Origin of the sequence: Krasilnikovia cinnamomea (assembly GCF_004217545.1) — a bacterium.
In the GTDB taxonomy this organism is placed as follows: domain Bacteria; phylum Actinomycetota; class Actinomycetes; order Mycobacteriales; family Micromonosporaceae; genus Actinoplanes; species Actinoplanes cinnamomeus.
Genome location: NZ_SHKY01000001.1, coordinates 1,668,164 through 1,781,656, shown reverse-complemented (window position 1 = coordinate 1,781,656; position 113,493 = coordinate 1,668,164). Strand labels below are relative to the sequence as shown.

110 protein-coding genes, 2 tRNA genes and 1 pseudogene (2 of these 113 only partly in view) are annotated in these 113,493 nt (G+C 72.7%); 78 read left to right on the top strand and 35 right to left on the bottom strand.

The features are described 5' to 3' along the window. From ilvN to serA, 4 genes are all read left to right on the top strand, one after another. Window positions 1–380 carry the 3' portion of an acetolactate synthase small subunit gene (gene ilvN / locus EV385_RS07860; protein WP_130508855.1) on the top strand. 136 nt of this gene lie to the left of the window's left edge, so only the last 380 of its 516 coding nucleotides appear in the window; its start codon lies off the left edge, out of view; its stop codon occupies window positions 378–380. A 77-nt stretch (window positions 381–457) separates the two neighbouring features. After that, window positions 458–1,471 (top strand): ketol-acid reductoisomerase, encoded by a 1,014-nt coding sequence (ilvC, locus tag EV385_RS07855; RefSeq protein ID WP_130508854.1) that lies wholly within the window; start codon window positions 458–460, stop codon window positions 1,469–1,471. Window positions 1,472–1,641: 170 nt separating this feature from the next. Then, the gene (gene mpgS, locus EV385_RS07850; RefSeq protein WP_130508853.1) at window positions 1,642–2,904 is read left to right on the top strand and encodes a mannosyl-3-phosphoglycerate synthase; all 1,263 of its coding nucleotides are present in this window, start codon (window positions 1,642–1,644) and stop codon (window positions 2,902–2,904) included. Window positions 2,905–3,021: 117 nt separating this feature from the next. Next, a complete protein-coding gene (gene serA / locus EV385_RS07845; protein ID WP_130508852.1) occupies window positions 3,022–4,620 on the top strand; it encodes a phosphoglycerate dehydrogenase in 1,599 nt (532 codons plus the stop codon). A 15-nt stretch (window positions 4,621–4,635) separates the two neighbouring features. On the opposite strand, the gene EV385_RS07840 is transcribed toward serA, so the two are convergent. Continuing rightward, complete coding sequence (locus EV385_RS07840) at window positions 4,636–4,971, bottom strand: hypothetical protein (protein WP_423203106.1); 336 nt, start codon at window positions 4,969–4,971, stop codon at window positions 4,636–4,638. A 376-nt stretch (window positions 4,972–5,347) separates the two neighbouring features. Here EV385_RS07840 and EV385_RS07835 point away from each other — a divergent pair, with 376 nt between their 5' ends. Together EV385_RS07835 and EV385_RS07830 are read left to right on the top strand one after the other, a co-directional pair. Further along, a complete protein-coding gene (locus EV385_RS07835) occupies window positions 5,348–6,373 on the top strand; it encodes a 3-isopropylmalate dehydrogenase (RefSeq protein WP_207230073.1) in 1,026 nt (341 codons plus the stop codon). Window positions 6,374–6,537: 164 nt separating this feature from the next. Beyond that, entirely contained in the window at window positions 6,538–7,635 is a 1,098-nt protein-coding gene (locus EV385_RS07830) for a branched-chain amino acid aminotransferase (protein ID WP_130508849.1), read from the top strand. A gap of 37 nt (window positions 7,636–7,672) precedes the next feature. On the opposite strand, the gene EV385_RS07825 is transcribed toward EV385_RS07830, so the two are convergent. Further along, window positions 7,673–8,416 (bottom strand): tyrosine-protein phosphatase, encoded by a 744-nt coding sequence (locus EV385_RS07825; protein ID WP_130508848.1) that lies wholly within the window; start codon window positions 8,414–8,416, stop codon window positions 7,673–7,675. Window positions 8,417–8,661: 245 nt separating this feature from the next. Between EV385_RS07825 and cimA the strand changes: the two genes are divergently transcribed. After that, window positions 8,662–10,248 (top strand): citramalate synthase, encoded by a 1,587-nt coding sequence (cimA, locus tag EV385_RS07820; protein ID WP_130508847.1) that lies wholly within the window; start codon window positions 8,662–8,664, stop codon window positions 10,246–10,248. Between the two features lie 63 nt (window positions 10,249–10,311). Here cimA and EV385_RS07815 read toward each other — a convergent pair whose 3' ends face one another. Both EV385_RS07815 and EV385_RS07810 read right to left on the bottom strand, forming a co-directional pair. Continuing rightward, window positions 10,312–11,319, bottom strand: coding sequence for an endonuclease/exonuclease/phosphatase family protein (locus EV385_RS07815; protein WP_130508846.1), 1,008 nt, complete (start codon window positions 11,317–11,319; stop codon window positions 10,312–10,314). Window positions 11,320–11,552: 233 nt separating this feature from the next. Continuing rightward, window positions 11,553–13,037 carry a hypothetical protein gene (locus tag EV385_RS07810; protein ID WP_130508845.1) on the bottom strand — a complete coding sequence of 495 codons (1,485 nt, stop codon included), beginning with the start codon at window positions 13,035–13,037 and terminating at the stop codon, window positions 11,553–11,555. A gap of 211 nt (window positions 13,038–13,248) precedes the next feature. Between EV385_RS07810 and EV385_RS07805 the strand changes: the two genes are divergently transcribed. Continuing rightward, a complete protein-coding gene (locus EV385_RS07805) occupies window positions 13,249–14,226 on the top strand; it encodes a phosphotransferase family protein (protein ID WP_130508844.1) in 978 nt (325 codons plus the stop codon). 69 nt (window positions 14,227–14,295) lie between these two features. On the opposite strand, the gene EV385_RS07800 is transcribed toward EV385_RS07805, so the two are convergent. Further along, a complete protein-coding gene (locus EV385_RS07800; RefSeq protein ID WP_130508843.1) occupies window positions 14,296–15,642 on the bottom strand; it encodes a M16 family metallopeptidase in 1,347 nt (448 codons plus the stop codon). After that, the gene (locus EV385_RS07795) at window positions 15,639–16,952 is read right to left on the bottom strand and encodes a M16 family metallopeptidase (RefSeq protein ID WP_242624766.1); all 1,314 of its coding nucleotides are present in this window, start codon (window positions 16,950–16,952) and stop codon (window positions 15,639–15,641) included. The genes EV385_RS07800 and EV385_RS07795 overlap by 4 nt, the downstream gene beginning before the upstream one ends. A gap of 163 nt (window positions 16,953–17,115) precedes the next feature. Between EV385_RS07795 and arfB the strand changes: the two genes are divergently transcribed. Beyond that, window positions 17,116–17,541: an alternative ribosome rescue aminoacyl-tRNA hydrolase ArfB gene (arfB, locus tag EV385_RS07790; RefSeq protein ID WP_130508841.1), complete on the top strand. Its 426-nt coding sequence runs from the start codon at window positions 17,116–17,118 to the stop codon at window positions 17,539–17,541. Between the two features lie 188 nt (window positions 17,542–17,729). Then, window positions 17,730–18,323, top strand: coding sequence for a hypothetical protein (locus tag EV385_RS07785; protein ID WP_130508840.1), 594 nt, complete (start codon window positions 17,730–17,732; stop codon window positions 18,321–18,323). Between the two features lie 3 nt (window positions 18,324–18,326). On the opposite strand, the gene EV385_RS07780 is transcribed toward EV385_RS07785, so the two are convergent. Then, window positions 18,327–19,325, bottom strand: a complete 999-nt coding sequence (locus tag EV385_RS07780; protein WP_242624765.1) for a 3-methyladenine DNA glycosylase — start codon at window positions 19,323–19,325, stop codon at window positions 18,327–18,329. 121 nt (window positions 19,326–19,446) lie between these two features. Here EV385_RS07780 and EV385_RS07775 point away from each other — a divergent pair, with 121 nt between their 5' ends. From EV385_RS07775 to EV385_RS07765, 3 genes are all read left to right on the top strand, one after another. Continuing rightward, window positions 19,447–20,250: a fumarylacetoacetate hydrolase family protein gene (locus EV385_RS07775; protein WP_130508839.1), complete on the top strand. Its 804-nt coding sequence runs from the start codon at window positions 19,447–19,449 to the stop codon at window positions 20,248–20,250. A 99-nt stretch (window positions 20,251–20,349) separates the two neighbouring features. Then, a tRNA-Gln gene (locus tag EV385_RS07770) sits at window positions 20,350–20,421 on the top strand. 85 nt (window positions 20,422–20,506) lie between these two features. Continuing rightward, window positions 20,507–20,579: transfer RNA gene (locus EV385_RS07765), tRNA-Glu, on the top strand. Between the two features lie 215 nt (window positions 20,580–20,794). Here EV385_RS07765 and EV385_RS07760 read toward each other — a convergent pair. Beyond that, window positions 20,795–21,481 carry an IclR family transcriptional regulator gene (locus EV385_RS07760; RefSeq protein ID WP_130508838.1) on the bottom strand — a complete coding sequence of 229 codons (687 nt, stop codon included), beginning with the start codon at window positions 21,479–21,481 and terminating at the stop codon, window positions 20,795–20,797. Between the two features lie 49 nt (window positions 21,482–21,530). Here EV385_RS07760 and leuC point away from each other — a divergent pair, with 49 nt between their 5' ends. The 4 genes from leuC (at window position 21,531) to EV385_RS07740 (ending at window position 25,023) form a co-directional block, all read left to right on the top strand. After that, complete coding sequence (gene leuC / locus EV385_RS07755; RefSeq protein ID WP_130508837.1) at window positions 21,531–22,973, top strand: 3-isopropylmalate dehydratase large subunit; 1,443 nt, start codon at window positions 21,531–21,533, stop codon at window positions 22,971–22,973. Window positions 22,974–22,989: 16 nt separating this feature from the next. After that, window positions 22,990–23,577, top strand: coding sequence for a 3-isopropylmalate dehydratase small subunit (leuD, locus tag EV385_RS07750; RefSeq protein ID WP_130508836.1), 588 nt, complete (start codon window positions 22,990–22,992; stop codon window positions 23,575–23,577). A gap of 177 nt (window positions 23,578–23,754) precedes the next feature. Then, window positions 23,755–24,459, top strand: a complete 705-nt coding sequence (locus EV385_RS07745; protein WP_165449412.1) for an HU family DNA-binding protein — start codon at window positions 23,755–23,757, stop codon at window positions 24,457–24,459. Between the two features lie 105 nt (window positions 24,460–24,564). After that, complete coding sequence (locus EV385_RS07740; protein ID WP_242624764.1) at window positions 24,565–25,023, top strand: hypothetical protein; 459 nt, start codon at window positions 24,565–24,567, stop codon at window positions 25,021–25,023. Here EV385_RS07740 and EV385_RS07735 read toward each other — a convergent pair. Genes EV385_RS07735 through cofC form a run of 4 tightly spaced genes read right to left on the bottom strand, consistent with a single transcriptional unit; the run spans window position 24,980 to window position 29,183 of the window. Continuing rightward, on the bottom strand, window positions 24,980–25,861 hold the full coding sequence (locus EV385_RS07735) for an NUDIX hydrolase (RefSeq protein WP_130508834.1): 882 nt from the start codon (window positions 25,859–25,861) through the stop codon (window positions 24,980–24,982). The genes EV385_RS07740 and EV385_RS07735 overlap by 44 nt on opposite strands. After that, window positions 25,862–28,231 carry an RNA degradosome polyphosphate kinase gene (locus EV385_RS07730; protein WP_130508833.1) on the bottom strand — a complete coding sequence of 790 codons (2,370 nt, stop codon included), beginning with the start codon at window positions 28,229–28,231 and terminating at the stop codon, window positions 25,862–25,864. A 54-nt stretch (window positions 28,232–28,285) separates the two neighbouring features. Next, complete coding sequence (locus EV385_RS34915; protein ID WP_130508832.1) at window positions 28,286–28,483, bottom strand: cold-shock protein; 198 nt, start codon at window positions 28,481–28,483, stop codon at window positions 28,286–28,288. Between the two features lie 10 nt (window positions 28,484–28,493). After that, window positions 28,494–29,183 carry a 2-phospho-L-lactate guanylyltransferase gene (gene cofC, locus EV385_RS07720; protein WP_242624762.1) on the bottom strand — a complete coding sequence of 230 codons (690 nt, stop codon included), beginning with the start codon at window positions 29,181–29,183 and terminating at the stop codon, window positions 28,494–28,496. Between the two features lie 121 nt (window positions 29,184–29,304). Between cofC and EV385_RS07715 the strand changes: the two genes are divergently transcribed. The 5 genes from EV385_RS07715 (at window position 29,305) to EV385_RS07695 (ending at window position 33,828) form a co-directional block, all read left to right on the top strand. Continuing rightward, window positions 29,305–30,045 carry a lysophospholipid acyltransferase family protein gene (locus EV385_RS07715; protein WP_130508831.1) on the top strand — a complete coding sequence of 247 codons (741 nt, stop codon included), beginning with the start codon at window positions 29,305–29,307 and terminating at the stop codon, window positions 30,043–30,045. Continuing rightward, window positions 30,042–31,034 carry an NAD(P)H-dependent glycerol-3-phosphate dehydrogenase gene (locus EV385_RS07710; RefSeq protein WP_130508830.1) on the top strand — a complete coding sequence of 331 codons (993 nt, stop codon included), beginning with the start codon at window positions 30,042–30,044 and terminating at the stop codon, window positions 31,032–31,034. Before EV385_RS07715 ends, EV385_RS07710 begins: the two co-directional genes overlap by 4 nt. After that, the gene (locus EV385_RS07705; RefSeq protein ID WP_130508829.1) at window positions 31,031–32,131 is read left to right on the top strand and encodes a cystathionine gamma-lyase; all 1,101 of its coding nucleotides are present in this window, start codon (window positions 31,031–31,033) and stop codon (window positions 32,129–32,131) included. Before EV385_RS07710 ends, EV385_RS07705 begins: the two co-directional genes overlap by 4 nt. Before the next feature lie 24 nt (window positions 32,132–32,155). Beyond that, a complete protein-coding gene (locus tag EV385_RS07700; protein ID WP_130508828.1) occupies window positions 32,156–32,545 on the top strand; it encodes a hypothetical protein in 390 nt (129 codons plus the stop codon). Window positions 32,546–32,730: 185 nt separating this feature from the next. Then, on the top strand, window positions 32,731–33,828 hold the full coding sequence (locus EV385_RS07695; protein WP_130508827.1) for a D-alanine--D-alanine ligase family protein: 1,098 nt from the start codon (window positions 32,731–32,733) through the stop codon (window positions 33,826–33,828). Between the two features lie 43 nt (window positions 33,829–33,871). Here EV385_RS07695 and EV385_RS07690 read toward each other — a convergent pair whose 3' ends face one another. Together EV385_RS07690 and EV385_RS07685 are read right to left on the bottom strand one after the other, a co-directional pair. Beyond that, window positions 33,872–34,510, bottom strand: coding sequence for a DUF3515 family protein (locus EV385_RS07690; RefSeq protein WP_130508826.1), 639 nt, complete (start codon window positions 34,508–34,510; stop codon window positions 33,872–33,874). A gap of 2 nt (window positions 34,511–34,512) precedes the next feature. Then, window positions 34,513–34,746 carry an Lrp/AsnC ligand binding domain-containing protein gene (locus EV385_RS07685; protein ID WP_130508825.1) on the bottom strand — a complete coding sequence of 78 codons (234 nt, stop codon included), beginning with the start codon at window positions 34,744–34,746 and terminating at the stop codon, window positions 34,513–34,515. 97 nt (window positions 34,747–34,843) lie between these two features. Between EV385_RS07685 and EV385_RS07680 the strand changes: the two genes are divergently transcribed. Together EV385_RS07680 and EV385_RS07675 are read left to right on the top strand one after the other, a co-directional pair. Continuing rightward, window positions 34,844–35,782 (top strand): thiamine-phosphate kinase, encoded by a 939-nt coding sequence (locus EV385_RS07680; protein WP_242624761.1) that lies wholly within the window; start codon window positions 34,844–34,846, stop codon window positions 35,780–35,782. Window positions 35,783–35,800: 18 nt separating this feature from the next. Beyond that, window positions 35,801–36,259 carry a GNAT family N-acetyltransferase gene (locus EV385_RS07675; RefSeq protein WP_130508824.1) on the top strand — a complete coding sequence of 153 codons (459 nt, stop codon included), beginning with the start codon at window positions 35,801–35,803 and terminating at the stop codon, window positions 36,257–36,259. 91 nt (window positions 36,260–36,350) lie between these two features. Here the strand turns inward: EV385_RS07675 and rpmB are convergent, their stop codons facing one another. Continuing rightward, window positions 36,351–36,542: a 50S ribosomal protein L28 gene (gene rpmB, locus EV385_RS07670; protein ID WP_026207002.1), complete on the bottom strand. Its 192-nt coding sequence runs from the start codon at window positions 36,540–36,542 to the stop codon at window positions 36,351–36,353. Window positions 36,543–36,715: 173 nt separating this feature from the next. Here rpmB and EV385_RS07665 point away from each other — a divergent pair, with 173 nt between their 5' ends. Genes EV385_RS07665 through EV385_RS07655 form a run of 3 tightly spaced genes read left to right on the top strand, consistent with a single transcriptional unit; the run spans window position 36,716 to window position 40,907 of the window. Further along, a complete protein-coding gene (locus tag EV385_RS07665; protein ID WP_130508823.1) occupies window positions 36,716–38,359 on the top strand; it encodes a DAK2 domain-containing protein in 1,644 nt (547 codons plus the stop codon). Then, complete coding sequence (recG, locus tag EV385_RS07660; protein ID WP_130508822.1) at window positions 38,356–40,560, top strand: ATP-dependent DNA helicase RecG; 2,205 nt, start codon at window positions 38,356–38,358, stop codon at window positions 40,558–40,560. Before EV385_RS07665 ends, recG begins: the two co-directional genes overlap by 4 nt. Before the next feature lie 2 nt (window positions 40,561–40,562). After that, a complete protein-coding gene (locus tag EV385_RS07655) occupies window positions 40,563–40,907 on the top strand; it encodes a DUF952 domain-containing protein (RefSeq protein WP_130508821.1) in 345 nt (114 codons plus the stop codon). A 151-nt stretch (window positions 40,908–41,058) separates the two neighbouring features. Here EV385_RS07655 and EV385_RS07650 read toward each other — a convergent pair whose 3' ends face one another. Together EV385_RS07650 and EV385_RS07645 are read right to left on the bottom strand one after the other, a co-directional pair. Next, window positions 41,059–42,537 carry an LPXTG cell wall anchor domain-containing protein gene (locus EV385_RS07650; RefSeq protein ID WP_130508820.1) on the bottom strand — a complete coding sequence of 493 codons (1,479 nt, stop codon included), beginning with the start codon at window positions 42,535–42,537 and terminating at the stop codon, window positions 41,059–41,061. A 322-nt stretch (window positions 42,538–42,859) separates the two neighbouring features. After that, window positions 42,860–43,759, bottom strand: coding sequence for an LPXTG cell wall anchor domain-containing protein (locus EV385_RS07645; RefSeq protein WP_130508819.1), 900 nt, complete (start codon window positions 43,757–43,759; stop codon window positions 42,860–42,862). 524 nt (window positions 43,760–44,283) lie between these two features. Between EV385_RS07645 and rsmD the strand changes: the two genes are divergently transcribed. The 9 genes from rsmD to mutM all read left to right on the top strand — a co-directional run bounded on the left by rsmD (window position 44,284) and on the right by mutM (window position 50,942). Continuing rightward, window positions 44,284–44,859: a 16S rRNA (guanine(966)-N(2))-methyltransferase RsmD gene (gene rsmD, locus EV385_RS07640; protein WP_130508818.1), complete on the top strand. Its 576-nt coding sequence runs from the start codon at window positions 44,284–44,286 to the stop codon at window positions 44,857–44,859. After that, the gene (gene coaD / locus EV385_RS07635; protein ID WP_130508817.1) at window positions 44,856–45,335 is read left to right on the top strand and encodes a pantetheine-phosphate adenylyltransferase; all 480 of its coding nucleotides are present in this window, start codon (window positions 44,856–44,858) and stop codon (window positions 45,333–45,335) included. The genes rsmD and coaD overlap by 4 nt, the downstream gene beginning before the upstream one ends. Window positions 45,336–45,452: 117 nt before the next feature. Further along, window positions 45,453–45,950: an SPFH domain-containing protein gene (locus tag EV385_RS07630; protein WP_130513149.1), complete on the top strand. Its 498-nt coding sequence runs from the start codon at window positions 45,453–45,455 to the stop codon at window positions 45,948–45,950. A 127-nt stretch (window positions 45,951–46,077) separates the two neighbouring features. Continuing rightward, window positions 46,078–46,671 (top strand): YceD family protein, encoded by a 594-nt coding sequence (locus EV385_RS07625; protein WP_130508816.1) that lies wholly within the window; start codon window positions 46,078–46,080, stop codon window positions 46,669–46,671. Between the two features lie 5 nt (window positions 46,672–46,676). After that, window positions 46,677–46,850, top strand: coding sequence for a 50S ribosomal protein L32 (rpmF, locus tag EV385_RS07620; RefSeq protein WP_067685631.1), 174 nt, complete (start codon window positions 46,677–46,679; stop codon window positions 46,848–46,850). Between the two features lie 133 nt (window positions 46,851–46,983). Beyond that, the gene (locus EV385_RS07615; protein WP_242625253.1) at window positions 46,984–47,961 is read left to right on the top strand and encodes a phosphate acyltransferase PlsX; all 978 of its coding nucleotides are present in this window, start codon (window positions 46,984–46,986) and stop codon (window positions 47,959–47,961) included. Beyond that, window positions 47,951–48,862, top strand: coding sequence for a ribonuclease III (gene rnc / locus EV385_RS07610; RefSeq protein WP_242624760.1), 912 nt, complete (start codon window positions 47,951–47,953; stop codon window positions 48,860–48,862). The genes EV385_RS07615 and rnc overlap by 11 nt, the downstream gene beginning before the upstream one ends. A gap of 5 nt (window positions 48,863–48,867) precedes the next feature. Continuing rightward, a complete protein-coding gene (locus EV385_RS07605) occupies window positions 48,868–50,070 on the top strand; it encodes a mannosyltransferase family protein (RefSeq protein ID WP_130508814.1) in 1,203 nt (400 codons plus the stop codon). A gap of 17 nt (window positions 50,071–50,087) precedes the next feature. Beyond that, window positions 50,088–50,942: a bifunctional DNA-formamidopyrimidine glycosylase/DNA-(apurinic or apyrimidinic site) lyase gene (gene mutM, locus EV385_RS07600; protein ID WP_130508813.1), complete on the top strand. Its 855-nt coding sequence runs from the start codon at window positions 50,088–50,090 to the stop codon at window positions 50,940–50,942. Here mutM and EV385_RS07595 read toward each other — a convergent pair. Beyond that, window positions 50,878–51,465: a Spherulin-4 gene (locus EV385_RS07595; RefSeq protein WP_130508812.1), complete on the bottom strand. Its 588-nt coding sequence runs from the start codon at window positions 51,463–51,465 to the stop codon at window positions 50,878–50,880. The two genes, mutM and EV385_RS07595, sit on opposite strands and share 65 nt — an antisense overlap. 71 nt (window positions 51,466–51,536) lie before the next feature. Then, window positions 51,537–53,033, bottom strand: a complete 1,497-nt coding sequence (locus tag EV385_RS07590) for a DUF3492 domain-containing protein (RefSeq protein WP_130508811.1) — start codon at window positions 53,031–53,033, stop codon at window positions 51,537–51,539. 656 nt (window positions 53,034–53,689) lie between these two features. Between EV385_RS07590 and EV385_RS07585 the strand changes: the two genes are divergently transcribed. From EV385_RS07585 to EV385_RS07575, 3 genes are all read left to right on the top strand, one after another. After that, on the top strand, window positions 53,690–53,884 hold the full coding sequence (locus EV385_RS07585) for a hypothetical protein (protein WP_089291272.1): 195 nt from the start codon (window positions 53,690–53,692) through the stop codon (window positions 53,882–53,884). Between the two features lie 276 nt (window positions 53,885–54,160). Further along, window positions 54,161–57,742, top strand: a complete 3,582-nt coding sequence (smc, locus tag EV385_RS07580) for a chromosome segregation protein SMC (RefSeq protein ID WP_130508810.1) — start codon at window positions 54,161–54,163, stop codon at window positions 57,740–57,742. A gap of 57 nt (window positions 57,743–57,799) precedes the next feature. Continuing rightward, a complete protein-coding gene (locus EV385_RS07575; RefSeq protein WP_130508809.1) occupies window positions 57,800–58,414 on the top strand; it encodes an HAD family hydrolase in 615 nt (204 codons plus the stop codon). 13 nt (window positions 58,415–58,427) lie between these two features. Here EV385_RS07575 and EV385_RS07570 read toward each other — a convergent pair whose 3' ends face one another. After that, window positions 58,428–59,660 (bottom strand): RNA-guided endonuclease InsQ/TnpB family protein, encoded by a 1,233-nt coding sequence (locus tag EV385_RS07570; RefSeq protein WP_130508808.1) that lies wholly within the window; start codon window positions 59,658–59,660, stop codon window positions 58,428–58,430. A 27-nt stretch (window positions 59,661–59,687) separates the two neighbouring features. Between EV385_RS07570 and tnpA the strand changes: the two genes are divergently transcribed. The 5 genes from tnpA (at window position 59,688) to EV385_RS07545 (ending at window position 63,114) form a co-directional block, all read left to right on the top strand. Then, window positions 59,688–60,008: an IS200/IS605 family transposase gene (gene tnpA / locus EV385_RS07565; protein ID WP_423203025.1), complete on the top strand. Its 321-nt coding sequence runs from the start codon at window positions 59,688–59,690 to the stop codon at window positions 60,006–60,008. A gap of 280 nt (window positions 60,009–60,288) precedes the next feature. Continuing rightward, window positions 60,289–60,801, top strand: a complete 513-nt coding sequence (locus EV385_RS07560) for a sigma-70 family RNA polymerase sigma factor (RefSeq protein WP_130508807.1) — start codon at window positions 60,289–60,291, stop codon at window positions 60,799–60,801. Then, the gene (locus EV385_RS07555; RefSeq protein ID WP_130508806.1) at window positions 60,794–61,615 is read left to right on the top strand and encodes a hypothetical protein; all 822 of its coding nucleotides are present in this window, start codon (window positions 60,794–60,796) and stop codon (window positions 61,613–61,615) included. The genes EV385_RS07560 and EV385_RS07555 overlap by 8 nt, the downstream gene beginning before the upstream one ends. 48 nt (window positions 61,616–61,663) lie before the next feature. Beyond that, on the top strand, window positions 61,664–62,407 hold the full coding sequence (locus EV385_RS07550; protein ID WP_130508805.1) for an RICIN domain-containing protein: 744 nt from the start codon (window positions 61,664–61,666) through the stop codon (window positions 62,405–62,407). Between the two features lie 35 nt (window positions 62,408–62,442). Beyond that, entirely contained in the window at window positions 62,443–63,114 is a 672-nt protein-coding gene (locus tag EV385_RS07545) for an adenosylcobinamide amidohydrolase (protein WP_130508804.1), read from the top strand. A gap of 18 nt (window positions 63,115–63,132) precedes the next feature. On the opposite strand, the gene EV385_RS07540 is transcribed toward EV385_RS07545, so the two are convergent. From EV385_RS07540 to EV385_RS07525, 4 genes are all read right to left on the bottom strand, one after another. Beyond that, window positions 63,133–63,654 carry a DinB family protein gene (locus EV385_RS07540; RefSeq protein ID WP_130508803.1) on the bottom strand — a complete coding sequence of 174 codons (522 nt, stop codon included), beginning with the start codon at window positions 63,652–63,654 and terminating at the stop codon, window positions 63,133–63,135. A 40-nt stretch (window positions 63,655–63,694) separates the two neighbouring features. Further along, a complete protein-coding gene (locus EV385_RS07535) occupies window positions 63,695–64,126 on the bottom strand; it encodes a hypothetical protein (RefSeq protein WP_130508802.1) in 432 nt (143 codons plus the stop codon). Beyond that, window positions 64,123–64,398, bottom strand: a complete 276-nt coding sequence (locus EV385_RS07530; RefSeq protein ID WP_130508801.1) for a hypothetical protein — start codon at window positions 64,396–64,398, stop codon at window positions 64,123–64,125. The genes EV385_RS07535 and EV385_RS07530 overlap by 4 nt, the downstream gene beginning before the upstream one ends. Before the next feature lie 117 nt (window positions 64,399–64,515). Further along, entirely contained in the window at window positions 64,516–66,315 is a 1,800-nt protein-coding gene (locus EV385_RS07525) for an alkaline phosphatase D family protein (RefSeq protein ID WP_242624759.1), read from the bottom strand. A 160-nt stretch (window positions 66,316–66,475) separates the two neighbouring features. On the opposite strand from EV385_RS07525, the gene ftsY reads away from it, so the two are divergent. From ftsY to EV385_RS35625, 7 genes are all read left to right on the top strand, one after another. Continuing rightward, window positions 66,476–67,645, top strand: coding sequence for a signal recognition particle-docking protein FtsY (ftsY, locus tag EV385_RS07520; protein WP_130508799.1), 1,170 nt, complete (start codon window positions 66,476–66,478; stop codon window positions 67,643–67,645). 36 nt (window positions 67,646–67,681) lie between these two features. Beyond that, entirely contained in the window at window positions 67,682–68,479 is a 798-nt protein-coding gene (locus EV385_RS07515; RefSeq protein ID WP_130508798.1) for a phosphotransferase, read from the top strand. Between the two features lie 222 nt (window positions 68,480–68,701). Next, on the top strand, window positions 68,702–70,090 hold the full coding sequence (locus EV385_RS07510; protein WP_130508797.1) for an ammonium transporter: 1,389 nt from the start codon (window positions 68,702–68,704) through the stop codon (window positions 70,088–70,090). A 36-nt stretch (window positions 70,091–70,126) separates the two neighbouring features. Continuing rightward, a complete protein-coding gene (locus EV385_RS07505; RefSeq protein ID WP_165449693.1) occupies window positions 70,127–70,465 on the top strand; it encodes a P-II family nitrogen regulator in 339 nt (112 codons plus the stop codon). A gap of 10 nt (window positions 70,466–70,475) precedes the next feature. Beyond that, window positions 70,476–72,785 (top strand): [protein-PII] uridylyltransferase, encoded by a 2,310-nt coding sequence (locus EV385_RS07500; protein ID WP_130508796.1) that lies wholly within the window; start codon window positions 70,476–70,478, stop codon window positions 72,783–72,785. Window positions 72,786–72,875: 90 nt separating this feature from the next. After that, complete coding sequence (locus EV385_RS07495) at window positions 72,876–75,398, top strand: glycosyltransferase (RefSeq protein ID WP_130508795.1); 2,523 nt, start codon at window positions 72,876–72,878, stop codon at window positions 75,396–75,398. A gap of 74 nt (window positions 75,399–75,472) precedes the next feature. Continuing rightward, window positions 75,473–76,504, top strand: coding sequence for a class I SAM-dependent methyltransferase (locus tag EV385_RS35625; RefSeq protein WP_130508794.1), 1,032 nt, complete (start codon window positions 75,473–75,475; stop codon window positions 76,502–76,504). 4 nt (window positions 76,505–76,508) lie between these two features. Here the strand turns inward: EV385_RS35625 and wecB are convergent, their stop codons facing one another. After that, on the bottom strand, window positions 76,509–77,585 hold the full coding sequence (gene wecB, locus EV385_RS07485; protein ID WP_130508793.1) for a non-hydrolyzing UDP-N-acetylglucosamine 2-epimerase: 1,077 nt from the start codon (window positions 77,583–77,585) through the stop codon (window positions 76,509–76,511). A gap of 153 nt (window positions 77,586–77,738) precedes the next feature. Here wecB and EV385_RS07480 point away from each other — a divergent pair, with 153 nt between their 5' ends. The 4 genes from EV385_RS07480 to EV385_RS07465 are packed head-to-tail and all read left to right on the top strand — an operon-like array spanning window position 77,739 to window position 82,722. After that, window positions 77,739–79,616 (top strand): glycosyltransferase, encoded by a 1,878-nt coding sequence (locus tag EV385_RS07480; protein WP_130508792.1) that lies wholly within the window; start codon window positions 77,739–77,741, stop codon window positions 79,614–79,616. A 58-nt stretch (window positions 79,617–79,674) separates the two neighbouring features. Next, window positions 79,675–81,282 (top strand): hypothetical protein, encoded by a 1,608-nt coding sequence (locus EV385_RS07475; protein ID WP_130508791.1) that lies wholly within the window; start codon window positions 79,675–79,677, stop codon window positions 81,280–81,282. Further along, window positions 81,279–82,274, top strand: a complete 996-nt coding sequence (locus EV385_RS07470) for a glycosyltransferase family 2 protein (RefSeq protein WP_130508790.1) — start codon at window positions 81,279–81,281, stop codon at window positions 82,272–82,274. The genes EV385_RS07475 and EV385_RS07470 overlap by 4 nt, the downstream gene beginning before the upstream one ends. Beyond that, window positions 82,261–82,722 (top strand): GtrA family protein, encoded by a 462-nt coding sequence (locus tag EV385_RS07465; RefSeq protein ID WP_130508789.1) that lies wholly within the window; start codon window positions 82,261–82,263, stop codon window positions 82,720–82,722. The genes EV385_RS07470 and EV385_RS07465 overlap by 14 nt, the downstream gene beginning before the upstream one ends. Here the strand turns inward: EV385_RS07465 and EV385_RS07460 are convergent. Genes EV385_RS07460 through EV385_RS07450 form a run of 3 tightly spaced genes read right to left on the bottom strand, consistent with a single transcriptional unit; the run spans window position 82,674 to window position 87,978 of the window. Next, window positions 82,674–84,839 carry an acyltransferase family protein gene (locus tag EV385_RS07460; RefSeq protein WP_242624758.1) on the bottom strand — a complete coding sequence of 722 codons (2,166 nt, stop codon included), beginning with the start codon at window positions 84,837–84,839 and terminating at the stop codon, window positions 82,674–82,676. The two genes, EV385_RS07465 and EV385_RS07460, sit on opposite strands and share 49 nt — an antisense overlap. Next, window positions 84,836–86,098 carry a nucleotide sugar dehydrogenase gene (locus EV385_RS07455; protein WP_130508788.1) on the bottom strand — a complete coding sequence of 421 codons (1,263 nt, stop codon included), beginning with the start codon at window positions 86,096–86,098 and terminating at the stop codon, window positions 84,836–84,838. Before EV385_RS07455 ends, EV385_RS07460 begins: the two co-directional genes overlap by 4 nt. Before the next feature lie 35 nt (window positions 86,099–86,133). Further along, entirely contained in the window at window positions 86,134–87,978 is a 1,845-nt protein-coding gene (locus EV385_RS07450) for a stealth family protein (RefSeq protein ID WP_242624757.1), read from the bottom strand. A gap of 320 nt (window positions 87,979–88,298) precedes the next feature. Here EV385_RS07450 and EV385_RS07445 point away from each other — a divergent pair, with 320 nt between their 5' ends. The 17 genes and pseudogenes from EV385_RS07445 to EV385_RS07365 form a co-directional block, all read left to right on the top strand. Further along, window positions 88,299–88,538 carry a hypothetical protein gene (locus EV385_RS07445; RefSeq protein WP_130508786.1) on the top strand — a complete coding sequence of 80 codons (240 nt, stop codon included), beginning with the start codon at window positions 88,299–88,301 and terminating at the stop codon, window positions 88,536–88,538. 186 nt (window positions 88,539–88,724) lie between these two features. Continuing rightward, complete coding sequence (gene ffh / locus EV385_RS07440) at window positions 88,725–90,287, top strand: signal recognition particle protein (protein ID WP_130508785.1); 1,563 nt, start codon at window positions 88,725–88,727, stop codon at window positions 90,285–90,287. Window positions 90,288–90,467: 180 nt separating this feature from the next. Further along, window positions 90,468–91,055, top strand: a complete 588-nt coding sequence (locus tag EV385_RS07435; RefSeq protein WP_130508784.1) for a Uma2 family endonuclease — start codon at window positions 90,468–90,470, stop codon at window positions 91,053–91,055. Window positions 91,056–91,081: 26 nt separating this feature from the next. Then, window positions 91,082–92,158: an amidohydrolase family protein gene (locus tag EV385_RS07430; protein ID WP_130508783.1), complete on the top strand. Its 1,077-nt coding sequence runs from the start codon at window positions 91,082–91,084 to the stop codon at window positions 92,156–92,158. An 86-nt stretch (window positions 92,159–92,244) separates the two neighbouring features. Then, a complete protein-coding gene (gene proS / locus EV385_RS07425; RefSeq protein WP_130508782.1) occupies window positions 92,245–93,651 on the top strand; it encodes a proline--tRNA ligase in 1,407 nt (468 codons plus the stop codon). A 64-nt stretch (window positions 93,652–93,715) separates the two neighbouring features. Beyond that, a complete protein-coding gene (locus tag EV385_RS07420) occupies window positions 93,716–94,366 on the top strand; it encodes a ribonuclease FAU-1 family protein (protein WP_130508781.1) in 651 nt (216 codons plus the stop codon). Between the two features lie 209 nt (window positions 94,367–94,575). Further along, window positions 94,576–95,079, top strand: coding sequence for a 30S ribosomal protein S16 (gene rpsP, locus EV385_RS07415; RefSeq protein WP_130508780.1), 504 nt, complete (start codon window positions 94,576–94,578; stop codon window positions 95,077–95,079). Then, window positions 95,054–95,314: an RNA-binding protein gene (locus EV385_RS07410; RefSeq protein WP_130508779.1), complete on the top strand. Its 261-nt coding sequence runs from the start codon at window positions 95,054–95,056 to the stop codon at window positions 95,312–95,314. Before rpsP ends, EV385_RS07410 begins: the two co-directional genes overlap by 26 nt. A 14-nt stretch (window positions 95,315–95,328) precedes the next feature. After that, a complete protein-coding gene (gene rimM, locus EV385_RS07405; protein WP_207230070.1) occupies window positions 95,329–95,901 on the top strand; it encodes a ribosome maturation factor RimM in 573 nt (190 codons plus the stop codon). 54 nt (window positions 95,902–95,955) lie between these two features. Continuing rightward, window positions 95,956–96,720, top strand: a complete 765-nt coding sequence (trmD, locus tag EV385_RS07400) for a tRNA (guanosine(37)-N1)-methyltransferase TrmD (RefSeq protein ID WP_130508777.1) — start codon at window positions 95,956–95,958, stop codon at window positions 96,718–96,720. Window positions 96,721–96,850: 130 nt separating this feature from the next. Next, window positions 96,851–97,210 carry a 50S ribosomal protein L19 gene (rplS, locus tag EV385_RS07395; RefSeq protein WP_130508776.1) on the top strand — a complete coding sequence of 120 codons (360 nt, stop codon included), beginning with the start codon at window positions 96,851–96,853 and terminating at the stop codon, window positions 97,208–97,210. A gap of 228 nt (window positions 97,211–97,438) precedes the next feature. Further along, window positions 97,439–98,314 (top strand): signal peptidase I, encoded by an 876-nt coding sequence (lepB, locus tag EV385_RS07390; RefSeq protein ID WP_242624756.1) that lies wholly within the window; start codon window positions 97,439–97,441, stop codon window positions 98,312–98,314. After that, entirely contained in the window at window positions 98,314–98,967 is a 654-nt protein-coding gene (gene lepB / locus EV385_RS07385) for a signal peptidase I (RefSeq protein ID WP_423203105.1), read from the top strand. Before lepB (EV385_RS07390) ends, lepB (EV385_RS07385) begins: the two co-directional genes overlap by 1 nt. A gap of 45 nt (window positions 98,968–99,012) precedes the next feature. Then, window positions 99,013–99,480 (top strand): NUDIX hydrolase, encoded by a 468-nt coding sequence (locus EV385_RS07380; protein ID WP_130513146.1) that lies wholly within the window; start codon window positions 99,013–99,015, stop codon window positions 99,478–99,480. After that, window positions 99,480–100,310 carry a ribonuclease HII gene (locus EV385_RS07375; protein ID WP_130508773.1) on the top strand — a complete coding sequence of 277 codons (831 nt, stop codon included), beginning with the start codon at window positions 99,480–99,482 and terminating at the stop codon, window positions 100,308–100,310. Before EV385_RS07380 ends, EV385_RS07375 begins: the two co-directional genes overlap by 1 nt. After that, window positions 100,307–100,630 carry a DUF2469 domain-containing protein gene (locus tag EV385_RS07370; protein WP_130508772.1) on the top strand — a complete coding sequence of 108 codons (324 nt, stop codon included), beginning with the start codon at window positions 100,307–100,309 and terminating at the stop codon, window positions 100,628–100,630. The genes EV385_RS07375 and EV385_RS07370 overlap by 4 nt, the downstream gene beginning before the upstream one ends. Before the next feature lie 71 nt (window positions 100,631–100,701). Next, a pseudogene (locus EV385_RS07365) lies at window positions 100,702–101,175 on the top strand (peptidoglycan DD-metalloendopeptidase family protein); the annotation flags it as partial. A gap of 90 nt (window positions 101,176–101,265) precedes the next feature. Here the strand turns inward: EV385_RS07365 and EV385_RS07360 are convergent. From EV385_RS07360 to EV385_RS07345, 4 genes are all read right to left on the bottom strand, one after another. After that, window positions 101,266–102,453, bottom strand: coding sequence for an aminotransferase class V-fold PLP-dependent enzyme (locus EV385_RS07360; protein ID WP_130508771.1), 1,188 nt, complete (start codon window positions 102,451–102,453; stop codon window positions 101,266–101,268). Between the two features lie 52 nt (window positions 102,454–102,505). Then, entirely contained in the window at window positions 102,506–103,459 is a 954-nt protein-coding gene (locus EV385_RS07355) for a tyrosine-type recombinase/integrase (protein WP_130508770.1), read from the bottom strand. A 432-nt stretch (window positions 103,460–103,891) separates the two neighbouring features. After that, window positions 103,892–104,296 carry a GntR family transcriptional regulator gene (locus EV385_RS07350; protein WP_130508769.1) on the bottom strand — a complete coding sequence of 135 codons (405 nt, stop codon included), beginning with the start codon at window positions 104,294–104,296 and terminating at the stop codon, window positions 103,892–103,894. 301 nt (window positions 104,297–104,597) lie between these two features. Further along, window positions 104,598–105,002: a hypothetical protein gene (locus tag EV385_RS07345; RefSeq protein ID WP_242624755.1), complete on the bottom strand. Its 405-nt coding sequence runs from the start codon at window positions 105,000–105,002 to the stop codon at window positions 104,598–104,600. 595 nt (window positions 105,003–105,597) lie between these two features. Between EV385_RS07345 and EV385_RS07340 the strand changes: the two genes are divergently transcribed. After that, window positions 105,598–105,783, top strand: a complete 186-nt coding sequence (locus EV385_RS07340; protein ID WP_130513145.1) for a DNA-binding protein — start codon at window positions 105,598–105,600, stop codon at window positions 105,781–105,783. Window positions 105,784–105,803: 20 nt separating this feature from the next. Here EV385_RS07340 and dprA read toward each other — a convergent pair whose 3' ends face one another. The 3 genes from dprA to EV385_RS07325 are packed head-to-tail and all read right to left on the bottom strand — an operon-like array spanning window position 105,804 to window position 108,942. Further along, a complete protein-coding gene (gene dprA / locus EV385_RS07335) occupies window positions 105,804–107,027 on the bottom strand; it encodes a DNA-processing protein DprA (RefSeq protein WP_130508767.1) in 1,224 nt (407 codons plus the stop codon). Next, window positions 107,024–108,571, bottom strand: a complete 1,548-nt coding sequence (locus EV385_RS07330) for a YifB family Mg chelatase-like AAA ATPase (protein ID WP_130508766.1) — start codon at window positions 108,569–108,571, stop codon at window positions 107,024–107,026. Before EV385_RS07330 ends, dprA begins: the two co-directional genes overlap by 4 nt. 11 nt (window positions 108,572–108,582) lie before the next feature. Continuing rightward, the gene (locus tag EV385_RS07325) at window positions 108,583–108,942 is read right to left on the bottom strand and encodes a YraN family protein (RefSeq protein WP_130508765.1); all 360 of its coding nucleotides are present in this window, start codon (window positions 108,940–108,942) and stop codon (window positions 108,583–108,585) included. Between the two features lie 146 nt (window positions 108,943–109,088). Here EV385_RS07325 and EV385_RS07320 point away from each other — a divergent pair, with 146 nt between their 5' ends. The 5 genes from EV385_RS07320 to frr all read left to right on the top strand — a co-directional run. Next, complete coding sequence (locus EV385_RS07320) at window positions 109,089–110,024, top strand: hypothetical protein (protein ID WP_130508764.1); 936 nt, start codon at window positions 109,089–109,091, stop codon at window positions 110,022–110,024. 346 nt (window positions 110,025–110,370) lie between these two features. Then, window positions 110,371–111,222, top strand: coding sequence for a 30S ribosomal protein S2 (rpsB, locus tag EV385_RS07315; RefSeq protein WP_130508763.1), 852 nt, complete (start codon window positions 110,371–110,373; stop codon window positions 111,220–111,222). A gap of 66 nt (window positions 111,223–111,288) precedes the next feature. Continuing rightward, a complete protein-coding gene (gene tsf / locus EV385_RS07310) occupies window positions 111,289–112,119 on the top strand; it encodes a translation elongation factor Ts (RefSeq protein ID WP_130508762.1) in 831 nt (276 codons plus the stop codon). Between the two features lie 104 nt (window positions 112,120–112,223). Next, a complete protein-coding gene (pyrH, locus tag EV385_RS07305; protein ID WP_130508761.1) occupies window positions 112,224–112,988 on the top strand; it encodes a UMP kinase in 765 nt (254 codons plus the stop codon). A gap of 61 nt (window positions 112,989–113,049) precedes the next feature. Continuing rightward, window positions 113,050–113,493 carry the 5' portion of a ribosome recycling factor gene (gene frr, locus EV385_RS07300; protein ID WP_130508760.1) on the top strand. Its footprint extends 114 nt past the window's final position, so only the first 444 of its 558 coding nucleotides appear in the window; its start codon is at window positions 113,050–113,052; its stop codon lies off the right edge, out of view.

The window sequence follows — 113,493 nt, the reverse complement described above, 5'->3', positions numbered from 1 at the left end:
GGATCACCATCGTGGTCAACGCCGACTCCTCACCCCTGGAGCAGGTGACCAAGCAGCTCAACAAGCTGGTCAACGTACTGAAGATCGTGGAACTTGATCCGAACCAGTCGGTGCAGCGTGAGCTGCTGCTGGTCAAGGTGCGTGCGGACCGTGCCGTGCGCGGCCAGGTCATGGAGACCGTCGACCTGTTCCGGGCGCGCGTGATCGACGTCGCGCCGGACACCCTGACGATCGAGGCGACCGGTACGGCCGACAAGCTGGAGGCACTCCTGCGTGATCTGGAGCCGTTCGGCATCAAGGAGATGGTGCAGTCCGGCATGGTCGCCATCGGGCGCGGTTCCCGGTCCATCACCACCGGCCCGGCGCTGCGCGCCGCCTGAGAAGTCCGAGCGGCACCGGTGCCGCGGTTCCACCGTGCCGTTGCGGCACGTCGACACATGTCATTTGAGAGGAAGTCATGACCGCTGAGGTGTTCTACGACGGCGACGCCGACCTGTCCATCATCGCCGGACGCAAGGTCGCCGTCATCGGGTACGGCAGCCAGGGCCACGCGCACTCGCTGTCGCTGCGCGACTCGGGCGTCGACGTGGTGGTCGGCCTGCAGGAGGGCTCGAAGAGCCGGGCCAAGGCCGAGGAGCAGGGGCTGAAGGTGCTCACCCCGGCCGAGGCGTCCGCGTGGGCCGACGTGATCATGGTGCTGGCTCCCGACACCGCGCAGCGCAAGATCTACACCGAGTCGATCGCGCCGAACCTGACCGCCGGCAAGGCCCTGTTCTTCGGCCACGGCCTGAACATCCGGTTCGGTCTGATCCAGCCGCCGGCCGACGTGGACGTGGCGATGGTGGCCCCCAAGGGCCCGGGCCACCTGGTGCGCCGCCAGTACGTCGACGGCAAGGGCGTGCCCGCCCTGGTCGCGGTGGAGCAGGACGCCTCGGGCGGGGCGCTCGCGCTCGCGCTGTCGTACGCCAAGGCGATCGGCGGCACCCGGGCGGGGGTCATCAAGACCACGTTCAAGGAGGAGACCGAGACCGACCTGTTCGGCGAGCAGGCGGTGCTCTGCGGCGGCACGTCCGCGCTGGTGCAGACCGGCTTCGAGGTGCTCACCGAGGCGGGTTACGCCCCGGAGATCGCGTACTTCGAGTGCCTGCACGAGCTCAAGCTGATCGTCGATCTCATGTACGAGGGCGGCATCTCCCGGATGCGGTACAGCGTCTCGGACACCGCCGAGTTCGGCGACTACGTCTCCGGCCCGCGCGTGATCAACGCGGAGACCAAGCAGGAGATGAAGCGGATCCTGGCCGACATCCAGTCGGGCGAATTCACCCGCCGGCTCATCGCCGACGACGAGGCTGGTGCGCCGGAGCTCAAGAAGTACCGCGAGCAGGGCGCCGAGCACCCCATCGAGGTGACCGGCAGGAAGCTGCGCGGCATGATGAGCTGGGTGGACCGGCCGATCACCGAAACCGCCTGACCAGAATTGTTCCGCAAAACGCCCGGCCGACGCGTGCGGCCGGGCGTTTCGCGTGACGAACCGATTACCTGAAACCTCAGCGTTACCTGCGGCTCACGCGATCGGCGGCGTAACGGAATTGTCGAACGATCAAGCAGTTCCGGGTGGTGCCCGACGGGTAGCCTCGCCGCATGCGACTGGCTGATTCCTTCCGGAGTGAGCGCTTCGGCGCGGTCCGGATCCACGAGCTGCAGCGGGTTATCGAGCTGGACAGCGGCGCCCAGGCGGACGCCGGCCGCCCCGCGCTCGAGGCCGGCAGTCGTATCGTGCCACCGGACGCGTTGCGCGCGGTCGAAACGCAACTGGTCATCGTCGTGCCGTGCATGAATGAGTCACGAACGGTCGTCGAAGGAGTGCTCTCCGGAATTCCACACGACTGTCTACTCGTACTCGTCTCGAACAGCGACCGGCATCCCGTGGACCGTTATGAGATCGAGGCGCAGACGGTCGAACAATTCTGCCGCCTGGCCGGGCGCCCGGCCATCACTGTGCACCAGCGCGATCCGGGGCTGGCCGCCGCGTTCAAGGCCGCCGGCATGGAGGAGCTGATCGACGACGCCGGTCTGGTCCGCGCGGGCAAGGGCGAGGCGATGCTGATCGGCATGGCCCTTGCGGCGATGACCGGCCGCCGGTACGTGGGCTACGTGGACGCGGACAACTACGTCCCCGGCGCGGTGCACGAGTACTGCAAGGCGTACGCCGCGGGGCTGTTCCTGGCGGGCAGCCCGTACTCGATGGTCCGGATCTCGTGGCATTCCAAGCCCAAGCTGCGCGATGGGCGGCTGTTCTTCAGCCGCCGCGGGCGCAGCTCCGAGGTCACCAACGAGTGGCTCAACCGGTTCCTCGCGGAGTATTCCGGCTTCGGCACCGAGGTGATCGCCACCGGCAACGCGGGTGAGCACGCGATGAGCCTGGACCTGGGCCTGAAGCTGCGGCTGGCGGGCGGCTTCGCGGTCGAACCGTTCGAGTACGTGGACCTGTTCGAGCAGTTCGGCGGCGTGCTGGACAGCGCGCACCCGGACGTCATGAACAGTTCCGTGCCGGTGGTGCAGATCGAGACCCGCAACCCGCACTTCCACGACAACAAGGGCGAGGAGCATGTCCAGGGGATGCGGATGCAGGCCCTCAATGTCATCTACCACTCGCCGGTGACCCTGCCCGCGCTGCGAGCGGCGATCGCGGAGTTCCTGGTGGCGCAGGGCGCGCTGCTGCCGGGCCAGGAGCCGCCCCGGGAGCGGATCTATCCGCCGGTCGGCGAGCTCGACCTCGATCTGCTGTTCGACGGCCTGGACGCCGAGGCGCTGAGTTTCCGCCGGTTCGACGGCCGGGCCGCGGCGGGCCTGCCCCCGGCACCGCCGATCGACCGCGGCACCATCCCGCGCGCGGCCGCCTGAAGGTTACGAATATGTGACCGCGGTCACTTTGGGATGACACGGTGTCCACGCCGGACACCCGCATACGATCGCGCGAAAGGGCCGGTCGCCGACGGCCTGCGAGCCGGTTGGAGACGCATGACCCCCGTCGTACTGATCGCCGAGGAACTCGCCCCCGCCGCGCTCGACGTGCTGGCCACCGACTTCGAGGTACGCCACGTCGACGGCACCGACCGGGCCGCCCTGCTGGCCGGGCTGGCCGACGCGGACGCGGTGATCGTGCGCAGCGCCACCCGGATCGACGCCGAGGCGGTCGCCGCGGCGCCCCGGCTGACCGTGGTGGCCCGCGCGGGCGTCGGGCTGGACAACGTGGACGTGCACGCCGCCACGGCCAAGGGCGTGATGGTCGTGAACGCCCCCACCTCGAACATCGTCTCCGCCGCCGAGCAGGCCATCGCCCTGCTGCTGGCGGTCGCCCGGCACACCGCCAGCGCCAGCGCCGCACTGAAGCAGGGCGAGTGGAAGCGGGCCCGGTTCACCGGCGTCGAGGTCGCGGGCAAGACCGTCGGGGTGGTCGGGCTGGGCCGCATCGGGGTGCTGTTCGCGCAGCGGATGGCGGCGTTCGGCACCCGGCTCGTCGCGTACGACCCGTACGTGCAGCCCGCGCGGGCAGCGCAGCTCGGGGTGCGCCTGGTGGGGCTGGACGAGCTGCTGCGGGAGAGCGATTTCATCTCCATCCACCTGCCGCGTACCCCGGAAACGGTGGGCCTGATCGGAGAGAAGGAGCTGGCCACGGTCAAGCCCGGGGTGCGCATCGTCAACGCGGCGCGCGGCGGCCTGATCGACGAGCAGGCCCTGGCGGGCGCGCTGGCCGAGGGCCGGGTGGCGGGGGCGGGGCTGGACGTGTTCACGGCCGAGCCGATCACCGCCTCGCCGCTGTTCGCGTTCGAGAACGTGGTGGTCACCCCGCACCTGGGCGCGTCCACCCTGGAGGCGCAGGACAAGGCCGGGCTCGCCGTGGCCCGCAGCGTGAAGCTCGCCCTGCAGGGGGAGTTCGTGCCGGACGCGGTGAACGTGCAGGCGGGCGGCGTGGTCGACGAGGACGTCCGGCCGCTGCTGGCGCTGGCGGAGAAGCTGGGCAAGGTCTTCACGGCCGTGGCGGGTGGCGTGGCGGCGAGCGTGGCGGTCGAGGTGTGCGGCGAGATCGTGTCCCACGACGTCGCGGTGCTCAAGCTCGCGGCCACGAAAGGGCTGTTCTCCGCCGTCGTCGAGGAGCAGGTCACCTACGTCAACGCGCCCAAGCTGGCCGCCGACCGGGGGGTCGACGTCCAGCTGGTCACCAGCGACGAGGAGTGCGACCACCACAACCTGGTGACCGTACGCGGGGCCCTGCCGGACGGGCGCACCGTGAGCGTCGCGGGCACGGTGACGGTGACCGGCACCCGCGAGACCCGTCGCCTCACCGCGGTGGACGGCTTCGACCTGGAGCTGAGCCCCGAGGGCGTGCTGCTCTTCTTCCGGTACCCGGACCGGCCCGGCGTGGTCGGCGCGATCGGGTCGATCCTCGGCGACGCCGGGGTGAACATCGCGGCCATGCAGGTGGCCCGCCGGGAGGCGGGCGGCGAGGCCCTGATGGCGCTGACGGTCGACTCCTCGGTGGACGCCGAGCTGCTCTCCGCGGCGGAGGTCGCGATCGGGTCGTCCCGCGGCAGCATCGTCGACCTGCGCGAGGACTAGCTTCGCCCCGCCCCGCTAGTGCACCCGGGCGGGTGGCGGGTACACCGTGCCGTCCTGCAGGTCCAGCAGGTCGAGGTTCAGCTCCCCGGCCAGCCGTTCGATGGTCTCCAGGACGACGTCGGGACAGTTCTCGTCGAGCCGCATCTGGATGTGGTCGGCGGCGGCGTGCAGCGGGGCGGCGGCCCACGGGGAGCCGGGCGCCATGGCGCGGTGCCCCCGGTCGGGGTATTCGCGGGTCAGTGCGTCGTAGAAGGCGACGACGCGGGGGTCGGCGGGGCGCTGCGGGTGCTCGCCACGGGCGCACCGCGCGTTGGCCGCGCGCACCGCGTCCGGCATGTCCCTGTTGTCCATGGCCCACACCACGAGGTCGAAACTCACCGGCGGATGATGCCACCGCCGTCCGGCGTGATTGCGGATCCTTGCGGCGACACGCGGGGGATGCGTCTTGCGTGACATAAGTCCGCATCGCTAGCGTTAGTCCTGCCGCACGGCCGGGCCGGGCTCGTCTTCGGGTGACGTTGTCCGAGCGCTGTCCGCGCGGCGAACAACCCCGGCGGGTTCGCACTCGTCGTGACAGCCCCCGCGATCGTTGCCGTGATCCGCGGGGGCTGTTCGCGTCCGACCTCCGGAACGATTGCTCGGCCGTATGGTGGGACCGCTGTACCGGAGAACGGGACACGCCGTTACGCTCGACGAGTCGGACCAGACCGAGGGAGTGGACGTGACGGTGGCGCGGATCGCGGTGGTGGCCGGTGACGGCATCGGGACCGAGGTGACCGCCCAGGCCCGCAAGGTCCTCGACGCCGTACTGCCCGGCCTCGCGTACTCGGAGTACGACCTCGGCGCCCGGCTGTACAACCGCACCGGAGAGGTGCTCCCGGCCAGCGTCCAGCAGGAGCTGGCGGGCCACGACGCGATCCTGCTCGGCGCCATCGGCGACCCCAGCGTCCCGCCCGGCGTGCTGGAGCGCGGCCTGCTGCTCAAGCTCCGCTTCGACTTCGACCAGTACGTGAACCTGCGCCCGTCCCGGCTGTGGCCCGGCACCACCAGCCCGCTGGCCGGCCTCAAGCCCGGCGAGATCGACATGGTGGTGGTCCGCGAGGGCACCGAGGGCCTGTACGTCGGCGCCGGCGGCGTCCTGCACCGCGACACCCCGGCGGAGATCGCCACCGAGGAGAGCCTGAACACCCGGCACGGCGTCGAGCGGGTCATCCGCGACGCCTTCGGGCGGGCCGCGCGCCGTGAGCGGCGGCACCTGACCCTGGTGCACAAGACCAACGTGCTGACCCACGCGGGCGGCCTGTGGTCGCGCACCTTCGCCGCCGTCGCCGCGGAGTTCCCGCAGGTCACCACGGAATACCAGCACATCGACGCGGCCAGCATGTTCATGGTCAGCAACCCGCAGCGCTACGACGTCATCGTGACGGACAACCTGTTCGGGGACATCCTGACCGACATCGCCGCGGCCGTCACGGGCGGCATCGGCATGGCCGCCAGCGGCTCGGTCAACCCCGAGCGGCAGTACCCGTCGACGTTCGAGCCGGTGCACGGCTCCGCGCCGGACATCGCGGGCCAGGGCGTCGCCGACCCGGCGGCCGCCATCCTCTCCGCGGCCCTGCTGCTGGAACACCTCGGCCGCCCGGATGAGGCCCGCCGAGTATCCGAGGCGGTCGCGGCCGAGGTCGCGTCCCGTACCCCGGGCGCGCCGCTGCGTACCGCCGAGGTCGGGGACCGGGTCGCCGCCACCGCCTGACCGGTTCCACCCAGCCCAACTCTGCGCACTGCCGGCCGTTAACCGGGCCGGTAGTCGACGCATGCCCCGCCGTGGTCGGCATGAACGACCGTTCGGGGTAAGTTCATGGGCACCACGGGTGCCCCCCAGGCTCGCTCATTCATGAAGAAAGCAGGTCACGTGCCATGAGTGGTGGTGACAACCTCGATTTCGAGATCCGTCCGCACCCCGCGCCGGTAGCTCCCGCGCAGCGCACCGCGATGCTGGCCAACCCCGGCTTCGGGCAGATCTTCACGGACCACATGGTCACCATCCGCTACGCCGACGGCAAAGGGTGGTACGACCCCCGGGTCGAGGCGCGCGCCCCGATCCCGATGGACCCGGCCAGCGCGGTGCTGCACTACGCCCAGGAGATCTTCGAGGGGCTGAAGGCGTACACGACCCCGGACGGCGGGGTCGCCATGTTCCGGCCCGACGCCAACGCGGCCCGGTTCGCGGCCTCGGCGCAGCGGATGGCCATGCCGGCCGTGCCGACCGGCATGTTCCTGGAGTCGCTGCGCCAGATCATCCGCATCGACCGGCAGTGGCTGCCCCAGATCGAGGACGGCAGCCTCTACCTGCGCCCGTTCGCGTTCGCCTCCGAGGTGTTCCTCGGGGTGCGCCCCGCCCGCGAGTATCTCTACCTGGTCATCGCGTCGCCCGCGGGCGCGTACTTCAGCGGCGGGCTCAAGCCGGTCACTCTGTGGGTCTCCCCGGACTACACCCGCGCCGCGCCCGGGGGCACCGGCGCGGCCAAGTGCGGCGGCAACTACGCGGCCGGGCTGGCCGCCCAGGCGGAGGCCATCGAGCACGGCTGCGACCAGGTGGTCTACCTGGACGCGGTGGAGCGGACGTACATCGACGAGCTGGGCGGCATGAACGTCTTCTTCGTCCTGGACGACGGCACCCTGGTCACCCCGCCGCTGACCGGCACGATCCTGCCCGGCATCACCCGCGAGTCGGTGATCAAGCTGGCCGAGAAGGCCGGCCGGCGGGTCGAGGAACGCAAGGTGAGCTTCGAGGAGTGGCGTACCGGTGCGGCGTCCGGCCGGATCCGGGAGGCCTTCGCCTGTGGCACGGCCGCGGTCATCACGCCGATCGGCACGGTCCGCTTCCCGGACGGCGAGTTCACCGTCGCCGACGGCGACACCGGTCCGGTGACCGGCGCGCTGCGCCAGGAGCTGGTCGACATCCAGCGCGGCCGCGCGGCGGACCCGTTCGGCTGGGTGCACCGGGTGATCTGAGTGTTTCGCCGCGCGCCCGTCAGCGGGCGCGCGGCCCTCAGCCCTCCAGCAGGTGAGCGCGCAGCGTGGCGATCTCGGGGCCGGTGACGCCGATCTCGCGCGCGTACGCCTCGACCGAGCCGTGCCGTTCCCGCAGGTCCGCCAGGAACAGCAGCATGGCCGCCGCGGGCGAGTCGAACATGTGCTCGTTGCCCTGCACCACCTCGGGGTTGGTCCGCAACAGGTGGGCCGTCAGCGACGCCATCGCCGGCTCAGTCAGCGCGTAGTCGGCGGCGATGTCCGCGTCGGACACCCCGAGCAGCGCCAGCGCCAGCGCGCACACCGTGCCCGTACGGTCCTTGCCGGCCATGCAGTGCACCACCACCGGCGCCGCGTCCGGGTCGGCCAGGATCCGCAGCGACTCGGCGAGCGCCTTCTGGCCGTCCTCGATGAAGTTCAGGTACCGGTCGGCCAGCCAGCGCTCGTGCACCGTGCCCTCGGGGTACGCCACCTGTTCCCAGTCGACGTGCTCCAGCACGATGTTGCGGTAGTCCAGCCCGTCGCTGTGCGGCACCCGGCCGTGCCGCGCCACCTCGAACGGCCGCCGCAGGTCGATGACCGTGCGCACGCCGAGGGCGGTGAACGCCGCCGTGTCCGCCTCGCCCAGGCGGTGCAGTGAGTCCGCGCGGAACAGCCGCCGCCAGCGCACCGTGCGGCCGCCGAGACCGGCGTAACCGCCCACATCACGGAAGTTGTAGTTCGTCGAGAAGTCCAGATTCCGGGTGAAGGGTTCCGCTGTCACCCTGACAACCTAGCCGGGCGCCTGAACCGGCCGCTGCGAGCGCGGGCACACCGGGACAGTCCCGGATTCTGGACTTAGGCCCCATGTCGGCGCCGTTGGTGGCATGCTTCCTTGCGTGACCCACTCCGTGCTGATTATTGGCACCTAGCGCGCCGGCCGACCGTTTCGCCGACGCGCAGACCTCCCGCATCCGCGGGGGGTCTTTTTGTTGTGGGGGCCGCCCGCCTGCTGAAAGGACATCCGCCATGACCTACCAGGTGTTCGACACGACGCTGCGCGACGGCGGGCAGCGCGAGGGGATCAGCTACTCGGTCGCCGACAAGCTCGCGGTGGCCCGGCTGCTGGACGAGTTCGGGGTGGGCTTCATCGAGGGCGGATGGCCGGGCGCGATGCCCAAGGACACGGAGTTCTTCCGGCGGGCCCGTACCGAGCTGGCCCTCAAACACGCGGTGCTCGTGGCGTTCGGCGCGACCCGCAAGGCCGGTGTCGACGTCGCGGAGGATCCGCAGGTGCAGGCGCTGCTGGACGCCGAGACCCCGGTCGTGTGCGTGGTGGCCAAATCCGACATCCGGCACGTCGAACGGGCGCTGCGCACCACCGGCGAGGAGAACCTGGCCATGGTCCGCGACACCGTGGCGCACCTGGTGGCCAACGGCCGGCGCGCGTTCGTCGACTGCGAGCACTTCTTCGACGGCTTCCGCCACGACCCCGAATACACCACGTCGGTGGTGCGCGCCGCGTTCGACGCGGGCGCCGAGCGGGTGGTCATGTGCGACACCAACGGCGGCATGCTGCCCTCGCTGGTCACCGCCGCCATCAACGACGTCGTGCGGCGGGCCGGGGTGAGCCCGGACTCCCTCGGCATCCACTGCCAGAACGACACGTCGTGCGCGGTCGCGAACACCATCGCCGCGGTCGAGGCGGGCGTCAAACACTTCCAGTGCACCGCCAACGGGTACGGCGAACGCCCCGGCAACGCCGACCTGTTCGCGGTCGTCGCGAACCTGCAACTCAAGCTCGGGCTGAAGGTCCTACCGGACGGATGCCTGGAACAGGCGACGCGGGTCTCCAACGCGCTCGCCGAGATCGCCAACATCGCCCCCGACACCCACCAGGCCTACGTCGGGGCCGCCGCCTTCGCCCACAAGGCGGGGCTGCACGCGAGTGCGATCAAGGTGGATCCGCTGCTCTACAACCACGTCGACCCGGCGGTGGTGGGCAACGACATGCGGATCCTGGTGACGGAGATGGCCGGCCGGGCCAGCATCGAGCTCAAGAGCCGCGAGCTCGGGCTGGACCTGGCCGGCCACCCGGAAACCCTGACCACCGTCACGCAGAAGGTGAAGGACCTGGAGGCGGGCGGCTGGTCGTTCGAGGCGGCGGACGCCTCCTTCGAGCTGCTGGTGCGCGGCGAACTGCCCGGCGAGGCGCTGGTGCGGCCGTTCACCCTGGAGTCCTACCGGGTGCAGGTCGAGCACCGCGAGGACGGCGCGGTGGTCTCGGAGGCCACGGTCAAGGTCCGGGTACGCGGCGAGCGGGTCATCGCCACGGCCGAGGGCAACGGCCCGGTCAACGCGCTCGACGAGGCACTGCGGGTGGCGCTGTCCAAGCACTACCCGCAGCTGCGTAACTTCGAGCTGGCCGACTACAAGGTGCGCATCCTGGAGGGCTCGCACGGCACCGGGGCGATCACCCGGGTGCTGCTGGAGACGACCGACGGCCCCCGGGAGTGGACGACGGTCGGCGTACACGAGAACGTCGTCGAGGCGAGCTGGCACGCCCTCACCGACGCCCTCACGTACGGCCTGTCCCGCTCCACCACCCGCGCCTGACCCTGGCCCGTTCCGGCCGGCCGGGTCTGGGGAGCCCGGGCCGGGGCGGGGCCGGTCTCGGGGTTACCGGGTCGGGAGGCGCAGGTCGGCGAGGACCGCGCGGTGGTCGCTGCGGGGCAGGTCGTGGACCGAGACGTCGGCCACCCCGATCCGCTCGTCCACGAGGACGTGGTCGATCGTCACCGGTGGCAGCAGGTGGTCCGCGTACGGCCCCCACGTGCCGATCAGGCCCTTGCCGGTGGCGTCGGCCGCGTCCCGGTAGCCGTGCGCGATCACGGCCCGCAACGCCGCGTGATCGAGTGTCGCGTTGAAGTCGCCCATCAGGATCCGGATCGGGCCGCTCGCCTCGGCGTACGGCTGGGCCTCCAGGTCGGAACGCCACCGGTCGAGCACGTCGACGGCGTACGGCGCGAGCGGGTGCGCGGACTCCACCGCCACGGGGCGGGCGCCGGGCGGCTGGATCGTTCCGTACGCCTGCTGGAAGCCGCCCCGGTTGTGGCGCACGCCCGGCGCGGTGATCGGGTACCGGGAGTACAGCGCCGAGCCGGTGGTGTCGAACCGATCGGTGCCGACCGGCATGGCCAGCGACGTGTACGGCAGCAGCTGGTCCAGTCCCGCCGCGGTGAGCGCCGAGCGGGCCGCGCCCGTGTACTCCTGCAGCGCCAGCACCGCCACGTCGTTCTCGCGGACGAGCCGGACGATCGTCGCGGGGTCGGCCTTGCCCATGAGCATGTTGGCGGTCAGCACGTGCAGGGTGACGCCGGTCTGCGGGCCAGGGTCGTGATCGCCCATGGAGCGCGGCAGCACGCACGCGATCAGCAGGGCGGCGCTGACCGTGGCGACCGCGGCCGTCAGCCACCGGCGGGCGGCGAACGCCACCAGGGCGGGCACCACGGCCCACGCCGCCACGTACGGGGTGAACGCGAACAACTGCACCAGCGCCCCGCGCTCCCAGCCGCCGAACCGGACGACCGCCCATGCGGCGCCCGGAAGCAGCAGCACCCACAGCAGCGCGGTGCGCAGCACCCTGCGTGCCGGGCGGGTCGTGGGGGGTGAGCTGGTGAGGGTCATGGCGCGACGTTATCCGGTGTGCGCCACGTCGCCCGAATCGCAGGAGATCCGTCACACCCGAGCCCACGCCACCCGCCTCGCCGGAGCCCCGCGCCGGCTATTCGGGCCGCCCGGCACGGCGCCCGCCCCCGCCGAGGGCGGGCGCCGTGCGGGGGCGGGCGCGCCCGCTGGGGCAGCGGCACGACCCCCGTGAACCGTGCCGCTGCTCCCCGGCGGCCCGGACGGGCACACCGTCACCGGAACGGGTTGAAACCCTGCGCCGCCATCACGAACCATGACGTGGCGCCCACGTGCTGGCGCTGGAAGTACCCGAACAGGAACCCCGTGTCGAACGCGCTGCTGGCCGCGACGATGCCGGACTGCTCCGGCAGCGCGGTGCCGGTCCAGGTGCCGCCCTCGCCCGGGTTGGACAGCCGTCCGCTCTCGGGGTCGGCGGTGAGCCCGACGGTCTGCCCGCCGCCGAGCTGCTCCTGGGCGACGACGGTCTCGTGCAGCAGCCGCCGGGCCAGCACGGCGTCCCCGGGCCGGCCCCGCTTGAGCAGCGCCAGCGCGGCGTGCCCGTTGCCCTCCAGCCACACCGCGCGGGGGTTGTTGGGCAGGTCGCTGTTGGGCACCGTGCCGGTCGCCTTCTTGGCCTCGGTGCTGAAGGCCAACCCGGAGATCTTGACGCCCGGTGGCAGCTGGGAGCCGACGCCGCCGTCGGTGTTCCACAGGTGCTCGACCGCCCAGTCGACGGCCTCGTCGTGGCAGCGCTCGCCGAGTCCGAGCAGCGCCCAGGTCTGGGTGTCCTCGGCGATGTTGCCGGTGTTGATCTGGTTCGGGTCCTCGCCCGGGTTGCCGCCGAGGGTGCCGGTCCAGAAGTGCCCCTGCGCCGGGTTCCACATGGCCCGGACGAAGTCCGCCGCCACTGCCGCCCGCGCGCCCCACCGCCGGTCCCGGGTGAGCTTGGCGAGCAGCGCGAACAGGGCGTACGCGTCGATGTTGTGTTCCGTCGCGGTCCAGCGCTGGGCGGTGACGCCGTCGGACTGCAGGCCGCCGTGGTAGCCGCCGTACCGGTACGGCGAGCTCCGCTCGGCGATCCACCGGCCGAGCGCGACCGCGCCGTCGAGGTACTTGGTGATTCTGGTGTCGACGTACAGCTGGGCCAGGGCGAGCGCGGTCCACGCCTGGTCGCCGGTGGAGGAGCCGCCGAAGCCGAACGGGTACAGCACCGAGGCCTTGCCGTCCGCCCGCTTGAGGCCGGGGAAGTACGGGCCGCCGCCGTAGAAGAGCATCGGGCCCGCGGCGTACGCCTGGCGTACCCGGCCGTCGCTGAACGTCTCGTCGTTGGCCTGGACCCAGAGCAGCGCGTCGCCGACGAGCCGGGCCCGGCGCACGTTGGCGACCGTCGGGTTGGCCAGGTACGCGAGCACCGCCAGCGCGTTGTCGTACACGAAGGCGCTGGTCATCAGCCCGCTCTCGTTGTTGTACGACTGCAGCAGCCGCGGTTCGCCACCCTTGACGTAGGCGTCCTGCACGACGTCGAGGTACCGGTACGCCCGGGTGACCGGCCCGGCCAGCGAGCGGTCGACCAGGTTGCGGGAGGCGTACGTGCCGGCGACCGCGGCGTCGGGGGAGAACAGCGGCGCGGTCATCGTGGCGGCGGCCGCGGCGGCGGGCAGGGCCAGCAGGCGACGGCGGGAGAGGGGCGCGGCGGGGGTGGGCCGGACGGCGGGCATGGGCGCTCCTGACGTTGTGAGAGCGCTCTCACGAGCGCAGGACGTATTGAAACTCGCCTGTCACGTCCTGGCAACCTCCGACAACGTTGTCATGCCGCACCGAATCCCGAACCGCCCGGACCGGCCCGCCGCTGCCATCGCAGGAATTGGCTTGTGGGGCGTTTGTCTGGTTGGACAGCATGGCGGTTTCCCGGTGCGAGAGGGGTCATGGATGCGGGCGTTCCTACGACGCGACGATGTACGGTGCCTGGTGGCGGACGTGTACGGCACCGATCGGCACCCGGCCAGCCTCGAGCGGCTGACGGGCGGCACGAAGAAGGGCGTCTACCGGCTGGTCCTGGACGACGGGACCTCCGTGGTGCTGTACGTCTGGGCGCCCGGGGAGAACTACTGGCCGCCGTCCGAGACGGTGCCGGACGATCCGTTCACCGACGCCTCGGGCGCGGAACTGTTCGCCGTGAACCACGCGGCGCTCACGGCCGCCGGCGTGCGGGTTCCCCGGCTGCTGCTGCTCGACCGTGACGGCCGGCATCTCGACGCCGACATCGCGATCGTCGAGGACGCGGGCGGGCTGACGCTGGAGACGCTGATGGAACGCGATCCCGCGGCGGCGGTCGCGCCGCTGTCCGCGCTCGGTGACGCGCTGCGCCGGCTGCACACCACGCCGGGCGCCCGCCCCGGAAAGCTCTTCACCGGCACCCCGGACGAGACAGCACAGGCCCGTCGCCCGGAGGACATCGTCATCGACCGGGCACTCGCACACCTCGACGCCGTGGCAGCCCGCGACCCCCGGCTCGCCGCGGCGCACGAGCGGATCACCGCGCACCTGCGGCGGCTCCACGGTGCCGTCCCGCCCCGGACGGCATACGGCCTCGTGCACGGCGAACTCGGCCCGGACCATGTGCTGGTCACACCCGCCGGTGAGCCCGTCATGATCGACATCGAGGGCCTGACCTACTTCGACGTCGAGTGGGACCACGCCTTCCTGCGGCTACGCTTCGGCACGGCGTACCCGGCGCTGCGCCCGGTCGATCTCGACCCGCACCGGCTGGAGCTCTACCGGTACGCGCAGGTGCTCGCCCTGATCGAGGGGCCGCTGCGCATCGCGGACACCGACTTCCCGGACCGGCGATGGATGCTGGACCTGGCCGAGATGAACATCGGCAAGGCGCTCGCCGCAGCGAAGTAGCCGTTCGTCGCGGGCCCCGGGGCACCAACCCCGGGGCCCGCCGTCCACTCTGGTCCGCGTCCGTCCGCCTCAGACGTCGGCGTCGACGATGTCGCCGATCTGGGCCGCCGCCAGCTCGTCGCGGATCACCGCCGCGTCGCCCTCGACGACCAGGGTCATCCCCTCGGGATGCAGGTGCGCTAACGCCGCCGCCGACACCTGCTCGACCGTCGCCTCCAGCAACTGGCTGCGCAGCGTCGCGTGATAGTCGTCCGGCAGACCGTGGATCACGAGGGTGGCCAGCGCCGCCGCGATCGCGCCCGGCGTCTGCATCTCCACGGTGAGCTGCCCGGCCCGCCACGTTCGGGCCACCGCCAGCTCGTCCTCCGTCACGCCACCCTGGCGCATCAGGGAGATCTCGCCGACCGTGTCCGCCAGCGCCGGCACGGTCACCGCGGTCTGCACCGCCGCGCTCACCCCGAACCGGCCGAAGCGGCGGGTCAGCGCGAAATCGCCGCGGATCCCGTACGTGTAGCCCTTGACCTCGCGGATCAGGTGGTTGAGCCGGGAGGTGAACGCGCCGCCCAGCACGGTCGCCGCCAGCGTCATCGCGACGTAGTCGGGATGCGCGCGGTGCGGCGCGCGGTGCCCCAGCCGCAGCGTGGACTGCACGCTGCCGGGCCGGTCCACCAGCACCACCCGGCGGCTGGCGCGCACCGGAACCCCCAGCACGCCGCCCTCGTCGGCCGGGCCGCCCGTGGTGTCCGCGAAGGCCGCCGCGGCGAGCGCGTCCAGGTCGAGCACCTCCAGGTCACCGGCGACCAGCAGCACGCCGGGGCGGCGCAGCCACGTCGCGTGGAAGCCGGTCACGTCCTCGACCGTCACGGCCGCCACCGAGGCCGGATCGCCGTGCGGCGGGCGGCCGTAGCGCTCCCGCGCGCCGAACAGGTCGGCGCGCAGGGCGGCGTCCGCGCGCGGCCCCGGCTGAGCCCATTCCATCCGCAGGGCGCTGACCTCGTCGTCGCGCACCCGGGTCACATCGGCCGGGTCCAACCTAGGGGTACGGGTGGCCTCGGACAGCAACTCCACCGCCGGCAGCAGCACACCGGCCGGCACCGAGACGCTCACCTGGAAGGTGTCCCAGTCGACCGAAGTGGACAGCTCGGCGCCGAGTCCCTCCAACGCCAGCGCGTACGCCGCGGAGTCGCGGGCCGTGGTGCCCTCCTCCAGGCACTTGGCCAGCACCGTGGCCGTGCCCTCCCGCCCGGCGGCCTCCCGTGCCGCGCCCGCGTCGAGCAGCAGCGCCGCCGTGGCCAGCGACTGACCGGGCAGGTGCGCGGCGACGACCAGGCCGCCCCCGATCTCGCGGCGGGTGACCGCCGGGAAGGTGTAGGGCCGGGCACGCCCCGGCCCGGGCCGATCGGCGACGAGGGTCATGAGGACTCCTTCGGCAGGTAGGTCAGCGTGACGCGGGATTCGGGGCGCAGCACCTGCGCGGCCACATCGGCGACGTCCCCGGCGGTGACGGCCTGCCAGGCGGGCAGCCGGTACCCGGCCGCCGCCGGATCGCCGAACTGGGTGGCGTACCGGCCGAGGGTGTCGGCGCGGCCGCCCACCGTGGACACCTGGCGCCACCACGCGGTCGTCAGCAGCGCCTTCGCCCGGTCCAGCTCCGCCTCCGTGACCGGCTCGGTGGCCAGGCTGTCCACCACCTCCGCCAGTCCGTCCTCCAGGGTCTGCGGACTCACCCCGTCCTTGGCCGTGGCGGTGACGATCAGCGGGGCGGGTGCGTGCGCCAGATCCACCCCGTACGCGCCGACGTAGTCGGGCTGGGCGATCCGGGCGCCGTCCGCGAGGCGCTGGTACAGCCGGCTGCCGCGGCCGCTGCCCAGCACGGTCGCCAGTACGGTCACCGCGTCGTACCCGGCCGTACCGAAGGGGTGGGTCCGGTGGGCGAGATAGATCCGCGGGGCCGGAACCGCCGCGGAGACGGTGTCCCGCGCCGGTGCCGTGGCGGGTCCGCTCAGGTGCCCGCTCGGCGCCGGTGGGATGTCGGGCACCGGGGACAGCGACCCGAAGTACCGGTCCGCCAGCGTGAAGACCTCGTCCGGCGTGGTGTCGCCGACGACGGTGAGCACCGCGTTGTTCGGGGCGTAGTAGCGCTGGTGGAACGCCTGGAACACCTCCAGCGCGGCCGCGTTCAGGTCCTCCATCGACCCGATCGTCGCGTGGTGGTACGGGTGTCCCGGCGGGTACAGCAGCGGCAGCAGGCGCAGCCACGCGTCACCGTACGGGACGTTCTCGTAGCGCTGGCGCCGCTCGTTCTTGACCACCTCGCGCTGGTTGTCCAGTGTCTCCTGGGTCAGCGCGGGTACCAGGCCGCCCATGCGGTCGGCCTCCAGCCAGATGGCCAACTCCAGGTGCTCCGCCGGCAGGGTCTCGAAGTAGTTGGTGCGGTCCGGGTTCGTGGTGGCGTTCAGCGAACCGCCCGAGCCCTGTACCAGGCGCATGTGCTCGGTCTTCGCCACGTGCAGCGAACCCTCGAACATCAGGTGCTCGAAGAGGTGCGCGAAGCCGGTCTGTCCGGGTGGCTCGTGCCGGGAACCGACGTCGTACCAGAGGTTGACGCAGACCACCGGGGCGCTGCGGTCCTCGCTGACGACGACGCGTAGCCCGTTGGCCAGGCGCGTGGTTTCGATGGGCCACGGGTAGCCGGTCGCCGTGACCGGTGTGGGCTGTGCAGACACGCAACCTCCTTGTGCGCGGGGAACCCCGCCGGCGTCCAGTATCTCCATCGCCGGGCGTGTACGTCGCGCCTCGGCCGATTCGACCGCTTCACCTACCGGCGCGCCGCCACGATGATCCACAATCGCGTGGCATGCCGAGGCCCGCGGATGGAATGCTGATCGCGTGCCGGACGACGTACGGGTGAACGACCGACTGACGATCCCGGCCGCCGAGTTGTCCTGGCGTTTCTCGCGGTCCAGCGGCCCGGGCGGCCAGGGCGTGAACACGACGGACTCCCGGGTGGAGCTGTCGTGGGACCTGGCCGGTTCCGAGATGCTGCCGCCCGCCCTGCGCGAGCGCGCCGCCGGGCGGCTCGGCGGGCGGCTCGTCAACGGTGTGCTCACCGTCACCGCGTCGGAGCACCGTTCCCAGTTGCGTAACCGGGAGGCCGCCGCGGCCCGCCTCGCCGGGCTGGTGGCCGGGGCGATCGCGCCCCCGCCGCGGGTGCGGCGGGCCACCAGGCCGTCGCGGGGCGCGGTGGAGCGCCGGATCGCCGACAAGAAGCGCCGGAGCCAGGTCAAGCGGGGCAGGCGCGGCGACCTCGACTGACCGCGCCGCCCCGGGTCGCGGACGCTGCCGGATCTGGGCCACCGGGAGGGCTCGGACCTGCGGTTCTCCTGGCTTCGTGCCACCCGGTGCGGCCCGGTCACCGGCCGGGCCGGCGGGCCATCATCATGATGCTGTCGCACCGGGAGGCCGCACGCCGCCACGGGCAAGCCGCGACCATCCGAACAGTCATGGAGGCCACCGTGCTGCGGCGCATCGTTCTCATCCCCGTGTTGCTGGCGCCGCTGGCCGCGTGTGGACACACCGGCGGCGGCGCCGGGCCGACGGCCACAGCGCCGGTGGGTACGTCGGCCAGCGCCCCGGCCGCGACCGCCGCGACCGGCCCCGCCGCCACGTCGCAACCGGCCCCCACCAGCGGGTCCGCCGGCCCGTCGCGGTCGGCCGGTGCCACGGCGGCGCCGCTCACCGGCACCCAGCACGCCTTCATCAAGGCCGCCGATCCCGCGGAGCACACCATCACGTTCGACCTCGTCGACTGGTTCGAGGGCAAGAAGGCGGAGGCCGCCTGCAAGCAGGACGGCGTGACGGAGACGGCCAACGACTGGTGCACCGGCTACTACTACCGGAACAACAACACCAAGCTGCGTACGCTGCCGGTCGCGTCGGGCGCGAAGCTGCGCGTCGTGGACATGACGCCGGAGCTGCACCTCGTCGACGCCGACCTGGCCACGTTCCAGAAGGCCCTCGACGAGAGCCATCACCTGTTCGTCTTCGACGTGGCGGCTGGGCAGATCACGAAGGCCGACGAGGTCTACACGCCCTGACCGTCAGAGGTTGTGCGGGGCGACGGCCGCGCGGTTCTGGGCGGCGAGGCCGGGACCGAGCAGTTCCTCGCAGACCCGGATCAACCGCGCGCGCAGGGCGGCGGCCCGGCGGGCGAACTCGCGCTGGCGGGCCACGTACTCGGCCTTGCCCTCCGGAGTCTCGATCTTCACCGGTGGCTGGCCGTACGAGCTGAGGTCGTACGGTGAGGCCTGCATGTCGAGCAGGCGGATGTCGGCGGCCAGGGCGAAGCAGTCCAGCGCCAGCGCGCCGGGCACGGCCGCACCCAGCTTGCCGGCCCACTTGTGTACGTCCATCGCGGCGTGCAGGCAACCGGGCTGGTCTAGGTCCACCTGGGTGGCCCGGGTGGGCTGCAGCCGGTTGAGCCCCACCGCCTCGGGGGTGAAGAACCGGAACGCGTCGAAGTGGGTGCAGCGGATCGGGTGCTGCTCGACCACCGCGTCCGTGCCGGCCTGGCCCAGCCGCAGCGGCAGCGGGTGCCGGTGCTCCGGCTGGCGGTAGACCATGGCCCACTCGTGCAGCCCGAAGCAGCCGGAGAAGACCGGGCGGCTGGCCGTCGCGGTGAGCAGGCCGTGGATGTAGCGCACGCTCTCCGCGCGGGCGTGCAGGTACGCCGCCACGTCCAGGGTGACCACACCGTCGGGATAGGTCCGGTACCACTTCCAGGCGGCGTGCTCGGCGAGCCCGTCGGGTGCGGGCGACAGCCCCGCGCCGACGCCGGGATGCCAGCGGCGCAGGGTCGCGGGGCGGGTGCCGTAGTAGTCGTACAGGAAGTCCTCGATGGCGTGCTTCTCGCCGCGGGACTTGCGGGCGCGGTGGCCCGCCGTCATCGAGTCGGCCCGCTCGGCGTGGGCGCGGGCCAGCGGAATCCAGGTGACCGAGGGCAAGGTGGTGGTCAATGCGCGCTCCGTGGGCGCCGCGTCGCGCGGCGCGATGTCGTGCAGGGTCCCCTCGTGGAGGGTCCCGCCCTCCTGCGTCCCCATCGCACCAGCGTATCCAGCCTGTCGAGACCACACGATCACCGTCCGGTGCGACCCCGGACACGCAGCGGTCCCGGCGTAGATTCACTGCAGGCGTACCCGCTGATCAGATTGGGGTTCCTCCGTGCGCTTCGCTCGTTTTGTTCATGCCGGTGGGGTGTCGTTCGGCGTCGTGGAGGGTGAGGCGGGTGCCGGTCCCGCGGGTCTGACCGTCGCCGAGATCGACAGCCTGCCGTTCGAGGCGGTGCGTTTCACGGGCCAGCGGTGGGCGCTGTCGGACGTCCGGCTGCTGGCGCCGATCTTCTCCAGCAAGGTCATCGGGGTCGGCCGCAACTACGCCGAGCACGCCGCCGAACACGGGGTGGAGGTGCCCAAGGAACCGCTGATCTTCATCAAGCCGTCCACCTCGGTGATCGGCCCGAACGACGCGATCCGGCTGCCGCCGCAGTCGCAGCGGGTGGAGCACGAGGCCGAGCTGGCGGTGGTGATCGGGGCGACCGGCGCTCGCCGGGTGGACCGGGCCGGCGCCGAGAAGGCGATCTTCGGCTACACCTGCGGCAACGACGTCACCGCCCGCGACCTGCAGCGCAGCGACCCGCAGTGGACGCGGGCGAAGGGCTTCGACTCGTTCTGCCCGCTGGGCCCGTGGATCGTCACCGACCTGGACGTGAGCGATCTGGAGATCCGCTGCGAGGTCGGGCGCGACCCCGAGGCGATGGAGGTACGCCAGCTCGGCCGGACCAGGGACATGGTCTTCGACGTGCCGACCCTGGTGTCGTACGTGTCGCACGTCATGACGCTGCTGCCGGGCGACGTGATCCTGACCGGGACCCCGGCCGGGGTGAGCGAGATCGTCTCCGGCGACACCGTCGCGGTGCGGGTGCAGGGCATCGGCGAGCTGTCCAACCCGGTGGTCGCGCTGACGTAACCGGCCTCCGGCCTGCGGTGATTCGCGGGACGGGAACCGGATTTGGCGGGCATCATGGCCTCAGGTAGAGTTCTGACCCGGTGCGGCAAGCCGCACCAATGGGGTATGGGGTAATTGGCAGCCCGACTGATTCTGGTTCAGTTAGTCTAGGTTCGAGTCCTGGTACCCCAGCGCGACCGTCTCTCGCGAGGCCGGTGGTGCTGGACTTCTGATAGAGTTCGGCCCGCCGTTCCGAGCAGGAGCGGAAGCAAGTCCTGGCCCCGTCGTCTAGCGGCCTAGGACGCCGCCCTCTCAAGGCGGTAGCGAGGGTTCGAATCCCTTCGGGGCTACAAAGCGCGACGGCCCGCGCCACCAACGGTGGCGCGGGCCGCGTTCTTTTGTCCGGCCACGCGCTCTTTCCGCAGGTGGGCTGCCCAGACGGGCACGCGGCGCAGACTGACAGGGTGACCGGCACCACGCCCGCGCCGACCACGGCCTGCCGCGGCGACGTCGGATCCTTCGTCAGCCCGCACGCGGGCCTGGCCATGAGACGACGATGCGTCGCTCAGAGGCCGGACAGGCGCTGCCCGGCGCGGACCACCGCCATCGCGTGCCGCTCGCCGGGGCGGCGGCCCAGGCGCTCGATCGGGCCGCTGATGGAGATGCCCGCGATGACCCGGCCGGTGCGGTCCCGGATCGGGGCCGAGACGCTCGCCACCCCGGGCTCGCGTTCGGCGACGCTCTGCGCCCAGCCTCGGCGGCGCACCTCGGCGAGGGTACGGCCGGTGAACTTGCACCGGGGCAGCAGCGGCATGACCGCCTCGGGCGGCTCCCAGGCCAGCAAAATCTGCGCGGCCGACCCGGCGGTCATGGGCAGCACGGAGCCGACCGGCACGGTGTCGCGCAGGCCGCTGGCGCGTTCGGCGGCGGCCACGCAGATGCGTTCGTCGGCGCGGCGCAGGTACAGCTGGGCGCTTTCGCCGGTGGCGTCCCGGAGCGCGGCCAGCAACGGCTCGGCGGCGGTCAGCAGCACGTCGGGCGCGGCGTTGGCCAGTTCGCCGAGCCGGGGTCCGGGGCGCCACCGGCCCTGGGTGTCCCGGACCAGCATCCGGTGGATCTCCAACGCCTGCGCCAACCGGTGTGCGGTGGCCCTCGGCAGCTTGGTCCGGTCGACGAGTTCGGCCAGGCTGGCGCCGTCCACGCAGGCGGCCAGGATGACGACCGCCTTGTCGAGAACGCCGACACCGCTCATACTGTGTCCCACAAGCCGAAACTTACCTCCCAGAATTTAGGATGTCCAGATGGTGGGAGTCACTCAGCCGAGGACCCTGGCCGAGAAGGTCTGGGACGACCACGTCGTGCGCGCAGCCGAGGGTGAGCCCGATCTGCTCTACATCGACCTGCACCTGCTGCACGAGGTGACCAGCCCACAGGCCTTCGACGGCCTGCGGTTGGCCGGGCGCGCGGTCCGGCGCACCGACCTCACGCTCGCAACCGAAGACCACAACACCCCTACGGGCTACGCGGACCCGTCGTTCAACACCCGCCGCGGCGAACTGTTCACCATCGCCGACACGACGTCGCGGACCCAGATCGAGACGCTGCGCCGCAACTGCGCGGAGTTCGGCGTCGAGATCCGCCCGCTCGGCAACGCGGAACAGGGCATTGTGCACGTCATCGGCCCGCAGCTCGGTCTCACCCAGCCCGGCACGACGATCGTCTGCGGCGACTCGCACACCGCCACCCACGGCGCGTTCGGCGCGCTGGCGTTCGGCATCGGCACCAGCGAGGTCGAGCACGTGCTGGCCACCCAGACCCTGCCGCAGGCCAAACCGAAGACCATGGCCGTCACGGTCGTCGGCGACCTGCACCCCGGCGTCACCGCCAAGGACCTGATCCTGGCGCTGATCGCCCAGGTGGGCACCGGCGGCGGCAACGGCCACATCGTCGAGTACCGCGGCGAGGCCATCCGCAAGCTCTCCATGGAGGGCCGGATGACCGTCTGCAACATGTCGATCGAGTGGGGCGCCAAGGCCGGCATGATCGCGCCGGACGAGACCACGTTCGCGTACCTCAAGGGCCGGGCGCACGCGCCGCAGGGCGCCGACTGGGACGCCGCCGTCGAGTACTGGCGCACGCTGCCGTCCGACGAGGGGGCCGAGTACGACACCGAGGTGATCCTCGACGCGTCGGCGATCCACCCGTTCGTCACCTGGGGCACCAACCCCGGCCAGGGCACCGCGCTCGACGGCGTCGTCCCGGATCCCGAGGACTTCGTGGACGAGGTGGAGCGCAACGCCGCCCGCCGCGCCCTGGAGTACATGGACCTGCGGCCCGGCACCCCGCTCAAGGACGTCGAGGTCGACGTCGTCTTCGTCGGCTCCTGCACCAACGGCCGCATCGAGGACCTGCGGGCCGCGGCCGACGTGCTGCGCGGGCATCAGGTGCACCAGGGCGTACGGATGATGATCGTGCCCGGCTCGTACGCGGTCCGCGAGGCCGCCGAGCAGGAGGGGCTGGACAAGGTCTTCCTCGACGCCGGGGCCGAATGGCGCTTCGCCGGCTGCTCCATGTGCCTGGGCATGAACCCGGACACGCTCGACCCCGGCCAGCGGGCCGCCTCGACCTCCAACCGCAACTTCGAGGGCCGGCAGGGCAAGGGTGGCCGTACCCACCTGGTCTCGCCGCAGGTCGCCGCCGCCACCGCCGTGGTGGGCCGGCTGGCCGCCCCGTCCGACCTGTGACCCGAGGGAATCGATCATGGACAAGTTCACCACCCACACCGGTACGGTCCTCCCGTTGCGCCGTTCCGATGTGGACACGGATCAGATCATCCCAGCCGTCTACCTGAAGCGGGTGACCCGCACCGGCTTCGAGGACGGGCTGTTCGGTGCCTGGCGGGACGACCCGGCCTTCGTGCTCAACAACCCCGCCCACACCGGGGCCACCATCCTGGTCGCCGGCCCCAACTTCGGGACCGGCTCGTCCCGGCAGCACGCCGTCTGGGCGCTGCGCGACTGGGGTTTCAAGGTGGTCATCGCGCCCCGCTTCGGCGACATCTTCCGCGGCAACGCCCTCAAAGAGGGCCTGCTGCCGGTGCAGCTGGAGCTGAAGGCGGTCGAGGCCCTCTGGGACCTGGCCGAAAGCGAGCCCGCCAAGCAGATCACGGTCGACCTCGGCGCCCGTCAGGTGCACGTGGACGACGCCGCCTGGTCCTTCCCGATCGACGATTTCAGCCGGTGGCGGCTCATGGAGGGCCTCGACGACATCGGACTGACCCTGCGCCACTCGGACACGATTTCGGCGTTCGAGAAGGCCCGCCCGGCTTTCAAGCCGGTCGTCGCCTGAGCCCCATTCCCTAGGCCCAGCCGTCCTTTTCGCCCCCACCGGCTCCCCGGTGGGGGCGAAATCGTTGCGACACAAGGCGTTTTTTCATGCAGATGTTTGTGTCTGCTGGTCAAAGGGCATAGCGTGCGCGCAGAATGGCTCGCATCGGGCCAGTTCTCATGTTCGGGAGGGGAAACCGTGAACAAGGCCGAGCTCATCGAGGCGCTCGCCGCCCGACTGGGGGACCGGAAGTCGGCGACGGCGGCGCTGGATGCGGTCATCAGCGAGGTACAGAATGCCGTCACCAAGGGCGACCGAGTAGCCATTACCGGGTTCGGCGTCTTCGAAAAACGGGTCCGTAATGCCCGTACCGCGCGCAATCCGCGCACCGGCGAACCGGTCAAGGTGAAGAAGACGTCCGTGCCGGCCTTCAAGCCGGGCACCGGTTTCCGCGACATGGTCGCCAGCGGCAAGGTGGCCAAGGCCGCCGCTGCCGCCAAGAAGACCGCCGCGAAGGCCGCCCCGGCCAAGGCCACCGCCACCAAGTCGACCGCGAAGTCCGCGGCGGCCAAGAAGACCACGGCCAAGGCCACCACGGCCCGCAAGACCGCCGCCAGCAAGACGGCACCGGCCAAGACCGCCAGGACCGCGGCCAAGAAGACCACCACGGCCCGCAAGACCGCTGCCAGCAAGACGGCACCGGCCAAGACGGCGCGGACCGCGGCGGCCAAGAAGACCACGGCCAAGGCCACCACCGCCCGCAAGACCGCCGCCACCAGGGCGCCGGCCAAGGCGACCAAGACCGCGGCGGCCAAGAAGACCACCGCGAAGAAGACCGCCTCCGCGACGGCACGCACCACGTCCGCCGCGAAGGCCACCACGGCCCGCACCCGCAAGGCCTGAGCGGCGGCGGGTCCGCCCGCCGCCCACCGAAAGGCGTCCACCCGTACGGTGGACGCCTTTCGCGTGTTCGCGCGGCGCCCACATCGCGGCACCTACCGTCCGGGCATGAAGCGCAGACCGTCGCGGCCGCGCGGGCTGGTGAGCCGTTCGGCGCTGGCCGCGGGCATCTTCGCCGCCGCCGTCGTGCCCGGCTGGACCCTCGGCAGCCTGACCGAGGGCTGGACCGGCTGGGGCGTGCTGGACTGGCTGATCACCTGCGGCTGGTCCGCCGTCGCGGTGTACGCCCTCGCCCCGTACACGTCGTACCGCCGGCGCGACGCGGTGATCGCGATCGTGCCGCTGCTCGGGTGGTATCTCGCCAGCGTGCTCTCGTGGCGGGCGGCGCTGCTGCCGTACCGGGACTGGGAACCGCGTGCCGACGAGCTGTGGCGGGCCCGCTGGCTCACCGGTGACCTGGTCGGCTACTGGCGGGCCGACTCGCAGCCCGCGGTGCGCCGGCGCGTGGGTGGCCGTACCGGACTCAGAGCCGCGTCAGACCGATCAGGCGCTCGCCCGACCACGTGAGCACCCAGCCGCCGCCCTTGGGCGTCTTGTAGGGCACCGGATCGTCCGCGTTGTCCAGCAGGGCCAGCAGCGGCGCGATCAGCTTGCCCTGGGTGCACACCACGGCCGTCGCGTCCATCCGCACCAGCGCCAGGCGGGCCGCGGCGGCCTTCGCCCGCTGCGGCGCCTCGTCCGGCTCCGGCGGCTCGGCCATCGTCGCGTCCTGCTCCAGCGGCAGGCCCAGCCGGTCCGCCAGCGGCTGCACCGTCTGCACGCAGCGCACCGGCGGCGCCGTGACCAGGCGGCGCGGCTCGAGCAGCGCCAGCACCTCCGCCAACGTCGCGGCCTGGCGCAACCCCTCCGGATCCAGTGGCCGCAACGCGTCCGGGCCCGCCCATGCGGCCCGCTGCCCGGCCCGCCCGTGGCGGATCAGCGCCACCACCGAAGTCACCGGCGGCAGGTCCATGGCGTGCTCCACCAGCCGCGCGTCGACGCCGTAGGTCAGGCGCCGCATCGCGGCCCGCGGCGTCAGCCAGTCGACCCCGTCCACCTCGGCCGGATCCGCGGGCTGCCCGGCGGGCCCGTCGGCCGCGCGCATCAGCCAGAAGTCCACGGTCTTCGGTACGCCGTCCGGCAGGACGTACGACACCTCGGGCAGGCGCAGCTGTGGCCGGCCGCGCACCCCGGTCTCCTCGAACACCTCCCGTACGGCGGCGACCAGGGAGTGCTCCCCGGTGTGCAACTTGCCCTTCGGCAGGCTCCAGTCGTCGTGTGCCGGGCGGTGCACCACGCAGATCCGCGTCTCGTCACCCGCCCGCCGCCACAGGATCCCGCCGGCGGCCCGGACCGGCGGGGACACTCAGCCGGCCTTCCCGGTGACCCGCCGCAGCAGCGCCTCCTGCAGGTGGATGTGCGGTTCGGCGGGGGTCGAGGCCCGCCGGTGCCAGTTGCCGTCGCCGGTGAGCTCCCAGCACTCGCTGTCGTCGCTCATCGCCATCTCCAGCACGTTGCGCAGGTCCTGCTGGGCCGACGGCAGGGTCACCCGGACCAGCGCCTCGACCCGGCGGTCCAGGTTGCGGTGCATCAGGTCGGCCGAGCCGATCCAGTACTCCGCGTCGTCGCCCGCGCCGAACCGGAACACCCGCGAGTGCTCCAGGAAGCGCCCGACGATCGAGCGCACCCGGATGTTGTCCGACAGCCCCGCGATCCCCGGGCGCAGCGCGCACATGCCCCGGATCACCAGATCGATCCGTACGCCCGCCTGGGACGCGCGGTACAGCGCGTCGACGGTCTCCTCGTCCACGAGCGAGTTCACCTTGAACTGCACCAGGGCGTCGCCGCCCGCGCGGGCGATCCGCGCCTGTTCCTCGATCCGCTCGATCAGGCCCGCCCGCACGCTGTGCGGGGCGACGAGCAGCCGCCGGTACGTCGTCTGGCGGCTGTAGCCGGTGAGCACGTTGAACAGATCTGTGACGTCCGCGCCGACCTCCGGATCGGCCGTGAGCATGCCGAAATCCTCGTACAGTCGGGCGGTCTTGGGGTGGTAGTTGCCCGTGCCGATGTGGCAGTAGCGGCGCAACTGGTTGCCCTCCTGGCGCACCACCAGCGAGGTCTTGCAGTGCGTCTTGAGCCCGACCAGGCCGTAGACGACGTGGCAGCCGGCCTTCTCCAGCGTGCGCGCCCAGCCGATGTTCGCGACCTCGTCGAAGCGGGCCTTCACCTCGACCAGCACCACCACCTGCTTGCCCGCCTCGGCCGCGTCGACCAGCGCGTCGACGATCGGGGAGTCGCCGCTGGTGCGGTACAGCGTCTGCTTGATGGCCAGCACGTGCGGGTCGGCGGCGGCCTGCTCGATGAAGCGCTGCACGCTGGTCGAGAACGAGTGGTACGGGTGGTGCACCAGGATGTCGCACTCGCGCAGCCGGTTGAAGACGCTGCGCGGCACCTCGCCGTCGGCCAGCTGCGGGTGGGTCGCCGGGACGAACGAGCGGTCCTTGAGGTCGTCGCGGTCGCACTCGTTGAACACCTGCCACAGCGCGGACAGGTCGAGCAGGCCCGGCACCCGCAGCACGTCCTCGCTCTCCATCTCCAGCTCGCGGGTCAGCAGGTCGAGCACGTGGTCGCTGATGGACGCGGCCACCTCCAGCCGTACCGGCGGGCCGAAGCGGCGCTGCGCCAGCTCGCGTTCCAGCGCCTGCAGCAGGTCCTCGTCGCGGTCCTCGTCGACCTCGAGCTCGGCGTTGCGGGTGACCCGGAACAGGTGCCACTCCAGGATCTGCATGCCGGGGAAGAGCTGGTCGAGGTGGACCGCGATGAGCTCCTCGACCGGCAGGAACCGTACGCCCCGGCTGTCGTTCTGGACCGTGACGAAGCGCGCCACGTTGTTGGGCACCTTGACCCGGGCGAACAGCTCCGAGCTGGCGTCGGCCGGGTCGCGCAGCGCCACGGCCAGATTCAGCGACCGGCTGGAGATGTACGGGAACGGGTGCGCCGGGTCCACCGCCAGCGGGGTGAGGACCGGGAACACCTGCTCCCGGAAGAACGTGTGCAGCCGCTCGCGCTCGGGCGCGTCCAGTTCCTCCCAGCCGACCAGCTCGATGCCCTCGGCGGACAGCTTCGGACGGACCTCCTCGCCGAAACAGGCGGCGTGGCGGGTCACCAGGTCGGCGGCCCGTTCGTTGATCATCTCCAGCTGGAAGCGGAGCGAGACCCGGTCGCCGCCGCGCTTGGGCAGACCCGCCTTGAGGCGGCGTTTCAGGCCGGCCACCCGGACCATGTAGAACTCGTCCAGGTTGCTGGCGAAGATGGCGAGGAACTTGGCGCGTTCCAGCAGCGGGGTGCCGGGGTCCTCGGCCAGCGCCAGGACGCGGGCGTTGAAGTCGAGCCAGGACAGCTCGCGGTTGAGGAAACGATCCTCCGGCAGTGGGTCCTCGGTGACCTCGTCCGGTGCGGTCGGCGGGGCGGCGGTCATGACGAGCTCCGTCGGTGGGGTGGCGGATGTGGTGGGTTGGGCCGGTGCGGCGGGCTCCCCGGCACGAGGACCGGGCGGTGTGGCGGCCGAGCGCTGGGGCGGAGCGGTGGGGACTTCCCCGGTCGCCGGGCGGGGCAGGAAGCGCCCGTCGGGCCCGCGTTGCCGGGAGCCGTCAGCCCCGCCCTGCCGCGATCCGGAAGCGGTCGCCCGGGCCGATCCGGGCACGATCGTGTTAGGGCCGACGGGCGGGGTGCTCATTGCTCCATCATTGCCCGATCGTGGTTAACGGGGAATGAACACCGGCATGTCGACTCAGTCGATTCCCGGTAGCTGGACACCCGTCACGCCACCCGAGGCATCCCGCCGCACCGACAGCCGCTGGCCGAGGCGCAGCAGGCGCAAACCGGAGCGCGCGAACGCCTCCGCTCCGAACGCCAGTTCCGTGCCGTCGTCGAGCAGCAGCGTGCCCGTGTGCGTCTGCGGATCGAACGTCGCAACCGTGCCCTGCATACCCCGTACGCTACCGGGCCGGGGCGCCCGAACCGGCGCAGTCCTCGGTCTGCCCCAGCGAACGCAGCAGCCCGCAGGTGAACGCCCCCGCGCCCAACGCCAGCACCGCCCGCAGATCCGCCGGGGTGTCGACGTCCTGACGCAGCCCCGGCCACTCGCCCGCCAGCGGGCGCGCCCCCGAGGCCGCGTGTTCGCCCGCCGAGCCGGGGCCGAAGCGCGGCCCGAGCGGCACCCCGACCGGCGCGGCCAGCAGTACCGTGCCGGTGCCCGCCGCGTCCGCGACGAACGCCCGCCCGTCGGCCCGCGCGGGCGGCGGTGGCGCCGTCGTGGCGGCGGACAGCGCCGCCGCCAGTTCCTCCGGGCGCAGCGCGGGAAGATCGCCCGCCAGCACCACCCGGGGATGCGACAGGCCCGCGACGGTGTCCGCGCCGTGGCGCAGGGCGGCGTTCAGGCCCGCCGCGGGGTGGTCGGGCACCGGGCGGGCACCCAGCTCGGCGACCGCGCCGGCCGCGTCCGGGTCGTCCGTCACCACCAGCAGCTCCGCCACGGCCGCGGTGTCGAGCACCGCGGCCACGGTGTCGCGCAGCATCGCCAGCGCGAGTTCCGCGTGGCGTGCCGGGGCCACGGCGCCCCGCAGCCGGCTCTTCGCCGTACCCAGCCGCTTCACGGGGATCACCGCCACCCAGCCCGTTCCTGCCACGGTCCCATCCTGCCAGCGACGCGGCGGCGTACCCCTGCCTGGCTCCGGCGCCGGGGAACAGGCATGATTTCGTCGCAGGGGTGTGGGCGGCGGGGGTGCGCCGCGGGAGCAGGGAGACGCAGTGGCGCAGCGCAAGCTCGGGTTCTGGCAGTGGGTCGCCGTGGGGCTGGCCCTGCCGACGATGAAGGTCTGGACGAAGCACACCTGGACCGGCCTGGACAACCTGCCCGCGACCGGCGGCGCGATCATCGTGTCGAACCACCTCTCCCACTTCGACCCGCTGGTGCTCGCCCACTTCATCTTCGGCGCCGGCCGCTGGCCGCAGTTCCTCGGCAAGGCCAGCATCTGGAAGGTTCCCGGCGTCGGTTTCCTGCTGAACAAGGTCGAGCAGATCCCGGTCGAGCGCGGCAGCGTGGAGGCCGTCCGGTCGCTCGACACGCTCGTCGCGGCGATCCGCGCCGGCGGCATCGTGGTCATCTACCCCGAGGGCACCACCACCCGCGAACCGGACCTGTGGCCGATGCGCGGCAAGACCGGGGCCGCGCGGCTGGCGCTGCTCACGGGCGCGCCGGTCATCCCCGTGGCGCTCGACGGCGCGCAGCGGGTGTTCGACCCGCGCACCAAGAGGTTCTCGGTGCGCCCGCGCATCCCGGTCCGGGTCGCCGCGGGCAAACCGGTCGACCTGAGTCGCTGGCAGGGCGAGGCGGCGAGCCGTACGGTGCTGGAGCAGATGACCGAGGCCATCATGCTGACCATCCGCGACCTGCTGGGCGAGCTGCGCGGCGCCCCACCGCCGCCGCTGTACCAGCCGGGCGGACGGCGCACCGCGGTCACGGACACCCCTGACGGAGGTACGGAATGAAGGCCACGGTCCTGGGCTCCGGTGCGTGGGGTACGGCGTTCGCGAAGGTACTCGCCGAGGCGGGCGCGGACGTGACGATCTGGGCGCGGCGCGAAGCGGTGGCCCAGGCCATCCGCGAGCGGGGCGTCAACGAGGGCTCGCTGCCCGGGGTCAAGCTGCCCGACCGGGTCACCGCCACCCACGACCTGCCGGCGGCGGTGGCGGGGGCGGGCATGGTGTTCATCGCGGTGCCCTCGCAGACCCTGCGCGCGAACCTGGCCGACTGGGCACCGCACATCCCGGGCGACGCCACCCTCATCTCGCTGATGAAGGGCATCGAGCTGGGCACCACCAAGCGGATGAGCCAGGTGATCGTGGAGACCGCCCAGGTGGACCCGGGCCGCGTCGCGGTCGTCTCCGGGCCCAACCTGGCCCCCGAGATCGCCGGTGAACAGCCCGCCGCCACGGTCGTCGCGTGCACCGACGAGGGCCGGGCCAAGCAGGTCCAGCAGGCCATCGCGCTGCCGTACCTGCGGCCGTACACCAGCGACGACGTCATCGGGTGCGAGCTGGGCGGCGCGGTGAAGAACGTGATCGCGCTGGCGTACGGCATGGCCACCGCGATGGGGCTGGGCGACAACACCCGGGCGTCGCTGATCACCCGGGGGCTGGCCGAGACGGCCCGGCTGGGCGTCGCGCTCGGCGCGGACCCGCTGACCTTCGCCGGGCTGGCCGGGCTGGGCGACCTGGTGGCCACCTGCTCGTCGCCGCTGTCGCGCAACCGGACCTTCGGCGAGCACCTGGGGCGCGGCGAGTCGCTGGAGGCGGCGCAGGCCTCCACCAAGCAGACCGCCGAGGGCGTCAAGAGCTGCCTGGCCGTGCGGGACCTGGCCCGCGCCCACGGCGTCGAGATGCCGATCACCGAGCAGGTGGAGCGCGTCTGCCACGAGGGCGTGGACCCGCGGGTCGCGGTGAAGCTGCTGATGGGCCGGGAGATGAAACCCGAATGACGTACGGCGACGGCACCCGCGCCGTGCACGCCGGGTTGCCGGCGCCGGAGCCGGGGCAGCCGTTCCTGCCGGGGCCGGTGTTCGCCGCGCCGTACCACCTGGATCCGGAGACCGGGCCGGGCCGCGACGGGTACGGGCGTCCCGACAACCCGACCCGGCGCGCCCTGGAGGCGGCCATCGGGGAACTGGAGGGCGGACCGGCGCTGGCGTTCGCCAGCGGGCAGGCCGCCATCACGGGGCTGCTGCTGGCCACCCTGCGGGCGGGCGACACGGTCGCGTTGCCGTCGGACGGGTACTTCACGGTGCGCGCGTTCGCCGAGGGTGCCCTGCGGGACCTGGGGGTCCGTACCGTCCTGGTGCCCACGGCCGGGCCGTACCCGGCGTTCGACGGGGTCCGGCTGGTGCTGCTGGAGACGCCCGCGAATCCCGGTCTGGACGTGTGTGACATCCGGGCGGTGGCCGCCGCCGCGCACGCGTCGGGCGCGCTGGTCGCCGTGGACAACACCACCGCCACGCCGCTGGGCCAGCGCCCGCTGGAGCTCGGCGCCGACGTGGTCGTCGCCTCCGGCACGAAGGCGCTGACCGGGCACTCCGACGTGCTGCTCGGCTACGTCGCCACCGGGGACGAGGACCTGCTGGCCCGGATGACCACGTGGCGGGCGCAGACCGGCGGCATCCCGGGCGCGTTCGACGCCTGGCTGGCCCACCGGTCGCTGGCGACCCTGGACCTGCGGCTGGCCCGGCAGAGCGCGAACGCGGACGCCGTGGCCCGGCTGCTGGCGGACCGTACGGACGTCACCGGGCTGCGCTGGCCGGGGCTGCCGGGCGATCCTTCGTACGCGCTGGCCCGGGCGCAGATGCGGCGGATCCCCGGGGTGGTCTCGTTCGACCTGGGCGGCGCGGAACGGGTGGCCCGGTTCCTGGCCGCGTCGCGGCTGGTGTTCGCGGCGACGTCGTTCGGCGGGGTGCACACCTCGGCGGACCGGCGCGCCCAGTGGGGCGACGACACCGCCCCCGGCTTCGTGCGCCTGTCCTGCGGCATCGAGGACACGGCCGACCTGCTCGCCGACCTGACCGACGCCCTCGACGCCGCCTGAGGCGTACACCGCTACGGTGAGCGCATGACGGCGCAGGGGGAGCAGGCGGCCCCGCAGTGGGGAAGTTTCACCGGAGACCAGGTCGCGGCACTGACCCGGGGCACGAGCTTCCTCGCGGAGCCCAGGGAGCGGGACTGTCCCGCGTGCGGTCGGCGCGCTGTGCGCGCGTACCTGAATGCTCCGCCGCAGGCGCGGCGGCCCACCCTGGTGAGCTACGTGTGGTGCTCGGCCTGCCACCGGTTCGTCGGCACCCGCGCCGCGCATCCCGCCGGGATCGTCGTCTCCGACCCGCTGGCCGTGCTCTCCGCCGAGCAGCGGCGCGAGCTGGAGGGCAGCCTGGTCGGCTTCCTCACCCACCTTGACCGGCTCTGGGACTCCGGCGTCCTCCCGCAGACCTTCACCGCCGCCGTCTGAGCTCCCGCAAAATCGGTTACGCGACGTGTTGGTCTGATTGACGGTGCGTCCTATTCGTCGTGTTCCTGCTGGCGGGATCGGAGAAATGGCCTACGCAGAGTAGGGTCTGCTCCGGCATGCCGAGGTGAGCAGGCAGCCGGCCGTGGCGACGCGGCGCCCGACAGCCCCGGATGAGGAGCCCTTCAGTGTCGACCCCTCGCAAGACCCGTGTGGCGCTCGTGTTCGGCGGGCGCAGCACCGAGCACGGCATCTCCTGCGTCAGCGCCGGCAGCATCCTGTCCGCCCTCTCCCCGGACGAGTACGAGGTCGTGCCGGTCGGCATCACCCGCGCGGGCCGCTGGGTGCTGGCCAGCGCCGACCCGGCTCCACTGGCCATCGCGAACCGGCGGCTGCCCGAGATCACCGCGGCGGCGGGCTCGGCGGTGGTGCTGCCCACCGACCCCACCGCCAACGGCCTGCTGGTGCTCGACCCGACCGCCGGGGCCACCGCGCTCGCGGACGTGGACGTCGTCTTCCCGGTGCTGCACGGCGCGTACGGCGAGGACGGCACCATCCAGGGCCTGCTGGAGATGGCCGGCATCCCGTATGTGGGTGCCAACGTGTTCGCCTCCGCCGCCGCCATGGACAAGGAGTTCACCAAGAAGCTCGCGGCGGCCGAGGGCATTCCGGTCGGCCCGTACGCGGTGCTGCGCGCCGGTGCCTCGCTGTCCCAGGCGGACAAGGAGCGCCTCGGCCTGCCCGTCTTCGTCAAGCCGTCCCGGGCCGGTTCGTCGCACGGCATCACCAAGGTCAGCGACTGGGCCGAGTTGGACGCGGCGGTCGCGACGGCCCGGCAGATCGACCCCAAGGTGCTCATCGAGGCGGCCGTCGTGGGGCGCGAGATCGAGTGCGGGGTGCTGGAGGGGGAGGCCGGCGGCGCGCCCGAGGCGTCGCTGCTGGCCGAGATCCACGTCAGCGACCACGAGTTCTACGACTTCGAGGCGAAGTACCTCGACGGGTCCTCCTCGTACGACATCCCCGCCGACCTGCCGCTCGAGGTGAGCCGGAAGGTGCAGGAGTACGCCTGCCGCACCTTCACCGCCCTGGACTGCGCCGGGCTGGGCCGGGTCGACTTCTTCGTCACGGCCGACCACCAGATCTACCTCAACGAGATCAACACGATGCCGGGGTTCACCCCGACCTCGATGTTCCCGCTGATGTGGGCGGCCACCGGCCTGGAGTACCCGAAGCTGGTGGACCGGCTGATCCGCACCGCCCTGCGGCGCGGCACCGGCCTGCACTGACCGTGCGTCGGGCGGGGTCGGTCCGCCCGTGGGCGGCGTCCGGCTAGCGGCAGCCCGAGGGCACGCCCGTGGTCCGCTTGCGGCTCGCGGCGGCGACGGCGTCGGAGAACTCGTTGGCCCACTGGGCGGCCTGCGCATACCCCGTCGGCACCGTGACCCGGACCGGCACCTCCCGGTCCAGGGTCGTGAAGACCGGCCCGGCCGGGTCCTGGCGCGCGTACCAGCAGACCTCGTTCATGTTCAGCAGTTCGGCGTCGAGCGGCACGCAACCGGCGCCCCCGTCCAGCGTGGCGCACATCGCGGGCTGCGCGACCCCGCAGGCCAGGGTGATCGGCGGCTCGCCCCAGGCGGCGTTCTGCCGCGGCCCCGCGGTCACCTGCCGGGCGGGCAGGTCGCGCAGCGTCCCGGGCAGCGCCGAGGTGACCGCCTGGCACACCTGCGCGGCCCGCGCGGACAGCGCGGGCGCGGCCATCGGCACCGGGGTGTCCGGCACGGCGGCCCGCGCGCTCGGCGCGGCCGTGGTGGGTGCGGCCGCCGGCTGGGCGGGACGCAGGACCTGCGTGAAGGCCAGGAACCCCACGAGTACGGCGACCGGCACCGCGACCACCGTGGCCCACAGGGCCGCGCGGCGTGTCGTCCGGTCGGGCACTGGCGTTTCTTCGCGGGTTTCCAGGTCGAGCATGCTCAGAGATTTACCACGGAGCAGGTCAGGGTCCGGGTGATGCCCGGTACGTACTGGACCTTGCTCACAATGAGCTGCCCCAGCTCGTCGACGTTGTGCGCCTCGGACAGCACCACCACGTCGTAAGGGCCGGTGACCGCGTCGACCCGGACCACTCCGGGGATTTTGTCGATCGCTGCGGCCACGTCACGGGCCTTTCCGACCTCCGTCTGGATGAGGATGTATGCCTGGACCACGATCCGACTCCTCTCCGCCGCTGGCGACCCGAACGTGAAACTACAGCACGGAGCGGCCGGAAAGCGGAATGCCACCGTAAGGAAGGGGAATGGCGACGTGAGCATCGCGGAGGCGGGGGAGTTCGGGCTCATCGCCCGGATCGTCGCGCGGCTCGATTTCGGTACGGCGAGCCTGCTCGGCCCGGGCGACGACGCCGCGGTGGTGGCCGCGTCGGACGGCCGCGTCGTGGCGAGCACCGACGTGCTCGTGGAGGGCCGGCACTTCCGGCGGGACTGGTCGAGCGCCACCGACGTCGGTCATCGGGCCGCCGCCGCGAACCTGGCCGACATCGCCGCCATGGGAGCCAGCCCCACGGCGCTGCTGGTGGGGCTGTGCGTGCCCGTCGACCTGGACATCTCGTGGGCCGAGGACCTGGCCGCCGGGCTGTCCGCCGAGGCCGCCAAGGTCGGCGCCGGGGTGGTGGGCGGGGACATGTCCGCCAGCCCCACCCTGACGGTCGCGGTCACCGCGCTCGGCGACCTGGGCGGGCGCGCCCCGGTGCTGCGCAGCGGGGCCCAGCCGGGGGACGTGGTCGCGCTCGCGGGGCGGACCGGCTACGCGGCGGGCGGGTACACCGTGCTGTCGCGCGGCTTCCGGACCCCGAAACTGCTGGTCGAGGCGTACCGGCGGCCCGAGGTCCCGTACGAGGCGGGCGCGGCCGCGGCGACGTTGGGGGCCACGTCGATGATCGACGTCTCGGACGGGCTGCTGCAGGACCTGGGCCACGTGGCCGCGGCCAGCGTCGTCGGCATCGACCTGCACACCGAGGCGTTCGAGATCCCGGGTGCGATGCGGGACGCGGCGATCGCGCTGGGCGTGGACCCGTTCCAGTGGGTGCTGGGCGGCGGCGACGACCACGCGCTGGCCGCGACGTTCCCGCCGGGGGTGACGCTGCCCGCGCAGTGGCGGGTGATCGGCGGCGTGCACGAGGGCACCGGCGTGACCGTGGACCGCAAGCCGTGGCAGGGCGGCACCGGGTGGGACCACTTCCGCTGACGGCTAGGGTGGTCCCCCGTGAGTGAGATCGATATCCGGCCGGCCCGGTTTACCTCGCCCGAGGTGCAGTTGCTGGTCGCGGACGCGCTGGGCGACCTCTCCCAGCGGTACGGCGGGACCGGCGACGACACCCCGATCGCCCTCGACGACTTCGAGGCGCCCTCGGGGGCGTTCTTCGGGGCGTACCTGGGGGAGGCGCTGGTGGGGTGCGCGGGTTGGCGTGCGCACGGCGAGGACGCGGAACTCAAGCGCATGTACACGTCCCCGTCGGTGCGGGGGCGCGGGGTGGCCCGGCGGCTGCTGGCGGCGGTGGAGGAGTCGGCGCGGGCCGAGGGGCGCAAGCGGATGATCCTGGAGACCGGGGACCGCCAGCCGGAGGCGATCGCGCTGTACACGTCCTCCGGGTACGAGCGGATCGAGGACTTCGGCTACTACAAGGGCCAGGACGGGGTGCTGTCGTACGCCCGTACGTTGTAGGCCGGGACAACGCGGCCGGGACAACGCAGATAGCCGCCGGGTCGGTGACCCGGCGGCTACGGCAGAACGGCGGTCTTGGTGGTGGCCCGCGTCAGGCGCGGACGACCTTGCCGGCCTTGATGCAGGACGTGCAGACCTTCAGCTTCTTGGTCGTGCCGCCACCGGCCGGGGTGCGCACCGACTGGATGTTGGGGTTCCAGCGGCGGTTGGTCCGCCGGTGCGAGTGGGACACGTTGTGGCCGAAGCCCGGTCCCTTGCCACAGACGTCGCACACGCTAGCCACGGGATACTCCTGGGATTGATTCGCTGAGCCGTCGGAGGTGCCCAGCGCTCAGCGCGCGGGCAACCTGGCCAGGTTACCCGATGGTCGCGCCGGGCAGCCAATCGCCCCCGGTGCGGGCGCGACCCGACCGCCTGACTCGGTGATTTGTCGGTGTGGGTGAGTACGATTTTCGCGTGCTGGACACCCTCGACGACGCCGCGGTCCGACGCTGGTGCGGCGGCGGGTTGGCCGCCCTGCGCGCACACCAGCACGAGATCGACGAGCTGAACGTCTACCCGGTGCCCGACGGTGACACCGGCACCAACCTGGTGCTCACTCTGACCTCCGCGCAGCAGGCGCTGGAGGAGCCCGAGCCGGACGGGCGGGCCGCGGTCGGCGACACGATGCGCCGGATGGCGCGGGGCGCGCTGCTGGGCGCCCGGGGCAACTCCGGGGTGATCGTCTCCCAGATCCTGCGCGGCATGGCCGACACGTTCGCCACCGTGGTCGCGGTGCGCGGCGCCGAGCTGGCCCGCGCCCTGCGCACCGCGACCGACGCGGCGTACGCGGCGGTGGCCCGTCCCGTGGAGGGCACGGTCCTGTCCGTCGTGGCGGCGGCGGCCGACGGTGCGGGCCGGATCGCCTCGGACGATCTGGTGGCGACCGCGCGGGCGGCGGCCCGGGCGGCGGCCGAAGCCCTGGCCCGGACCCCGCAGCAGCTGCCCGTGCTGGCCCGCGCGGGGGTGGTCGACGCGGGCGGCCGGGGCCTGGTGCTGCTGCTGGAGGCCCTGGTCGACGCCCTCGACGGCCTCGCGGTGCCCGCCGAGGGCCACGGGTCGCCGGGCGACGGCTCACCGGCCAACGGCTCACCGCCAGCCGGGCTCGACGGCGGTGTCGCGCACGAGGGCGGGTCCGCGTTCGGGTATGAGGTGCAGTATCTGCTGGACGCCGAGCCCGCCGCCGTGGCGCGGCTGCGCGCCACCCTGGGCGAGCTGGGCGACTCGCTGGTGGTGGTCGGCACCGGGGACGGCAGCCCGCCCACCTGGAACGTGCACGTCCACGTCGACGACATCGGCGCGGCGATCGAGGCGGGGGTCGTCGCCGGGCGCCCGCACCGGATCACGGTCACCGCGCTGGAGGAGCGGGTGCCCGTGCCCGAGGCGCTGCCGCCCGCCGTGCCCGACCCGGAGGCGCGCGGGGCCGTCGTGGTGGCCGCGGGCCACGGCCTGACCGCGCTGCTGGCCGCCGAGGGGGCGATCGTGGTGGGCCGCAACCCGTCCACGGCCGAGATGCTGGCGGCGATCGATCAGACCGGCGCGCCGCGGGTGGTCCTGCTCCCCAACGACGCCAACACCCAGGCGGTCGCGGACGCGGCGGCCCGGGAGGCCGCCACCACCGGGGTCCGGGTCAGCGTGGTGCCCACCCGTTCACCGGTGCAGGCCCTGGCCGCGCTGGCGGTGCGCGACCCGCAGCGGCGCTTCGCCGACGACGTGATCGCGATGGCCGAGGCCGCCGGCGCCTGCCGGTACGGCGAGGTGTGCACCGCGGGCCGGGAGGCGTTCACCGTGGCCGGACGCTGCCGCCCGGGTGACCTGCTGGGCCTGGTCGACGGCGAGGTGCACATCATCGGCGACGACCTGGAGACCGTGTCCAAACAGCTGATCGACCGGATGCTCGGCGGCGGCGGCGAGATGGTCACGCTGGTGCTGGGCGCCGACGCCCCGGCCGATCTGGATCCGACGTTGCGCTCGCACGTGGGCCACACCTGGCCCTTCGTCGAGGTGCATCTCTACACGGGTGGGCAGCCGCGCTACCACCTGCTGGTGGGAGTGGAATGACCGACACCGGCACCGCGGTCACGACCGACAGCCCGCTGCGGGCCGTGGTGGGTGAGAAGACCGCGAAGGCGCTGGCCGCACACCTCGACCTGCACACCGCCGGCGACCTCATCTACCACTTCCCGCGCCGCTACGACGAGCGGGGCGAGCACACCGACATCAGGACCCTGGCGGTGGGCGAGGAGGTCACTGTGCTGGCCCAGGTGCAGAGCACGACGGTACGACCGATGCGCGCCCGCAAGGGCACCATGCTTGAGGTCACCATCGGGGACGGGTCCGGCGCGAGCCTGACCTGCACCTTCTTCAACCAGGCGTGGCGGGAGCGGGATCTGCGCCGGGGACGGTGGGGGTTGTTCGCGGGCAAGGTGACCGAGTTCCGCGGCAAACGTCAGCTCAACGGGCCCGCCTATCAACTGTTGCGGGCCGACGCCTCGCAGGACGAGGCCGCCGAGGAGATCGAGGAGTTCGCGGGCGCGCTCATCCCGGTGTATCCGGCGGCGGCCGCCGTACCGACCTGGGTCATCGCCCGGTGCGTGCGCACGCTGCTGGACATGCTGCGGCCACCGGACGACCCGCTGCCCGCCTCGGTACGCGCCAACCGTGGCCTGGTCGGGCTCGGCACGGCGCTGCGGGAGATCCACCGGCCCAGCTCCAAGGAGGAGCTGTACCGGGCGCGGCACCGGCTGAAGTGGGACGAGGCGTTCGCCGTACAGCTGACGCTCGCGCAGCGGCGGGCCCGCGCGGCCGGATTCCCGGCAGTGGCCCGGCCCCGCACGGAGGCCGGGTTGCTGGCCGCGTTCGACTCAGCCCTGCCGTACGAGCTGACGGACGGGCAGCGCCGGGTCGGTGAGGAGATCGCCGCCGACCTGGGCGGGTCGCATCCGATGCACCGGCTGCTGCAGGGCGAGGTCGGCTCCGGCAAGACCCTGGTCGCGGTGCGGGCGATGCTGCAGGTGGTGGACGCGGGCGGGCAGGCGGCACTGTTGGCCCCGACCGAGGTGCTGGCCACCCAGCATCATCGCGGCATCGCGGCGCAGCTCGGCGCGCTCGGCCGCGCCGGTGAACTGGACGGCGACCCGGGCGGCACCCGGCTGGCCCTGGTCACCGGCTCGCTCGGCGCCGCCGCCCGCCGCGCCGCGCTGGCCGAGGTCGCCGACGGCCGCGCCGGCATCGTGGTCGGCACCCACGCGCTGCTGTACGAGGGGGTCGACTTCCACGACCTCGGCCTGGTGGTGGTGGACGAGCAGCACCGCTTCGGCGTGGAGCAGCGCGACGCCCTGCGGGCCAAGGCCGCCCAGCCGCCGCACGTGCTGGTGATGACCGCGACGCCGATCCCGCGCACGGTCGCCATGACCGTGTACGGCGACCTGGAGACGTCCACGCTGTCCCAGCTGCCCCGGGGCCGTTCGCCGATCGCCTCGCACGTGGTTCCGGCGGCGGAGAAGCCCGCGTACCTGGACCGGGCGTGGCAGCGGCTGCGCGAGGAGGTCCAGGCGGGCCACCAGGCGTACGTGGTGTGCCCCCGGATCGGGGAGGCCACCGGCGACGAGGACGAGGAGCCGCCGAGCGACACCGAGTCGGCGCGGCGCCCGCCGCTGGCGGTGACCGAGGTGGCGCCGCTGCTGGCCGAGGGCCCGCTGCGGGGTCTGCGGCTCGGCGTGCTGCACGGGCGGCTGCCCGCCGACTCCAAGGACGCGGTGATGCGCCGGTTCGCGGCGGGTGAGCTGGACGTGCTGGTCGCCACGACGGTCATCGAGGTGGGGGTGGACGTACCGAACTCCACCGTGATGATCATCCTGGACGCGGACCGGTTCGGCGTCTCCCAGCTGCACCAGTTGCGTGGCCGGGTGGGCCGGGGCACGGCGGCCGGCATCTGCCTGCTCGTCACCGAGGCGGTCGAGGGTTCGGCGGCGCGGGAGCGGCTGGACGCGGTGGCGTCCACCACGGACGGTTTCAAGCTCGCCGAGCTCGACCTGGAGCAGCGCCGGGAGGGCGACGTGCTGGGTGCCTCGCAGTCCGGGCGGCACTCGCATCTGCGGCTGCTGTCGCTGCTGCGCGACGCCAAACTCATCACCGAGGCCCGCGCCGAGGCGGCCGACCTCGTCGGGGACGACCCGGACCTGTCGCGCCACCCGGCCCTGGCCGCCTCGGTGGCCGCCCTGGTCGACGAGGAGCGCGCCGAGTTCCTGGAGAAGGGCTGACCATGCTGCTGCACTTCTGTGGTCGCGCCGACTGGGCGGCGGCCGTCGCGGCCGGGTCCTACACGGCGGACACCCTCGCCACCGAGGGTTTCATCCACTGTTCCACCGCCGCGCAGGTGCACATCCCCGCGAACGCGCTGGCCCGGGGCCGCACCGACCTGGTCCTGCTGCACGTGGACGAGACGCGCCTGCCGTCGCCCCCGGTGTGGGAGCCGGGCCGGCCCGAGGACCCCGACGGCATGCTCTTCCCCCACGTGTACGGCCCGATCCCGGTCGACGCGGTGGTCGCGGTGACCGACTTCCCACCCGGCCCGGACGGCACCTTCCCGCCGCTGCTGACCCCCTGACCCCCGGGTCACGGGCGATCTTGGTCGGATTCCGCCCCGGTGGGGGCGCCAACCGGCCAAGATCCGCGCTGGTGGGCTCCGAGCGGAATGGCGACGGGGCGCGCCGGCCGGTTGGCCGACGCGCCCCGTTCTCCGGCGCTGACTAGGGGACTCAGGCGGTGAAGGTCACCTTGCGCCGGCGGGCCAGGAAGAACAGCCCCCCGCCGATGGCCAGCAGGGCCGCCGCTCCGCCCGCGATCGAGCCCGCGGCCGCGCCGGTCACCGGCAGGCCGCCGCCACCACCCTCGCCACCGCAGTCCACCTTGCCGAGGGTGGCCTTGATGGACTCCACGTCGAGGCCGGGGAACTCCACGGTGGCGTGCTTCTCCTTGCCCAGGGTGAAGGTGGTCTTCCGCGAGGCGCCGGACGCGACCGTGGCGGTCTTGGTCTCCTCGCCGTACGTGATCTTCGCGGTGACCGGGGTGACGCCCTTGGGGTTCTGCACCGTGATCGCGACGGTGTCGCAGTCGTTCTCCACCACGACCGTGGGCAGCGCGCAGTCGCCCGGGTTCTGCCACTGGTACGTCTTGGTCTCGAGGCCCTCGGCGCCGATCGTGACGTCGCCCGAGCCGGCCGGGATGGTGATGCTCTCGGCCTTGCCCGCGCCCACCGTGACGGTCTTGGTGACGTCGCCGGTCTTGACCGCGAAGTCGATCGGGTAGCGGCTGATCTCACCGTTGTTGCTGAGGTTCACGGTCAGGGTGCCGTCGCACTGCGGGACCGTCGCGACCGCCGGCTGCTGGCAGGCCTTGCTGCCGCCGTTGAACCAGCCCGGCTTGCCGACCGAGCGGCTGCCGATGCCGTTGGGGCTGCCCAGCTTCTTGTCGCCGTACCGGGGGCCGTTGGCGGTGATCTCGGCGATGATGTCCTTCTCGGAGCCGAAGAACAGGTCGACCTGGGTGTTGCAGTCCGGCACCTTGACCTCGAGGTCGGCGCGGGGCTTGTCGGTGGTGATCACCGCGGAGGCGTGGTCGAACACGAACTGCGGCACGGAGAACTCCGGGCGCGGCGCGACGTAGGAGACCAGCGTGACCGGCTCGCCCTCGCAGAGCTTGATGCCCTCGTCGAGGGTGACCGTGGCGGTGGACTTGCCGTTCTCCACGCCGAACTCGTGGTGGAACTTGGCCTTGTCGGGGCTGACACAGGTCGGCGGCGGCGGGGCGCACGGGCCGTCGAAGCGCAGCTTGTACGAGTTGTTCCGGTCGGAGTATTCGTCGTCCCAATGGGCGGTGAAGGAGATCGACGCGTCGGTGATGTCGCCCTCCGCGCTCTGCGTGAAGACGGCCTTGCCGTCGACGTGGTGCGAGCGGCGGGGAATCACGACGCCGTTCTTCAGTTCGTTGTGCTCCGCGGTCTCTGCTTTGACGCCCGGGATCAGGGCGAGGTCGCTGACCGTGGCGTCGCCTCCCCAGTCGTTGGTGAGCGTCCAGGTGATGTCGCGCTTGCCGGTGGCCGCGTTGCAGACGGAATCGCCTTTGACGCTGCTGGCGTGGGCGCTGGCGGGGGTGGCGGCGACCGTCAACCCGGCCAAGCCGATGAGGGCACCCGCGAGGACGGTCGCGGTGCGGTGGAGCGAAGTCTTGACCTTCAACGCCAACTCCTGAAGCGGGGGGAACCGAGGGGGAATGCGGCATGTGGGAAGGCGGTGGCGTACGGATGCTGGGCTGCGGCGACGCCTCCCCACGTCGTCGGGTCGTCGGCGTACCGGCGACTCAGCGCTGTGACCATAGCCACTGCGGAACCCTTATGGAACGGCTCAGACGACCTTAAAGATCTTGTTGCGCGTCCGAGATTTTCGATGCACCGAAAGGCATTTCGGCGTCGCGCTGAGTGGGCCCGTGCCGAGCCTCCGAAAAGGACGAAAAGGGGCGCACCGGCGACCCGGTGCGCCCCTTTCTGGGGAATCAAAGCCGTCAGGCGGTGAACTTCACCTTGCGCCGACGAGCCAGGAAGAACAGCACGCCACCGATCGCGAGCAGCGCGGCCGCGCCACCGGCGATCGAGCCCGCGGCCGCGCCGGTCACCGGCAGACCGCCGCCGCCACCGTTGCTGTCACAGCCCTCGGGCAGCTGGTACGTGATCGTCTCGACCGGGGAGGTCCCGTAGCCCTTGGCGCTGACGCTGAGCTTGATCTGGAAGCCCGGCGTGGCGCTGAACTTCTCCACCTTGCGGTCGCCCGGCTTGATGGTGACGTCGCGCTTCTCACCCTTGCTGGTCTTGAGGTGGAGCGTGAACTCCATCCCGTCCTTGGGGTTGTCGAAGCCGATGCTGACCGTGGTGCAGTCCGCCTCGACGATCGGGGTCGGCTCGTTCGGCTCCGCGGGCTTCGACGGCTTGGTGGGCGGCGTCGACGGCTTGGTCGGCGGGGTCGACGGCTTGTCCGTCGGAGCGCACTTCTCCTGGGACTTGCGGACCGTGCCCGAGTTGTCGGCGTTGCGGTCCGTGTAGCCGCGCTTCCAGTGCGCGCCGATGGTCAGCGTGGCGGACTCGGCGGACGCGGGCAGCGTCTGCGTGCCCTTCAGTTCACCCTCGCCGTTCTTGGGCAGGACGTCCTGGACCTTGATACCGGTGAACGTGCTGCCTTCCGGCCCGGCCGTCACACTGGTGATGTCGCCCTGAAGGTCCTTCTCGCTGTTGGTGACGGTCCACTCGACCGTCCAGGTGCCGTCTTCCTTGACGCAGGACGGCGTCCCGGCGACCACCGGGTGATGGGCACTGGCGGGGGCGGCGAAGACCACGACCCCGGCAAGTCCGAGGAACGTGCCGGCCAGCGCGGCCGTGCTGCGGCGCAGCGGCGACTTGAACAGCTTCACGCGTACTCCTGGAGGAAGGAGGAGAAGGGGTACGGGTCGCGGAGGGCGGCGATGTCGCGGATGGACGGTCCCGCGGACGACGCCTCCCCACGTCGTCGTGTCGCCGGCGTTTCGGCGCCACAGGGGCATGACCATAACCATTGCTGTGCCACTGTGGAACCTCTCAGCGAGGCTTAAGGCTGTTGATGCGTGCCTGAGATCTTTTCTCCACCGAGTGCAGTGTCGCCAATGCGGTGCGTATCGATGACGACCCCTCTTTCGGCCGCGCATTTACGGACGAATACGGGCGCTCCGCCGTAAATGCGGTCGACATGACTCGTCCGGCTATGTGGGGGTTCCGGCGGGGAACCTCCCCTTGCGCGAATCCGCCCGGGAAGGTGGATCTGGCCCTCCATTGCGGATCTTTCCGACCTCGATCGGGTCGAGACCGGCATGTCCGTCCGGGGGCCCGGGCCGGCGCCGCACTTCGGGGCGGGCCGGTGCAGTAGCGTCAGACTGGTAGTCGCACACCCGCGAGAGGGGCCATGACCAGGATCATCGCCGGCGCCCACGGCGGTCGCCGGCTGGCCGCACCGGCCGGCGCGCAGACCCGGCCGACGTCCGACCGCGTCCGGGAAGCGTTCTTCAGCTCCGTGGAGGCCCTGACGGACCTCGAGGGCGCCCGCTTCGCCGACCTGTACGCCGGATCGGGTGCGGTCGGCCTGGAGGCACTCTCCCGGGGAGCGGCCTTCGCGCTGCTGGTCGAGGCCGACGGCCGGGCGGCCCGGATCATCCGTGACAACGTCGTGGCGCTGCGTGTCGGCACGGCCGCGCGGCTGGTCACGGGCAAGGTCGCCCAGGTACTCGCGGCCCCGCCCGAGGGCGGCCCGTACGACGTGGTCTTCGCCGACCCGCCGTACGCGCTGGGCGACGAGGAGGTGGCCGACATGCAGCGGGCGCTGGTGGAGAACGGCTGGCTGGCGACCGGCGCGGTGGTGGCGATCGAGCGATCCACCCGTACCGCGGTGCGCGGGGAGCCACTGGCCTGGGTGGACGGGATCGCCGCGGAGCGCAGCCGCCGCTACGGCGAGACCACTCTTTGGTACGGTCGCCGATCATGAGACGTGCGGTCTGTCCCGGCTCCTTCGACCCGGTGACCAACGGGCATCTGGACATCATCGGCCGGGCGAGCCGGCTCTTCGACGAGGTCATCGTCGGTGTACTCATCAACCAGTCGAAGAGCGGCCTGTTCACGGTCGAGGAACGCCTGGACATGCTGCGCGAGGTGACCGCGAAGTACGGCAACGTACGGGTCGAGTCGTTCCACGGCCTGCTGGTCGACTTCTGCCGCTCCCAGCACGCGGCGGTCGTGGTCAAGGGGCTGCGCGCGGTCAGCGACTTCGACTACGAACTGCAGATGGCGCAGATGAACATCGGCCTCTCCGGTGTCGAGACGTTGTTCATGCCGACCAACCCGCTGTATTCATTCCTCTCGTCCAGCCTGGTCAAGGACGTCGTGAAGTGGGGCGGTGACGCGTCGGCGTACCTGCCGGACGTCATCGGCGAGCGGCTGGCGGCGCGGCTGCGCCAGGGCTGAGCGCGCCCGACGCGCCGACGGTGATCGAGCGGCGAGCCCCTCCCCGCCTCATCATTAACGGCAGTAACGTGTCCACACCACGCACCGTGGGTGCGAGACGACAGGAGTGAGGCGCCGGTGGATCCGCTGGACCGCATCGACGAGATCATCGCCATGGTGGAGGCCGCGCGCTCCGTGCCCATGTCGCGGACCAATTTCCTGTTCGACCGCGCCGAGATGATCGCCCTGCTCGACGAGCTGCGCGCCGAACTGCCGGGGGACATCCGCCGGGCCGTGGCGCTGCTGGAGGAGCGCGACAAGATCATCGATGCGGGCAAGCGCGAGGCCGACCGGATCATCAGCGAGGGGGAGACCGAGCACGCCCGGCTCGTCTCCGTCAACGAGATCACGGTGTCCGCCGAGCACGAGGCGGCCCGGATCATCGCCGAGGCGCGCTCCGAGGCGCAGCGGCTGCGCGAGGAGGTCGACGACTACGTCGACACCGCCCTGGCCAATTTCGAGCAGTTCCTCACCCGTGCCCTGGCCTCGATCGAGCGCGGCCGGGACAAGATGCACGCGCTGCGCGAGATCGGCACCTTCCAGGGCGAGGACGCCGAGCGTCCCCTCCCGTTCTGACCCGGTTCGACGTCCGGCCGGCTGCTCAGGTAATCTTTCGTGTCGGCCTGCACCCGGGCCGGAGTTTCAGCACGCCCGAAACAAGCCGCCGAAACCACCCAGGTTGAAGACAGCCCAGCACCCCACCATGCCCAAGCATCCGCAGAACCACCTCGATCCCAGGCAGCCGCTGGTCGTCGACACGACGAAACTCCCGCGCCAGCCTGGTGCGACGCGTACCCTTCAGCGGGTGGTCGCGGCCCCGGTGGATCTCGGGCTGGAGCTGATCCAGGTGCCCGAGGGCTCCGACCTCGAACTCGACCTGACGCTGACCTCAGTCTCCGAGGGGGTCTACGTCAGCGGCGCCGTGCGCGGCTCGCTGGCCGGCGAGTGCGGGCGCTGCCTGAACCCGATCACCGAGACCTTCGACGTACCCATCGCGGAGCTGTACGCGTACGAGGACAGCACCACGGAGGAGACGACGGACTCCGACGAGGTCGGCCGGATGCAGGGTGATCTGATCGACCTGGAGCCGGCGGTACGGGACGCGGTGGTGCTCATGCTGCCGACGAACCCGGTCTGCCGGCCGGACTGCCCAGGGTTGTGCCCCGAGTGCGGGGTGCATCTCGACGACCTCCCGGCCGGTCACGGCCACGAGGACGTGGACCCCCGCTGGGCCGCTTTGCGTAATTTGCCAGAGGCGGCTTCGCCGCAACACCAGCAACACCGGATCGAGGAGTAGGAACCGTGGCCGTCCCCAAGCGCAAGATGTCGCGCAGCAACACCCGTTCGCGCCGGGCGAACTGGAAGGCGACCGCGGTCTCGACCGTGGCCTGCCCCCAGTGCAAGTCGCCGAAGCTGCCGCACGCCGCCTGCTCGGTCTGCGGCACCTACAACGGCCGTCAGGTCCTCGAGGTCTGAGTCGCCAGGAGTGACACGCCCGGACACCGGGCGGGTCGCGCCTGAGCGACGGCGATCGCCCGGTGCCCCGGATCCCGGGCACGTCGGTGGGGGAACCCCCGCCGACGCTGCCCCGGAGACGGGCACCGCGCGGATCGCCGTCGACCTCCTCGGCGGGGACCATGCTCCCGCCGTCGTGGTTGACGGCGCTCTGCGCGCCTGTCAGGCCGACCCGGCCCTCCAGCTTCTGCTCGTCGGCCCGCTCGATGCGGCCGGCGAGGCGACTGCCGCGTTGCCACCGGCCGACCGTGCCCGGGTACGCACCCTCACCCCGGGCGACCGCCCCGACCTGGCCCGCCGGAGAGGTTCCGGCGCCCGATCGGGTCCCGCCGCACCCGCCGAGAGCTGGGTCGAGTCCGGGGTGCGCGCGGCCGTCCTCGCGGTTGCGCAGGGCCAGGCCGACGCGATCGTGTCGGCGGGCAACACCGGTGCCACGGTCACCTCAGCGGCGCTCGGTCTGGGCCGCTGGCCGGGGGTACGCCGGCCCGCCCTGGCCGCCGTCCTGCCCACGGTCGCGGGGCGGCTGGTGCTGCTCGACGTGGGCGCCTCGGTCGACCCGGACGAGCAGACCCTCGGCATGCACGCCCAGCTCGGCGCCGCGTACGCGGCCAGCGTGCACGGCGCCGACCGGCCCCGGGTCGGGCTGCTCACCATCGGCACCGAACGCGGCAAGGGCGACCGGCTGCGCCGCGACGCCCCCGCCGTGCTGGCCGGACTGAGCCTGCCCGCCGGGGCCCGCTACGTCGGTCTGGTCGAGGGCAACGACGTGGTGCACGGCGCGGGCGCCGACGTCGTGGTGACGGACGGCTTCACCGGGAACATCCTGCTCAAGGGGCTGGAGACCGCGTACGCGCTGGCGGGCCCGCCCACCACCGCGTCGGCCGCCGACGACCCGCCGCCCCGGGCCGCGGTCCTGCTCGGCGTCGCGGGCACCGTCGTGGTGTGCCACGGTGCCGCCGGCCCCGACGACCTGGCCGCGGGCATCGCCCTGGCGGCCACCCTGCATCGCCGTGCCGCCGTGGCGGCCATCGCCGCAATGATCCCGCTCAGCGAGGTGACACATGACAAATGAGAAGCGTCGCCGGCCGTCCACCGCGCCACTGGAGGAGGCATTCGGGGTGACTCTCGACCCCGAACTCCTGGGGCGTGCCCTGACCCACCGCTCGTACGCGTACGAGAACGGGGGGCTGCCCACCAACGAGCGCCTGGAGTTCCTCGGCGACTCGGTGCTCGGCGTGGTGATCACCTCGGCGCTGTTCCACAACCACCCCGACCTGCCCGAGGGGCAGCTCGCCAAGCTGCGTGCCAGCGTGGTCAACATGCACGCGCTGGCCGACGTCGCCCGGTCGCTGGGCCCGCAGGGACTGGGCCCGCACCTGCTGCTCGGCAAGGGTGAGGAGACCACCGGCGGCCGGGACAAGGCCAGCATCCTGGCGGACACCCTGGAGGCGCTGCTCGGGGCGATCTACCTGGAGCACGGGCTGGACGCCGCCGCCGAGGTGATCCACCGGCTGTTCGATCCGCTGATGGCCGAGTCGGCGGGGCGGGGCGCGGCCCTGGATTGGAAGACCAGCCTGCAGGAGCTGACGGCCGCGCTCGGCCTGGGCGTGCCGGACTACCTCATCGACGACTCCGGTCCGGACCACGCCAAGACGTTCACCGCCTGGGTCGTGGTGGCAGGCGAGCGGTACGGCGGCTCCGACGGGCGCAGCAAGAAGCAGGCCGAGCAGCGCGCGGCCGCCGCGGCGTGGCGCACGCTGACCGAGCGGGCCGAGGCGCAGCCCCCGCCACCCGCCGTGGCCGGCGGCGGCCACGCGTCCCCGGCCCACACCGAGGCCGCATCAGCGGCCCGCGCCGACGGAACCGGCGACCGGTCGGCCTCCCGGGCAGACGGGAACGGCGACCAGCCGAGCGCCCGCGCCGACGCGACGGCTGCGGGCGGGACGACGGCCGGAGACGGCGCGCAACGGTGAGCGTGGTGGCCGACGAAACGACCGGCGGGACCGCGCCGCCCAGCGACACCACCGCCACCGAACCGGCGCCGGGCCTGTGGGCCAGGGCCGGCCGCTGGCGGGGGGTCGGCGTCGCGGTGGGCATCCTCGCGCTGACCCGCGTCGGCCAGCTGGTCATGCTGCTGTGGCTCGGCGCGGCCGCCGACGACGGGGTCGGCCTGCGCGGCCGCCTGCTGGTCTGGGACGCCGGCTGGTTCCTGCGGGTCGCGGTGCGCGGTTACCCGCACGGCTACACGTACGGCGACGACGGCCAGCTCCAGGGCAACGAACTGGCGTTCTTCCCGCTGTACCCGATGCTGATCCGGGGCCTGGCCGCCCTCGGCCTCGAAGCCCCCACCGCGGCGATCGCGGTGAGCTGGGTCGCGTCGGTGGGTGCGGCGGTCGCGCTGCACCTGCTCGGCACCAGCCTGTACGGCCGCCGCGCCGGCTGGGCACTTGTCGCGATCTGCTGCTCCGCCCCGGTGTCCGTCGTGCTGTCCATGGCGTACTCGGAAAGCCTGTTCCTGGCGCTGGTGGCGGGGATGCTGGTGGCCGCGCACCGCCGGGTGTGGTGGGTGGCCGGCCTGCTGGGGCTCGGCGCCGCGCTGACCCGCCCGACCGGCGCCGCGGCGGCGCTGGCGCTGGCGGTGGCGGCGCTGCTGGAACTGCGCCGCGCGGACGCCCGGCGGCGGTGGTGGATGCCGGTCGGTGCCGCCCTGCTGGCGCTGGCGGGGGTGCCCGCGTACCTCGGCTGGGTGGGTCTGCGGGTGGGTGACGCCTCCGCGTGGTTCCGGATCCAGACCGCGGGCTGGGGCACGTCCTTCGACTACGGCGAGAGCACGGTCGCGTTCGTCGGCCGCACGCTCAGCAGCGGCGACGGCTGGATCCCCGTGAGCGTGGCACTGCTGCTGCTGGTGGCGCTCGGCGCGGCCGCGATGGGCCTGGCCGGTCGGCCCTGGCTGCCGCTGGCCGTGTACGGGGTCGTGGCGATGGTGCTCGTCTACGGCCAGGCGGGCTTCTACCACTCCAAGCCACGGCTGCTGCTGCCCGTACTCTTGACGCTGCTGCCCGCGGTGGTCGCGGCGGCCCGCGCCCGGCCCCGGGTCGCGGTGCTGGCGATCACGGCCTGGGCCGCCTTCGGGCTGTGGTACGGCGCCTACCTGGTCGTCGTCTGGCCCTACACCCTCTAGCCGCGGAAGGGGCGCACGTGCCGGAGCTGCCCGAGGTCGAGACCGTCCGGCAGGGACTCGACACCTGGGTGACCGGCCGGACCATCGCCTCGGTGGAGGTGCGCCACCCACGCGCGATCCGCCGCCACCTGCCCGGCGACGCCCATTTCGCGGCGGTGCTGACCGGCCGGACGGTGACCGGGGTGTCGCGGCGCGGCAAGTACCTGTGGCTGCCGCTGGACTCCGGCGACGCGATCGTCGGCCACCTCGGCATGAGCGGGCAGCTGCTGCTGCAGCCCGCCGACGCCCCGGACGAGACCCACCTGCGGGTCCGGTTCACGTTCACCGACGGCGGCGCGCAGCTGCGCTTCGTGGACCAGCGCACGTTCGGCGGGCTGGCCGTGTCCGAGGGCGGTGCGGTGCTGCCCGGCGAGATCGCGCACATCGCCCGCGACCCGCTGGACCCGCTCTTCTCCGACGAGGACTTCGTGGCGGCGCTGCGCCGCAAGCGCACCGAGGTCAAACGCGCGCTGCTGGATCAGACGCTGCTCTCGGGGGTGGGCAACATCTACGCCGACGAGGCGTTGTGGCGTGCCCGGCTGCACGGCGCCCGGGCGGCGGACGCGCTGACCGGCCCGGCCGCCCGCCGGCTGCTCGGGCACGTCCGGGACGTGCTGCGCGAGGCGATCGTGGCGGGCGGCACCAGCTTCGACGCGCTCTACGTCAACGTCAACGGCGAGAGCGGCTACTTCGACCGCTCGCTCGACGCGTACGGGCGGGAGGGGTTGCCGTGCCACCGGTGCGGCACGGCGATCCGCCGGGAGCAGTTCATGAACCGCTCGTCGTACAGCTGTCCGCGCTGTCAGCCTCGTCCTCGGCGGACTCCTCGGTGACCGGCGGGCTGGCGTCCGTGGCCAGCCCGAATCCGGCACCCCGGCGACCCATGAGCCGCCGCGCCGCGGTGAGCAGTTGCGGCGGCACGCCGTGCACGAGGTGGCCGTCGCCGGGCCGGGCCCCGTCCCCGGCCCACCCCTGGTACGCCGTCCACGACCCGTCGAAGGTGCAGATGCGTACGCCCAGGTCGCGGTAGAGCGGGTGGGTGGGCACGCCCGGATTGAGCACCACCCGGTGCAGCCCGCGCCGGGCGGCCAGCCGGATGGTCAGCGCGACCGGGCCGACCCCGCCCGGCCCGGCCGGGGCCCGGTCCAGGAACAGCCCCTCGACCCCGTCGCCGCGCCAGGCGTCCACCGCGGCCAGCACGTCGGCCAGCGACCGGCTGCCCCAGTCCAGGTCGATGCGGCCCAGCACCTGGTGGGCGGTGCCCCGTTCGCCGGGCCGTTCCTGCACGAGCCAGGTCTCGGCGTCCAGTTCGAGCTCGGGCGACGGGTGCGCGTACGGGGGGAAGAGGGTCTTCACGGGCATCCTCCGGTTCTCGGGCGGCGGTCCGGATTGGCGGTCCGGGGCTGGGTTGTGCTGGTGAAACTCGGTCACCGCTGTTCGCGGGCCAGCCAGCGCAGCGTGGCGGGCCGGGCGGTACGCGGGGCGGGCACCGCGAGGGCCAGCTCGAAGACGGGGGCGGGTGGCGGCGCCGCCAGGTCGGTGTAGAGCGCGTCGTAGGCCCGCACCACGCGGTCGGTGGTGAAGCAGGCCAGCGCGCGGCGCCGGGCGGCGTCCCCGAGCGCCCGGCGCCGCGCCGGTTCGCGCAGCAGCGCGACGCAGGCCTCGGCCAGCGCCGCCGGGTCGTCGGCGGGCACGAGGACGCCCGCGTCGCCGAGCGTCTCGGCGACGGGTCCGACGTCGACGCCGACCACGGCGCGGCCGGACATCATGGCCTCGATCAACGTGTACGGCGGGTCGGCCGGGCCGGGCAGGTGCACGACGACGTGACCCGCCGCGTACCGGTCGCGCGGGTCGGCGGGCAGCGGGTGCAGGCGTACGGCGCGGCCGAGCCCGCTGCGTTCGATCCGTTCGGCGCAGTGGTCCTCGTGCGCGCCGGTCACCCCGACCAGGTGCAGCACCGTGCCGGGCACCGCGGCCACCACCGCGGCGTACCCGTCGAGCAGCGGGACGATCCCGCTGTCCGGACCGCCCGTCCCGGCCCAGACCAGCGCGGGTTCGGTGTCCGGCTCCGGGGCGGCCGGGAAGTCCATGGGGTCCACCCCCGCCGGGACGGGTACGAGCCGGGTGGGGCTGGCCCCGTGCCGCAACGCCCACCCGTGGTGGTACGCGCTCAGCGGCGCGATGAGCCCCGCCTCGGCGTACCCGGTGCGGGCCACGGCGTGGCGGAACCGGCGCAGCACGGTGCGGACCGTGGGGGAGAGCCGTTCCTCGGTGGGCCGCAGCCGTCCCATCACCGCCCGCGCCTCGGTGAGCAGCATCGGGGTGCCGGTGCGCCAGCGCGCGGCGAGCGCGGCCAGCAGCGGGGTGGTGCCGCCGACGCAGTGCACGAGGTCGACCTCGGGCGCCGCCACCCCGAGGGGGCGGGCGGCGTGCCGCAGCAGCGTCGCGGCGGTACGGGCGTCGCGCAGGCTGAGGCGGGGCAACGGGAGCCGGTCCGTGCCGGGCGGGCCGGAGCGTTCGGCCTTCCACGCGTCGAGCAGGGCCTCGGCCAGGGACACCCCGCCGAGCGGGTCGTCGGCGGGGCCCTCGGGGTCGGCGTCGACGTGCCGGACCAGGCGGCGCAGCCCGTCGGCGAAGAGGGGGTCGGCGTGGCCGGGTTCGCCCATCAGGCCGCGGCAGAGCAGCACGGCCGCGACGCCGTCGCCGTCACCGCGGCGGGGTTCGCCCCGGCCGAGGACGACGGCGCGGGCGGAGGCCACGTTGCCGGGCAGCGGGTACGCGGGTGCTCCCGGCGGCTCCCGGTCGGTGATCGTCAGCAGCTCGAAGGTGCGCTGGCTCAGGCCCTCGACGAGGCCGCGGCACCATCCGCCGAGCGCGTCACGCCGGTACGGGTACCCGCCCCCGGTGAGCAGACAGATGCGCATGCCCGGCTCAGCACCGTGGGCGCGACGGGGGCGATATCACGAAGGACAGAACGACACAGCGCCGAAAAGTAACGGGACTTTGTCGCTAAGACGACCAGATTGCGGACTCTTTGTGCGTTTTGGGACGATTCCGTCCTAGGAATGCCACCCTGCCCGGCGCTGAGCGGATGCCGGGGAGTCAGAAGCCGGGTGCCCCGCCACTGGCACCCGGCGCTGGAGGCGGCAACGGCCATCGGGGGCCGCACCCGCCCGGGGGGTCGCGGTGGCCTCGATCCTCGAAGATCGAAACACTTCGACCCCGGTGACGGTAAGCAATCGGGGCGCCGAGCGGCAAACCGCCTAAGAAAGGTTTTAAGTCCCGCTAATGGGTGGCCGGCGTGGCGTGATTCACTCTGTTCATGTGCGGTGCCACGCAGCCCACGGCTTGACGCAGCGTGGGGATCGGCGGACTATAGGACCTGTCGCCAGTCGCGCCCGCTTGTGCCCAGTTGTGTACTGGGCGTGAGGGATCTGCACCTTACAGCAAGTTCAATGAGGTGCAGGATACTGCGCTCACGCGTGCCCGTGAGTGTAGGTGCGTTTTTCGCTGGGCGCGCGTATGGCCGGCTTTCCGGCAGCGCTTGAATAGAGACGCAGCGTCTCACTAGGAGTCCAACATGGCGAAGGCCCTCTACGGCCACGTAGGTGCGGCGCCCGACCGGCGCCTGCTCGACGAGGTCACCCGACTGCGTTCCAGGGTGCAGGCTCTGGAGTTCGAGGTCACCCGCCTCCGGGCGGAGAATGACCGGCTCGCGGCGGCAGCCGCCGAGGCGGACGACATTCTGCGGCTGACCGAGCCGGCGCTGACCTGAGCTTCACCCCGGGCGCCGCGAACCGGCGCTTCACATCCCCTCGCACTACAAACGCATATCGCAGCAGCGCGCCTCCACCCCGTGGCGGCGCGCATTCTTTTTCGGGTGCCACGCCGCCCGGTGCACCCGCTTGATGCCCGGTGCGCCGGGGTTCATGCCGTGTTCTCCTCCGGTTTTCGCCCGGCTCCCGGGCGCTGAGCGCGGCGAATGCGTACCCACCTGCCACGCCGGGTACCCTGCAGCGGAGCAGCCTGCACCGCCGACCCTCGGAGATCCGTGCACCTCAAGAGCCTGACGGTCAAGGGCTTCAAGTCCTTCGCCTCCGCGACGACGTTGCGGCTGGAGCCGGGCATCACCTGCGTGGTGGGCCCCAACGGCTCCGGCAAGTCCAACGTCGTCGACGCCATCGCCTGGGTCCTCGGCGAGCAGGGCGCCAAGGCACTGCGCGGCGGCAAGATGGAGGACGTCATCTTCGCCGGTACCGCCGGGCGCGCCCCGCTCGGCCGGGCCGAGGTGACCCTCACGATCGACAACGGCGACGGCGCCCTGCCCATCGACTACACCGAGGTGTCGATCACCCGCCGGATGTTCCGCTCCGGCGAGAGCGAGTACGAGATCAACGGCAGCCAGTGCCGGCTGCTCGACATCCAGGAGCTGCTCAGCGACTCCGGCATCGGCCGGGAGATGCACATCATCGTCGGCCAGGGCCGCCTCGACGCGATGCTGCACGCCAAGCCGGAGGACCGCCGCGCCTTCATCGAGGAGGCGGCCGGGGTCCTCAAGCACCGCAAGCGCAAAGAGAAGGCGCTGCGCAAGCTCGACGCGATGCAGACCAACCTGAACCGGCTCACCGACCTCACCGCCGAGCTGCGCCGCCAGCTCAAGCCGCTGGGCCGGCAGGCCGAGGTGGCCCGGCGTGCCGCCGGCATCCAGTCCGACCTGCGCGACGCCCGGCTGCGGCTGCTGGCCGACGACCTGCACACGCTGCGGACCACCCTGGACAAGGAGATCGCGGACGAGTCGGCGATGCGCGAGCGCCGCCAGCAGGTCGAGGACGAGAACCACGAGGTGCAGCGCTGGCTGGCCGACCTGGAGGCCGCGCACGCCGAGGACGCCCCGCTGCTGGCCGCCGCCCAGGACACCTGGTACAAGCTGTCCGCCCTGCAGGAGCGGTTCCGCTCCACCGAGCAGCTGGCCAGCGAGCGGATGCGTCACCTCAGCGCCACCGCCGACGAGGAACGGCCCGGCCGCGACCCGGAGCAGCTCGTCGCCGAGGCGGAGCGGGTCCGCGAGCAGGAGCAGGAGCTGCGCGACGCGCTGACCGAGGACCAGATGCGGCTGGCCGAGGCTATCGAGCACCGCCAGGAGCTGGAGCGGCAGCTGCACGCCGCCGAGGGCGCGCTGCGTACCGCCGCCAAGGCCATCGCGGACCGGCGCGAAGGGCTGGCCAAACTCACCGGCCAGGTCAACGCGGCCCGGGCCCGCACCGAGGGCGCGGCCGAGGAGATCGAACGCCTCGCCGCCGCGCACACCGACGCCTTCGGCCGGGCGCAGGCCGCCCAGGCGGAGGTCGACGCGGTCGCGGCCGAGTCCACCGAGGCGGACCGCGACAACGCCGACCTCGACGCCCGGCACGCCGAGGCCGTCGCCGCGCACGACCGGGCCGCCGCCGTGGCCAAGGAGCTGTCCGACGCCGAGCGCGCCGCCGAGAAGGACGCCGCCAGCTGGAAGGCCCGGGAGGAGGCGCTCGCCCTCGGCCTGCAGCGCAAGGACGGCGCCGGGGCGCTGCTCGGCAAGGCCGCCGAGGTGCCCGGCCTGCTCGGCAGCCTGGCGTCCATGCTGACCGTCGCCCCCGGCCACGAGGCCGCGCTGGCCGCCGCGCTGGGCGGGCTCGCCGACGCGGTCGCCCTCACCGGCATCGACGAGGCCGTCGAGGCCATGCGTACGCTCAAAATCGCCGACGCGGGCCGGGCCTCGCTCGTGGTCGCCGGGCCCGCCGCGCCCGGGATGCAGGGTTCTCTGGACGCGCTGCGGCCCGCGCTGCCGGACGGCGCGGTCTGGGCCCCCGACGTGATCGGCTGCCCCGACGCGATCCGGCCCGCGCTGCACCGGGCGCTGCGCGACGTCGTTCTCGTGCCGGACCTCGCCGCCGCGACGGCCCTGGTCGCCGGCAACGCCGAGTTCCGCGCGGTCACCCCAGACGGCGACGTCCTCGGCGCCTACGCCGCGGCCGGTGGCTCCGGCAAGCAGACCAGCTACCTGGAGGTGCAGGCCGCCGTCGACGAGGCCCGGGCCAGCCGGGAAGTCGCCGAGCAGGCCATCGGTGAGCTGGCCGAACGCCTCGCCGAGGCCCGCGCCGAAGTAGCGGAGCGCAAGCAGGCGGTCGATGTCGCGGCCGCCGCCAAGCGCGCCGCCGAGGGCGAGCGCAACGCCGCCGCCCGCCGCCTCGCCGAGCTGGGCGCCGCCGCCCGCTCCGCGCAGGCCGAGACGGAACGGCTCGGCGCCGCCCGGAGCAAGGCCGAGGCCGCCCGCGACGGGGACCTGACCCGCCTCGCCGAGCTGGAGGAGCGGCTGAGGCTGGCCGAGGCGACCCCGATCGACGAGGAACCCTCCACCGAGGACCGCGACCAGCTCGCCGCCCTGGTGCCCCAGGCCCGGCAGAACGAGATGGAGGTACGCCTGGCCGTGCGTACCGCCGAGGAGCGGGTCGCCTCCATCGCGGGCCGCGCCGACTCGCTGCTGCGCCAGGCCACCGCCGAACGCCAGGCCCGGGAACGCGCTGCCGCCCGCCGCGCCGCCCGGGCCCGTGGCGCCCAGATCGCCCGCGCGGTCGCCATGGGCGCCGCCGAGGCCCTGCAACGCGTCGCGGTGTCCCTGGCCGCCGCCGTGGAGACCCGCGACGAGCTGGCCCGCGCCCGCACCGCCCGCGAGGCGGAGCTGCAGGAGGTACGCGCCACCGCGAAGCGCCTGCTGGCGGAGCTGGAGCGGCTCACCAACGAGGTGCACCGCGACGAGGTCGCCCGCGCCGAACAGCGGCTGCGCATCGAGCAGCTGGAGGCGAAGGCCGCCGAGGACTTCTCCCTCGACGTCGACACTTTGATCGGCGAGTACGGCCCCGACCAGTGGGTGCCGCCCACCCAGGCCGAGGTGACCGCCGCCGAGGCGGCCGGGGAGCCGGAGCCCTCGCCGGTGCCGTACCACCGGCCGACCCAGGAGAAGCGCGCCAACAAGGCCGAACGCGACCTGGCCCTGCTCGGCAAGGTGAACCCGCTGGCCCTGGAGGAGTTCGCGGCGCTGGAGGAGCGCTTCAAGTTCCTCTCCGACCAGCTCGAGGACCTCAAGGAAACCCGCAAGGACCTGCTCACGGTCGTCAAGGACGTCGACGACCGGATCCTGGAGGTGTTCACCTCCGCGTTCGAGGACACCGCCCGGGAGTTTCAGACGGTCTTCCAGGTGCTGTTCCCCGGCGGCGAGGGGCGCCTCGTGCTCACCGACCCGGAGGACATGCTCACCACCGGCGTCGAGGTCGAGGCCCGCCCGCCTGGCAAGAAGATCAAGCGGCTGTCGCTGCTGTCCGGCGGCGAACGCTCGCTGACCGCCGTGGCCATGCTCTGTGCCATCTTCCGGGCCCGGCCCAGCCCCTTCTACATCATGGACGAGGTCGAGGCGGCCCTCGACGACGTCAACCTGGGCCGCCTGATCACCCTCTTCCACCAGCTGCGGGAGAAGAGCCAACTGCTCATCATCACCCACCAGAAACGCACCATGGAGGTCGCCGACGCCCTGTACGGCGTCACCATGCGCGCCGGGGTGACCCAGGTAATCAGCCAGCGGCTCAACCACCCGGCCGAGGACTGAGGCCGCGCGGCTCCCCGGCCGCGCCGGCCGTCCCGGGCCCTCGATAGGCTGACGATCATGCGTCGCCAACCCGCCAAGGCCCTGCTCATCGACCTCGACGGTGTGCTGCGCCGCTGGGACCCGGCCGTGCCGGCCGCGGTGGAGCAGAAGTACGGCCTGAGCTCCGGCGCGCTGATGAGCACCGCGTTCACCTGGGACCTGCTGCGCCCCGCGGTGGCCGGGGAACTGACCGACGCGGAGTGGATGAGCCTCGTGGCCGACCGGCTGCCGCTGAGCGCCCAGGACGCGCGCGCCGCGGTCGCCGAGTGGCAGACGCACCGGGGCACGGTCGACCCCGAGGTGCTGGCGTTCGTCCGGGAGGCGCGGGCCGCCGGGCGGCCGGTGGGCATCGCCACCAACGCCACCGACCGGCTCCGCGACGACCTGGCCGCGCTCGGTCTCGCCGACGAGGTGGATCTGGTCGTGAGCTCCTGGGAACTACGCATCCACAAGCCCGCCCCGGAGTACTTCGCCCGCGCGGCCGCCGCCGTCGGGCTCGAGCCGCAGTGGATCCTGTTCGTGGACGACGACGACCGGACGATCCGTGGCGCCCGGGCGGCGAAGCTGCTGGCGTACCGGTGGTCCGGGCCGGACGGGCTGCCGTACCTGCGTGGGGCGCTCGGACTGCCTTGACATCCTCGCCGCCCTAAGGGACGGCGATTCCAGCCACGCTGCGCGTGGCACGCGCGGCGTTCTGGTGGGTTACCGCTTCACTGCGCGGTGCCGGTACAAGTCCTGGTCTTACCTGCGCTCGACGGTCGTTGAAGTCCGCCTGTCCGGCGGCCTTGATGTTGATGGCGGCGTTGAGGTCCCGGTCTTGATGACTGCCGCACGGGCAGTGCCACGCCCGGACGTCGAGTGGCATTTTCTCGTTGATCCGGCCGCAGTCGGAACACATCCGGGTGGACGGGAAGTACCGGTCCACCCGGGCGAACGTGCGCCCGTACCGCTGAGCTTTGTACTGCAGCATGGTGGTGAAGCTGGCCCACCCGGCGTCGTGGACGCTCTTGGCGAGCCGGGTCCGGCCGAGTCCGGCTACGGCAAGGTCCTCGACGTACACCGCTTGGTTGTCGCGGATGATCGCCGTGGAGAGCTTGTGCTGCCAGTCCCGCCGGGTGTCGGCCACTCGGGCGTGTGCCCTGGCGACCTTCATGACGGCTTTCCTGCGACGGTTGCTGCCCTTCTCCTTGCGAGACAGGTCCTGCTGCAACCGCTTGAGTTTGCGGGCCGCGCGGCGCAGGAACTTCGGCGCAGTCACCGTTGCGCCGTCGGACATGACCGCAAAGTGCATCAGGCCCAGATCGATGCCGACCTCGGACTCGACCGGCGGCAGTGTCTCGTTCTCGGTCGTGGTGACGACGAACGAGGCGAAATATCGATCGGCCGCGTCCTTGATCACGGTGACTGAGGTGGCCTCGGACGGCAGGTCACGCGACCAGCGGACCGGCACGTCGCCGATCTTCGGCAGTCGCAGGCGGCCGTTGTCGAGAACCTTGAACCGGGAATTCCTGGTGAACCGGATGGCCTGCCGGTTGTCCTTGCGGGACCGGTACCGGGGCGGGGCGACCTTGCGGCCCTTGCGCTTGCCGGTGACCGAGGCGAAGTAGTTGCGGTACGCCGTGTTCAAGTCTGCCAGGGCCTGCTGCAACACCACGGCTGACACCTCGCAGAGCCAGGCCCGTTCCTCGGTGTCCTTGGCCTGCGTGATGACCCGCTTCGACAGGTCGCCGTCGGAGATGTACTTCTCGCCCGCCTCGCGGGCCTGCTGACGCAGCCGCAGCCCGTCGTTGAAAACCACCCGGGCACACCCGAACGCCTGCGCCAGCGCGGTGCGCTGGGCGGCGTCCGGGTAAACCCGGTAGCGGTAACGGAGCTGCACGATCCTCAATGTCTCATTGTTGAGTCTATGGCTGAGGTTCAACGCATCTGCACAGGCAGGCACCAGGTGTTCGCCGATCGGCACTTGACCGGCATGGAGGCGATCATGCGTGACATCTGCGCCGACTTCGAGGCCGAGCTGGTCGAGTTCAACGGCGAGAACAACCACGTGCACCTGCTGGTCAACTTCCCGCCTAAGGTGGCCGTGGCCCGGCTGGTCAACTGCCTCAAGGGGGTATCTTTGCGGCGGCTGCGGCAGGAGTTCCCCGACCTGGTGCGCCACTACTACCGGCGTACAAAACTCTGGTCGGCTCGTACTTCGCAGGCTCCGTCGGCGGCGCACTCCTGACCGTCATCAACTAGTACATTGAGCAACAGAACCGCCCTGGATAGGGCACCGCTCGGCCCTGGCGGCTCTCCCAGCGCAGGCCTTCACCCCCGGCCACAAGGCCGAAGCACTGCCCCGCACTCCGGTAGCCGACGCAACCGGTATGCCCGCTCAGGCGTCAAGAGGGCATGGCAGGGAAAAAGATCTTTCCTGATGCAACCGTCCTCCGGGCCCGGGCGTCACGTACTCGATGCCGGGAGAGCAACACCGGGCGGACGGGTCAGAGCAGGAGAGGCGATCGATGCGGGATGCCGACGAGTTCGACGCCTTCTACGCGGCGTCGTCGCGGCGGGTACTGGGTCAGGTGTACGCCATGACCGGCAACCGGGCCGAGGCCGAGGACGCCGTGGCGGAGGCGTACCTGAAGGCGTGGGACCGGTGGGCCACGGTGCGGGACTGCGACAGCCCCGAGGCGTGGGTGCGCCGCGTCGCCTCCCGCAACGCGGTCAGCGCCTTCCGCAAGGCCGTGAACCGGCTGCGCGCCCACCACCGCGACGCGGTCGGCGAGGAGGTCGAGGGCCTCAGCCCCGACCATGTCGCCCTGGTGCACGCGCTGCGGCAGATCCCCGCCGACCAGCGCCGCGTCATCGTCCTGCACCACCTCGTCGGCCTGAACGTCGCCGAGATCGCGCAGGAGGTCGGCGCGCCCACCGGCACGGTCAAGGCGCGGCTGGCCCGCGGCCGCCGCGCCATGGCCGAACACCTGACCGACTCCGACGGCCCCGCCACCGGAAGGGTGAGCCACGATGCCTGAGCACGACCTGGACCGCGGCCTCGCCGCGCTCGCCCGGCACGCCGGGCACAACGGGCGGCTGGCTCCCGCCGCCGACCTGCGGGCCCGGGCGGATCGCCGCCGCAAGCGCCGGTACGCCGCCACCGGCGCCCTCGGCGCCGTCACCGCGGTGGCGCTCGGCGTCGGCATCGCCGCCGCCCAACCCCACGGGGCGGGTCCCGCCCCGGCCCCGCCCGCCGCCCCGGCGTCGCCGTCCCGCTCTGCTATCCCGACGCCTTCCTCCCCGGCTCCTTCGGAATCGACGTCGCGCACCGCCACGCCGCCGACGTCGGGTAAGCCGTCCAGGCAGGACCCCGCTGTTCTCGCGGGCAAACGGCAGGTGTTCCTGTTCGTGCTGCACAAGGGCGAGGAGGTGCCCGAGTCGGTGGTCGCCGTGACCTCGTCCGGGCGCGTCGGGGTCACCGCCGACTACGGCGACCGCGCCCTGTTCGTCCCCGTGCCCACGGCACCCAGCAGCTCCGAACACCTCATCAAGACCGGCAAGCTCACCGCCGGTGGCGAGCCGTACTGCCTGCGGGTGCGGGGCAACGGCAGCGACCCGCTCACCGTGGTCACGGCGGCCTGCGACACGCGCGATCCCGCCCAGCGGTTCACGTTCGCCGAGCACGGCCGGGACAACCAGGGGCGCATGACGTACGCGATCCGCAACGGCGACGCGTACCTGCAGTGGAATCCCACCGGCACGTCCGGACTCATCGCCGAGGAGCTCGGCGACGGGAACCTCGACACGACGTTCGTCCTCATCGACCGGGGTGCCGCCACCCTCCCGTTCTGACGTCCTCCCGCACACCTCTCGACCCCTCTCGACGAAGGAGAGTTCCTCATGCACGCGTACCTTCGGGCCTCCGCCCTCGGCGCCGTCGCCGCCACCCTGCTGCTCGGCTCGGTGGCCTGTGCCGCGAACCAGGGCGAACCGGCGGCCGCCAGCGGACTGGGCGGCCGGTCCAGTGGCCCCGCTGCCGCGCCGACGCTCTCCGCTCCGGCGCCGACGGTCTCCGCCCCGGCGCCGGCGCACTCCGCCCCGGCGTCGGCGCGTCCCGGCGCGGCGCGCTCGTCGGAACCGGCCAAGTCGACCGCCGCCGGGGTGTTCTCCGGGCGGCGGCAGGTGTTCCTCGTGCCGGTGGGCAGCGAGGGCATCGTGGTCGTGGACGCCTCAGGCCGGATCGGGCTGACCGACGGTTCCGGCGACCGGGCGTTGTTCGTGCTCACCCCCATCGGGGGGGACCGGTACCTGATCCAGACGGCGAAGATCCGGGTCGGCGGGGAGGCCTCCTGTGTGGCGGTGCGGGGTAATGGCGAGGGCCCGGCGCCGGTGGTGACCGCGGCCTGTGACGCGTCGGCGCCGGGTCAGCAGTTCCGCTTCCGCCGCACCGGGGCGGCCGAGGGCAAGCCCACGTACACCATCTACACGGGCGCGAACACGTTCCTGGTCCGCGACGAGCAGGGCGAGCTGCTGCCGGGTGGCACCGGCGTGGCCGCCGTACGGATCGGGGAGGGTACGCCGGACATCGACACGCCGTTCCTGCTGCCCGACCGGGGTCCCGCGAGCTTGCCCGCGCTGGACTGACGCGGTCGACGGCGGGCACGCGTTAGGGTCCAGCCATGATCGCCGAACCGGTGCCGGGCTCCCGAGCCGAGCAGGGCCGCGACATTCCGCTGCTGGTGTGGCGGTTGGCCGAGCCCGCACTCGCGATCTCCTCGGCGGTGCTGGGCGGCGGGATCGGACCGTGCGGGTGGATCGTCAACGCGACCGTACCGATGTCGTACGACCGCGACGACCCGGCCGCGCACCTGCGCGAGATCGCCGCCGGACAGGGCCTGACCGGACCCGGCGTGGGGCTGCTCACCGGCGTCGACGTCGCCGACGTGGTGGCCGCCGACGACGGGGAGGTACGGCTGTGGGCCACGGTCGGCCTCAGCTCCCCCATCCAGGCCGCCGCGCCCGGGAGGGAGCCGGGGCCGCACGCCGGGACGGTCAACGTCGTGGCGTGGGTGCCGCAGCGGCTCAGCGACGGCGCCCTGGTCAACGCGGTCGCCACCGTCACGGAGGCCAAGACGCAGGCGATCCGCGAGTTGGGCCTGGCCGCCACCGGGACGGCGACCGACGCGGTCGCGGTCCTGTGTCCACCGGCCGGTCCGGTGGCGAGCTATGCCGGGCCACGCGCGCCGTGGGGTCGGCGGCTGGCCGATGCGGCGTACCGGGCGATCCTCGACGGCGGCGCGGCCAACCTGGCCGGGCCCCCGTCGTGGTCGGACCGGCAGGGCCCGGGGTGAGGGTGCGGCGGGCTCGCCTCAGTCGCCGGTCGCGCCGTCGATCCGTTCGCGGATCAGGTCGGCGTGGCCGTTGTGCCGGGCGTACTCCTCGATCATGTGCAGGTAGACCCAGCGCAGGCTGATCGCGGGCTGGCGGGGCGTGGCGAACTCGTGATCCAGGGGCAGGTCCGCCACGGCCGTGCGGGCCAGCGTGATCTCGGCGAGGTAGGCGGCGTGGTCGGCCGCGGCGTCCGCGTTGGCGACGTCGTCGAAGTCGCCGTCAACGTTGTCCGGGGCGCAGTAGGCGGCCTGGACGTTCTGCCCGGCGGCGCGGCGGCGGAACCAGATGCGTTCCACCTCGGTCATGTGCCGGATCAGGCCGAGCAGGGACAGGTTGGACGGCTCCACGGCGGCGGTCTTGAGCTGTTCGGCGGTGAGACCGGCGGCCTTGGAGAGCAGGGTCTGGCGGTGCCAGTCGAGCCAGCCTTCGAGCATGGGTCGTTCGTCGCCGGTGAAGGGTTCGGAGTCGCGCTGAGCTTGTGGTGCGGTCCAGGAGGTCATTGAGACATCCTGGACCGCGCTTCGCTCAGGTACAGCCGGTTTACGCGTCGTCGCGGGGAATGGTGAGGATGTTGTCGGCCGGGACCAGGGCGCTGACCGCGCCCGGGTCCGCGGTGAGATACAGGACGCCGAGGTCGTTGGCGGCCCACACGCCGTGCGCGAGGGAGAGGTCGCCGTCGGTCACGACCAACGCGCCCGCCATGTCTTCGGCGGCCTGCCGATCCAGGTCCAGCACCGTTGTGCTCGGGAGGCTGGCCACGAGGCGTAGCAGTGCCCGCGCGTCCTTGTCGTCGAGGTGAGCCGCGTGGGCCGCGCTCAGTGCCGCGGCGGGGATACCGATGACGGTGTCCCTTTCGGCGGTCACCTCACCCAGCACCTCGCCGACGTGGACATGGCCCCTCGCGTAGGACTGGAGGGCGGAGCGGTCGAGGATTGCCCGGATCTCGGGGGTGGCACCGGATTCGTCGGTCATTCCGGCTCCGGGAGGCGTCCGGCCTGGATGGCCTCGGCGTACCGGCGGGCCTTGGCGCGTTGCTCCTCGGTGAGGGGGCGCAGGGCGGCGCGGGCCCAGGCTCGGCCCTCCGGTGTGGAGCGGAAGCCGACGGCCTCCAGCGCCTTGCGGGTCTCGGCCACGCGCTCCATCCGGGCGCGGACCGCCTGGGTGACGATGTCCGTCGCGTGGGGGTGACTGTCGAGGTACTCGGCTACGTCGTCGGGAAGACTCACAGTGATCCGCCTCGTCATGCTTCGAATCGTACCGGTGGGATTGGCACAGGTGTACCAATGTGCGGTGACACCAACGAGTGAACGGCGGGGCCCTGTCGTCCTGTAGGGACAATACTACCAACGGCCCAGCGGCGTCTAGTCGTTGGTCAAGCTGACCTGCGCCACGTCGATGAGCTGGCCGTCCTTGGTCGTGCCCTCGATGACCACGGTCGCCTGGGCGCCCGTGTGCCGCAGCGTGGCGACCGCGTTGCCGAAGTACGGCCCTCGCACCCGCGTCCACCGCAGCGGCGGGCGGGGCACCCCGGCGGCCTTCGCCAGCCCGCGTACCGCCCGCGCCGCCGCCCGGGACCAGCCGAGCCGCATCAGCGGCCGCAGCGGCGCGGGCACCTCGTTGTGGATCGGTGAGCAGGTCAGCTGGTGCACCGGCGTGCGCATGGCCGGTCCCAGTTCGGCCCGCGCGACGTACGAGTGGTGCACGTCGCCGGAGAGCACGCTGATCGAGGCCGGGGCGGCGTACGCGTCACCCGCGCCCCTGCGGTGGCCGGGCGCCTGCGGGCCGCCCTCGCCCAGGCGGCGGAACAGCTCGGCGAGCGCGTCGAACGAGCGCCCGAACGCCGCCCAGTGCTCCAGGTCGAACACCCGGCGGACCCGTTCGCCCAACGCCGCCCGGCGCGCACCCCGGGAGTCCGCCACCTTCTCGCTCCACGCCTCGGCGTGGTGGATGGCGGGCGGCATGAGCCACGGCAGCGACGACCCGACGACGAGGTGGTCGTAGTCGCCGTGGGCCTGGTCGACGAACCAGCTCCACTCGTCGGCGGGCAGCATGGCCCGCCGCCCCGGGGTCAGCACCCGGCTGCACCGGTTGTCCAGCACCACCAGCCGGGTACGACCGAGATCCAGCGCGAAACTCCACCGGTACGCCCGTGGCACCTCGTCGCCCGGCACCGGCGCGCCGCCGCCCGGCTCCAGCGCGCCGCCGCCCACGGCCGGGACACGACCGCCCCGATCCGGCAGGTCGGCGCTCGGCTCCCGCCCGGCGGGACCGGGCGGCGACGCGGCACCCGGATCGTCGACCGTCCGGCCGAACTCGCGCAGCAGTTCGGTGGCGTCCCCGGCGGCGGTGACCCGCGCGAACAGCGGGTCCGTGGCCAGCTCGTCCGGGGCGAGGTTGCCCAGGTGCTGGTAGACCCAGTACGAGGCGAGGCCCGCGGTGATCCGCTCGCGCCACCACGGTTGTGCGGACATGTCCCGCCGCCAGGCCGCCGAGGTGTTCCAGTCGTCGATGATCTCGTGGTCGTCGAAGATCATGACGCTGGGCACGGTGGCCAGCAGCCAGCGCACCTCCGGGTCCCGCCACGACTCCAGGTAGAGGGCGGTGTACTCCTCGTACGCGACCACCTGGTCGGTGGGGCCGTCATGCCCGGCTGCCCGGCGGCGGCGCAGGACCCGGCGTACCCCTTGCGAGGTCTCGTCCGCGTAGACCTGGTCGCCGAGCAGCACCAGCAGGTCCGGTCGCGACGCCGGCTCGTCCATCAGCCGGCGTGCGTACGCGTCCAGCGCGTCGGGCGGCAGGGTGCGGCGGGTGGAGTCCGGGGTCGCTTCCCGGCATGAGCCGAAGACCATCCGTACCGGCTGGTCGCGGTCGTCGGCGGCCCGGGTGCTGATCACCGGCGGCGGGTACGGCGAGTCCGCCTCGGGCCACACCTGACGGTCGTCCAGCAGCACCCGGTACGCGGTCGCGCTGTCCGGGGCCAGCCCCTCGACGACGACCAGCGCGTAGTGGTGCCCGTACGCGCAGAAGGTGGGTGCGGAGCCGGCGGCGCCGCCGTCGGCCTCGATCCGCACGAGCGCCGGCGCGGAGGTCTCCACCCACACCGTGGCGCGGTCGCCGACGACGCGGCGCAGCAGCGGCCCGATGCGCAGCTGTGCGGTCACCGTTGGCCCGGGTGGTGCGGCATGGAACCTCCGTGCGGATGGGGATCTCCATCCTCCACATCCGGCCCGCCGCGCGCCACATCCATCCGGCGCCCGGGGGTGACGGCGGACATGGCCGGGCGACACCGCACCCGGCGGGCGCATCTGTCAGGATTTCGGCATGGAATACGTGGTCGTCTCCGTCATTCTGCTGATCGCGCTGCTGGTCGGGGCCGCCGTGCTGGTGGTGCCCCGGATGCGCCGCCGCGAGCTGCCGCCGCCGCCCGGCGGGGGGACCACCACGCTGGAGCGGCCCCCGGCGGCGCCGCCAGTGCCCACCGAGGTGGTGGCCCCGCCGGTCGTCGAGCCGGAGGCGGCGCCCGCCCCGGTCGAGGAGGCGCCGTACCTCATCGAGCAGCCGGAACCCACCGCCGGGCGGCTGGTCCGGCTGCGGGCCCGGCTGGCCCGCTCGCAGAGCGTGCTGGGCCGTGGCCTGCTGGCGGTGCTCTCCCGCGACCACCTCGACGACGAGGCGTGGGAGGAGATCGAGGACAGCCTGATCACGGCGGACGTCGGGGTCGAGGCCACCCAGGTGATCGTGGAGCGGCTGCGCGAGCGGGTCCGGGTGCTGGGCACCCGGACCGTGGCGGAGGTACGCCAGCAGCTCGCCGAGGAGCTGATCGAGGCGCTGGAGCCGGGCCTGGACCGCACCCTGAAGGCGGGGCCGTTCGAGGGACGGCCCGCGGTGGTGCTGGTGGTCGGCGTGAACGGCGCGGGCAAGACCACCACCTGCGGCAAGATCGCCCGGGTGCTGGTGGCCGACGGTCACACCGTGGTGCTCGGGGCGGCGGACACGTTCCGGGCCGCGGCCAGCGAGCAGCTCGCCACCTGGGGTGAGCGGGTGGGCGCGGAGACCGTGCGCGGTCCCGAGGGCGGCGACCCGGCCAGCGTGGCGTTCGACGCGGTCAAGCGGGGTATCGACACGGGCGTGCACACCGTGCTGATCGACACGGCCGGGCGGCTGCAGAACAAGGTGGGGCTCATGGACGAGCTGGGCAAGGTCAAGCGGGTCGTGGAGAAGCACGGCCCGGTCGACGAGGCGCTGCTGATCCTCGACGCCACCACCGGACAGAACGGTCTGGAGCAGGCCCGGGTGTTCACCGAAGTGGTGGACGTTACCGGCGTGGTGCTGACGAAGCTGGACGGCACCGCGAAGGGCGGAATCGTCATCGCCGTGCAGCGCAAGCTGGGGATTCCCGTGAAGCTGGTCGGTCTGGGGGAGGGCCCGGACGATCTCGCCCCGTTCGAGCCGAAGGCCTTCGTCGAGGCGCTGCTTGGCAGCGACGGTTAGGCTCGGGGCCGCGCATACAGGTACGGGAGGTCGTGGGTGACGCAGGAACCCGTCCGGGAGATCCCGCTGCACGGGGGCAACGTCAGCACGGTCTCCAGGATCGGCGACACGGTCCGGCGTAACGCCGGTCCCTGGACGCCGTCCGTGCACGCCCTGCTCAACCACCTGCAGCGGGTCGGCTTCACCGGCTCGCCGCACGCGCTGGGGATGGACGAGAAGGGCCGCGAGGTGCTGTCGTACCTCGACGGCGAGTGCGGCGAGTACCCGCTGGCCCCGCACTGGGTGACCGAGGAGGCGCTGGTCACGGTCGCCACGATGCTGCGCATGTTCCACGACGCGCAGTACGGGTTCGTGAACCCCCCGGGGGCGGTGTGGCGCTCGTTCGGGCCGCCGCCGCCGGACACCGAGGTGATCTGCCACCACGACGCCGCCCCGCACAACGTGGTCTGGCGGCCGGACGGCACCCTCGCGCTGATCGACTTCGACCTGGCCTCGCCCGGCGCCCGGATCTACGACGTGGCGTACGCGGCGTGGACGTGGGTACCGCTGTTCAGCGACCGGGACTCGTACACGCTGGGCTGGAAGCGGCCGAACCGGCCGCGGCGGCTGCGGCTGTTCGCGGACGCGTACGGGCTGATCCCGCGCGACCGGCACCGGCTGGTGCGCACCATCCGCAAGCGGATCGTGGATCACGTCGAGGGGATCCGCCGGATGGCGGCGGCCGGGGATCCGGCGTTCGTCCGCATCGTGCACAAGGGGCATCTGCGCCGTCCGATGCGCGACCTGCGGCTGCTCGATTACGAGCGGCACACCCTGGAGTACGCGCTCCGCTGATCATCGGGCGGCCGGTGGGCGCATTGCGGCGGTTCAGCCTCCTCGCGCTGGCGCCTGTGAGAGTTTCTTCACACGTACGAAACAAGCCGTCACGCGCCAGAAATCGCGCGTAGACCGTGCGTGAAACAGCGGCCGGGGAGGCTTCCGCCACGAAAACCGGCCGACTGGCGACGCTGCTGAAGTGGGTCGTGTGCGAGGACACCTAATCCGAGAGGAGGCAGCGTGGAGATCAACACCGGCAATACCGCCTGGTTGCTCCTGTCGTCTGCGCTCGTTTTGCTCATGACCCCCGGCCTGGCGCTGTTCTACGGTGGCCTCAACCGGTCCAAGGGCGTACTGAACATGATGATGATGAGCTTCTCGTGTATCGGGCTCGTCAGCATCCTGTGGACCATCTACGGCTTCACGCTGGCCTTCGGCACCAACGGCAACGCGGGCCTGAACAACGTCATCGGCAGCTTCACCCAGTACCTCGGCACGGGCACCAGCGGCATCACCGAGGAGTGGCTGTTCTTCGGCGCCAACACCGGCATCCCGACCTACGCCTTCATGGCGTTCCAGATGATGTTCGCCATCATCACCGTGGCGCTGATCAGCGGTGCGGTCTCGGACCGCATGAAGTTCGGCGGCTGGGTCATCTTCGCGATCGCCTGGTTCACGCTGGTCTACGTCCCGGTCGCGCACTGGGTCTGGGGTGGCGGCTTCATCGGCGCCAAGATCCGCGCGCTGGACTTCGCCGGTGGTACCGCGGTGCACATCAACGCCGGTGCGGCCGCGCTGGCGCTCTGCCTGATCCTCGGTAGGCGGGTCGGCTGGCCGCGGGAGAACATGCGCCCGCACAACGTGCCGTTCGTCGCGCTCGGCGCGGGTCTGCTGTGGTTCGGCTGGTTCGGCTTCAACGCCGGTTCCGAGCTGACCGTCGACGGCACCACCGTCTTCGCGTTCCTCAACACCCAGGTCGCCACGGCCGCCGCGCTGGTCGGCTGGATCGTCGTGGAGTGGCTGCGCGACGGCAAGCCGACCATGGTGGGCGCCTCGTCCGGCGCCGTCGCCGGTCTGGTCGCCATCACCCCGGCCTGCGGCTTCGTCGCCCCTGTTCCGGCGATCATCATCGGCCTGGTGGCCGGTACCGTCTGCGCCCTGGCCGTCGGCCTGAAGTACCGCTTTGGCTTCGACGACTCGCTCGACGTCGTCGGTGTCCACTTCGTCGGCGGCTGGATTGGCTCGCTGAGCCTCGGCTTCTTCGCCACCACCCAGGTCAACGCGGGGATCACCGACTCGGCGATCCTGAACGCGAGCGAGGGCCTGTTCTACGGCGGGGGCCTGACCCAGCTGGGCCGCCAGTTCGCCGGCAGCCTGGTGGTGACGATCTACTCGTTCGTGATCGCGGCGGTCATCGCGCTGGCCATCAAGGCCTTCAAGGGCCTGCGGATCAGCGAGGAAGCCGAGCGCGGCGGCATCGACATCGCCGACCACGGCGAGAGCGCGTACGAGTTCACCCCGGCCGCGGGCTCGGGTGGCGGTGGCGCGTTCACCATGGCCGGGATCGGCCCGTCCACCACGCCCGACGCTGACGGCAAGGCCGCGGTCAGCGAGAAGGTCGCCGGTTAGTTTTTCCTGATGACTGCACCGATGGAGGGACTGAGCATGAAGCTGGTGACCGCGGTCATCAAGCCGTACCAGCTCGACGGGGTCAAGGAGGCGCTGCACGCACTCGGCGTCGCGGGCCTGACCGTCAGCGAGGTACAGGGCTACGGACGGCAGAAGGGCCACACGGAGGTGTACCGGGGCGCCGAGTACACGGTGGAGTTCCTTCCGAAGATCAAGGTTGAGGTGCTGACCGACGAGATCGACGTCGAGAAGGTCGTCGACGCGGTGGTCACCGCCGCGCGTACCGGCAAGATCGGCGACGGGAAGGTGTGGGTGACGGCCGTCGAGGACGTCGTCCGGGTCCGTACCGGCGAGCGCGGCCTCGACGCGCTGTAGAGCGGGCCGCATGTCACACGTGGTCAGTGAGTCGCCGGTGCCGCCCACACGGGCGCCCGGCGACTCGCTGCACACCCTGCGCGAACAGCTCGGTGCCGCCGCCCGTACCGCGCGGGCGGCGGCGCTCGACTCCTGGCTGGCCAGCCTCTTCCCGGCCCACGTGCCGGGGGTCAGCCTGCTGGCGGTCGGCGGGCTCGGGCGGCGCGAGTGCGCCCCGTTCAGCGACCTCGACCTCGTGCTGCTGCACCGGGGCACCGCCGGGATCGACCGGATCGCGTCGGCGCTGTGGTATCCGATCTGGGACGCCAAGCTCGGGCTCGACCACTCCGTGCGTACCGTGCCGCAGGCGCTGTCCGTCGCGCACGACGACGTCAAGGTCGCCTTGGGCCTGCTCGACGCGCGGCACGTCGCGGGCGACGAGCTGCTCTCCACGGAACTCATCACCGCCGTGGCCGACCAGTGGCGGCGCACTGCCGTACGGTTGATGCCGCAGCTCAAGGAGATCACCCTGGCCCGCTGGGCCACCCACGGCGAGCTGGCGTTCCTGCTCGAAGGCGACCTGAAGGAGGCCGCGGGCGGGCTGCGCGACGTCACCCTGCTGCGGGCCATCGGCCGCACCGGGGTCGCCGACACCATGCGGCCCGCCGCCCGCGCCGCCCACGTGCGCCTGCTCGACACCCGCGACGCGCTGCACCTCGCGGTGGGGCGGCGCGTCGACCGGCTCGTCGCCCAGGAACGCGGCGTCGTCGCCGAACTGCTCGACCTGCCACTGCCCACGCCGGACGCGGCGCACGGACCCACCGAGTCGGTCAGCCACGGCGACGCCCTGCTGCGCCGGGTCGCCAGTGACGCCCGTACCGTCGCGCACGCCCTCGACGACGCCTGGCGGGCCGCGGACCGGCTGCGCAACGGGCGCCGCCGTGGACTGCCCACCGGTGGGCCGCCGCGCCGCCCGGTCGCCCGCGACGTCGTCGAACAGGACGGCGAGCTGGTGCTGGCGCGCACCGCGATCGGGCCCGTGCCCGACCCCAGCCTGTCGCTGCGGGTGGCCGCCGCGGCCGCCGCCCACCGGCTGCCCATCGCCCGGGCCACCTGCGAGTGGCTGGCCGCGTTCTGCCCGCCGCTGCCCAACCCCTGGCCCGGCACCGCCCGCGCCGCGCTGGTCTCGCTGCTCGGCTCCGGCCCCGGCCTGCTGCCCGCCTGGGAGACCTGCGACCGGTACGGCCTCATCGACGCCTGGCTGCCCGAGTGGGCCCGCATGCGCAGCCTGCCGCAGCACCACCCGGTGCACCGCTTCACGCTGGACCGGCACCTCGTCCAGGCCGCGTACGAGGCCAGCGCGTACACCCGCGAGGTGGACCGGCCCGACCTGCTGCTGCTCGGCGCGTTCCTGCACGACGTCGGCAAGGGCCTGCCCGGTGACCACAGCGAGGCGGGGGCGCCCGTCGCCGCGCACATCGCCACCCGGATCGGGCTGCCGGTCGCCGACGTCGCCACGATCGAGAAGCTGGTCCGACTGCACCTGCTGCTGCCCGACGTGGCCACCCGGCGCGACCTCGCCGACCCCGTCACCATCTCCACCGTCGCCAAGGCCGTCGGCGACGCCGCCACCCTGGACCTGCTGCACGCGCTCGCCCGCGCCGACTCGCACGCCACCGGGCCCGCTGCCTGGTCCGACTGGAAGGGCCGGCTGCTGGCCGACCTGGTCCGCCGGGTGCACACCGCGCTGGACACCGGGAAACTGCCCGACCCGCCCGCCGCCGACCCGGCGTTGCTGCGCGGTGATCTGCCCGCCGTACACCTCGACGGCGACCGGGTCGCCGTCGCGGCGGCCGACCGGCGCGGCCTGCTGGCCCAGGTCACCGCGTGCCTGGCTCTGCACCGCCTGGACGTGCTCTCGGCCGACGCGTCCGCGGTGGACGGCCGCGCCATCGTCGAATTCTGGACCCAGCCCCGGTACGGCTCACCCGCCGACCCCGTCGCCCTCGCCGCCGACCTGCGCCGGGTCGCCGCGGGCGACGTCTCGGTCACCCAGCGGGTCCGCGCGCGGGCCATGAGTGCCCGCGGCGGCGCCGCGCCCCGGGTCGTGTGGCAGGGCGGGGCCGCCACCGACGCGGTCATCCTCGAACTGCGCGCGGCCGACTCGCCCGGACTGCTGTTCCGGGTCGCCTCCGCGCTCGACGAGATCGGCGCCGAGGTCCGCGCCGCCCGGATCTCCACCCTCGGCGGCGACGTGGTCGACGCGTTCTACCTCGTCGGCGCGGCGGCCGACCCCGCGCAACGGGAACGGATCGCCGCCGCCGTCCTGGCCGCGGTCTGATCCGGCGCGTCACCTCGGCGCGGCGGGGCCGTTGGCAGTGGGAGGGCGTCGGCGGCCGGCGCCGACGGATCGAAGAGGTGCGCGCGCAGCATGCCAGAACGTCAGCCGGCGTCGGCGACCCATCCCACGGCCCTGCTGGACGATCACATCGCGGTCATCGGGCCCGCCCTGCGCTCCGCGCTGCCCGTCACCGCCATCCGGAACAGGTCCCAGGACGCCCGGCTCCTGCTGGCCCGGGCGGCCCTCGGTGACGCCGGGACGCTGGCGGAGCTGCTGAGCGCCGCCCGCGCCGGGGACCAGGCCTGGCTGACCGGGCGGCAGGACGCCGCCGACCCCGGGGCGCTGGCCGCGCTCGCGCAACTGCTGGCGTTCCAGGACCTGCGGCCCGACGACCGCCGGGACGCGCTCGGCCTGCTCGACCTCGTGCACGCGGTGTACGGGCCGTCCGCGCTGTCGGCCGTGCACCAGGGGCTGCACGCCCAGTTGGTGCTGGCCGAGCAGGGACCCGACCGGGTGCCCGAGCTGCTGGCCGCGTACCCCGACATGAAGCGGACCACCCGGGTGGGGATCCTGCTCGACCTGGCGAACCCCTTCGCCGTCGCGGGACGCGAGCCGCAGCCGTGGCTCGAGCGGTTCCAGGCACTGCTGCCCGAACCCGCGCCGGTGCTGCTCGACCCGGACGCACCCACCCCGTTCGACCGGCTCGGCACGGCCGCGGTCGAGCCGGTGCCGGCCCCGCACCAGGTGTCCGTGGTGGTGCCCGCGTACCGGCCGGACCGCAGCCTGCACACGGCGGTCCGGTCGATCCTCGCGCAGACGTGGCAAAACCTGGAAGTCGTCCTCGTCGACGACGGCTCCCCGCCGGAGTACGACGCCGAGCTGGCCGCCGTGGTGGCCCTCGACTCCCGGGTGCGGCTGGTCAAGCTGGCGGTCAACGCGGGCACGTACGCGGCCCGCAACGCGGGACTCGCGGCGTGCGGCGGCGACTTCGTCGCGTTCCAGGACGCCGACGACTGGTCGCATCCGCGCCGCCTGGAGTCGCAGGTGCGGCCGCTGCTGGCGGCGCCCCGGCTGGTCGCCACCACCTCCGACGGGCTGTCGGTCACCGACCAACTGCTGATCAACCGGCCGGGGGTGCGCAGCGGGCGGTTCAACCCGTCGTCGCTGGTGTTCCGGCGCGACGAGGTGGTGCGGCGCATCGGCTACTTCGACGAGGTACGCAAGGCGGGGGACTCCGAGTACATCGGACGGATCGGTGCGACGTTCGGCGTCGACGCCATCCGCCACCTGGAGATGGAGCCGCTGGCGCTGATCCGGCTGTCGGAACACTCACTGTCGCGGGCCGAGATCCGGGCGTACTGGATGCATCCGGCCCGGGTCGCGTACAGCTCGGCGTACCTGCGGTGGCACGAGCGGATCGCGGCCGGTGAGGCGGACCCGTACCGGCCGCGGGACGCGGTGGAGCGGCCGTTCCGGGCCCCGGAGCACCTCACCCGCCGCCCCGGCGACAACGCCTCGCCCCGCCACTACGACGTGGTGATGGTCGCCGACTGGCGGTTCTGGCAGAGCCCGCAGCGGGCCGCGGTCGCGGAGCTGCGCGCCCTGGTCCAGGCGGGCCGCCGGGTCGCGGTCGCCCACCTGGAGACCTACCGGTACGTCCGGCAGCGGCGCCTCTCGCCGATCGCGGAGATCCAGCAGCTGGTGAACGACGGGGCGATCGACCATGTCGAGATCGGGCAGCGTACGGACGCGGATCTGGTGCTGGTCCGGCACGCGGCGGTGCTGCAGTTCGCCGGTGGGCGCCCGGGACGGATCCAGGCGCAGCGGGTGGTCGTGGTGGCCGACCGGGCGCCGGTGCGGGGCGACGGCACGGACCACCGGTACACGACGGCCGCCTGCGCCGCCGCCGCGCGGGAGCTGTTCGGCGCCGATCCGGTGTGGTGGCCGCAGGATCCGGCGATCCGGCGGGCGCTGCGGGAGGCGGACCCCAGCGTGCCGGTGCTCCCCGACGACCTGCCGTTCGTCGTCACGCCCGCCGACGGCGCGGGGCCGCGCGCCGGACTCGCCGGGCGCCGCCCGACGGTCGGCGTCGACCTGTGCGACTCCGGCGGCCTGCCGGGCGAGCGAGCCGAGGTCCTGTCGGTGCTGCGGCGCTGCCGCGACGCGGACATCCGGGTACGGATGCCCGACCGGCTGCGCCCGGTCGCGGAGGCGCCGGTGTCCTGGCTCTGCTTCGAGGCGTCCGACCTGGAGCCCGGTCCCTTCCTGCACCAGCTCGACTTCTACCTGCACTATCCGCACCCGCACGAGGTGGGCCGCTGGTCGCAGCCGGTGCTGGAGGCCGCGGCGGCGGGCTGCGTGGTGCTGCTGCCCGAGCGGCTGGCCCCGCAGTACGGCGACGTCGCGGTGTACGCCGAGCCGGACGGCGTGGCCACCGCGCTGGCCCGGTACGCCGCCGACCCCGGGCGCTACGCCGCGCGCAGCCGGCAGGCGTACGAGCTCGCCGCCGCGGCCTACCACCCGGGTCGTTTCGTGGCCCGCATCGGTGACCTGCTGGCCCGCCCCGGCGCCGCCCTGCCGGTGCCGCGCGGCGCGCTGGCCCCGGCCCGCTAGCCAACGCCGACGTAACGCGGCGCCGACGGCGCGCGTTACCGAAACGTCCACTCAACCAGCACCGGAGGGAACGGATGAACACGCTGGTGCGGTTCGCCCGCGGCCAGATCGCGCGGCTGCACAGCCTCACGTCGCGGCAGGGGATGGCCCTGATCACGATCGTCGTGCTGTGCCTCGGCGTGGCCGGAGCCTCGGCGGCCGGGCAGGGCGCCGTCGCGATGACGCTGCTGGCCGGTCTCCTCGGTGCGGCCCTCGTCGGCCTCCTGCAACTGTCCCGGCGCCTCGGCGGGCTGATCCGCGCCCAGCGGGCCTCGCTGCGGGACCTGCGGGTGCTGCTGGAGGAGACGCAGCGCCGGCTGGTGGCCACGGGTGAGACCGAACGCGTCGCGGCGGCCACCCGGCACCGGGACCTGACCGCGCGGCTGGCCCGCGACGACCGGGACGCCCAGGAGGTCACCCGGCTGCTGCTGCGCGAGCAGAGCAGCGAGGCGGAGGCGGCGCTGCAGGTGTACCGGCTGGTGACGCCGCGCGCCCCGATGCCCTTCTCGGCCGACGCGGGGTGCGGCGCCGCCGACCTGCTCGGCCTGCTGCACCTGGTGCGCGCCCGGCGGCCCGCCGTGGCGGTCACCCTCGGCGCGGGCTCGGCCGCGGTGTGGCTGGCGTACGCGGTGGAGGCCGCCGGTGGCCGCCTCGTCGCGGTGGAGCACGACCGGGACGCCGCCGAGCGGATCCGGGCGCTGGCGGCCGCGCACGGCCTGACCCAGGTCGCCGAGGTCGTCCACGCGCCGCTGTCGGACGCCCGGCCGGGCAGCGACACCGCGGGCTGGTACGAGTGGACCGCCCTGACGGACGTGCGCGACGTGGACCTGCTGGTGGTGGACGGGCCGGCGGGGATGGCCACGGCCCGGCGGGTCGGCGCCGCGCTGCGGGTGTTCGGCCCTCGGCTGACCGGTGACGCGGTGGTGGTGGTGGACGACGGGCCGGGCGCCCGGGCGGCGAGCACCGCGCTCGGGGCGTCGCTGCCGGAGTTCCCGGGGGTCGGCCGGTTCACGGCGCTCGCGTACGTGCCGCCCCCGGCCGCCACGATGTCGGCCGTACCGTCCTGAGTGGTCAGATCTCGCGCACGATGACGTCGGCGATCCGCTGCCCGGCGTGGCCGTCCCACAGGGGCGGGGTCGGCCACGTCCGTGGCCGCCCGGCGCGCAGCCGCTGCTCCACCTCGGCGGCGAGCGTGGCCCGGGTGACGAGGCGGTTGGTGCCGTGCGTGATGGTGACCGGCCGTTCGGTGTTGGGGCGGATGGTCAGGCACGGTACGCCCAGGACGGTGGTCTCCTCCTGCACGCCACCCGAGTCGGTGACGACGGCTTCGGCGCCCCGGACCAGGCCGAGGAACTCCACGTACCCGAGGGGTTCGAGCACGCGGACCCGGGGGTGGGTGAACAGGCCCACGGACCGCAGCCGCTCCCGCCCGCGCGGGTGCAGCGGCAGGACGACGTCGGCCTGGTCGGCGACGGCGTGCACGGCGTGGACGAGTTCGGCGGCGTCGGCGGGGTGGTCCACGTTGGCCGGGCGGTGCAGGGTGGCCACCACGTACGGGCCGTCGAGGCCGTGTTCGGCGCGGGCCTTCGCCGCGTCGAAGCGGTCCAGGTGGGCCAGCAGCGTGTCGATCATCGGGTTGCCGACCAGGTGGATGCGGTCCGCCGCGATCCCCTCGTTGCCCAGGTGAGCGACCGCGTCGGGGCTGGTGGCGAAAAGGGTGTCCGCGATGCGGTCGGTGACCACGCGGTTGATTTCCTCGGGCATGGTGCGGTCGAAGCTGCGCAGCCCCGCCTCGACGTGCGCGACGCGGATCCCGAGCTTCGCGGCGGCCAGGGCGGCGGCGACGGTCGAGTTGACGTCGCCGTAGACGACCAGCAGGGCGGGCCGGCGTTCGAGGAGCAGGTCCTCCACGGCGGTGAGCACGGCCGCGGTCTGGGCCGCGTGGCTGCCCGATCCGACGCCGAGGTCGACGTCCGGGCGGGGCAGGTCGAGCTGGCGCAGGAACACGTCGAACATCTGCTGCCCGTAGTGCTGTCCGGTGTGTACGAGCTGTTGCGAAACCCCCCGCTCGGCGAGGGCCCGGTACACCGGCGCGGCCTTGGGGAAGTTGGGCCGCGCTCCGGTGACGTGCAGTACGGGGCCGGGCATGAACAACCTCCGTCGGTGCGTCGGGGGAACGTGCTGTACAACGCCGGGCATACTGCAGGGATTCGGGACAAAGCGCGACAACCCACCGCTTCGCCTCGTTCATCGAAGGGCGGCGCGTCCGCGTCGGCCGATCCGCACGCACTAGGAGTTCGCATGCCCGCCCGCCGTGTCAAAGACCTGGCCCGCCGCGTGCCGCGGCGGGTGCGCTACGGGGCGCTCGGCTGCGTCCTGGTCGCCGGTCTGGCCACCGCCGCAGCGACCCGCTCCTGGCTCGTGCTGATCGTCGAGCTGTTCGTGGTGGCCGCGATCCTCGGCAGCGCCCTGTGGGAGCAGCGCCAGCTGCGCATGGCGCTGGGCCGGCAGGCCAAACGGCTGCGCGCCACCACCGAACGCGTCCGCGACTCCGACCGGGTCCAGGCCCACCTCGCCCTGGAGCTGTACGACCAGAACCGCGCGGCCGGCCGGGAGTTCCCCGCCGCCCTCGGCCCCCTGGTGCTCGACGCGCTGGCCGAACGCGGCGACGTGCTGCCCGCCTTCGCGCTGGCCGAGCGCAGCGCCGCCGACGCCATCGCCGTGCCCACGTTCCGCCGCCTCCGGCGCGACCTGCACCGCAGCGGCTACCTCGCGCGCGCCGAGGCGATGGCCCGGCACTGCGCCGAACGCGGCAAACCCGACGACCGGCGCGCCGTCATCCACCTGCGCGGCGAACACGCGGTGCTCTCGGGCGACTTCGTGCCGTCCGTGGCCCCCCGAGACCCGGGCAAGCCCGTGCCCAACCGGGTGCTGCACCTGGTCGGCAAGTCCCTGCCCGAGGCGCAGGCGGGCTACACCCTGCGGACCCACTTCATCGCCACCGCCCAGCAGGCCGCCGGCCTGGACCCGCACGTCGCCACGGAACTCGGCTTCGGCGCCGATACCGACGCGGTCGTCGACGGCATCACCTACCACCGCGTCCAAGGTCCGGCCCAGGGCACCCTGCCGCTGGACCAGTGGCTGAGCCAGCACGTCGAACGCACCGCCGAACTGGTCCGCCAACTGCGCCCGGCCGTACTGCACCCCGCCTCGAACTACCTCAACGCCCTCACCGCGCTGGCGATCGGCAAGGCGTACGGCATCCCGGTCGTCTACGAGACGCGCGGCTTCTGGGAGGAGACCTGGCTGTCCCGCCAGATCCAGCGCGCGGGCTGGGACTACCCCGAGGTGGTGGCGAAGTACGGCGAGCCCGACATCTACCGCATGCGCCGGGACCTGGAGGACCGGTGCCGCCGCGAGGCCGACCGGGTCGTCACGCTCGCCGACGTCATGGCCGACCGGATCGTCCTGGGCGGGGTGCCCCGTGACCGGATCCACGTGGTGCCCAACGCCGTGGACACCGACCGGTTCCCCGTTCTGTCCCGGGACGCGGACCTGGCGCAGCGGCTGGGCATCCCGGCCGACACCACGGTCGTCGGCTACATCTCCTCCCTGGCCGAGTACGAGGGCATCGACACGCTCCTGCGCGCGTACGCGCGGCTCGACGGCCGGGTCGCCCTGCTGATCGTCGGTGACGGCGTGGAACGCGAGAACCTCCAGCAGCTCGCCGCGGACCTCGGCGCGTCCGGTGTGCACTTCACCGGGCAGGTGCCGCACGATCAGGTGCTGCGCTACTACAGCCTGATCGACGTCTTCGTGGTGCCGCGCCGCCCCACCGAGGTCTGCCACCTGGTCACTCCGCTGAAGCCGTTCGAGGCGTTCGCCACCGGCCGCGCGGTGGTGCTGTCCGACGTGCGCGCGCTGGCCGGCATCGCCCGGGAGAGCGGCGCCGCCGAGCTGTTCACGGCGGGCGATCCGGGCTCGCTCGTCACGGTGCTGCGCCGCCTGCTGGCCGACCCCGACCGCCGCCGTGAGCTGGCCGAGGCCGGTGCGGCCTGGGTGCGCCAGGAGCGTACGTGGTCCGCCAACGCCCGCCTCTACGCCCGCCTCTACGAGGAGCTGACCAGCGGGGTGCCCGGCCAGCGCCGCCCCGAACGCAGCGACGCCGTGGTCAGCTGACGGGGACGCGCAACGGAAACCGGCCGGGGTCGTTTTGCCCCGTGTGACCGTCGATGTGGTGAGCAAGGTGCCGCGGCCCGGGACCCCGCCCGCGCCCGCCGCGCCCGCCGCCGGGCCACCGGACGCCGTGCCGGTCCGCCGGCTGTGGCGCCGGGCGGTGCTGCGCGCCGCGCTGATCCCGCTGATCGTGCTGGTGCCGCTGACCACGCTGGCGCCGTCGGGAGACCACCGGTTCAACATCTACTGGCACGGCGGGCGGTACCGCACCGACCCGCTGGGCATCGTCACGGGCACCATCGACGTGCTTCCCACGTACCTGCGGCTGGGCAACTTCCGGCCGCTGGGGCGGATGGTCGAGGCGATCATCGACCTCGGCGTCTACCTGCTCACCGACCTGCTGCACCTGCCCGCGAACATCGCGTTGCGGCTGGTCACCTGCGCGGCGGCCGTACTGCTGTCGGTCGCCGCCGTGGTCTTCGCCGAATGCGTCGTCGCGCGCGGGCGGGTGTTCGGCACCGCGCCGTCGCGGCTGTCCGCGGTGCTGCCGTTCGCGGTGGGCGGCTGCTGCGTCGCGGCGGGCGACACCACGGTGTTCATCCTCTTCGGCGCGTTGTACCTGACCACGTCGGCGCTGGTGCTCGGGCTCGCCGCGGCGTTCGCCCGGCTGGTGCGTACCGGAGACTTCCGGCTCGGCTGGCGCCGGGCCGCGGCCGCCGCGCTGGCCGGTGCCGCGATCGCCTGCTTCAACGAGCTGGCCGCGCTCGCCCTCCCGCTGCTGACCGTCACCGTGCTGGCCCGCGCCCGCTGGGTGTCGGGGCTGGACTGGCGGCGGGCCTGCACCGGTCCCGCCGCCCGCGCCGTCGCCGCGTGCTGGCTGGGGTTCCTGCCCATCTTCCTGACCATCCGCGTGATCATCGCGGGCTACTGCCGGGCGGGCGACTGCTACAAGGGCTCCGATGTGGCCCTGGGCCCCGGCGCGCTCGCGGCGTTCCCGCTGCGGCTGGGGGCCTGGCTGCCGCCGCTGGGCTGGGCCCGCGCGGCGGACGGCGCGGGCGCGGCCTGGCCGGTGGGGGTGCTGCCGCTGCTGGCGCTCGCCGCGCTCGGCCTGCTGGTGTGGCACGCCACCCGGGACCTGCCCCGGCTGGCTCCGCTCGACCGGGGGCAACTGCTCGGGGCCGGCGCCGTCGCGGTCAGCCTGCTGCTCCTGGGCGCCGCGCTGGCCAGCCTCAACGCCGACGTCCAGCGTTTCGCCGGACTCGGGCGGTGGGGGCAGGGCTGGCGTGACTCCGGGGTCACCGCGGCCGCCGGTGGGCTGCTGCTGGCGCTCGGTGCCGTCGCGCTGACCGGCCGGCGGCGCCGCCCGTACCGGGCCCTGACCTGGGTGCTGGTGGTGCTGGCGGTGGTCGGTGCCGGGACCGTGGCCGCCAACCAGACCTATGCGGACCGGGTGGCGCGCCGCCAGCTGTCGCTGCTGGACAACCGGATCGCGCTGGAGATGGCCGGATTCGACCGCACGCCCGCGGGCAACGAGCGCCGGTGCGCGCTGCTGCGCGAGGCGTTCACCCGCTTCGCCGACAACGAGCACACCCGCACCCGGTACGCCGAGTCCCTCGACGTCGGCGCGCGGGACACCGCCGGGCTCCCGTTCTGCCGGAGCGCCGGATGAGCCCCGACCCGGAACCGCTGATCTCCGTGATCGCCCCCGTCTACAACGAGGGCGAGGGGGTGGACCGCTTCGTGCACCGCCTCACGGAGGTCCTGGCCGTACCGGGGCAACGGCACGAACTGATCCTCATCGACGACGGCTCCCGCGACGACTCCTGGCCCCGGGTGGTACGCCAGGCCGAGCGGGACCCCCGGGTGCGCGGCATCCGGCTGTCCCGCAACTTCGGCAAGGAGGCGGCGATGCTGGCCGGGCTGGAGCACGCCCGCGGCGACGCCGTGATCGTCATCGACGCCGACCTGCAGCACCCACCGGCCGCGATCCCGGAGATGCTGCGCCGCTGGCGCGCGGGCGCGCACGTGGTCGAGGCGGTCAAGCGCAACCGGCCCGGCCAGTCCGTGCCCAGCCGCCTGGCGGCCCGGCTGTTCAACGCGGGCTTCACCCGGCTGACCACCGTGGAGCTGGTCAACGCCACCGACTTCCGGCTGCTCAGCCGCCCCGCCCTGGAGGCGCTGCTGCGGCTGCCGGAGCACTCGTCGTTCTTCCGGGGCACCAGCAGCTGGATCGGCTACTCGCGCGACACCGTCGGGGTGGACATCGACCACCGGGAGGGTGGCGCCTCACGGTGGACGTTCCGGGCGCTGTGCCGCCTCGCGGTCAACGGGCTCACCTCGTTCACCTCGGCGCCGCTGCACCTGGTCACGGTCGTCGGGGTGGGCTTCGCCGGGTTCGCGGCGGTACTCGGGATCCAGACGCTGGTGCGCTGGCTGCGCGGCGGCTCGGTGGCCGGGTTCCCCACGGTCATCCTGCTGCTGCTGGTGATGGGCACGTTCATCCTGTTGGGCCTCGGCGTGATCGGCGAGTATCTGGCCCGGATCCACGAGGAGGTCCGCGGCCGCCCGCGCTACCTGGTCCAGGACCGCGCCGATTCGGGCCCGGCCGCCGGCGAGCCGGCCGCGGTGCCCGGCCAGCGGTCGGACCGTGCGCCGCGCTGAGTTCGGCCGCCTCCTCCGGTACGGATGCAGCGGCGCGGCCAGCGCCGCCACCCACTTCGGCACCGCGCTGGTGCTGGTGGAGGGGCCCGGCATGCCCCCGGTCCCGGCGTCCACGGTGGGCTTCGGGGCCAGCATCGTGGTCTCGTACGTGCTGCAGCGCAACTGGGTGTTCCGCGCGAGGACCCGGCACGCCGTCGGCGGCGCCCGCTTCCTGGCGGTGACGGCCGTGGCCCTGGCCTGCAACACCGCCGTGGTCTGGGCCGGAACGGCCCTGCTGGGGGCGCCCTACCGGCTGGTGCAGGCGGTGGCGCTGGTGTTGATCCCGCTGGTCAACTACACGATCAACTCACGGTGGACCTTCCGCGACCGGCGGCGCGCCGGGCTGCCGCGCCCCCCGGCTCAGGGCACCAGTTCGGCCGAGAGCAGCGGCGCCAGCAGCCGGCTGTAGACCGTGGTGATGTGGTGGCGGTCCTTGTAGACCAGGACGTTGCCGATGATCACCGGGCAGTCGGTGGCGGTGCAGAACCAGGGCAGCGGGTCGATGACCGAGACCCCCTGGCCGCGGGCGAGGTCCATCACCCGGGCGCGCAGCTCCGGTGCGCGGACCGCCACGGCGCGCGGGTGGGCGCAGGCCGCCGGGTCGCTCATGTGCTGCGACAGGCAGTCCGGGACGAGGTTGTGCCACGGCGTGTCGTTGACGAAGTACACCTTGGTCCCCGGCGCGGAGACCTGCGTGAAGGTGTACTGCCACGCCCGCATCCACGTGGTGTCGAGACCCCCCGTGACGCCCAGCAGCGCGCCGCCCGGTGACACGGACGCCAGCACCACCATCGCCGGACGCAGCTCCCGGATCTTCTGGTACGCCGCCCGCCGCCACTTGACGCATTCGGTGAACGGCCGCTTCAGCGAGTCCTGGTAGATGTACACGTTCGCGGCCGAGCAGGCGCTCTTGACCAGGGGCACGAGCTTCCAGTGCCGCTGCCGGGCGACCGCCTCCAGGGCGGGGAACCAGTGCCCGGCGTGCGAGTCGCCGAACAGGACCACGGTGGTGGGCGAGTTCGGATCCCCGTACGCGCAGTCCTTGATCAACCACTCGGTGAACTCGGGGGAGCACAGGTCCTTGTAGAGCTGCGGCTTGTCCCGGGCGGCCCGGGACAGCTTCGGGGTGAGGTCCACGGGGACGGCGGGCAGGTGCACGCTGTCGGCGATGCGCTGCTGCAGCGCGGTCACGTTGGACTGCGGGGCCAGCGGCGCGGCGCGGTAGCCGGAGACGGCCGTGCCGTTCTCGGCGGTCAGGGTGACGCACAGCGCCACCGAGGCGGCGGACATCACCAGGCCCGCCGCCAGGCCGCGCCACGGGCGGCGGCGCAGCACGGGCAGGCGCCGGAACGGGTTCTCCACCAGCGCGTACGTCAGGGCGGCCAGGACGAGCGCGGCCAGCGCCGCGAGGATGCTCTGCCACCAGGCCGGCGGATGACCCAACAGGTACGGCGCGACCGCCAGCAGCGGCCAGTGCCACAGGTACCAGGAGTACGACAGGCGCCCGATCGCCTGCAGGGCCGGGTGACCCAGCGGCGGGGCGGGACACGCACATCCGCCCGCGATCACGGCGGCGGCCCCGAGCACGGGCAGCAGGGCCGCGTACCCGGGGAACGGGGTGGCCTCGGTGTACGTCACCGCGGCGGCCGCGATCGCGAGCAGCCCGGCGGTGGCCAGGGCGAGGGCGGCGCGGCGGCCGAGCCGGGCGGCCGCGCCCGCGCCGAGGGCCAGCAGCGCGCCGACGCCGAGCTCCCACGCCCGGGTGTGCGCCCCGAAGTACGCCCAGGCCGCGTTGTGCCGGGTCTGCCAGACGCTGACGGCGAACGAGGCGGCCGTCAGTCCCATGAGCAGGAGGGCGATCCTGGAGAGATCGCCGCGCGCGCCGGGCTTGCGCCCCGCCGCGGCGGACCGCTGGGCGTGCACGACGACCAGCAGGAGCAGCAGCGGCCACACCAGGTAGAACTGCTCCTCCACGGCCAGCGACCAGAAATGCTGCAACGGCGACGGGTCCGTCTCCGCGCTCAGGTAGTCCGTGCCGATCACGGCCAGCCGGTAGTTCATCGCGTACCCGGTGGTGTACAGCGCGTCGGCGAGGATGTCCGGCAGCCGCAGCGGCGGCAGCCACCACACCGACATCGCCACCGTCGCCACGACGACCACGGTCGCGGCGGGCAGCAGCCGCAGCGCCCGGCGCGCGTAGAACCCCGGCACGGAGATCCGGCCCGTCTCGCGCACCTCGCGCAGCAGCAGCCCCGTGATCAGGAACCCGGAGATGACGAAGAAGACGTCCACCCCGACGTAGCCGCCCCCGACCAGCGGCAGTCCGCAGTGGTACGCCACCACGAGCAGCACCGCGACCGCGCGCAACCCCTGGATGTCGCGGCGATGCCGGGACGGGCGGGCCGCCCGGGGCGCGGGCCGCTCGGCGACCGGCGTGCCCCGGCGGCGCGGGGCGGGTGCGGTGACCGGCGCGGTCCGGACCGGTGCGCTGGCCGACCCGGACGTGCCGGTACCGAGCCCGGTCACAGGCGGTGTGCCTCCGCGCTCGTGGTGACACCCCGGGTGTCGAAGAAGCGCTTCGCGATGCCCGCGAGGTGGTCCGCGTCGTACCCGCGGTGGTGCTGCACGAGGATGGTCAGGTCGGCGGCCGCGGCCGCACCCTCCAGGTCCTCGGTACGCGGCACCACCAGGTCGCCCACCCGCCACGACGGCACGTACGGGTCGTGGTAGGCCAGCTTCGCGCCCAGCGACATCAGGTGCCGGGCCAGCGGGGTGGCCGGTGACTCGCGCCGGTCCGCGATGTTCGCCTTGTACGTGACCCCCAGCAGCAGCACCGTGGCCCCGTGCACCGCCTGCCCGTCCGCGTTGAGCAGGTTCTGCGCCCGCCGGGCCACGTACGCGGGCATGGTCGCGTTGATCTCCTGCGCCAGCTCCACGAACCGGAACGGGTAGCCCAGCTTGCTGCGCACGTTGTGGCTCAGGTAGTTCGGGTCGATCGGGATGCAGTGCCCGCCGACCCCCGGCCCCGGGTAGAACGCCTGGAAGCCGAACGGCTTGGTCGACGCGGCGTGGATGACGTCCCACAGGTCGATGTCGAGCTCGTGGCAGAACCGGGCCATCTCGTTGACCAGCGCGATGTTCACATGCCGGTACGTGTTCTCCAGCAGCTTCGCGGTCTCCGCCTCCCGGGTGCCCCGGGTCCGTACGACCGTCTCCACCAGCCGCCCGTAGAACGCGGCCACGGCGTCGGTGCAGGCCGGGGTGTGCCCGCCGACGACCTTGGGGGTGTTGTGCGCGCCGTACCGCTCGTTGCCCGGGTCGATGCGTTCCGGGGAGAACGCCAGGTGGAAGTCCAGCCCGGCGGTGAGCCCGGACAGCCGTTCCAGCAGCGGCCGGACCACGTCGTCCGTGGTACCCGGGTACGTGGTGGATTCCAGCACCACCAGCATGCCGGGCTTGAGATTGCGGCCCACCGCCTCGGTCGCGCCGATCACCGCCGACAGGTCCGGACCGTCCCCCTCGGCCAGCGGGGTGGGCACGCAGATGACCGCGGTGGACGCGGTCGCGATCAGCGACTCGTCGGTGGTCGGCGTGAAGCCGTCCGCGACCATCTGGGCCACGTCGGTGTCGCTGAGGTCGTCGACGTGCGAGCGCCCGGCGGCCAGCCCCGACACCACCCGCGCGGAAACGTCGAAGCCGAGCACTCGCATGCCGACGCGGGTGGCCTGGTGCGCCAGCGGCAGGCCGACGTAGCCCAGGCCGAGGATCACGACGTCGTAGCTCACGATTCACTCCTCACGGGAAGACGGCAGGAAGGGCCTCACGGGGAGGACGGCAGGGGTACGTCGCCGGCCGGGCGCGGGCCACCGGTACCGGCCACCGCGCGGGTGGCCTGCCGCGCCACCACGGGCGGGGCCGGGTGCAGGCGGCTGAGCGAGACCGTCGCGGGCCGCGGCTCGGCCAGCTCGTACGGCGAGACGAACGGCAGGTACGCGGGCAGGAAGTCGGCGACCAGCCCGGCCTGCTCCGCCGCGACCTCGGGGTCCGAGTCGGTGTCGTTGAGGCAGAACGCGTCGAGGTGGCGGTGCCGCAGCAGCGACGCCAGCTTGAACGGCGTGGCCGGATCGGCCAGGTCGGCGTACCGGTAGCGGACCTCGCCCGGCACCGCCCGCCCGGTCAGGTACGCGTAGTACTGCTGCAGCGAGGAGAGCAGCGCGATGTCCTCGGGGTGCCGGAACTGGTGCTCGGCGGTCGCCGTCACGTACTCGGCGAAGCGCTGCTCGATCTCGGTGAGGACACTGAGCCGCGACGGGTGCGGGGTGTGCAGCATCTTGCGGGTCAGCACCCGCCCGAACGCCTCCCGGATGAGCCGCCGGTTGTTCTTGCCGGCCGAGTTGACCGGCGCGTCCGCGGAACTGCGCGGGCCGGAGTCGACCTGGGCGCTCGACGGGAAGAAGCGGGTCAGCCCGCCCGGGGTGAAGAACAGGTCCGGGGTGACCGGGCGGCCGAGGAACACGTCGTCGTTGAGATACAGGAAGTGCTCCGACAGCCCCGGGATGCGGTGCAGCCGCGACTCGATGGCCTGCGAGTTGAAGGTCGGCAGCCGTCCCGTGTCGCCGAAGATCTCCCGGTGGTCGACCACGGTGATTCCCGGGTGATCCATGTCCAGCCAGGACGGCACCTGGTCGTCCGTGACGATGAAGACGTGCCGTACCCAGGGGGCGAAGCAGTGCAGGGCGCGCAGTGAGTAGCGCAGCTCGTCGCGGCAGGCGTACCGCGAGTCGTTGGCGGTCTGCCCGTTGACGTCGGTGACCCAGGGGTTGCCGCGCAGCGCCTCGGCCTTGCGGGCCCGCCAGGCGGGGTCGTCGCCGTCGACCCAGGTGTAGACCACGTCGATCGGGAAGCTGATCCGGTCGGGGTCGGCGAGCGTGAACACCTCCCGGGTGCGGTACCGGGTGTGGTCGGACGCAGCGCTGAACGGGCCGAAGGCGGCTTCGGGGGCGGTGGTCACCGGCTCGTCGACCTTGATCACGTCGGCGATGGGGTTGTCGCGCGGGCCGGTCAGGTGCCCGTCGCTTTCCCGCCAGAATTCGATCTCGCAGCCGAGGTCCGTACCGAGCAGCAGGCTGCCGGTCGGGTCGGTGACCGGCCAGCACACCCGCAGCACGTCGGCGCCGCGCCGCCGGCGCTCGCCGCTGTGCGGCCGGCGCTCGGCGCGCCGTGCGGGCGCGACGACCTCCAGCAGGCCGTCGCCGGTCGCGGTGAGGCCTTCCAGCAGGGCCACGACCCGGTCCCGCTCGGCCGCGGGTACGGCCACCGCGGTGCGCCGCACGTCGCGGGTGGGTACCCGGAACCAGTCGACGTCCGCGCCGGTCAGGGCGGCGGTGACCCGGGTGAGGTTGTCGCGCCGGACGGAGGCCGGGCTGGCCGCCCGCTCGCGCCGGGCGGTGATCCAGCCCTGCCCGGTGCGCACCCGCATGGACGGGGTGTCCGGGGTGACCCGCATGGTGGGCAGCCGGGGCGGCGGCGACAGCGGCACGATGCGCCGCGCCACGTGTAGCCGCCGGTGTGCCGCGACCCGGGGCAGCAGTCGATCCTGCACCGAGGTGAAGATGCGCTTCCGGACCCGCCAGGGGGCCAGGCGCAGGATGCGCCGCAGGGGCACGGCTCGTTCCTTCCGCCGGGTGTCCGTCGTACCGATGAGCGAGCGCCTCGCCGCACGGTTCCTGACCCTCAACGGCGGGATTCGGCGGAAGGTTGCGGTCGATATCGGCTTATCGGACATCTGTGCCAAGCCGTCACAGGTGTGGTCGAAGCTACGAAAGTGACGCCCGTTATCCCCGGTATATTCGATTTGCCGGTGGGGCGTGGGTGAATGCGCCGGGGCAACCCCTACGGGTGCGCTCCGGGGATCCCGCCGATGCGCGGGTTGCGCGGCGGGCGCATGGTGGAAGTCGGCCGGTCGGCGGCCGAGGGGAGGCGGAAATGGGCAAGGCAATCGCGTACCTGGTGGCCATGATCGCCGGGGTGATCGTGGTGGGCTGGATCGCCGTGAGCGTCCTGCACGTGCTGGCCGGAGCGCTGGCGTACCTGATCGTCGGCGCCGTGGTGGTCGGCGGCGGCCTCTACCTGTACGGCAAGGCCAGGCGCTCGCTGGCCCCCGGCACCCGCACCCAGCGCCGCATCGAGGCCGCCACCAAGACCTACCGGATGCGCCAGCGGTGAGAAGCCGCACCAAGCGCAGGGAGCGCAGCGACCGGAGCGACTGCGGGTTCTCACCGCTGGGGCAGGCGCATCCGGTGTCCGCGCGAAGCGCGGACCGGCAGACTCGGATGCGCCAGCGGTGAGGATTCGGCGGGGCGGCTAGGCTTGCGGGCGTTCCCTCATCGCTGACCAACGGGAAGTTGCGCCGTGTTTGACACCTTGAGCGACCGGCTCTCCGGCATTTTCACCAAGCTGCGGGGCAAGGGACGGCTCACCGACGCCGACATCGACGCCACCGCGCGCGAGATCCGCCTCGCCCTGCTCGAGGCGGATGTGGCGCTCCCGGTGGTCCGGGCGTTCATCGCCAGCCTCAAGGAGCGGGCGCGCGCCGCCGAGGTGTCGCAGGCGCTCAATCCCGCCCAGCAGATCATCAAGATCGTCCACGAGGAGCTCATCAACGTCCTCGGCGGCGAGGCGCGGCGGCTGCGGTTCGCCAAGCAGCCCCCCACCGTGATCATGCTGGCCGGTCTGCAGGGCTCCGGTAAGACCACCCTCGCGGGCAAGCTGGCCCGCTGGCTCAAGGGCCAGGGCCACCAGCCGCTGCTGGTCGCCTGTGACCTGCAGCGCCCCAACGCGGTCAACCAGCTCCAGGTCCTCGGCGGCCGGGCCGGGGTCGACGTGTACGCCCCCCAGCCCGGCAACGGCGTCGGCAACCCGGTCCAGGTGGCCAGGGACTCGATCGAGCACGCGCAGCGGGCGGCGAAGGACATCGTCATCGTCGACACCGCCGGCCGCCTCGGTATCGACGCCGAGATGATGCAGCAGGCCGCGGACATCCGCGACGCGGTCAGCCCGGACGAGGTCATCTTCGTCATCGACGCCATGGTCGGCCAGGACGCGGTGCAGACCGCCGAGGCGTTCCGCGACGGCGTCGGCATCACCGGCGTGGTGCTGTCCAAGCTCGACGGTGACGCCCGCGGCGGCGCGGCCCTGTCCGTCCGGCACGTCACCGGCGAGCCGATCCTGTTCGCGTCCACCGGCGAGAAGCTGGAGGACTTCGACGTCTTCCACCCCGACCGGATGGCCAGCCGCATCCTGGGCATGGGCGACGTGCTGACCCTCATCGAGCAGGCCGAGCAGGCCTTCGACGAGGATCAGAAGGAGAAGATGACCTCCAAGCTGCTCGGTGGCGAGCAGTTCACCCTGGAGGACTTCCTCGACCAGCTCATCGCCGTACGGCGGATGGGCCCGATCGCGAACGTGCTGGCCATGATGCCCGGCGTGGGCCAGATGAAGGACCAGCTGGCCGAGCTGGACGACAGCCACTTCGACCGGGTCACCGCGATCATCCGCTCGATGACGCCGCAGGAGCGCGCCAACCCGAAGATCCTCAACGGCTCCCGCCGGGTCCGCATAGCCAACGGCTCCGGGGTCACCGTCATGGACGTCAACCAGCTGCTCAACCGCTTCGCCGACGCGCAGAAGATGATGAAGCAGATGGGCGGCATGATGGGTCTGCCCGGCGCGCGCCGCAAGGCCACCAAGAGCCCGAAGAACAAGCGCAAGGGCACCAAGGGAGGCAGCAGCCGGCCCCGCGTCGGCGGCGCCGGGATGCCGGCCGGTTTCCCCGGCGGCATGCCCCAGCTCCCCCCGGGCCTGGACCCGAACGCGCTGGGCGGCGGCGCCCCGGGCCTGCCCCCGGGCTTCAAGCTCCCCAAGCTCGACTTCAACAAACTGACCAAGCCCCCGAAGGACGACGACAAGCGCTGACCGCTTTTCGGATCTTGATGAGTTCCGGTCAGCTCCTGACCCGAACTCATCACTGTTCCGAGGTCACGGGGTTTCCGGCCGCCCGCATCACCGCCTCGGTTATCCACAGCCCACGATCACGGCCCCCGCCCGGTAGCCTGACGTCCCTAGGGTGACGGTGTCCTTGCCCGAGGAGGCCCATTGACCGCCGCGCTGAACCTGCCCGACAAGCAGGACTGGACCGTCGACGACCTGGCGAGCCTTCCGAAGGATCTTCGCTACGAGTTGATCGACGGAAGGCTGATCTTGCCGTCCCCCACCGCCATCCACCAGGACATCGGCGTTGAGATCCTGCTCGCCCTGCGGGCCGGATGTCCGCCAGACCTCATGCCCGTCGTCGATTTGTCGCTCGCGGTGAATTACCGCAACGAGCCACGGCCCGACGTCGTCGTCATCCGCCCCGACCACGCCAACGTCAGCCCGGTGCCGGTGGACGACGCCGTGCTGGCCGTGGAGGTCATCTCGCCCGGTTCCCACTTCCGGGACATGTACGCCAAGGCCAAGGTCTACGCCGCCGCCCGGGTCGCGCACTACTGGGTCATCGACCCGCTGTTCGACGACGGCATCGTGCTCACCGCGTTCCAGCCCGGCGACACCGGCGAGTACGAGATCGCCGCCAGCACCAACAAGGTCTTCACGACGGAGTCGCCATTCCCGGTGACCATCGACCTGCCCGCGCTGACCGAGCGCCGCCGCGCCCTGCTGGAGCGTGCCCGGCCGCACGACTGAACGGGTGATCAGGTAGGACTGTGGACATGGCCTTGCATGTGCGCGGTGTCCTGCTCCCCGACGACGAGGTACGCGACCTGTGGCTGGTCGGCGACCGGGTCACCTTCGAGCCGGTCGCGGACGCCGAGACGATCAGCGACTCCGGGTACGTCCTGCCCGGCCTCGTCGACGCCCACTGCCACCTCGGCATCCAGTACGGCGGCCGCCCGATCGAGCACCTCGATCAGGCGCGGGAACTGGCCACCACGGACCGCGACGCCGGGGTGCTGGCCATTCGGGACGCCGGATCGCCGTACCCGTATCCGGAGCTGGACGACGAGCCCGGCATGCCGCGCCTGGCCCGCGCCGGGCGGCACGTCGCGGCCCCCAAGCGGTATCTGCGCGACATCGGGGTGGAGGTCGACGGCGCCGACGTCGCCGCGGCCGTCACCGAACAGGCCCGGGCGGGGACGGGCTGGGTGAAGCTGGTCGGCGACTGGATCGACCGGTCCGTCGGCGATCTCGCCCCGTCCTGGGATCCGCAGACCATGGCCGCCGCCGTCGCGGCCGCGCATGCGGCGGGCGCCCGGGCGGCCGTGCACACCTTCTCGGAGGAGGGGGTGGCGCAGATGGTCCGGGCCGGAGTGGACTCGGTCGAGCACGGCACCGGGCTGTCGTTCGACCTCATCGACGAGATGGCCCGGCGCGGCACCGCGCTGGTGCCCACAATGATCAACATTCAGACGTTCGGGGGGATCGCGGACCGGGCCCGGGCGAAGTTCGCCGGGTACGCCGACCACATGGTCGCCCTGCGCGACCGCTTCCCGTCCGTGGTCCGCGCCGCTCACGAGGCCGGGGTGCCGATCTACGTGGGCACCGACGCGGGCGGCGGCATCCGGCACGGCCAGGCCGCCGAGGAGATGCTGCTGCTGCACGAGGCGGGCATCCCGGCGCTCGACGTGCTGGCCGCCGCGTCCTGGCGGGCCCGGGCCTGGCTGGGCTTCCCCGGACTGGTCGAGGGCGGCCGCGCCGACCTGGTCGTCTACCCCGAGGACCCGCGCCGCGACCTGACCGTGGTGCGGGCACCCCGGCGGATCGTCCTGCGGGGACAGGTGATCCGCTGAACGAGGGTGACTCGCGCCTGTGGCGGCGGTGATCCGCTGGGCTCCGGGGACGGGTGATCCGCTGGGCCTCGCTAGGATGCTGCCTCATGGCTCGCGTGCTCACTCCCCGTGCGGAGGACTTCCCCCGCTGGTATCAGGACCTCATCGCCAAGGCGCAGCTCGCCGACAACGGCCCGGTGCGCGGCACGATGGTGATCCGGCCGACCGGCTACGCGCTGTGGGAGCGCATGCAGGGCGAGATGGACGCCCGGATCAAGGCGGCGGGCGCGGAGAACGCGTACTTCCCGCTGTTCATCCCGGAGAGCTACCTGCGCCGCGAGGCCCAGCACGTGGAGGGCTTCTCGCCCGAGCTGGCCGTGGTCACCCACGCGGGCGGCAAGGAGCTGGCCGAGCCGATCGTGGTGCGCCCCACCAGCGAGACGATCTTCGGCGAGTTCATGGCCAAGTGGGTCGACTCGTACCGGGACCTGCCGCTGCTGCTGAACCAGTGGGCCAACGTGGTGCGGTGGGAACTGCGCCCGCGCACCTTCCTGCGGACCACCGAGTTCCTCTGGCAGGAGGGCCACACCGCGCACGCCACCGAGGCGGACGCGGCGGCCTACGCGCGCCGCATCCTGCACCACGTGTACGAGGACTTCATGGTCAACCTGCTGGCCATCCCGGTCGTACCGGGCCGCAAGACCGTCGGGGAGCGGTTCGCGGGCGCCACGAACACCATGACCCTCGAGGCCATGATGGGCGACGGCAAGGCGCTGCAGATGGGCACGTCGCACGAGCTGGGGCAGAACTTCGCCAAGGCGTTCGACATCACGTACTCGTCGCAGGCCGGGAGCCTGGAGCACTGCTGGACCACCTCGTGGGGCAGCACCACCCGCATGATCGGCGGACTGATCATGGTGCACGGCGACGACAGCGGCCTGCGCATCCCGCCCCGGCTCGCCCCGGTCCAGGCCAACATCATGGTGGTCAAGGCGGGCGAGGGGGTGGCCGAGGCCGCCGCCAAGTTGCGCGACGAGCTGGCCGCCGCAGGCGTACGGGTGACCCTGGACGACCGCGCCGACGTGCCGTTCGGCCGCCGGGCGGTGGACGCCGAGCTCAAGGGCATCCCGGTGCGTATCGAGGTGGGCCCGCGCGACCTGGCCGCGGGCAACGCGGTGCTGGTCCGGCGGATCACCGGGGCGAAGGCGCCGGTGCCGCTCGGCGAGGTCGTCGCCGCGGTCACCGCCGCGCTCAAGGCCGACCAGCAGCAGCTCTTCGACGACGCGCTGGCGCTGCGCGAGGAACGCACCGTGGACGTGAAGACGCTCGGCGACGCGCTCGAGGCGGCGCAGACCGGCTGGGCGCGGGTGCCGTGGTCGGCGGTCGGCGTGGAGGGCGAGGCCGAGGCCAACGGCAAGGCGGTCACCGTACGCTGCCTGATCCGTCCCGACGGCACCGTGCCCGACGCGGACGACGAGCCGGACCTGGTCGCGATCCTGGCCCGCGCCTACTGATGTCCCGCAGGCCGGAGCCGGCCGCGACGCCCTGGCAGGGGCCGGCCGCGAGGGCGGGTCGGCCGTGAGGCCGTTCGCTCCCGGACAGCCGGTGCTGTACCGCCACATCGCGGGGGACCGGGTCGTCGGAGTGCGCCCGTGCCGGGTGGTCAGCGATGACGACCGCGGGCTGCTGCTCTGGTTGGCGCGCGCCTCGGCGGTGGCGGTCGAGGTGGCCGTGGACGGGCGCAGGGTGCGGGACATGCCGTTCACCGAGTGGGTGACCCTGGACCGCCACCTGCGGGAGGCGACCTGGCAGGGTCCCGCGATCCTGAAGTTCCTGCCCCGCGAAGGCCGCTACTCGGTCTGGTTCTTCCGCGACGACCGGGACCGCTTCGCGGCCTGGTACGTCAACCTGGAGGAGCCCCTGGCGCGCTGGGACGACGGCCCGGCGGCCGGGGTCGACGTGATCGACCAGGACCTGGACATCGTCGTGGCCCCGGATCACAGCTGGCGGTGGAAGGACGAGGACGAGTTCGCCGAGCGGCTGGCCCTCCCCGAGCACTACTGGGTGCGCGACGCGGCGGCGGTGTGGGCCGAGGGCCACCGGGTGATCGAGCTGATCGAGGCGGGCAAGTTCCCGTTCGACGGCACCTGGACGGACTTCCACCCCGATCCGGCCTGGCCGGTGCCCCACGCGCTGCCGCCGGGCTGGGACCGGCCGGCCTGCCGATGAGCGTTCCGTCCCCATGATCACCGAAAGGGTGGGCTGGTGGGGAGGGCGGTGGGACCGGGCGCGGATGGTCTGGCAGAATGGGTGGCTGGTTCGGCGTGCGTGAGGCTGCCCTCTAACTCCTGACGCGCTGCCAGTCCGCGAGGCAACGGCCCACAACCCCACGTGGTGCCAGCGACTCGATCACGACGCATTCAGGAGTAAAAGACACCGTGGCCGTAAAGATCCGGCTCCTGCGGATGGGCAAGATCCGCAACCCGCAGTACCGCATCGTCGTCGCCGACTCGCGCACCAAGCGCGACGGTCGTGCTATCGAGTACGTGGGCATCTACCACCCCAAGGAAGACCCGTCGGTCATCCAGGTGAAGTCGGAGCGCGTGCAGTACTGGCTCTCCGTCGGCGCCCAGCCGAGCGAGGCCGTGCAGCGCCTGCTGGAGAAGACCGGCGACTGGCAGCAGTTCAAGGGCCTGCCGGCCCCGCCGCCGCTGCTGGTGGCGGCCCCTAAGGCCGACCGTCTGGCCGTGTACGAGGCCGAGGCCAAGGCCTCCGCCGGCGTCGCCGAGAAGCCGGCCACCGCCAAGAAGGCCACCGCCAAGTCGGAGAAGGCCCCCAAGGCTGAGGCCAAGGCCGCCGACGAGGCTCCGGCGGAGACCCGCGAGGAGGCCGCTGCCAAGGCAGAGGACGCCGCCGGTGCCGGCGCCGACTCCGCGAGCTGACGGGGCGCTCCGGCCCGCGCTGGAGCACCTCGTCAAGGGCATCGTCGACAACCCGGACGACGTCCGGGTCCGGCTCGTCGACTCGCGCCGCGGCAAGCGGCTCGAGGTCCGCGTGCACCCCGAGGACCTGGGTACGGTCATCGGGCGCGGCGGGCGTACGGCCAAGGCGCTGCGCCAGGTCATCGGCTCGATCGGTGGCCGTGGCATCCGCGTCGACATCGTCGACGCGTACTGACGCACCGCGCGATGCTGCTCGTCGTCGGCCAGATCGGCAAGCCCCACGGCATCCGTGGGGAGGTGCTTGTGACGGTGCGTACCGACGAGCCTGAGGCGAGATTCGTGGCCGGGCAGGTGTTCACCACCGAGGTCCCCCGGGACCGGCGGGTGAGCACCGGCCCGGCCACGCCGCCGCCCCCGCCGGGCGGGGCGCCCTACCAGGTGCCCGACAAGCTGACCCTGGAGTCGCTGCGCTGGCACCAGGGGCGGGTGATCGCCCAGTTCGCGGGCGTGCCCGACCGCAACGTCGCCGAGGCCCTGCGGGGAGTGCTGCTCTGCGTCGACAGCGGGGACATCGCCGCGCCGGACGACCCGGACGAGTTCCACGACCACCAGCTGATCGGCCTGGCCGTGGTGTCCGCCGACGGCACGGTGTACGGCGAGGTGCAGCGCATCGAGCACGCCCCAGCGTCGGATCTCATCGTGCTGAGCAAGGCCGGGGGCGGGACCGCCCTGATCCCGTTCGTGAGTCAGATCGTCCCCTCGGTGGATCTCGCCGCCGGCCGGGTGATCGTCGACCTGCCCGAGGGCCTGCTCGATCTCTGAGCGGCCACCCTGAGCGAGCCCGTCGCGGCTCGACCCGTAGAGCCTGAGGCTGCCGTGCGCGTCGACATCGTCTCGATCTTTCCCGAGTACTTCTCCCCGCTGGAACTGTCGCTGATCGGCAAGGCACGGGCCTCGGGCCTGCTCGACATCGCGGTGCACGATCTGCGGACCTGGACCTCCGACGTCCACCGCACGGTCGACGACACCCCGTACGGCGGCGGGCCCGGGATGGTGATGCGCCCCGAGCCGTGGGCGGGTGCCCTCGACGCGGTGACCCGCCCGGATTCGCTGCTGGTGGTGCCGTCCCCGGTCGGCACGCCGTTCACCCAGGCCGCCGCGCACGAGCTGGCCACCGCACCGCATCTGGTCTTCGCCTGCGGCCGGTACGAGGGCATCGACCAGCGCGTCCTGGACGACGCCGCGACCCGGATGCCGGTCCGCGAGGTGTCGCTGGGCGACTACGTGCTGTTCGGTGGCGAGGTCGCGGTCATTGTGATCATGGAGGCGGTGACCCGGCTGCTGCCCGGGGTACTGGGCAACGCCGACTCGCTGACCGAGGAGTCGCACGCGGCGGGCCTGCTGGAGGCCCCGGTCTACACCAAGCCCGCGCAGTGGCGCGGGCACGAGGTCCCGGCGGTGCTGCGCTCCGGCGACCACGGCCGGATCGCCCGGTGGCGTCGCGAGCAGTCCCTGCTGCGTACGGCGGCCCGGCGGCCGGACCTGCTGGCCGGGTACCCGCCGGAGCGCCTGGACAAGCACGACCGGGCCGCCCTGGACGGGGCCGGATTTCAGGTCCCCCACCCGGATGTGGCAAAGTAGGGAGGTTGCCGTTCGCCTCCACGCCGTGGGGGCGGGCGAGGGTCTCCGGGGCACCATCGAGCCGGGGTCCAGAATCACCCACCCGCACGCCGAACTCCCGGTGTGCTTTGAGTACGACGAGGATGCAGCGATGAACACGCTGGACGCTCTCGACGCCCAGTCGCAGCGCACCGACATTCCCGCCTTCCGAGCGGGTGACACGCTCAAGGTCCACGCCCGGGTCGTCGAGGGTAACCGCTCCCGCGTCCAGGTCTTCCAGGGCGTCGTGATCAGCCGCCAGGGCGGTGGTCTGCGCGAGACCTTCAAGATCCGCAAGATCAGCTTCGGGGTCGGCGTGGAGCGCACGTACCCGATCAACAGCCCGCAGATCGACCGGATCGAGGTCGTCACCCGCGGCGACGTGCGCCGCGCCAAGCTGTACTACCTGCGTGAGCTGCGCGGCAAGAAGGCCAAGATCAAGGAGCTGCGCGAGAAGCAGACCGTCAGCTGAACCCCATCGTGGTCCGGGCCGTACGTTCTCTCGGACTGACGTTTGCCGTGCGAGCGCACTACTCTTGCGCGAGTGACGGATGGGCACCAGCGCCACTGCGGTAACCGCCGCTGCGGCGGACCATTCGCACTACCGCCCGACCCGCCCCTGAGCTGGGGCCTCGGGCGGTAGTGCTGTATCCGGAGCGGTCGGCCGGGACGGCGGCAGGAGATGCGTAGCGTGGAACCGATGGAAGGCTATCGAGCCTCCCGGCGGCGCCGGGGCGTGATCCGGCGCAAGGAGATGCCGCTGTGGCAGGAGCTGCCGCTCCTGCTCGTCGTGGCGTTCTGCCTCGCCGTGCTCATCCGTACGTTCCTGGTCCAGGCGTTCTTCATCCCCTCCGGGTCGATGGAGAACACCCTGCTGGTCGGCGACCGCGTGCTGGTCAACAAGGTCGTCTACGACATGCGGGACCCGGTGCGCGGGGAGATCGTGGTCTTCCGCGGTACGGACAACTGGGCCCCGGAGCAGCCGAGCACCCCGATCAGCAACGCCTTCGCCGCGAAACTCGGCCGGACCATCGGCGACCTGGTCGGGGTGAGCCGCCCGGGGGAGCGCGACTTCATCAAGCGGGTGATCGGCCTGCCCGGTGACAAGGTCGCCTGCTGTGACGCCAAGGGCCGGATCACCGTCAACGGCGAATCGATCGACGAACCGTACGTGCAGGAGAACTCCTCGCTGGACGCGCCGCCGAACCCGAAGCAGTGCACCAGCCGCCGGTTCGCCGAGGTGACCGTGCCCGCGGGTGAGATGTTCGTCATGGGCGACCACCGGCTGGTGTCGCAGGACGCGCGCTGCCAGGGGCCCGTACCCATCAAGAACATCATCGGCCGGGCCTTCGTGGTGGTCTGGCCCAGCAGCCGCTTCACCGGCCTGTCCGTGCCCGACAACTGGAAGAGCTTCGCCGCCAGCCATCCGGTCGCCGCGGGTCCGCCGGGCGCCGTGCCCCCCTCCGACCCGGATCCGACTACGGGTGCCCTTATCGTCCCGTTCCTATTGACCGCGGGAGTATCCGCGCGTTCCGGTCTTCCGACCATGACGCGGCGACGTAGGCTCCGTTCGTGATTGACGAGCAAAACGAACAAACCAACAAGCGCCGCGGTTCCTTCTGGCGTGAGCTACCGATCCTGCTGGGCGTCGCCATCCTCGTTGCGTTCCTCGTCCGCTTCTTCGTCCTGCAGACCTTCTACATCCCCTCCCCGTCGATGGAGCACACCCTCAACGTGCTCGACCGGGTGCTCGTCAACAAGCTCGTGTACGACTTCCGCGACCCCCGCCGGGGCGAGATCGTCGTGTTCAAGGCGCCGAGCGACTGGCAGAGCGGCACCGAAGGCGAAGACTTCATCAAGCGCATCATCGGCGTCGGCGGCGACCGTATCGTCTGCTGCGACGCGCAGAAGCGGCTGATGGTCAACGGCCACTCGCTGGACGAGCCGTACATCTACCGCGACGCCGACGGCACCCAGGACCCGGCCGCCGATGAGGAATTCGACATCACCGTGCCGCCCGGCCGGCTCTGGGTGATGGGCGACCACCGCTCCGCCTCGGGCGACTCGCTGGAGCACTACCAGCAGTCCCAGGACGTCAACGAGGCCACGGTCGAGAAGGACGCGGTGGTGGGCCGGGCGTTCACGATCTTCTGGCCGCTGAGCCGGGCCGGCTGGTTGTCCGTGCCGGAAACCTTCGGGTCCGTCCCGGAGCCGACCCGCACGGGCTGACCGGGCTGACCGCCCCGCCGGGCGCGCCCTAGGCTTGGTGGCGTGATGACGAACCGCCCGGCGGCGCGGGTGCTCCTGATCGACGCGGCCGGCCGGATCCTGCTGTTCCACGGCGGCGACCCGGTCGCGCCGGACAGGAGCTGGTGGTTCACCCCCGGCGGCGGCCTGGACCCGGGGGAGACCGCCGCACAGGGCGCGGCCCGCGAGCTGTTCGAGGAGACCGGCCTGCGGGTCGACCCTGCCGAGCTGGGCGAGCCGGTCTGGCATCAGGTGGTCGAGTTCAGCTACCGCCACCGGTGGTATCGGCAGGACCAGCAGTTCTACCTGCTGCGGGTCGAGCAGTGGCAGGTGGACACGGGCGGCTTCGAGGAGGAGGAGCGGACGAGCGTCGACGGGCACCGCTGGTGGTCGCTGGCCGAGTTGGAGACCACCGACGAGGACGTGTACCCGGAAGAGCTGCCCGACCTGCTGCGGCGGCTCGTGCCCGACGGCTTGCCGCAGGGGGGACGCTGATGCTGGCCCCACCCCGTACCGTGGTGCGCCGCGAAGGCGGCCTGTACGCGCTCGAACGTGCCCTGCAGCGGCGCGGCTTCCGGCTCGTCGCCGGCGCTGACGAGGCCGGCCGCGGCGCCTGCGCCGGGCCGCTGGTCGCCGCCGCCGCGATCCTGCCCGAGGGCCGGCGCGGCGAGATCGAGGAACTGGCCGACTCCAAGCTGCTCACCCCGGCCGCCCGCGAACGCGTGTACGACGAGGTGGTGGCCCGTGCCCTGACCTGGTCCGTTGTGGTCATCCCGGCCACCGAGGTGGACGCCCGCGGCCTGCACGTCTGCAACCTGGCCGCGATGCGCCGGGCGCTGGCCTCGCTGGCCGCCCGCCCCGAGTACGTGCTGACCGACGGCTTCCCGGTCGACGGGCTGGACGCCCCCGGCCTCGCGGTGTGGAAGGGCGACCGGGTGGCGGCCTGCGTGGCCGCCGCGAGTGTCCTGGCCAAGGTCACCCGGGACCGGCTCATGGTCGACCTGGACACCCGCTTCCCCGGGTACGGCTTCGCGGTGCACAAGGGGTACATCACCGACGAGCACTCCACGGCCCTCGCCCGCCTCGGCCCGTGCGCCGAGCACCGGTTCTCGTACGTCAACGTGGCCGCCGCCTCCGGCCGGGGCAACCGGCCTCCGCGCGCCCGCCGCCCGCGCGACGCCGCGCCGCGGCCCGCGCCCGACGCGGTCGAGCCGATGATGCTGTGGCCGGTGGCGGAGGGTACCGTCGGCGTGGCGTCGGGCGACCAGCCTCGGCCGCCGGTGCCGGTGGGGGAAGATGAGGCCATGGAGGGCGAGAAGCGATGAGCGCAGAGGATCTCGAGAAGTACGAGACCGAGATGGAGCTGCAGCTCTACCGGGAGTACCGCGACATCGTCCGCCAGTTCTCGTACGTGGTGGAGACCGAGCGCCGGTTCTACCTGGCCAACCAGGTCGATCTGCACGTGCGTAACGCCGACGGCGAGGTCTATTTCGAGGTCGAGATGCATGATGCCTGGGTCTGGGACATGTACCGCCCGGCCCGGTTCGTCAAGAACGTGCGGGTCATGACGTTCAAGGACGTGAACGTCGAGGAGCTGGAGAAGCCCGACATCTCCCTGCCGGACGACGCCAACTTCGGCGGCTGACGGCCGTCCACAACGCGGCCCCGTCCACAGGGCGGCCCCGCGCCTGAGGGCGCATCCGGCAGGGTGCGCACATGGCCCTGCTGCTGTTGTGCCTGCTGTTGCTTCCGTGCCCCGGATGTCCCGCCCCACCACGTGCTCCCGCGCCGCCGTTGCCCGCCGCCGCGTCGTGGCGGGATCCGAGTCCTGCCGCCAACCCGGTCTCGGCCCAGCCCGGTCGCGCGGTGGCCGCCCGATTCCGGTGGCCGCTCGACGCGCCGCACGTCGTGCGCGGCTTCGCCCCGCCACCGCACCCGTGGCTACCGGGCCACCGCGGCGTCGACCTCGCCGCACCCCCGGCCGTCCCGGTGCGTGCGGCCGTCCCGGTGCGTGCGGCCGGGCCGGGCACCGTGGTCTTCGCCGCCGTGCTGGCCGGTCGCGGGGTGGTCAGCGTGGCGCACCCGGGCGGCCTGCGCACCACGTACGAGCCGGTCGACCCGGGCGTGCGCGCCGGTGCGACGGTCGCGGCCGGGCAACGGATCGGCACCCTGCGGACCGGGCACCCCGGCTGCCCCGAGCCCGCCTGCCTGCACTGGGGAGCGCGCCGGGGCGAGACCTACCTGGACCCTCTCGCGCTGCTGGGCCTGCGCCGGGTGCGGCTACTGCCGTTGAAACGCGCTGAGCAGCGCGGGGAGCCGCTCGGCCAGCCTGTCGTACTCCTCCGGACGGTTGTAGACCTGGGCGCACAGCCGCAGCCAGCCCCGGCCGCCCCAGGCGTTCACCGCGGTCTCGGCGGACAGCTTCTCGGCGATGTGCAGGCGCAGCGCCTGCGCCTCCGCCTGGGTCGTGGCCAGCCCGATCGGCAGCGGCACGATCCGCATCGACCCCGGCCCGCCGGGGTCGAGCAGGTCGGCGGGGGCCAACCCGAGCGCCTCCCCGACCACCCGCTGCCCGTACGCCGCGAGGGCCGCGTTGTGCGCCTGCACCGTCTCGACGCCGAGGGTACGCAGCGCGTACAGCCCCGCGGGCGCGGCCAGCCAGCCCGTGTAGTCCACGGTGCCCTGGAACTCGACCGACAGCGGGAATCCGGCGTCCTGCTCCCACGACACCCCCAGCGGCTCGATCCGCCGCCGCCAGCCCGGCGCCACGGACAGCAGCGCGGTTCCGCGCGGCGCGAACGCCCACTTGTGCAGGTTGCCCACCCAGAAGTCCGCCCCGATCTCGCCGACCTCCACGGGCAGCATGCCGGGCACATGCGCCCCGTCCACGAGCACCGGGATGTCGTGCTCGCGGGCCGCCGCCGCGATCTGCCGTACCGGGAGGACCTGCGCCGTGCCGGAGGTGACCTGGTCGACGAGGAGCAGCTTGGTCCGCCCGGGCCGCAGGGCGTCGCGGACGCGGGACACCACCTCGGCCTCCGTGGCACCCAGCGGCAACGTGACGGTCCGCGCCGTGGCACCGGCCCGCCGGCACTGCCGCTTGGCGGCCAGCATCACCGCGCCGTACGCGTGGTCGGTCAGAAGAACCTCGTCGCCCGCCGCGAGCCGCACCGACTGCAGCGCTATCGACACCCCCGCCGTGGTGTTGGGCACCAGGGCGCTGCCGTCCGGGTCGGCACCCAGGAACGCCGCCAGGTGCCGTCGGGTGTGGATGATGCGGTCGAGCAGCCCCTGCGCGTAGAACCGCAGGGGGTTGGCTTCGACCTCGTCGCGCAGCCGCTGCTGGACCCGCTGCACGCTGAGCGGAACGGCGCCGAACGAACCGTGGTTGAGATAGGACACCGCCGGATCCAGCGAGAACAGGAGGCGGGCTCCCGGGATGGGCGGGGGTGGATCTCCGGCGGGCACGCCTCGATCGTACGGTGCCCGTGCGCCTGACGCTGAAAATTGCGAATCGCCCTCACGCCCGGGGGTGCGCCTGATCGAAGGCCGCTCTGAGCCGCTCGGTGGAGACGTGGGTGTATATCTGCGTACTGGACAGCGAGGAGTGCCCGAGCAGATCCTGCACCGCGCGCAGGTCGGCGCCCCCGTCCAGCAGGTGCGTGGCGGCCGAGTGGCGCAGGTCGTGCGGGCTGGTGTGCGGCAGGCCGGCGGCCCGCGCGGCGCCCGCCACGATCCGGCGCACCACGGTCTGCTGCAGGCGCCCCCCACGGGTGCCGACGAACAGCGCGTCACCGCCGCCCGGGGCGGCCAGCACGGGCCGCCCGTCGCGGAGCCAGGCGTCGAGGGCCCGTTGGGCCGGCACGCCGTACGGCACCGCGCGCTCCTTGGCGCCCTTGCCGAGCACCCGCACGACCCGCCGGCCGGCGTCCACGTCGGCGCGGTCCAGTCCGCACAGCTCGCTGACCCGTACCCCGGTGGCGTAGAGCAGTTCCAGAACGGCACGGTCGCGCGCGGCGACGGCCCCCGCGTGTGCCGGTGCCTGCGGTGCCGGTCGCGCCGGGGCGGGCGCGCCGACCAGATCCGCGGCCTGGTCGGCGCGCAGCACGGTCGGCAGGTCCCGATGCCCCCGGGGGCTGGCGAGCCGGGCGCCGGCATCCGCCGGGCACAGTCCCGCCCGGTGCGCCCACGCGGTGAACGTGCGGGCGGCGGCCGCCCGGCGGGCCTGGGAACTGCGGGCGGCGCCGGCGGCCAGCAACCCGGCCAGCCAGCCTCGGAGCACCACGACGTCGAGATCCGCCGGCGCCGTGCAGCCGTGCCGCGCCGCGTGCGCGAGCAGCGAGACGACGTCTCCCACGTACGCCCGGACGGTGTGTGCGGACCGGTTGTCCACCCGGGCGAGGTGCAGTCCGAACTCGTCCACCGCGTCGCGCATCGCCGTGGGCAGCGACTCGTGGATCTCTTGCGTGTTCATCGTCCTCGACCGTGGGCCTTGTGACGGCCATCGTCAAGTGCGCACCCGGGGCCTGCACCATGTGTCGCCCGCCGCCTGTCCCGGCGCGCTTGTCCTTGGCCACCGGTCCCTGGCCACGCTGTCCCTGGCCGTAGGTCCACGGCCGTGGGCCGCTTGGTCTGGCGGATGGGCGCGGTCACCTGGTCACGAAGTGACGAAGGCTGACGCGGCGATGGCCCTGCGTGGTCCGGGTGCCGCTTGCCAGCGGAGCCTACGGTGCCGCTCTGACCAGGAAGGTCCACCAACATGGCACATACGGATGTGCCCGCCTCGGCTTGGCTGCCGATTGTCGTGATGACAGCGCGGCGCCCGGGTGGGAACGCGCTCGGGCGCCGGCTTGCGCGTGGCGCGCCACGGCGCCCGTGAACCCAGTGCCGCTCGCCCGGGACCGGGTCAGGGGCGGATGAGCTGAATCCGGTCCGCGGGATGGACCGTGAACGCCCCGTCCGGGCCGGTCACGACGAGGACGGGGATGCCCTCGCCGAGGCGGTGGCTGCGGCGCTCGGCATCCGTGGGCATGCGGGCGCTGACGCGTTCGCCGCGTGCCAGTGTGATCGTCTGGGTCTGCTCGGGAACGCGGACGAACGTCCCGCGCGGCCGGTCCACGGTGACCAGTCCCTCGGTGCGGAGCTGGCCGATCGCCTGGCGGACGGTGGTGCGGCTGAGGCCGTACTCCTGGGCCAGGCGCAGCTCGCTCGGCAGCGGCTCACCCGGACCCAGCTCACCGGACATGATGCGGTCACGCAGCAGGTCCGCAAGCTGGCGGAACACCGCGCGGTCCGCGGAGGGATCGATCATGTCGGCCACGGTACGAGGCCACAATGCTCCGTCAGGCTGTACATACAGACCCACGTTGGTATAGTACTACCGCGTCGCGCTGAGAAGGCCGAGCTTGATCGCGCGGCGTGGGCGGCGGCGGTCGGCGAGTCCGTCGGGACCAGGCACAAGGTTCAGATGCGCCGGCTGCCGCCGTTCTTCAAGGACGTCCGCTGAGTCGCCTCAGCGCCGCCCGGGGGTTAGGTCTCGCATGTGGAAGACCCGGTCTCCATCCGAATCCGGTGAGGATTGGGGTGGCCGTTCCGGCTTGCGGCGACGGGTGTCACGCGGACGGCTCCTCGCCAGATTCCGGAGATCGCACCCATCCGAGAAAGCGCTGGTAGAGGTTGGGTGGTGGGGCATCGTGGTGGAGGGCGAAGTCCTGGATCGCCTCGCACATCTGCGCGGACAGGTAGATCGTCAGCACCGAGGTGAACCCCTGGAACTCCTGGAGCAGTTCCCGTCGCGCGTCGGGGCACGGCCACGGCTGTGCGCATGCGCGGCACAGCCACGTCGGTCGCTGCCCGACGTGCTCGTCCGGGCTCGACGCGGTCATCGGCGCCCACGCCGGGGATCGCTGTACCAGTCCAGGGTGGATGCCCGCAACGGTTCGATCAGAGCGGCAGCGGTCAACGGACGGGACGCCGGAGTCGATGATCGAGACGCGGCCCGCCGATGCGTCGGCCATCGTGGTCGCTCTGCCGCTGCTCCGAGTGACGTCACCCGCCCGTGGATCGCTGGGATGGGCGGCTTCAGGACGTGGCGACCACCGTTCGCGCGGTATTCCTGTGCCGGGGTGAGCATTCCGGCGCGGCCCGCGAGGAACGCCGTCGCCGGGCTGGCCCGCCGACACGGCACCGCGCGGCCCGAAGGCCCGGCGAACGCCCCGTTGTCGAGGGACGGAACCGCCGCGCTGGCCACGCCGTTCCCCCACTGTGGCGACCGGCGCGTCGGGCTCTGTCGGGGCCGTGCCACGCCGATCGCGACGCGACTCGATCGCCCGGAATCGGGTGTGTCGCGATCAGGGCGATGCGGGAGGGGAGCGGTGGACGAGCGGGACCGGTCGATGCACGGAGCGGGAAGCCCGCAGATGCACCGGCGCCACAACGTGCGCCAGTCGCGGCGATGCCGCGGTTGGTACGGGTCCGGGGACGAAGCCCGGTGTTGTCGTAACATGCAGACAGACTAGTTGCTCAGAGACTACTCGTCTTGTATCAAGTTAATAAAGGACTAATAGTCCTGCGCCTACGGTCGAAGGCGTGGGAGTCAAGCCGATTCGACTGATGGGCGCACACGAGATCCGCGTTCGCCTCGGCGGGGTGAGCCGGCAGCGCGCCTACCAGATCACCAGCCGTGCCGACTTTCCGGCACCGGTCGCAGACCTCGCCCAGGGCAAGGTCTGGCTCACCGAGGACGTGGAAGCGTGGATGAAGGTTCATCGGCGCGATCTGGACGACGCGGAGGAGTGAAGAAGCCTCCCCGCCCTTCGTCACCGCCCCGCGGACCTCGGCCGGGGCGCCAGCGCTATGCCGTCGTCGCGGCGAACCACCAGCCCCGTCATTTCGAGTAGGGACAACCGGCGCAGCACCGTACGCAGGCTGAGGCCGGCGGTCGCGGCCAGCTGGTCAGCACTCGCCGTGCCGCGCCGCGGCACCGCCTCCAGCACCAACGCCGACTCTTCGTCCAGTGTGTCCCGATCGTGCTCCCGGCCGCGCGGTGGATCCGCGTAGTACTCGCCGATCGAACCGACCTCCTCGAGAACCTGTTGGAGGTTGGTGACCAACCGGGCCGCCGGGTCAGCCCGCAACAGCCGGTGGCAGCCGACCGACATCGCCGAGCTGATCGGACCGGGTACCACCATGGCCTTGCGCCGCAGCGACAACACCCGGCCCATGGTCTGCACCGCACCGCTGCGCGCCGCCGCCTCCACGACGACGGCGCCGACCGTCGCGGCCGCGATGACGCGGTTGCGGATCAGGAAGCGGTGGCGCAGCGGATCGCTTCCGGGTGGCCACTCACTGACCAGCAGCCCGGTGTCCGCTATCCGCTCGAAGAGGGCGGTGTTGCCCACCGGATACGGCCGGTCGACCCCGCACGCCAGCACGGCGATGGTGAGCCCACCCGCCGCCAGCGCCGCCCGGTGCGCCGCCGCGTCGATCCCGAACGCGCCACCCGACACGACGGCCCACCCGTGCTCGGCGAGCCCGTACGCGATGTCCGTGGTCACGTGGACTCCGTAGCCGGTTGCGGCGCGGGCACCCACCACCGCCACCGACCGGTGGAACGCCTCGTCCAGTGGCTGGGCGCCGCGTACCCACAGACACAACGGCGGCCGGACGTCGTGGCCGATGCGGCCCCCGCCGTCGAGTTCCAAAGTGCCCAGTTCCTCCACCCGCCGGGGCCACTCCGGATCGGCGGGCACCACCACCCGCGCTCCCAGGCGCTCGGCGCGGCGCATCGCCGCCTCGGCGAGCCGCCGCGGGTCCCCACTGGCGGTACGCGCGAGGACCGCGGCGCGCAGGGCGGGGTCGGGGATGTCACCGGAGAGCAGACGAGCGAGGGCCGCGGGTGCCCCCTCGTTGCGGGTCATCGTCCACACTGTGCGGTTGCCCGGTTCGGCCAGCCAGGTGAGGGCGATACGCGCCATCCTGTCCTCGTCGGGACCCGGTGGGCGGGCGGCCGGGGCCGGGCCGTCGGGCGGGTTGCCGTTCATCGAACTCCTTCCGTGGACCGCACGATGTCGATCTCGCCCATCCTCAGTTGGGCCGCCTCGTGCACGTCTGTGCCGTTCGGCCGGTCGCGGCCGTCGAGGTCGGCGATCGTCCAGGCGAGCCGCAGTACCCGATCGAACCCGCGCGCGGACAGCGCGCCGCGGTCCAGGCTGGTGCGCAGGGCCTGGGTGTCCCGGGGCGGCAGACGCCAGGGCGGGCGCCGCAACTGCGCGCCGGGCACCTCGGCGTTGACCCGCCAGCCGTCGCCCGACCAGCGGGCCGCCGCGGCGTCGCGGGCGCCCGCGACCCGCGCGGCGACGGCGCCGGAGTCCTCTACCGGGCCGCCCGTGCTCATCAGTTGCGCGGCGCTCAGGGGACGCAACCCGATCTGGATGTCGATGCGGTCGAGCAGCGGGCCGGAGAGCCGGCCGAGGTAGCGGCGCCGGGTCGACGGCGAGCATTCGCAGAGCTGGTCGCCGGCGGGGCTGGCACAGGGGCACGGGTTCGCGGCGAGGACCACCTGGACGCGGGCCGGGTACTCGGTGCTGCCACGGGCCCGGGCCAGCACTACCCGGCCGCTCTCCAGGGGCTGCCGGAGCGCCTGCAGCGTCGCGGTCCGGAATTCCGGGGCTTCGTCCAGGAACAGCACTCCCCGGTGGGCCAGCGACAACGCACCGGGCCGGGCCAGCCCGGTGCCGCCGCCGACCAGCGCGGCGAGGCTGGCGCTGTGGTGCGGGGCCTGGAACGGAGGCCGCCGCACCAGGCGGCCGTCCGGCGGCAGCACGCCAGCAATCGACTGCAGGGCGGTCACCTCGAGAGCCGCGGCGTCGTCCAGCTCCGGAAGGACCGATGGGAGCCGCTCCGCCAGGAGGGTCTTGCCGGCGCCGGGCGGACCGAACAGGGCGAGGTGGTGCCCGCCGGCGGCGGCGACCTCGATGCCGTACCGGCCCATGCCCTGACCCACGACGTCGGCCAGATCGGGGCCGGGCCGGTGCGGGGCGGGTGGGACGTCGGGCGGGTCGAGCAGGGGAGCGGCCCCACGGACGTACGCGACGAGCCGGTGCAGCGAATCCACCGCCCGCACGGTCACGCCGGGCACGACGCTCGCCTCGCGGGCGTTCTCAAGCGGGACCACCACCCGGTCGATACCGGCGCGGGCCGCCGCGGCCACCATCGGCAGTACCCCGCGGACCGGGCGTACGGCGCCGTCGAGGCCCAGCTCACCCAGCAACACGACGCCGTCGAGCGCGGCGAGCGGCAACTCGCCCGCGCCGGCCAGCAGTGCCGCGGCGATCGCGACGTCGAATGCGCTGCCCTGCTTCGGCAGGGTCGCGGGTAGGAGATTGACCGTGATCCGCCGGTTGGGCCAACGCTGACCCGAGTTGACCACCGCGGCACGGACCCGGTCGCGGGCCTCGTGCAGCGCGGCGTCGGGCAGGCCGGTGAGCACGAGGGCGGGCAGCCCGGCAGACAGGTCCGCTTCCACCTGGACCACGTGTCCGGTCATCCCGGAGAGGCCCACACACAGCACCCGGGCGTAGCTCATCTCGCCGCCACCTAGAACGCCGCCCGGATGTGCTCGACGCGGGACGCTCCGCGCGGCTGCGGCGCGACCGCGACCACGTCGAAGCGCACCTCGCGGGGGCGCAGCGCACCCTGGGCCAGCCATCGTGCGGCCAGCCGACGGAGGCGGCGCACCTTCGTCGGCCCGACCGCCTCGCAAGGCGTGCCGTAGCTGTCGCCGCGGCGGGTCTTCACCTCGCAGAAGACCACGTCCTCGCCGTCGCGCAGGATCAGATCGACCTCGCCGTCGGCGCACCGCCAGTTGCGTGCCAACACCACCAGGCCCTGGTCGGTCAGGTAGCGCTCGGCGAGCCGCTCGCCGTACGCCCCGACCGCCTGTCGCTGTCTCGTCATGGCGGCCACGCTGCCGGAGCGCGCGTCGCGACGCGTGCGTGCCTGTGGACGGAGCGTGGTTGTGGACAGGGCGATGGCCGGGCCCTGGCAGTGATATACGCCCGCCGGTGGCATCGGGGGCCGGTCGTCACCTACGGTGCAGAACCGTGGATGGACAACGCCGCTACGCCGACGACCCCGAGCCACCGGGCTGGTACTCCGGACCGCGTTCTACCAGCGGCTCCAGCGAACACGGCCGAGCGGACGGCCCAGACGCCGCCGCCGGCTACGCCCCGTCGAACGGCATGGACGCCCCGGGCGGATACGGCTCGGCGGGTGCCAGCGGCGGTCCCGGCGGGTTCGGCTCGGCGGGTGCCAGCGGCGGTCCCGGCGGGTTCGGCCTGGCGGGCGGCAAGGACGGTTCCAGCACCTACGGCCTGGCGGGAAGCAACGACGGTCCTGGCCTCTACGGCGGGCCGGGTGCCGCGGCTGAGACCGCCGGGCCTGGCGGCGGGTTCCGGCTCCCCGGGCAGCGCTCCGCCGACGAGCGGTACGGAATCGCCGCGGCGGACCCGGTGACCTCGACCGGGGGGCACCCCCGCCCGGTGGCCGAACCGGCGCTGGAGCCGCTGCGCATGCCGGTCCGGGGCCCGGAGTTCCCGCCGGTGCGGTCGACCGGAGGGCTGGGCGCGGCCGATGAGCCCGCGAGCCTCGCGCCGAGCCTCGGCGGGACCCCGGATGCGGGCGAACGGACAGGTGTCATTCCGTCCCTGGGCGCCTCCGCCGGCGCCCGGATGGGCGCCGACCCGGTGTACCGCACCCGCCGCCCGGTCTCGGCCGTGGTCGTCGGCCTGGTGACCCTGGTGCTCATGGTGCCGGTGGTGCGCTTGCTGGCCCATGCCACCTTCGCCGAGGAGGTGTCCGCGGGTTCGGTCGTGCCCGCGGTGCTGTTGACGCTGGGCCTGCCACTGACCGGGCTCGGATTGTTCGCGCTGGCCGGCGGTGGTCGCCCGGAGAACCGGGACGCCTGGTTGCGTCCGCCGGTGGTCTACCTGCCGGTCGGCCTGCTGCTCGTGTTCGCGGCCGCGCTCGCCGCCGCCTGATCTGTCGCCGGCCCGGACTTCTGGCGTTTCGGGACTCAGGGTTGTCCGGCTACTGGCGGGCGCCAGTGCACCTGCGGAAACGGGCGAATCGGCGCACCCCCGGCCGGGCGGCGCGCCCGGTACCGCCCGGCGTATGCTGGACGACGGCGACCGCCCCGCGCGGTCGACCTCGCGTGCCCTCCGCCCGCACCGGCTCAGGTGAGCACCCCTCACCCGACCGGCCTCCGGGCGGCGGCGGCCCTCCCTGGTCCCGATCCCATCGGGCCCACCCACGGCCGACGACCGGGCGCCAGGACGCCTACCGCCGGTGGGCGTGTCAACCAGGGATTACAGGGAGCAACCCACCATGGCCGTCGTGACCATGCGTCAGCTGCTGGAAAGCGGTGTCCACTTCGGGCACCAGACCCGGCGCTGGAACCCGAAGATGAAGCGCTTCATCTTCACCGAGCGTAACGGCATTTACATCATCGACCTGCGCCAGACGCTCGACTTCATCGAGAAGGCGTACAGCTTCGTGCGCAGCACGGTCGCCGACGGCGGCACGGTGCTCTTCGTCGGCACCAAGAAGCAGGCGCAGGAGGCGATCGCCGAGCAGGCCACGCGCGTCGGCCAGCCGTACGTGAACCACCGCTGGCTGGGCGGCATGCTGACCAACTTCCAGACCGTGTACAAGCGGCTGCAGCGCATGAAGGAGCTCGAGGCCCTCGGTGACCTGAGCGGCACCGCCGCCGGGTACACCAAGAAGGAGACCCTGCAGCTCTCGCGCGAGAAGATCAAGCTGACCAAGACCCTGGGCGGTCTGCGCGACATGACCCGGGTGCCGTCGGCGATCTGGGTGGTCGACACCAAGAAGGAGCACATCGCCGTCGACGAGGCCCGCAAGCTGGGCATCCCGGTCATCGCGGTGCTCGACACGAACTGCGACCCGGACGAGGTCGACTTCCCGATCCCGGGCAACGACGACGCCATCCGCTCCGCCGAGCTGCTGACCAAGGTCGTCGCCAGCGCCGTCGCCGATGGCCTGATCGCCCGCTCCGGCCGTAACCGGGGCGACGCCGACGCCAAGCCCGAGGCCAACGCCGTCGCCGCCGGCGAGCCGCTGCCCGAGTGGGAGCGCGACCTCTACGAGGGCGCGGAGAAGAAGGCGGACGAGGCCCCCGCCGCCACGGCCGAGCCCGTCGCGACCGCCGCGGAGTAACGCGAGAACGCCGGGCCCCGCCGGGGCCCGGCGTCCCACCAAGACCGGAGATTCGAAGAGAGAGTCATGGCCAACTACACCGCCGCGGACGTCAAGAAGCTCCGCGACCTCACCGGCGCCGGCATGATGGACTGCAAGAAGGCGCTCGAAGAGTCGGACGGTGACTTCGACAAGGCCGTCGAGTTCCTGCGCGTCAAGGGCGCCAAGGACGTCGGCAAGCGCGCCGGGCGCACCGCCGCCAACGGCATCGTCGCCCACTCCGGCGCTTCGCTGCTCGAGCTGAACTGCGAGACCGACTTCGTCGCCAAGACCCCGGACTTCGTCGCCTTGGCGCAGCAGCTGGTCGAGTACGGCGACCAGAACAAGGTGGCCGACGCCGCCGCGCTGCAGGCCGCCACGCTGGCCGACGGCAAGGGTGTCGCGGACGCGATCCAGGAGTACTCCGCCAAGATCGGCGAGAAGATCGTCCTGAACCGGTTCGCGACCGTCGACGGCACCGTCGCGGTCTACCTGCACCGCAAGGCGCAGGACCTGCCGCCGCAGGTCGGCGTGCTGGTCGGGTACAGCGGCAAGACGGACGAGGCCGGCGACGCGGACGCCCGCGGCATCGGCATGCAGATTGCCGCGATGCGGCCGAAGTACCTGACCCGCGACGAGGTGCCCGCCGAGGTCGTCGAGTCCGAGCGGCGCATCGCCGAGCAGACCGCGCGCGAGGAGGGCAAGCCCGAGCAGGCGCTGCCCAAGATCATCGAGGGTCGGGTGAACTCCTTCTTCAAGGACTTCGCGCTCCTCGAGCAGCCGTCGGTCGTCGACAACAAGAAGACCGTCAAGCAGGTCGCCACCGAGGCCGGGATCGAGATCACCCGGTTCGTCCGGTTCGAAGTCGGCCAGGAGTAACCCGCGACCGACGCAGTCGAAACTGGGGGAGGCCGGGTCCGCGTTCTGCGCCCGGCCTTCCCGTCACATAGGGTCTCTGGCGAAGCGAAGGGAAGGCGGGTCGCATGACGATGGTGACCGAGCAGGCTGTTGGCATCGACGACGCGCCGGCCCCACCGCCGGGGCGTACCCGGCGGGTCATCCTCAAACTGTCCGGTGAGGTCTTCGGCGGCGGTGCCGTGGGCGTCGACCCCGACGTCGTGCAGGGCATCGCGCGGCAGATCGCCACGGTCAGCCGCTCCGGGGTCCAGGTGGCGGTGGTCGTCGGCGGCGGCAACTTCTTCCGCGGTGCCGAGCTGCAGAAGCGCGGCATGGACCGGTCCCGCGCGGACTACATGGGCATGCTCGGCACGGTCATGAACTGCCTGGCGCTGCAGGACTTCCTGGAGAAGGAGGGCATCGAGACGCGGGTGCAGACCGCGATCACGATGGCCCAGGTGGCGGAGCCGTACATTCCCCTGCGCGCGATCCGGCACCTGGAGAAGGGCCGTGTGGTGATCTTCGGGGCCGGTGCCGGTATGCCGTACTTCTCCACCGACACGGTCACCGCGCAGCGTGCCCTGGAGATCCACGCCGATCTGGTGCTGATGAGCAAGAACGGTGTCGACGGCGTCTACACCGCCGACCCGCGTACCGACCCGAGCGCCCGCAAGCTGGATCACATCACGTTCGACGGCGTGCTCAAGGAGGGGCTGCGGGTGGCCGACCAGGCCGCGTTCAGCCTGTGCCAGGAGAACGACCTGCCGATGCTCGTCTTCGGCGCCCAGGGCGACGACACCATCATCCGGGCCGTGAGCGGCGAGAAGATCGGTACGTTGATCACCACGTGATCCCGCGCCACATCCACCACCGGTCAGCTACACCAGGACAAGCAAGGAGGCGACGGAGCAGGTGATCGACGAGATCCTCTTCGAGGCCGAAGAGAAGATGGAAAGCGCGGTCGAGCACGCCAAGGAGGAGTTCGGCGCGATCCGCACGGGCCGCGCCACCCCGGCGATGTTCGCGAAGATCGTCGTCGACTACTACGGCGCACCCACCCCCGTGCCACAGATGGCCTCGATCGGCATCCCCGAGCCGCGGATGGTGATCGTCAAGCCGTACGACAACTCGCAGCTCGGTGCGATCGAGCGCGCGATCCGCGACTCCGACCTCGGGGTGAACCCGAACAACGAGGGCACCCAGCTGCGCATCCACCTGCCGCAGATGACCGAGGAGCGGCGCCGCGAAATGATCAAGGTGGCGCGGCACAAGGCGGAGGAGGGCCGGATCGCCATCCGCAACGTGCGGCGCAAGGCCAAGGAGCAGCTGGACCGGCTCGTCAAGGACGGGGAGGCC

Coding starts and splice junctions, on each gene's coding strand:
- ilvC (WP_130508854.1), top strand. CDS start 458: ATGACCGCTGAGGTGTTCTACGACGGCGACGCCGACCTGTCCATCATC.
- mpgS (WP_130508853.1), top strand. CDS start 1,642: ATGCGACTGGCTGATTCCTTCCGGAGTGAGCGCTTCGGCGCGGTCCGG.
- serA (WP_130508852.1), top strand. CDS start 3,022: ATGACCCCCGTCGTACTGATCGCCGAGGAACTCGCCCCCGCCGCGCTC.
- EV385_RS07840 (WP_423203106.1), bottom strand. CDS start 4,971: ATGGACAACAGGGACATGCCGGACGCGGTGCGCGCGGCCAACGCGCGG.
- EV385_RS07830 (WP_130508849.1), top strand. CDS start 6,538: ATGAGTGGTGGTGACAACCTCGATTTCGAGATCCGTCCGCACCCCGCG.
- cimA (WP_130508847.1), top strand. CDS start 8,662: ATGACCTACCAGGTGTTCGACACGACGCTGCGCGACGGCGGGCAGCGC.
- EV385_RS07815 (WP_130508846.1), bottom strand. CDS start 11,319: ATGACCCTCACCAGCTCACCCCCCACGACCCGCCCGGCACGCAGGGTG.
- EV385_RS07810 (WP_130508845.1), bottom strand. CDS start 13,037: ATGCCCGCCGTCCGGCCCACCCCCGCCGCGCCCCTCTCCCGCCGTCGC.
- EV385_RS07805 (WP_130508844.1), top strand. CDS start 13,249: ATGCGGGCGTTCCTACGACGCGACGATGTACGGTGCCTGGTGGCGGAC.
- EV385_RS07800 (WP_130508843.1), bottom strand. CDS start 15,642: ATGACCCTCGTCGCCGATCGGCCCGGGCCGGGGCGTGCCCGGCCCTAC.
- EV385_RS07785 (WP_130508840.1), top strand. CDS start 17,730: ATGGAGGCCACCGTGCTGCGGCGCATCGTTCTCATCCCCGTGTTGCTG.
- EV385_RS07780 (WP_242624765.1), bottom strand. CDS start 19,325: ATGGGGACGCAGGAGGGCGGGACCCTCCACGAGGGGACCCTGCACGAC.
- EV385_RS07760 (WP_130508838.1), bottom strand. CDS start 21,481: ATGAGCGGTGTCGGCGTTCTCGACAAGGCGGTCGTCATCCTGGCCGCC.
- leuC (WP_130508837.1), top strand. CDS start 21,531: ATGGTGGGAGTCACTCAGCCGAGGACCCTGGCCGAGAAGGTCTGGGAC.
- leuD (WP_130508836.1), top strand. CDS start 22,990: ATGGACAAGTTCACCACCCACACCGGTACGGTCCTCCCGTTGCGCCGT.
- EV385_RS07740 (WP_242624764.1), top strand. CDS start 24,565: ATGAAGCGCAGACCGTCGCGGCCGCGCGGGCTGGTGAGCCGTTCGGCG.
- EV385_RS07730 (WP_130508833.1), bottom strand. CDS start 28,231: ATGAGCACCCCGCCCGTCGGCCCTAACACGATCGTGCCCGGATCGGCC.
- EV385_RS34915 (WP_130508832.1), bottom strand. CDS start 28,483: ATGCAGGGCACGGTTGCGACGTTCGATCCGCAGACGCACACGGGCACG.
- EV385_RS07710 (WP_130508830.1), top strand. CDS start 30,042: ATGAAGGCCACGGTCCTGGGCTCCGGTGCGTGGGGTACGGCGTTCGCG.
- EV385_RS07705 (WP_130508829.1), top strand. CDS start 31,031: ATGACGTACGGCGACGGCACCCGCGCCGTGCACGCCGGGTTGCCGGCG.
- EV385_RS07700 (WP_130508828.1), top strand. CDS start 32,156: ATGACGGCGCAGGGGGAGCAGGCGGCCCCGCAGTGGGGAAGTTTCACC.
- EV385_RS07690 (WP_130508826.1), bottom strand. CDS start 34,510: ATGCTCGACCTGGAAACCCGCGAAGAAACGCCAGTGCCCGACCGGACG.
- recG (WP_130508822.1), top strand. CDS start 38,356: ATGACCGACACCGGCACCGCGGTCACGACCGACAGCCCGCTGCGGGCC.
- EV385_RS07655 (WP_130508821.1), top strand. CDS start 40,563: ATGCTGCTGCACTTCTGTGGTCGCGCCGACTGGGCGGCGGCCGTCGCG.
- rsmD (WP_130508818.1), top strand. CDS start 44,284: ATGACCAGGATCATCGCCGGCGCCCACGGCGGTCGCCGGCTGGCCGCA.
- coaD (WP_130508817.1), top strand. CDS start 44,856: ATGAGACGTGCGGTCTGTCCCGGCTCCTTCGACCCGGTGACCAACGGG.
- EV385_RS07625 (WP_130508816.1), top strand. CDS start 46,078: ATGCCCAAGCATCCGCAGAACCACCTCGATCCCAGGCAGCCGCTGGTC.
- rnc (WP_242624760.1), top strand. CDS start 47,951: ATGACAAATGAGAAGCGTCGCCGGCCGTCCACCGCGCCACTGGAGGAG.
- EV385_RS07590 (WP_130508811.1), bottom strand. CDS start 53,033: ATGCGCATCTGTCTGCTCACCGGGGGCGGGTACCCGTACCGGCGTGAC.
- EV385_RS07585 (WP_089291272.1), top strand. CDS start 53,690: ATGGCGAAGGCCCTCTACGGCCACGTAGGTGCGGCGCCCGACCGGCGC.
- EV385_RS07575 (WP_130508809.1), top strand. CDS start 57,800: ATGCGTCGCCAACCCGCCAAGGCCCTGCTCATCGACCTCGACGGTGTG.
- tnpA (WP_423203025.1), top strand. CDS start 59,688: ATGGCTGAGGTTCAACGCATCTGCACAGGCAGGCACCAGGTGTTCGCC.
- EV385_RS07560 (WP_130508807.1), top strand. CDS start 60,289: ATGCGGGATGCCGACGAGTTCGACGCCTTCTACGCGGCGTCGTCGCGG.
- EV385_RS07555 (WP_130508806.1), top strand. CDS start 60,794: ATGCCTGAGCACGACCTGGACCGCGGCCTCGCCGCGCTCGCCCGGCAC.
- EV385_RS07550 (WP_130508805.1), top strand. CDS start 61,664: ATGCACGCGTACCTTCGGGCCTCCGCCCTCGGCGCCGTCGCCGCCACC.
- EV385_RS07545 (WP_130508804.1), top strand. CDS start 62,443: ATGATCGCCGAACCGGTGCCGGGCTCCCGAGCCGAGCAGGGCCGCGAC.
- EV385_RS07540 (WP_130508803.1), bottom strand. CDS start 63,654: ATGACCTCCTGGACCGCACCACAAGCTCAGCGCGACTCCGAACCCTTC.
- EV385_RS07535 (WP_130508802.1), bottom strand. CDS start 64,126: ATGACCGACGAATCCGGTGCCACCCCCGAGATCCGGGCAATCCTCGAC.
- EV385_RS07530 (WP_130508801.1), bottom strand. CDS start 64,398: ATGACGAGGCGGATCACTGTGAGTCTTCCCGACGACGTAGCCGAGTAC.
- ftsY (WP_130508799.1), top strand. CDS start 66,476: ATGGAATACGTGGTCGTCTCCGTCATTCTGCTGATCGCGCTGCTGGTC.
- EV385_RS07505 (WP_165449693.1), top strand. CDS start 70,127: ATGAAGCTGGTGACCGCGGTCATCAAGCCGTACCAGCTCGACGGGGTC.
- EV385_RS07500 (WP_130508796.1), top strand. CDS start 70,476: ATGTCACACGTGGTCAGTGAGTCGCCGGTGCCGCCCACACGGGCGCCC.
- EV385_RS07495 (WP_130508795.1), top strand. CDS start 72,876: ATGCCAGAACGTCAGCCGGCGTCGGCGACCCATCCCACGGCCCTGCTG.
- EV385_RS35625 (WP_130508794.1), top strand. CDS start 75,473: ATGAACACGCTGGTGCGGTTCGCCCGCGGCCAGATCGCGCGGCTGCAC.
- wecB (WP_130508793.1), bottom strand. CDS start 77,585: ATGCCCGGCCCCGTACTGCACGTCACCGGAGCGCGGCCCAACTTCCCC.
- EV385_RS07480 (WP_130508792.1), top strand. CDS start 77,739: ATGCCCGCCCGCCGTGTCAAAGACCTGGCCCGCCGCGTGCCGCGGCGG.
- EV385_RS07470 (WP_130508790.1), top strand. CDS start 81,279: ATGAGCCCCGACCCGGAACCGCTGATCTCCGTGATCGCCCCCGTCTAC.
- EV385_RS07445 (WP_130508786.1), top strand. CDS start 88,299: ATGGGCAAGGCAATCGCGTACCTGGTGGCCATGATCGCCGGGGTGATC.
- EV385_RS07430 (WP_130508783.1), top strand. CDS start 91,082: ATGGCCTTGCATGTGCGCGGTGTCCTGCTCCCCGACGACGAGGTACGC.
- proS (WP_130508782.1), top strand. CDS start 92,245: ATGGCTCGCGTGCTCACTCCCCGTGCGGAGGACTTCCCCCGCTGGTAT.
- rplS (WP_130508776.1), top strand. CDS start 96,851: ATGAACACGCTGGACGCTCTCGACGCCCAGTCGCAGCGCACCGACATT.
- lepB (WP_242624756.1), top strand. CDS start 97,439: ATGGAAGGCTATCGAGCCTCCCGGCGGCGCCGGGGCGTGATCCGGCGC.
- EV385_RS07380 (WP_130513146.1), top strand. CDS start 99,013: ATGACGAACCGCCCGGCGGCGCGGGTGCTCCTGATCGACGCGGCCGGC.
- EV385_RS07375 (WP_130508773.1), top strand. CDS start 99,480: ATGCTGGCCCCACCCCGTACCGTGGTGCGCCGCGAAGGCGGCCTGTAC.
- EV385_RS07370 (WP_130508772.1), top strand. CDS start 100,307: ATGAGCGCAGAGGATCTCGAGAAGTACGAGACCGAGATGGAGCTGCAG.
- EV385_RS07355 (WP_130508770.1), bottom strand. CDS start 103,459: ATGAACACGCAAGAGATCCACGAGTCGCTGCCCACGGCGATGCGCGAC.
- EV385_RS07350 (WP_130508769.1), bottom strand. CDS start 104,296: ATGATCGATCCCTCCGCGGACCGCGCGGTGTTCCGCCAGCTTGCGGAC.
- EV385_RS07345 (WP_242624755.1), bottom strand. CDS start 105,002: ATGGCCGACGCATCGGCGGGCCGCGTCTCGATCATCGACTCCGGCGTC.
- EV385_RS07340 (WP_130513145.1), top strand. CDS start 105,598: ATGGGCGCACACGAGATCCGCGTTCGCCTCGGCGGGGTGAGCCGGCAG.
- dprA (WP_130508767.1), bottom strand. CDS start 107,027: ATGAACGGCAACCCGCCCGACGGCCCGGCCCCGGCCGCCCGCCCACCG.
- EV385_RS07330 (WP_130508766.1), bottom strand. CDS start 108,571: ATGAGCTACGCCCGGGTGCTGTGTGTGGGCCTCTCCGGGATGACCGGA.
- EV385_RS07325 (WP_130508765.1), bottom strand. CDS start 108,942: ATGACGAGACAGCGACAGGCGGTCGGGGCGTACGGCGAGCGGCTCGCC.
- rpsB (WP_130508763.1), top strand. CDS start 110,371: ATGGCCGTCGTGACCATGCGTCAGCTGCTGGAAAGCGGTGTCCACTTC.
- tsf (WP_130508762.1), top strand. CDS start 111,289: ATGGCCAACTACACCGCCGCGGACGTCAAGAAGCTCCGCGACCTCACC.
- pyrH (WP_130508761.1), top strand. CDS start 112,224: ATGACGATGGTGACCGAGCAGGCTGTTGGCATCGACGACGCGCCGGCC.